Annotated in this window: 110 protein-coding genes, 4 tRNA genes and 1 pseudogene (2 of these 115 cut by a window edge); 45 read left to right on the plus strand and 70 right to left on the minus strand. The window is 76.2% G+C overall.

Going from position 1 to position 112,737, the window contains the following annotated elements; all coding sequences use genetic code 11:
• The 5 genes from ACI8AB_RS01990 to ACI8AB_RS02010 all read right to left on the minus strand — a co-directional run.
• On the minus strand, window positions 1-1,104 hold the 5' portion of the coding sequence (locus ACI8AB_RS01990) for an epoxide hydrolase family protein (RefSeq protein ID WP_456948749.1). It extends 156 nt beyond the left edge of the window; only the first 1,104 of its 1,260 coding nucleotides appear in the window; it begins with the start codon at window positions 1,102-1,104; the stop codon falls past the left edge of the window.
• Window positions 1,105-1,275: 171 nt separating this feature from the next.
• Window positions 1,276-2,184 carry a Bax inhibitor-1/YccA family protein gene (locus tag ACI8AB_RS01995; RefSeq protein WP_456948750.1) on the minus strand — a complete coding sequence of 303 codons (909 nt, stop codon included), beginning with the start codon at window positions 2,182-2,184 and terminating at the stop codon, window positions 1,276-1,278.
• A 185-nt stretch (window positions 2,185-2,369) separates the two neighbouring features.
• The gene (locus ACI8AB_RS02000) at window positions 2,370-3,980 is read right to left on the minus strand and encodes a M28 family metallopeptidase (protein WP_456948751.1); all 1,611 of its coding nucleotides are present in this window, start codon (window positions 3,978-3,980) and stop codon (window positions 2,370-2,372) included.
• 139 nt (window positions 3,981-4,119) lie between these two features.
• A tRNA-Leu gene (locus tag ACI8AB_RS02005) sits at window positions 4,120-4,193 on the minus strand.
• A 65-nt stretch (window positions 4,194-4,258) separates the two neighbouring features.
• Window positions 4,259-5,023 (minus strand): uracil-DNA glycosylase, encoded by a 765-nt coding sequence (locus ACI8AB_RS02010; RefSeq protein WP_456948752.1) that lies wholly within the window; start codon window positions 5,021-5,023, stop codon window positions 4,259-4,261.
• Window positions 5,024-5,086: 63 nt separating this feature from the next.
• On the opposite strand from ACI8AB_RS02010, the gene ACI8AB_RS02015 reads away from it, so the two are divergent.
• Window positions 5,087-5,380: a DUF4235 domain-containing protein gene (locus ACI8AB_RS02015; RefSeq protein WP_387987899.1), complete on the plus strand. Its 294-nt coding sequence runs from the start codon at window positions 5,087-5,089 to the stop codon at window positions 5,378-5,380.
• 3 nt (window positions 5,381-5,383) lie between these two features.
• On the opposite strand, the gene ACI8AB_RS02020 is transcribed toward ACI8AB_RS02015, so the two are convergent.
• The 4 genes from ACI8AB_RS02020 to eno are packed head-to-tail and all read right to left on the minus strand — an operon-like array spanning window position 5,384 to window position 8,730.
• Window positions 5,384-6,334 carry a Ppx/GppA phosphatase family protein gene (locus ACI8AB_RS02020; RefSeq protein WP_456948753.1) on the minus strand — a complete coding sequence of 317 codons (951 nt, stop codon included), beginning with the start codon at window positions 6,332-6,334 and terminating at the stop codon, window positions 5,384-5,386.
• Complete coding sequence (locus tag ACI8AB_RS02025) at window positions 6,331-6,861, minus strand: DUF501 domain-containing protein (RefSeq protein ID WP_387987901.1); 531 nt, start codon at window positions 6,859-6,861, stop codon at window positions 6,331-6,333. The genes ACI8AB_RS02020 and ACI8AB_RS02025 overlap by 4 nt, the downstream gene beginning before the upstream one ends.
• 44 nt (window positions 6,862-6,905) lie before the next feature.
• A complete protein-coding gene (locus ACI8AB_RS02030; protein ID WP_456903342.1) occupies window positions 6,906-7,445 on the minus strand; it encodes an FtsB family cell division protein in 540 nt (179 codons plus the stop codon).
• Window positions 7,446-7,449: 4 nt separating this feature from the next.
• Window positions 7,450-8,730, minus strand: a complete 1,281-nt coding sequence (eno, locus tag ACI8AB_RS02035; protein WP_456903343.1) for a phosphopyruvate hydratase — start codon at window positions 8,728-8,730, stop codon at window positions 7,450-7,452.
• Window positions 8,731-8,887: 157 nt separating this feature from the next.
• Between eno and ACI8AB_RS02040 the strand changes: the two genes are divergently transcribed.
• Complete coding sequence (locus tag ACI8AB_RS02040) at window positions 8,888-9,565, plus strand: hypothetical protein (protein ID WP_456948754.1); 678 nt, start codon at window positions 8,888-8,890, stop codon at window positions 9,563-9,565.
• On the opposite strand, the gene ACI8AB_RS02045 is transcribed toward ACI8AB_RS02040, so the two are convergent.
• The 4 genes from ACI8AB_RS02045 to ACI8AB_RS02060 all read right to left on the minus strand — a co-directional run bounded on the left by ACI8AB_RS02045 (window position 9,562) and on the right by ACI8AB_RS02060 (window position 16,716).
• Window positions 9,562-10,461 carry a MazG family protein gene (locus tag ACI8AB_RS02045; RefSeq protein WP_456948755.1) on the minus strand — a complete coding sequence of 300 codons (900 nt, stop codon included), beginning with the start codon at window positions 10,459-10,461 and terminating at the stop codon, window positions 9,562-9,564. The genes ACI8AB_RS02040 and ACI8AB_RS02045 overlap by 4 nt on opposite strands.
• Before the next feature lie 4 nt (window positions 10,462-10,465).
• On the minus strand, window positions 10,466-11,479 hold the full coding sequence (locus ACI8AB_RS02050; protein ID WP_456948756.1) for a SurA N-terminal domain-containing protein: 1,014 nt from the start codon (window positions 11,477-11,479) through the stop codon (window positions 10,466-10,468).
• Window positions 11,480-11,508: 29 nt separating this feature from the next.
• On the minus strand, window positions 11,509-15,039 hold the full coding sequence (gene mfd, locus ACI8AB_RS02055; RefSeq protein ID WP_456948757.1) for a transcription-repair coupling factor: 3,531 nt from the start codon (window positions 15,037-15,039) through the stop codon (window positions 11,509-11,511).
• Window positions 15,040-15,189: 150 nt separating this feature from the next.
• Window positions 15,190-16,716: a sugar transferase gene (locus ACI8AB_RS02060; RefSeq protein ID WP_456948758.1), complete on the minus strand. Its 1,527-nt coding sequence runs from the start codon at window positions 16,714-16,716 to the stop codon at window positions 15,190-15,192.
• A gap of 471 nt (window positions 16,717-17,187) precedes the next feature.
• Between ACI8AB_RS02060 and ACI8AB_RS02065 the strand changes: the two genes are divergently transcribed.
• Window positions 17,188-18,354: a YveK family protein gene (locus tag ACI8AB_RS02065; RefSeq protein WP_456948759.1), complete on the plus strand. Its 1,167-nt coding sequence runs from the start codon at window positions 17,188-17,190 to the stop codon at window positions 18,352-18,354.
• Window positions 18,355-18,732: 378 nt separating this feature from the next.
• Here the strand turns inward: ACI8AB_RS02065 and ACI8AB_RS02070 are convergent, their stop codons facing one another.
• The 16 genes from ACI8AB_RS02070 to ACI8AB_RS02145 all read right to left on the minus strand — a co-directional run bounded on the left by ACI8AB_RS02070 (window position 18,733) and on the right by ACI8AB_RS02145 (window position 38,582).
• A complete protein-coding gene (locus tag ACI8AB_RS02070; protein WP_456948760.1) occupies window positions 18,733-19,968 on the minus strand; it encodes an O-antigen ligase family protein in 1,236 nt (411 codons plus the stop codon).
• Window positions 19,965-21,224: a hypothetical protein gene (locus ACI8AB_RS02075; RefSeq protein ID WP_456948761.1), complete on the minus strand. Its 1,260-nt coding sequence runs from the start codon at window positions 21,222-21,224 to the stop codon at window positions 19,965-19,967. The genes ACI8AB_RS02070 and ACI8AB_RS02075 overlap by 4 nt, the downstream gene beginning before the upstream one ends.
• A gap of 9 nt (window positions 21,225-21,233) precedes the next feature.
• Entirely contained in the window at window positions 21,234-23,351 is a 2,118-nt protein-coding gene (locus ACI8AB_RS02080) for an acyltransferase family protein (protein WP_456948762.1), read from the minus strand.
• A complete protein-coding gene (locus tag ACI8AB_RS02085; protein WP_456948763.1) occupies window positions 23,348-24,121 on the minus strand; it encodes a polysaccharide deacetylase family protein in 774 nt (257 codons plus the stop codon). Before ACI8AB_RS02085 ends, ACI8AB_RS02080 begins: the two co-directional genes overlap by 4 nt.
• Entirely contained in the window at window positions 24,118-24,567 is a 450-nt protein-coding gene (locus tag ACI8AB_RS02090; RefSeq protein ID WP_387987914.1) for an adenylyltransferase/cytidyltransferase family protein, read from the minus strand. The genes ACI8AB_RS02085 and ACI8AB_RS02090 overlap by 4 nt, the downstream gene beginning before the upstream one ends.
• Window positions 24,568-24,649: 82 nt before the next feature.
• Window positions 24,650-25,819: a glycosyltransferase gene (locus ACI8AB_RS02095; protein ID WP_456948764.1), complete on the minus strand. Its 1,170-nt coding sequence runs from the start codon at window positions 25,817-25,819 to the stop codon at window positions 24,650-24,652.
• On the minus strand, window positions 25,816-26,589 hold the full coding sequence (locus ACI8AB_RS02100; protein ID WP_456948765.1) for a CDP-alcohol phosphatidyltransferase family protein: 774 nt from the start codon (window positions 26,587-26,589) through the stop codon (window positions 25,816-25,818). The genes ACI8AB_RS02095 and ACI8AB_RS02100 overlap by 4 nt, the downstream gene beginning before the upstream one ends.
• A gap of 260 nt (window positions 26,590-26,849) precedes the next feature.
• Window positions 26,850-30,401, minus strand: a complete 3,552-nt coding sequence (locus ACI8AB_RS02105; RefSeq protein WP_456948766.1) for a PKD domain-containing protein — start codon at window positions 30,399-30,401, stop codon at window positions 26,850-26,852.
• Window positions 30,402-30,678: 277 nt separating this feature from the next.
• Window positions 30,679-31,344: a hypothetical protein gene (locus ACI8AB_RS02110; protein WP_456948767.1), complete on the minus strand. Its 666-nt coding sequence runs from the start codon at window positions 31,342-31,344 to the stop codon at window positions 30,679-30,681.
• Window positions 31,345-31,388: 44 nt separating this feature from the next.
• Complete coding sequence (locus ACI8AB_RS02115) at window positions 31,389-32,648, minus strand: DUF1972 domain-containing protein (protein ID WP_456948768.1); 1,260 nt, start codon at window positions 32,646-32,648, stop codon at window positions 31,389-31,391.
• 151 nt (window positions 32,649-32,799) lie between these two features.
• Window positions 32,800-34,305 (minus strand): sugar transferase, encoded by a 1,506-nt coding sequence (locus ACI8AB_RS02120; protein WP_456948769.1) that lies wholly within the window; start codon window positions 34,303-34,305, stop codon window positions 32,800-32,802.
• A gap of 162 nt (window positions 34,306-34,467) precedes the next feature.
• Entirely contained in the window at window positions 34,468-35,031 is a 564-nt protein-coding gene (pth, locus tag ACI8AB_RS02125; RefSeq protein ID WP_456901644.1) for an aminoacyl-tRNA hydrolase, read from the minus strand.
• Between the two features lie 92 nt (window positions 35,032-35,123).
• Entirely contained in the window at window positions 35,124-35,828 is a 705-nt protein-coding gene (locus ACI8AB_RS02130; RefSeq protein ID WP_456948770.1) for a 50S ribosomal protein L25/general stress protein Ctc, read from the minus strand.
• 137 nt (window positions 35,829-35,965) lie between these two features.
• Window positions 35,966-36,946, minus strand: coding sequence for a ribose-phosphate diphosphokinase (locus tag ACI8AB_RS02135; RefSeq protein WP_387987923.1), 981 nt, complete (start codon window positions 36,944-36,946; stop codon window positions 35,966-35,968).
• A gap of 12 nt (window positions 36,947-36,958) precedes the next feature.
• Window positions 36,959-38,470 (minus strand): bifunctional UDP-N-acetylglucosamine diphosphorylase/glucosamine-1-phosphate N-acetyltransferase GlmU, encoded by a 1,512-nt coding sequence (gene glmU / locus ACI8AB_RS02140; RefSeq protein ID WP_387987924.1) that lies wholly within the window; start codon window positions 38,468-38,470, stop codon window positions 36,959-36,961.
• Window positions 38,471-38,509: 39 nt separating this feature from the next.
• Window positions 38,510-38,582, minus strand: a tRNA-Gln gene (locus tag ACI8AB_RS02145).
• Window positions 38,583-38,768: 186 nt separating this feature from the next.
• On the opposite strand from ACI8AB_RS02145, the gene ACI8AB_RS02150 reads away from it, so the two are divergent.
• Both ACI8AB_RS02150 and ACI8AB_RS02155 read left to right on the plus strand, forming a co-directional pair.
• A complete protein-coding gene (locus tag ACI8AB_RS02150) occupies window positions 38,769-39,758 on the plus strand; it encodes an acyl-CoA desaturase (protein ID WP_456948771.1) in 990 nt (329 codons plus the stop codon).
• 29 nt (window positions 39,759-39,787) lie between these two features.
• Window positions 39,788-40,375, plus strand: coding sequence for a TetR family transcriptional regulator (locus tag ACI8AB_RS02155; RefSeq protein WP_456948772.1), 588 nt, complete (start codon window positions 39,788-39,790; stop codon window positions 40,373-40,375).
• Between the two features lie 3 nt (window positions 40,376-40,378).
• On the opposite strand, the gene ACI8AB_RS02160 is transcribed toward ACI8AB_RS02155, so the two are convergent.
• From ACI8AB_RS02160 to ACI8AB_RS02195, 8 genes are all read right to left on the minus strand, one after another.
• The gene (locus ACI8AB_RS02160) at window positions 40,379-41,338 is read right to left on the minus strand and encodes a 4-(cytidine 5'-diphospho)-2-C-methyl-D-erythritol kinase (RefSeq protein WP_456948773.1); all 960 of its coding nucleotides are present in this window, start codon (window positions 41,336-41,338) and stop codon (window positions 40,379-40,381) included.
• Window positions 41,335-42,054, minus strand: coding sequence for a 16S rRNA (adenine(1518)-N(6)/adenine(1519)-N(6))-dimethyltransferase RsmA (gene rsmA / locus ACI8AB_RS02165; protein WP_456948774.1), 720 nt, complete (start codon window positions 42,052-42,054; stop codon window positions 41,335-41,337). Before rsmA ends, ACI8AB_RS02160 begins: the two co-directional genes overlap by 4 nt.
• A gap of 156 nt (window positions 42,055-42,210) precedes the next feature.
• A complete protein-coding gene (locus ACI8AB_RS02170) occupies window positions 42,211-43,302 on the minus strand; it encodes a transglycosylase family protein (protein WP_387987929.1) in 1,092 nt (363 codons plus the stop codon).
• 322 nt (window positions 43,303-43,624) lie between these two features.
• Window positions 43,625-44,464: a hypothetical protein gene (locus ACI8AB_RS02175; RefSeq protein WP_456948775.1), complete on the minus strand. Its 840-nt coding sequence runs from the start codon at window positions 44,462-44,464 to the stop codon at window positions 43,625-43,627.
• Window positions 44,465-44,491: 27 nt separating this feature from the next.
• On the minus strand, window positions 44,492-45,382 hold the full coding sequence (locus ACI8AB_RS02180; RefSeq protein WP_456948776.1) for a TatD family hydrolase: 891 nt from the start codon (window positions 45,380-45,382) through the stop codon (window positions 44,492-44,494).
• Window positions 45,379-47,175, minus strand: coding sequence for a methionine--tRNA ligase (gene metG, locus ACI8AB_RS02185; protein ID WP_456948777.1), 1,797 nt, complete (start codon window positions 47,173-47,175; stop codon window positions 45,379-45,381). The genes ACI8AB_RS02180 and metG overlap by 4 nt, the downstream gene beginning before the upstream one ends.
• A gap of 36 nt (window positions 47,176-47,211) precedes the next feature.
• Complete coding sequence (locus ACI8AB_RS02190; protein WP_456948778.1) at window positions 47,212-47,823, minus strand: hypothetical protein; 612 nt, start codon at window positions 47,821-47,823, stop codon at window positions 47,212-47,214.
• A gap of 101 nt (window positions 47,824-47,924) precedes the next feature.
• Window positions 47,925-49,421, minus strand: a complete 1,497-nt coding sequence (locus ACI8AB_RS02195) for an amino acid permease (RefSeq protein ID WP_387987934.1) — start codon at window positions 49,419-49,421, stop codon at window positions 47,925-47,927.
• 121 nt (window positions 49,422-49,542) lie between these two features.
• Between ACI8AB_RS02195 and corA the strand changes: the two genes are divergently transcribed.
• Complete coding sequence (gene corA, locus ACI8AB_RS02200) at window positions 49,543-50,637, plus strand: magnesium/cobalt transporter CorA (RefSeq protein ID WP_456948779.1); 1,095 nt, start codon at window positions 49,543-49,545, stop codon at window positions 50,635-50,637.
• Window positions 50,638-50,675: 38 nt separating this feature from the next.
• Here corA and ACI8AB_RS02205 read toward each other — a convergent pair whose 3' ends face one another.
• A complete protein-coding gene (locus ACI8AB_RS02205) occupies window positions 50,676-51,584 on the minus strand; it encodes an endonuclease domain-containing protein (protein ID WP_456948780.1) in 909 nt (302 codons plus the stop codon).
• Window positions 51,585-51,710: 126 nt separating this feature from the next.
• Entirely contained in the window at window positions 51,711-52,547 is an 837-nt protein-coding gene (gene rsmI, locus ACI8AB_RS02210; protein ID WP_456948781.1) for a 16S rRNA (cytidine(1402)-2'-O)-methyltransferase, read from the minus strand.
• A 54-nt stretch (window positions 52,548-52,601) separates the two neighbouring features.
• On the opposite strand from rsmI, the gene ACI8AB_RS02215 reads away from it, so the two are divergent.
• The 4 genes from ACI8AB_RS02215 (at window position 52,602) to ACI8AB_RS02230 (ending at window position 55,479) form a co-directional block, all read left to right on the plus strand.
• Window positions 52,602-54,134 (plus strand): dolichyl-phosphate-mannose--protein mannosyltransferase, encoded by a 1,533-nt coding sequence (locus ACI8AB_RS02215; protein WP_456948782.1) that lies wholly within the window; start codon window positions 52,602-52,604, stop codon window positions 54,132-54,134.
• 44 nt (window positions 54,135-54,178) lie between these two features.
• Entirely contained in the window at window positions 54,179-54,358 is a 180-nt protein-coding gene (locus tag ACI8AB_RS02220; protein WP_456948783.1) for a hypothetical protein, read from the plus strand.
• Window positions 54,355-54,606, plus strand: coding sequence for a hypothetical protein (locus ACI8AB_RS02225; RefSeq protein ID WP_456948784.1), 252 nt, complete (start codon window positions 54,355-54,357; stop codon window positions 54,604-54,606). Before ACI8AB_RS02220 ends, ACI8AB_RS02225 begins: the two co-directional genes overlap by 4 nt.
• A gap of 78 nt (window positions 54,607-54,684) precedes the next feature.
• Entirely contained in the window at window positions 54,685-55,479 is a 795-nt protein-coding gene (locus tag ACI8AB_RS02230) for an ArsR/SmtB family transcription factor (protein ID WP_456948785.1), read from the plus strand.
• Window positions 55,480-55,555: 76 nt separating this feature from the next.
• Here the strand turns inward: ACI8AB_RS02230 and ACI8AB_RS02235 are convergent.
• The 5 genes from ACI8AB_RS02235 to galU all read right to left on the minus strand — a co-directional run bounded on the left by ACI8AB_RS02235 (window position 55,556) and on the right by galU (window position 59,553).
• Window positions 55,556-55,629, minus strand: a tRNA-Ala gene (locus tag ACI8AB_RS02235).
• Between the two features lie 73 nt (window positions 55,630-55,702).
• Window positions 55,703-56,401 carry a divisome protein SepX/GlpR gene (gene sepX / locus ACI8AB_RS02240; RefSeq protein ID WP_456948786.1) on the minus strand — a complete coding sequence of 233 codons (699 nt, stop codon included), beginning with the start codon at window positions 56,399-56,401 and terminating at the stop codon, window positions 55,703-55,705.
• Window positions 56,402-56,590: 189 nt separating this feature from the next.
• Window positions 56,591-57,208 carry a GNAT family N-acetyltransferase gene (locus tag ACI8AB_RS02245; RefSeq protein ID WP_456948935.1) on the minus strand — a complete coding sequence of 206 codons (618 nt, stop codon included), beginning with the start codon at window positions 57,206-57,208 and terminating at the stop codon, window positions 56,591-56,593.
• 1 nt (window position 57,209) lies between these two features.
• A complete protein-coding gene (gene glp / locus ACI8AB_RS02250) occupies window positions 57,210-58,604 on the minus strand; it encodes a molybdotransferase-like divisome protein Glp (protein WP_456901654.1) in 1,395 nt (464 codons plus the stop codon).
• Between the two features lie 31 nt (window positions 58,605-58,635).
• Complete coding sequence (galU, locus tag ACI8AB_RS02255; protein WP_387987943.1) at window positions 58,636-59,553, minus strand: UTP--glucose-1-phosphate uridylyltransferase GalU; 918 nt, start codon at window positions 59,551-59,553, stop codon at window positions 58,636-58,638.
• Window positions 59,554-59,610: 57 nt separating this feature from the next.
• Between galU and ACI8AB_RS02260 the strand changes: the two genes are divergently transcribed.
• The 4 genes from ACI8AB_RS02260 to ACI8AB_RS02275 are packed head-to-tail and all read left to right on the plus strand — an operon-like array spanning window position 59,611 to window position 64,328.
• A complete protein-coding gene (locus ACI8AB_RS02260; protein WP_456901655.1) occupies window positions 59,611-60,204 on the plus strand; it encodes a 5-formyltetrahydrofolate cyclo-ligase in 594 nt (197 codons plus the stop codon).
• A 4-nt stretch (window positions 60,205-60,208) separates the two neighbouring features.
• Window positions 60,209-61,612 carry an SLC13 family permease gene (locus tag ACI8AB_RS02265; RefSeq protein ID WP_456901656.1) on the plus strand — a complete coding sequence of 468 codons (1,404 nt, stop codon included), beginning with the start codon at window positions 60,209-60,211 and terminating at the stop codon, window positions 61,610-61,612.
• 20 nt (window positions 61,613-61,632) lie between these two features.
• Complete coding sequence (locus tag ACI8AB_RS02270; RefSeq protein ID WP_456948787.1) at window positions 61,633-62,811, plus strand: CaiB/BaiF CoA transferase family protein; 1,179 nt, start codon at window positions 61,633-61,635, stop codon at window positions 62,809-62,811.
• A complete protein-coding gene (locus ACI8AB_RS02275; protein WP_456948788.1) occupies window positions 62,808-64,328 on the plus strand; it encodes a carboxyl transferase domain-containing protein in 1,521 nt (506 codons plus the stop codon). The genes ACI8AB_RS02270 and ACI8AB_RS02275 overlap by 4 nt, the downstream gene beginning before the upstream one ends.
• A gap of 4 nt (window positions 64,329-64,332) precedes the next feature.
• Here the strand turns inward: ACI8AB_RS02275 and ACI8AB_RS02280 are convergent, their stop codons facing one another.
• From ACI8AB_RS02280 to ACI8AB_RS02290, 3 genes are read right to left on the minus strand one after another with little or no spacing between them, the layout of a single operon-like run.
• Window positions 64,333-64,734: a VOC family protein gene (locus ACI8AB_RS02280; RefSeq protein ID WP_456948789.1), complete on the minus strand. Its 402-nt coding sequence runs from the start codon at window positions 64,732-64,734 to the stop codon at window positions 64,333-64,335.
• A 9-nt stretch (window positions 64,735-64,743) separates the two neighbouring features.
• A complete protein-coding gene (locus ACI8AB_RS02285; protein WP_456948790.1) occupies window positions 64,744-65,157 on the minus strand; it encodes a hypothetical protein in 414 nt (137 codons plus the stop codon).
• Between the two features lie 41 nt (window positions 65,158-65,198).
• Entirely contained in the window at window positions 65,199-65,693 is a 495-nt protein-coding gene (locus ACI8AB_RS02290) for a MarR family winged helix-turn-helix transcriptional regulator (protein WP_456948791.1), read from the minus strand.
• A 229-nt stretch (window positions 65,694-65,922) separates the two neighbouring features.
• Between ACI8AB_RS02290 and ACI8AB_RS02295 the strand changes: the two genes are divergently transcribed.
• From ACI8AB_RS02295 to ACI8AB_RS02310, 4 genes are all read left to right on the plus strand, one after another.
• Window positions 65,923-67,203, plus strand: a complete 1,281-nt coding sequence (locus tag ACI8AB_RS02295; protein WP_456948792.1) for an aminotransferase class I/II-fold pyridoxal phosphate-dependent enzyme — start codon at window positions 65,923-65,925, stop codon at window positions 67,201-67,203.
• 127 nt (window positions 67,204-67,330) lie between these two features.
• A complete protein-coding gene (locus tag ACI8AB_RS02300) occupies window positions 67,331-69,412 on the plus strand; it encodes a SpoIIE family protein phosphatase (RefSeq protein ID WP_456948793.1) in 2,082 nt (693 codons plus the stop codon).
• Window positions 69,413-69,438: 26 nt separating this feature from the next.
• A complete protein-coding gene (locus ACI8AB_RS02305; protein ID WP_456948794.1) occupies window positions 69,439-69,846 on the plus strand; it encodes a DUF1232 domain-containing protein in 408 nt (135 codons plus the stop codon).
• A 74-nt stretch (window positions 69,847-69,920) separates the two neighbouring features.
• Window positions 69,921-70,820, plus strand: a complete 900-nt coding sequence (locus ACI8AB_RS02310) for an alpha/beta fold hydrolase (protein WP_456948795.1) — start codon at window positions 69,921-69,923, stop codon at window positions 70,818-70,820.
• Window positions 70,821-70,832: 12 nt separating this feature from the next.
• Here ACI8AB_RS02310 and ACI8AB_RS02315 read toward each other — a convergent pair whose 3' ends face one another.
• Window positions 70,833-71,285, minus strand: coding sequence for an SRPBCC family protein (locus tag ACI8AB_RS02315; RefSeq protein WP_456948796.1), 453 nt, complete (start codon window positions 71,283-71,285; stop codon window positions 70,833-70,835).
• 231 nt (window positions 71,286-71,516) lie between these two features.
• Here ACI8AB_RS02315 and ACI8AB_RS02320 point away from each other — a divergent pair, with 231 nt between their 5' ends.
• The gene (locus ACI8AB_RS02320) at window positions 71,517-72,314 is read left to right on the plus strand and encodes a bestrophin-like domain (protein ID WP_456948797.1); all 798 of its coding nucleotides are present in this window, start codon (window positions 71,517-71,519) and stop codon (window positions 72,312-72,314) included.
• 41 nt (window positions 72,315-72,355) lie between these two features.
• On the opposite strand, the gene ACI8AB_RS02325 is transcribed toward ACI8AB_RS02320, so the two are convergent.
• Window positions 72,356-73,378: an SAM-dependent methyltransferase gene (locus tag ACI8AB_RS02325; protein ID WP_456948798.1), complete on the minus strand. Its 1,023-nt coding sequence runs from the start codon at window positions 73,376-73,378 to the stop codon at window positions 72,356-72,358.
• A 212-nt stretch (window positions 73,379-73,590) separates the two neighbouring features.
• On the opposite strand from ACI8AB_RS02325, the gene ACI8AB_RS02330 reads away from it, so the two are divergent.
• The 3 genes from ACI8AB_RS02330 (at window position 73,591) to ACI8AB_RS02340 (ending at window position 75,064) form a co-directional block, all read left to right on the plus strand.
• Window positions 73,591-73,938, plus strand: coding sequence for an FmdB family zinc ribbon protein (locus ACI8AB_RS02330; RefSeq protein WP_456948799.1), 348 nt, complete (start codon window positions 73,591-73,593; stop codon window positions 73,936-73,938).
• 85 nt (window positions 73,939-74,023) lie between these two features.
• The gene (cpaB, locus tag ACI8AB_RS02335; RefSeq protein WP_456948800.1) at window positions 74,024-74,641 is read left to right on the plus strand and encodes a Flp pilus assembly protein CpaB; all 618 of its coding nucleotides are present in this window, start codon (window positions 74,024-74,026) and stop codon (window positions 74,639-74,641) included.
• A gap of 12 nt (window positions 74,642-74,653) precedes the next feature.
• Window positions 74,654-75,064: a large conductance mechanosensitive channel protein MscL gene (locus tag ACI8AB_RS02340; RefSeq protein WP_456948801.1), complete on the plus strand. Its 411-nt coding sequence runs from the start codon at window positions 74,654-74,656 to the stop codon at window positions 75,062-75,064.
• Here ACI8AB_RS02340 and ACI8AB_RS02345 read toward each other — a convergent pair.
• Window positions 75,061-75,759 (minus strand): YbaK/EbsC family protein, encoded by a 699-nt coding sequence (locus ACI8AB_RS02345; RefSeq protein ID WP_456948802.1) that lies wholly within the window; start codon window positions 75,757-75,759, stop codon window positions 75,061-75,063. The two genes, ACI8AB_RS02340 and ACI8AB_RS02345, sit on opposite strands and share 4 nt — an antisense overlap.
• 89 nt (window positions 75,760-75,848) lie before the next feature.
• Here ACI8AB_RS02345 and ACI8AB_RS02350 point away from each other — a divergent pair, with 89 nt between their 5' ends.
• Genes ACI8AB_RS02350 through ACI8AB_RS02360 form a run of 3 tightly spaced genes read left to right on the plus strand, consistent with a single transcriptional unit; the run spans window position 75,849 to window position 77,442 of the window.
• Window positions 75,849-76,211 (plus strand): VOC family protein, encoded by a 363-nt coding sequence (locus ACI8AB_RS02350; RefSeq protein WP_387987966.1) that lies wholly within the window; start codon window positions 75,849-75,851, stop codon window positions 76,209-76,211.
• Window positions 76,208-76,627 (plus strand): PaaI family thioesterase, encoded by a 420-nt coding sequence (locus ACI8AB_RS02355; protein ID WP_387987967.1) that lies wholly within the window; start codon window positions 76,208-76,210, stop codon window positions 76,625-76,627. The genes ACI8AB_RS02350 and ACI8AB_RS02355 overlap by 4 nt, the downstream gene beginning before the upstream one ends.
• Window positions 76,624-77,442 (plus strand): phosphotransferase family protein, encoded by an 819-nt coding sequence (locus ACI8AB_RS02360; protein ID WP_456948803.1) that lies wholly within the window; start codon window positions 76,624-76,626, stop codon window positions 77,440-77,442. Before ACI8AB_RS02355 ends, ACI8AB_RS02360 begins: the two co-directional genes overlap by 4 nt.
• Here ACI8AB_RS02360 and ACI8AB_RS02365 read toward each other — a convergent pair.
• From ACI8AB_RS02365 to ACI8AB_RS02385, 5 genes are read right to left on the minus strand one after another with little or no spacing between them, the layout of a single operon-like run.
• A complete protein-coding gene (locus ACI8AB_RS02365; RefSeq protein ID WP_456948804.1) occupies window positions 77,412-78,374 on the minus strand; it encodes an MSMEG_6728 family protein in 963 nt (320 codons plus the stop codon). The two genes, ACI8AB_RS02360 and ACI8AB_RS02365, sit on opposite strands and share 31 nt — an antisense overlap.
• A gap of 31 nt (window positions 78,375-78,405) precedes the next feature.
• Complete coding sequence (locus tag ACI8AB_RS02370) at window positions 78,406-78,705, minus strand: biopolymer transporter Tol (RefSeq protein ID WP_456948805.1); 300 nt, start codon at window positions 78,703-78,705, stop codon at window positions 78,406-78,408.
• Window positions 78,702-79,556 (minus strand): NAD-dependent protein deacetylase, encoded by an 855-nt coding sequence (locus tag ACI8AB_RS02375; protein ID WP_456948806.1) that lies wholly within the window; start codon window positions 79,554-79,556, stop codon window positions 78,702-78,704. Before ACI8AB_RS02375 ends, ACI8AB_RS02370 begins: the two co-directional genes overlap by 4 nt.
• Before the next feature lie 41 nt (window positions 79,557-79,597).
• Entirely contained in the window at window positions 79,598-80,035 is a 438-nt protein-coding gene (locus tag ACI8AB_RS02380) for an SRPBCC family protein (protein ID WP_456948807.1), read from the minus strand.
• A 44-nt stretch (window positions 80,036-80,079) separates the two neighbouring features.
• Window positions 80,080-80,403 carry a hypothetical protein gene (locus tag ACI8AB_RS02385; RefSeq protein ID WP_456948808.1) on the minus strand — a complete coding sequence of 108 codons (324 nt, stop codon included), beginning with the start codon at window positions 80,401-80,403 and terminating at the stop codon, window positions 80,080-80,082.
• Window positions 80,404-80,498: 95 nt separating this feature from the next.
• Between ACI8AB_RS02385 and ACI8AB_RS02390 the strand changes: the two genes are divergently transcribed.
• From ACI8AB_RS02390 to ACI8AB_RS02415, 6 genes are all read left to right on the plus strand, one after another.
• Window positions 80,499-80,571: transfer RNA gene (locus ACI8AB_RS02390), tRNA-Arg, on the plus strand.
• A 59-nt stretch (window positions 80,572-80,630) separates the two neighbouring features.
• Entirely contained in the window at window positions 80,631-81,155 is a 525-nt protein-coding gene (locus ACI8AB_RS02395) for a hypothetical protein (protein ID WP_456948809.1), read from the plus strand.
• Between the two features lie 75 nt (window positions 81,156-81,230).
• Window positions 81,231-81,527: a hypothetical protein gene (locus tag ACI8AB_RS02400; RefSeq protein WP_387987975.1), complete on the plus strand. Its 297-nt coding sequence runs from the start codon at window positions 81,231-81,233 to the stop codon at window positions 81,525-81,527.
• Between the two features lie 258 nt (window positions 81,528-81,785).
• A complete protein-coding gene (locus ACI8AB_RS02405) occupies window positions 81,786-82,106 on the plus strand; it encodes a GNAT family N-acetyltransferase (RefSeq protein ID WP_387987976.1) in 321 nt (106 codons plus the stop codon).
• 48 nt (window positions 82,107-82,154) lie between these two features.
• Window positions 82,155-83,528, plus strand: coding sequence for a cryptochrome/photolyase family protein (locus ACI8AB_RS02410; protein WP_456948810.1), 1,374 nt, complete (start codon window positions 82,155-82,157; stop codon window positions 83,526-83,528).
• On the plus strand, window positions 83,521-84,330 hold the full coding sequence (locus ACI8AB_RS02415) for an Fpg/Nei family DNA glycosylase (protein WP_456948811.1): 810 nt from the start codon (window positions 83,521-83,523) through the stop codon (window positions 84,328-84,330). Before ACI8AB_RS02410 ends, ACI8AB_RS02415 begins: the two co-directional genes overlap by 8 nt.
• A 62-nt stretch (window positions 84,331-84,392) precedes the next feature.
• Here ACI8AB_RS02415 and ACI8AB_RS02420 read toward each other — a convergent pair whose 3' ends face one another.
• A complete protein-coding gene (locus ACI8AB_RS02420; protein ID WP_387987979.1) occupies window positions 84,393-84,701 on the minus strand; it encodes a putative quinol monooxygenase in 309 nt (102 codons plus the stop codon).
• A gap of 74 nt (window positions 84,702-84,775) precedes the next feature.
• On the opposite strand from ACI8AB_RS02420, the gene ACI8AB_RS02425 reads away from it, so the two are divergent.
• Entirely contained in the window at window positions 84,776-86,182 is a 1,407-nt protein-coding gene (locus ACI8AB_RS02425) for an FAD-dependent oxidoreductase (RefSeq protein WP_456948812.1), read from the plus strand.
• 393 nt (window positions 86,183-86,575) lie between these two features.
• On the opposite strand, the pseudogene ACI8AB_RS02430 reads toward ACI8AB_RS02425, so the two are convergent.
• Together ACI8AB_RS02430 and ACI8AB_RS02435 are read right to left on the minus strand one after the other, a co-directional pair.
• A pseudogene (locus ACI8AB_RS02430) lies at window positions 86,576-87,441 on the minus strand (IS5 family transposase); the annotation flags it as partial.
• A gap of 45 nt (window positions 87,442-87,486) precedes the next feature.
• Window positions 87,487-88,551: an inositol monophosphatase family protein gene (locus tag ACI8AB_RS02435; RefSeq protein ID WP_456948813.1), complete on the minus strand. Its 1,065-nt coding sequence runs from the start codon at window positions 88,549-88,551 to the stop codon at window positions 87,487-87,489.
• 67 nt (window positions 88,552-88,618) lie between these two features.
• On the opposite strand from ACI8AB_RS02435, the gene ACI8AB_RS02440 reads away from it, so the two are divergent.
• A complete protein-coding gene (locus tag ACI8AB_RS02440; RefSeq protein WP_456948814.1) occupies window positions 88,619-89,578 on the plus strand; it encodes a glycosyltransferase in 960 nt (319 codons plus the stop codon).
• Here the strand turns inward: ACI8AB_RS02440 and ppc are convergent.
• Window positions 89,541-92,348: a phosphoenolpyruvate carboxylase gene (ppc, locus tag ACI8AB_RS02445; RefSeq protein WP_456948815.1), complete on the minus strand. Its 2,808-nt coding sequence runs from the start codon at window positions 92,346-92,348 to the stop codon at window positions 89,541-89,543. The two genes, ACI8AB_RS02440 and ppc, sit on opposite strands and share 38 nt — an antisense overlap.
• A 57-nt stretch (window positions 92,349-92,405) precedes the next feature.
• On the opposite strand from ppc, the gene ACI8AB_RS02450 reads away from it, so the two are divergent.
• On the plus strand, window positions 92,406-93,308 hold the full coding sequence (locus tag ACI8AB_RS02450; protein ID WP_387987985.1) for an SMP-30/gluconolactonase/LRE family protein: 903 nt from the start codon (window positions 92,406-92,408) through the stop codon (window positions 93,306-93,308).
• A 23-nt stretch (window positions 93,309-93,331) separates the two neighbouring features.
• Here ACI8AB_RS02450 and ACI8AB_RS02455 read toward each other — a convergent pair whose 3' ends face one another.
• The 3 genes from ACI8AB_RS02455 to ACI8AB_RS02465 form a co-directional block, all read right to left on the minus strand.
• Entirely contained in the window at window positions 93,332-94,192 is an 861-nt protein-coding gene (locus tag ACI8AB_RS02455) for a tetratricopeptide repeat protein (RefSeq protein ID WP_456948816.1), read from the minus strand.
• A 105-nt stretch (window positions 94,193-94,297) separates the two neighbouring features.
• Window positions 94,298-95,470 (minus strand): ABC transporter permease, encoded by a 1,173-nt coding sequence (locus ACI8AB_RS02460; protein ID WP_456948817.1) that lies wholly within the window; start codon window positions 95,468-95,470, stop codon window positions 94,298-94,300.
• Window positions 95,467-96,396 carry an ABC transporter ATP-binding protein gene (locus ACI8AB_RS02465; RefSeq protein ID WP_456948818.1) on the minus strand — a complete coding sequence of 310 codons (930 nt, stop codon included), beginning with the start codon at window positions 96,394-96,396 and terminating at the stop codon, window positions 95,467-95,469. The genes ACI8AB_RS02460 and ACI8AB_RS02465 overlap by 4 nt, the downstream gene beginning before the upstream one ends.
• A gap of 132 nt (window positions 96,397-96,528) precedes the next feature.
• Here ACI8AB_RS02465 and ACI8AB_RS02470 point away from each other — a divergent pair, with 132 nt between their 5' ends.
• Window positions 96,529-96,972, plus strand: coding sequence for an SRPBCC family protein (locus tag ACI8AB_RS02470; RefSeq protein WP_456948819.1), 444 nt, complete (start codon window positions 96,529-96,531; stop codon window positions 96,970-96,972).
• Between the two features lie 63 nt (window positions 96,973-97,035).
• Window positions 97,036-97,713, plus strand: coding sequence for a UdgX family uracil-DNA binding protein (locus tag ACI8AB_RS02475; RefSeq protein ID WP_456941800.1), 678 nt, complete (start codon window positions 97,036-97,038; stop codon window positions 97,711-97,713).
• On the opposite strand, the gene ACI8AB_RS02480 is transcribed toward ACI8AB_RS02475, so the two are convergent.
• Window positions 97,710-99,044, minus strand: a complete 1,335-nt coding sequence (locus tag ACI8AB_RS02480; protein WP_456948820.1) for an MFS transporter — start codon at window positions 99,042-99,044, stop codon at window positions 97,710-97,712. The two genes, ACI8AB_RS02475 and ACI8AB_RS02480, sit on opposite strands and share 4 nt — an antisense overlap.
• Window positions 99,041-99,688 (minus strand): pyridoxamine 5'-phosphate oxidase, encoded by a 648-nt coding sequence (pdxH, locus tag ACI8AB_RS02485; RefSeq protein WP_387987991.1) that lies wholly within the window; start codon window positions 99,686-99,688, stop codon window positions 99,041-99,043. Before pdxH ends, ACI8AB_RS02480 begins: the two co-directional genes overlap by 4 nt.
• Before the next feature lie 162 nt (window positions 99,689-99,850).
• Here pdxH and ACI8AB_RS02490 point away from each other — a divergent pair, with 162 nt between their 5' ends.
• Both ACI8AB_RS02490 and serC read left to right on the plus strand, forming a co-directional pair.
• Entirely contained in the window at window positions 99,851-100,981 is a 1,131-nt protein-coding gene (locus tag ACI8AB_RS02490) for a citrate synthase 2 (protein WP_456948821.1), read from the plus strand.
• A 40-nt stretch (window positions 100,982-101,021) separates the two neighbouring features.
• Complete coding sequence (gene serC / locus ACI8AB_RS02495; protein WP_456901682.1) at window positions 101,022-102,137, plus strand: phosphoserine transaminase; 1,116 nt, start codon at window positions 101,022-101,024, stop codon at window positions 102,135-102,137.
• 30 nt (window positions 102,138-102,167) lie between these two features.
• On the opposite strand, the gene ACI8AB_RS02500 is transcribed toward serC, so the two are convergent.
• Window positions 102,168-103,409: an osmoprotectant NAGGN system M42 family peptidase gene (locus ACI8AB_RS02500; RefSeq protein ID WP_387987994.1), complete on the minus strand. Its 1,242-nt coding sequence runs from the start codon at window positions 103,407-103,409 to the stop codon at window positions 102,168-102,170.
• 154 nt (window positions 103,410-103,563) lie between these two features.
• On the opposite strand from ACI8AB_RS02500, the gene sepH reads away from it, so the two are divergent.
• Together sepH and ACI8AB_RS02510 are read left to right on the plus strand one after the other, a co-directional pair.
• A complete protein-coding gene (gene sepH, locus ACI8AB_RS02505; RefSeq protein WP_456948822.1) occupies window positions 103,564-104,472 on the plus strand; it encodes a septation protein SepH in 909 nt (302 codons plus the stop codon).
• A gap of 92 nt (window positions 104,473-104,564) precedes the next feature.
• Window positions 104,565-105,038 (plus strand): general stress protein, encoded by a 474-nt coding sequence (locus tag ACI8AB_RS02510; RefSeq protein WP_387987996.1) that lies wholly within the window; start codon window positions 104,565-104,567, stop codon window positions 105,036-105,038.
• Here the strand turns inward: ACI8AB_RS02510 and ACI8AB_RS02515 are convergent.
• Window positions 105,035-105,835: a TrmH family RNA methyltransferase gene (locus ACI8AB_RS02515; RefSeq protein ID WP_456948823.1), complete on the minus strand. Its 801-nt coding sequence runs from the start codon at window positions 105,833-105,835 to the stop codon at window positions 105,035-105,037. The two genes, ACI8AB_RS02510 and ACI8AB_RS02515, sit on opposite strands and share 4 nt — an antisense overlap.
• A gap of 50 nt (window positions 105,836-105,885) precedes the next feature.
• Between ACI8AB_RS02515 and ACI8AB_RS02520 the strand changes: the two genes are divergently transcribed.
• The 4 genes from ACI8AB_RS02520 (at window position 105,886) to ACI8AB_RS02535 (ending at window position 109,107) form a co-directional block, all read left to right on the plus strand.
• Complete coding sequence (locus ACI8AB_RS02520) at window positions 105,886-106,839, plus strand: NAD(P)/FAD-dependent oxidoreductase (protein ID WP_456948824.1); 954 nt, start codon at window positions 105,886-105,888, stop codon at window positions 106,837-106,839.
• 155 nt (window positions 106,840-106,994) lie between these two features.
• Window positions 106,995-107,720: an ABC transporter ATP-binding protein gene (locus ACI8AB_RS02525; protein WP_456948825.1), complete on the plus strand. Its 726-nt coding sequence runs from the start codon at window positions 106,995-106,997 to the stop codon at window positions 107,718-107,720.
• Window positions 107,717-108,493 (plus strand): ABC transporter permease, encoded by a 777-nt coding sequence (locus ACI8AB_RS02530; RefSeq protein WP_456948826.1) that lies wholly within the window; start codon window positions 107,717-107,719, stop codon window positions 108,491-108,493. Before ACI8AB_RS02525 ends, ACI8AB_RS02530 begins: the two co-directional genes overlap by 4 nt.
• Window positions 108,494-108,546: 53 nt before the next feature.
• Window positions 108,547-109,107: a TetR/AcrR family transcriptional regulator gene (locus ACI8AB_RS02535; protein ID WP_387988001.1), complete on the plus strand. Its 561-nt coding sequence runs from the start codon at window positions 108,547-108,549 to the stop codon at window positions 109,105-109,107.
• Here ACI8AB_RS02535 and ACI8AB_RS02540 read toward each other — a convergent pair.
• Window positions 109,104-109,919, minus strand: coding sequence for a thioesterase family protein (locus ACI8AB_RS02540; RefSeq protein WP_456948827.1), 816 nt, complete (start codon window positions 109,917-109,919; stop codon window positions 109,104-109,106). The genes ACI8AB_RS02535 and ACI8AB_RS02540 overlap by 4 nt on opposite strands.
• Window positions 109,920-109,947: 28 nt before the next feature.
• Between ACI8AB_RS02540 and ACI8AB_RS02545 the strand changes: the two genes are divergently transcribed.
• Window positions 109,948-110,916, plus strand: coding sequence for an aldo/keto reductase (locus ACI8AB_RS02545; protein ID WP_456948828.1), 969 nt, complete (start codon window positions 109,948-109,950; stop codon window positions 110,914-110,916).
• Here ACI8AB_RS02545 and thpR read toward each other — a convergent pair.
• The 3 genes in view from thpR to ACI8AB_RS02560 are tightly spaced (at most 35 nt apart) and all read right to left on the minus strand, a layout consistent with a single transcriptional unit that may run on beyond the window.
• On the minus strand, window positions 110,885-111,484 hold the full coding sequence (thpR, locus tag ACI8AB_RS02550) for an RNA 2',3'-cyclic phosphodiesterase (protein ID WP_456948936.1): 600 nt from the start codon (window positions 111,482-111,484) through the stop codon (window positions 110,885-110,887). The genes ACI8AB_RS02545 and thpR overlap by 32 nt on opposite strands.
• Entirely contained in the window at window positions 111,481-111,879 is a 399-nt protein-coding gene (locus tag ACI8AB_RS02555) for a hypothetical protein (protein ID WP_456901686.1), read from the minus strand. The genes thpR and ACI8AB_RS02555 overlap by 4 nt, the downstream gene beginning before the upstream one ends.
• A 35-nt stretch (window positions 111,880-111,914) precedes the next feature.
• Window positions 111,915-112,737: the 3' portion of an MFS transporter gene (locus tag ACI8AB_RS02560; RefSeq protein WP_456948829.1), read on the minus strand. 554 nt of this gene lie beyond the right edge of the window; only the last 823 of its 1,377 coding nucleotides appear in the window; its start codon lies off the right edge, out of view — the gene reads right to left on this strand; its stop codon occupies window positions 111,915-111,917.

Raw genomic sequence — 112,737 nt, forward strand, 5'->3', positions numbered from 1 at the left:
GCCCGGGAACGTGGTGAAGCCGACCGGGACCGAGACCTCCGGGGGCGCCTGACCGGCCGCGGCCGCGGCGGGGGCGTCGGGGCCGTAGCTCTCCCAGTAGGACCGGGCGGCCGAGGTGCCGGTGCCGGTCAGCCAGTACGTCGTGATGTTGTCCAGCACGTGGTCCCGGGTGAGGTTGCCGGTGGGCTGCCCGTCGGTGAAGGCGCGGGCCATCTTGTAGTAGGAGTCGGTGTCGTGGTCGAGCATCCAGGCGGCCAGGGCGACGGGTGAGTCGAGCAGCCCGTAACCGATGGTCTGCGGCCGGGTGGCCTGCTCGAGGAAGTAGGCGAAGCCGCTCGACCGGAAGGTGGCGATCGCGGCGAGAGCCGCCTGCTCCTGCTCGGTGTCGCCCGGCAGAGGACCGCCCAGGGCGGTCACGAGCAGGTTGAGGTGGATGCCGAGCAGCCCCTCGGGCGCCTGCCGGCCCATCGCGTCGGTGACCCCGGCGCCCACGTCGCCGCCCTGGGCCACGTAGCGGGTGTAGCCGAGGCGGCGCATCAGCTCGGCCCAGGCGCGCCCGACGCGGGCGACGTCCCAGCCCAGCTCCCGCGGCTCGGCGGAGAAGCCGTAGCCGGGCAGGGACGGCAGCACGAGGTGGAAGGCGTCCTCGGCGCGGCCGCCGTGCGCGGTCGGGTCGGTGAGCGGGCCGACGGTCTCGAGCAGCTCGACGACCGAGCCCGGCCAGCCGTGCGTCATGACCAGCGGCAGCGCGTCCTCGTGCCGCGAGCGCACGTGCAGGAAGTGGACCTCCACCCCGTCGATCTCGGTGGTGGCCTGCGGCAGCGCGTTGATCCGCGCCTCGCACGCGCGCCAGTCGTAGTCGGTGAGCCAGTGGCGCACGAGGGCCTGCACCGTCGCCAGCTGCACGCCCTGCGACCGGTCCGCGACCAGCTCCGCGGAGGGCCACCGCGTCGCGGCGACGCGCCGGCGCAGGTCGAGCAGGTCCGCCTCGGGGACGGCGATCCGGAACGGGCGGATGGCGGTGGGGTCGGCTCCGGCGGCGGTCCGCGGCGGGGGCACGGCCCCGGGGACGGAGACGGTGGTCGGGTCGGTGGGAGCGGACATCCGGGCCTCCTGGCGCGGGCTGGGGGTGGACCCGCTCGCGGGCCCTCCCCACCCCAGCACCGTCCGGCCGCCCCCGCATCGTCCGTGGCGGACGATCCGGCGTCGTCCGGCCCGGCAGACGCCGGTGGCCCGGCCCCCGAGGGGGACCGGGCCACCGGGACGTGCTGCGGGTCAGTTGTCCTGGAAGTAGGACAGCAGCCGCAGGATCTCCAGGTACAGCCAGACGACCGTGACGAGCAGGCCGAAGGCGATGTACCAGGCGAACTTGGCCGGGGCGCCGCGGCGGATCGCCTGGTCGGCCATGTCGAAGTCGAGCAGCAGCGAGAAGGCCGCCACACCGATCACGACGAGGCTGAAGACGATGGCCAGCGGGCCGCCGTCACGCAGGCCCAGGCCGCCCGGGACGAAGAACGACACGAGCAGGTTGACCAGGACCAGGGCCAGGACGCCGAACAGGGCGCCGACGATCCAGCGGGTCAGCTTGGGGGTGACCCGGATGGCGCCGGTCTTGTAGACGACGAGCATGCCGGCGAAGACACCGAAGGTGCCGATCACCGCCTGGATCACGATCCCGGGGTAGACCGTGTTGAAGGCCTCGCTGATGGCGCCGAGCGCGACACCGTAGAGCGCGCCGTAGGCCAGCGTCGCCGCCGGGTTGGCGATCTGCTTGAAGCTGATCACCAGGCCCAGGACGAAGGCCACGAGCACCGCGGGCAGCGCCAGGCCCCACGCGGCCTGGCCGGGCAGCGCCCAGACGGCGGCGGCGGCCAGGACGGTGACGAGGAACGACAGACCCGTCTTCTGGACGACGTCGTCCATCGTCATGTAGCGGGTGGCCGGCGGCCCGTACGGCCCGGCGGGGGCCGGGGCGCCGTAGCCCTGCGGGGCGCCGTAGCCCTGGGGCGCGCCGTACTGCTGGCCGTAGGGCTGGCCGTACTGCTGCTGACCGGGAGCGGCGTAGCCCTGCTGGCCGTACTGCTGGCCGTAGCCGGGAGCGCCGTAGCCCTGGCCGTACGGCTGGCCACCGCCGGATGCGGCGTTGGCGAAGCCCCGGCCGAAGACCGGGTTGGAGCTGGGCATCGTCATCTCCTCGAGGTGACTGGTCGGTCGGTGGGCTGCTACCTCGCACCCCACTCGGTTCCTACAACGCCGCAGGTGGCCTGCGCGTTCCTGACCCTGCCAGTACCCCCGACCGGGTGGGAAGACGCGCCGGGGGCGCGACACCGTGCGGTGCCGCGCCCCCGGGTCGTGCGGGGAGGTGGAGGTCAGGCCTCGACCCCGCCGTGGTCGTGGTCGTGGTCGTGGTCCGGCGAGAGGCCGCCACCGCCGGCCTTCTGCTCCGGGGTCACCCGGAACTGGCGGTCGGTCGGGTCCTCCTCGAACGTGCCACCCGGCACCGGCCGGCCGGCCACGCCGTTCACCCGGGACGTGTCGTAGCCCAGGGTCAGCACCGAGTAGGCGATGGCGTCGGAGTTCGTCTCGAGTGCCTTCGGGTCGACGTTGTCGATCGTGTCCCCGGCCTGGTGGTAGTTCGGGTCGTAGGCGACCCCGGCGGTACCGCCGTACAGCGGCACCTGGTACGCCTGCTTGAGGACCTCGGCGCCGGTGAACAGGCCACCGGAGGGGATGCCGTTCTCGATGAACGCCTGGTAGTCGCTGCGGCCGCTGAACTCGCTGCCCTCGTACCACAGGCCCTGCGCCTCGAAGTAGTCCTCGAGGACGTACTCGATCTGGGCCGAGCCCTCGGGGACCGTCACCGGCGCCCGGAAGTCCGACTGGTCGCCGTCGTAGACGAACCGGGCGAAGTTCGGCGAGCCGACCATGTCGAAGTTCAGGTACAGCCCGATGTCGGCCTTCTGCTGGTCGCTCAGCTGCGAGACGTAGTGCTCGGAGCCGAGCAGGCCGAGCTCCTCGGCGCCCCACCAGGCGAACCGGATGGTGTTCTCCGGCTTGAGCTTGGTGATGTTCTCGGCGACCTCGAGGATCGCCGCGCTGCCGGAGCCGTTGTCGTTGATGCCCGGGCCCGCGAGCACGGAGTCGAGGTGCGCACCGGCCATGACCACGTTGTCCGAGGTGCGGCCGGGCAGTTCGGCGACGACGTTGTAGGTGTCGCGGATCTCGCTCTCCGCGTCGACGGCCAGGTCGACGGTCGTGCCCGCGGCGGCGAGTTCCTGGCCCAGGGCCGTGGGGACGCCGATGACCGGGATGGTGATCCCGGGAGCGCCCAGGGTGCCGTTGAGCGGGCCGGCCGTGTTGTTGAAGACGATGACCGCGGAAGCCCCGGCGGCCTCGGCGTTCTGCGCCTTGACGGCGAAGGCGCAGCCGCCCCGCTGGACGAGGGCCACCGACTCGGCTGCGAGGCCGGCGAAGTCAGCGGCCTCGCAGCCGCTGCCCAGACCCGCGCCGGCGAGGTCGACCGGGGCGACGACGCCGTCGTCGACCGTGCCCGGGCCGGTGTAGGTCATCGGCGCGTAGTCGGTGCCCACCGTGTAGGTCGTCGCCGTGGGCGCGACGCGGCTGAACGAGCTCTCACCCAGCCGGAAGAACGGGAACTCGAACCCCTGGACGTGGACGGTGTAGCCGACCGCCTCCAGCCGCTCCTCCACGTAGTCGACCGAGGCGTCGTAGCCCGCGGTGCCCGAGGCGCGGTTGCCGCCGTTCTCGTCGGCGATCGCCTGGAACGCCTCGAGGTGCTCCGTGACGCCCTCGAGCGTGACGCACTCGGTCAGCTTGGCGACGGTGTTGTTGGTGCGGGTCTCGCAGCCGCCGGCGGCACCGGCGGGCAGCGCGGCGACCACGCTCCCGGCCAGCGCGATGGCGCCGGCACTGCCGATCACGGCGAGCCGCGACCGGCGGGACGGGTGGACCTGGGTCATGGACGACGTCCCCTCGAACGTAGGGTGTGAGCTCCGTTGCTCAGGGTCACCTTGTCAAGACGGTCACGGGGGACGTCAACCCCTGGATTTCCTCACCTGCATGCGCTATGGGGCCGGAAGAACTGCGGGTGCGGACCGGTGCCCCCGGTGGGACTCGAACCCACACTGCGACCCTTTTAAGGGGCCTGCCTCTGCCGATTGGGCCACGGGGGCGGGCGCGCTGCGGACGGCTGCCCGGTGCCGCCCAGCCTAGGGCGGCCCTCCGGCCGCGCTCCGGCTCAGCCGGTCCCGGCGAGCTCCGTGGCCCGGGACAGGACGGCGTCCAGCATCGGCTCGGTCAGCCGGCCGGTGAACGTGTTCTGCTGGCTGACGTGGTAGCTGCCGAGCAGGGTCAGCGGCCCGCGCGGCCCCTGCAGCGCCACCTCCACGCCGTGGCCGAACGCCGGCCGCGGGCGGGGCAGGGCGTACCCCGCCCCGGCGAGGACCGGCCACAGGGCCGTCCAGCCGAACCCGCCGAGGACGACGACCACCCGCAGGTCGGGCAGCAGCGCCAGCTCGCGGGCCAGCCACGGCGAGCAGGTGTCGCGTTCGGCCGGCGTCGGCGCGTTGTCCGGGGGCGCGCAGCGGACCGCGGCGGCCACCCGCACGCCGGTGAGCTCGAGGCCGTCCCCGACGTGCGTCGACGTCGGCTGGCTCGCCAGGCCCGCCCGCCACAGCGCGGCGAAGATCCAGTCGCCGCTGCGGTCGCCGGTGAAGACCCGCCCGGTGCGGTTGCCGCCGTGCGCGGCCGGCGCCAGCCCGACGACGGCGATCCGCGCGTCGGCCGGGCCCAGGCCGGGCACCGGGCGGCCCCAGTAGTCCTGGCCGCGGAAGGACGCGCGCTTGACCCGGGCGACCTCCTCGCGCCAGGTCACCAGGCGCGGGCAGGCCCGGCAGCCCGAGATCCGGGCGTCCAGGACGGCGAGGTCGCGGGCCGCGCGCGCCGACCGGGCCACCCCCGCCGGCGTCCGCGTGACCGGGAACCCCTGCGCGTCGACCGCCACCCGCCCAGTGGACCACCCGCCCGGGGGCGCGCGGAGCGCGGGGGCGCCAGGCATGATCACCCCATGGCCCGCAAGCAGAAGGCGCCGCTGACCTGGAAGCTCCTCGGCACGGGGACGGCCACCGTGTCGGGCATCGCCGTCCGCAAGCTCACCGACGCCGCCTGGTACGCGGCCCGCGGCACGACCCCGCCGAAGAACCCGGCCGCGCCCGGTGTCTCCTGGCCGGACGCGCTCGCCTGGGCCGCGTTCTCCGGGCTGGCGGTCGCGGCCGGCCGGCTGCTGGCCGCCCGCGGCGCGGCCACGGCCTACCAGCAGCTGACCGGCAAGCTGCCGCCCGGCCTCAACGAGGCCGGCTGACGCTCACCCCCGGGCGAGCCGCAGCGCGATGCCGTCGAGGATGTCGTGCTCGCTCACGACGACCTCGTCGAGCGCGAACGCGTCCATGACCACCCGCAGCACCAGCGCGCCGGCGCCGATGACGTCGACCCGCCCGGGGTGCATGACCGGGTACGCGGCCCGGCGTTCGCGGGTGGCGGTCAGCAGCCCGGCGGTGACCGAGCGGACCGCCGAGACCGGGACGCGCGAGCCGTGGATGGCCTCGGCGTCGTAGGCGGGCAGCCGCAGCGCGAGGGCGGCCACCGTGGTCACCGAGCCGGCCAGGCCGACCAGCGTGACCGCCTCCTCCACCGGCACCGCCGCGGCCACCTCGGCTAGCGCCGCGCGGATGTCGGCCTCGCTGGCGCCGATCTCGTCCGCCGTCGGCGGGTCGCCGTGCAGGTGCCGCTCGGTCAGCCGCACGCAGCCGACGTCGACGGAGCGGGCGGCGCGCACCCCGGAGGCGTCGCCGAGGACGAACTCGGTCGACCCGCCGCCGATGTCGACCACCAGGTAGGGCGGGCGCGGCGGCGGGCCGCCGTGCGCGGCGGCCGCGGCGGCGAGGGAGGCGGTGGCGCCGAGGAAGGACAGCCGCGCCTCCTCGTCGCCCGGGACGACGTCCGGCGGACGGCCGAGCGTGGCCAGCACCATCGCCTCGAAGTCCGCGCGGTTGGCGGCGTCGCGGGTGGCGCTGGTGGCCACCATCCGCACCGCGGTGGCGCCGAGGTCGCGGGCCTGCGCGGCGTACTCGGCGAGCACCACCCGGGTGCGCTCGATCGCCTCGGGGGCGAGCCGGCCGGTGGCGTCCACGCCCTGGCCCAGCCGCACGACCTCCATGCGGCGCAGCAGGTCGGTGTGCGCGCCCTCGGGCGGCACGTCGGCGACGAGCAGGCGGATGGAGTTGGTGCCGCAGTCGATCGCGGCCACCCGGGTCACGGCCGCTCCTCCGGCTGCGCGCAGGGGCCGGCGGCCCACCACTCCCCCATCCCGGCCACCGCGCGGTCGCCGATCGGGTTGACGCCGGGCCCCGCGGCCAGCGCGTGGCCGGCCAGGGCGTGCAGGCACTTGACCCGGTCGGGCATGCCGCCGGCGGTGTTGCGGGTGGGCAGCTCGCCGAGGGCGTCGCGCTCGGCCAGGTAGGCCTCGTGCGCCGCCCGGTAGGCCGCGGCGAGGTCGGCGTCGGTGCCGAGGTCGGCCTGCCACTCGCGCATGCGCCCGGTGGACTCCAGCCGGCTGGCGGCCGCCGACGCCCGCGGGCAGGTCAGGTAGTACAGCGTGGGGAACGGCGTGCCGTCCTCCAGCCGCGGCGAGGTCTGGACGACGTCGGGCTGGCCGCACGGGCAGCGGTGCGCGACCGCCCGCACGGCGCGCGGCGGCCGGCCCAGCTGCCGGGCGACGACCTCGCGCTCCTCCGGCGTGATCGGCTCGTGCACCCGGCGTCCCGGGGTGGTCGGGGTGGTCACCAGGGAAGTCTGCGGCAGCGGCTCGACGGGCCCGACGGCGCCCCTCAGCCGTCGGCGTCGGCCACCGAGCCGAGCAGCTCCTCGTACCAGGGCCGCGGCGCGGCGTCGACGGCGTCGGGCAGCGTGCCGGCGTCGCCCTCGGCCGCCTCGCCGTCGACCACGACGACGAGCCGGTCGCCGGGCAGCACGTAGGCCAGCCGCTCGCGGGCCTCGCGGGCGGTCCACGCCGGGTCGGCCTGGCGCTCGAGCTCGGCCTGCAGGTCGGCGATGCGCTCGTCGTAGGCGGTGCTCTCCGCGGCCAGCCGGGCGATCTCGGCACGGCCGTCCAGCCACTGCCGCACCGGCCCGGCCAGCGTGAGCGACAGCAGCAGGAGCAGCCCGACGAACACCACGGTGCGGCCGGTGAACAGCGGCCGGCGCGCCGCCGCGGGACGCGCGGGCGTCCGTGGCGGCGTGCGCCGGCCGGGGCGGCGGGCCTCGGGACGGCTGCCGGCGCCCGACCGCGTCCCGGCCGGGACCGGCCGGGACGCCGCGTGCGACAGCGGGCGGCCGGTCGAGCGCCGCCGCCCCGAACCGGCGCTCACCGGGTCAGGAGGTCCGCAGGCGCGGGAAGGCCGCCGCGCCGGCGTAGCGCGCGGCGTCGTCGAGCTCCTCCTCGATGCGCAGCAGCTGGTTGTACTTCGCCACCCGCTCGCTGCGCGCCGGGGCACCGGTCTTGATCTGCCCGCAGTCGGTGGCGACGGCGAGGTCGGCGATCGTGGTGTCCTCGGTCTCGCCCGAGCGGTGGCTCATCATGCAGCGGTAGCCGTTGCGGTGCGCCAGGTTCACCGCGTCGAGGGTCTCGGTCAGCGTGCCGATCTGGTTGACCTTCACCAGCAGCGCGTTCGCGGCCCCGCGCTCGATCCCGTCGGCGAGGCGGGCCGGGTTGGTGACGAACAGGTCGTCGCCGACGATCTGCACGCGGTCACCGAGGGCGGCGGTCATGGCGACCCAGCCGTCCCAGTCCTCCTCCGACAGCGGGTCCTCGATGGAGACCACCGGGTAGGCGTCGACGAGCTCGCGGTAGTAGTCGACGAGGTACTCCGCCGAGCGGGTCTGCCCCTCGAAGTCGTAGCCGCCCTCGCCGTGGAACTCGGTGGCGGCGACGTCGAGGGCGAAGGCGATGTCGGTGCCCAGGGAGTAGCCGGCCTTCTCGACGGCCTCGGCGATGAGGTCGAGCGCGGCCCGGTTGGTCGGCAGGTCGGGCGCGAAGCCGCCCTCGTCGCCGAGGCCGGTGGACAGCCCGCGGCCCTTCAGCACCGACTTGAGCGCGTGGTAGGTCTCGGTGCCCACGGCCAGCGCCTCGGCGAAGGTCGCCGCCCCGATCGGGGCGATCATGAACTCCTGCACGTCGACGTTGCTGTCGGCGTGGGCGCCGCCGTTGAGGATGTTCATCATCGGCACCGGCAGCAGGTGCGACGACGGCCCGCCGACGTAGCGGAACAGCGGCAGGCCGGTGGACTCGGCGGCGGCGCGGGCGACGGCGAGGCTGACGCCGAGGATCGCGTTGGCGCCCAGCCGCGACTTGTCCGGGGTGCCGTCGAGGTCGAGCAGGCGCTGGTCGACCAGCCGCTGCTCGGTGGCCTCGTAGCCGACCAGCTCGGGGCCGATGACGTCGAGGACGCCGTCGACGGCCTTGGTGACGCCCTTGCCGCCGTAGCGGTCGCCCCCGTCGCGCAGCTCCACCGCCTCGAAGGCGCCGGTGGAGGCGCCGCTCGGGACCGCGGCCCGCGCGATCGTCCCGTCGTCGAGGGCGACCTCGACCTCCACGGTGGGGTTACCGCGCGAGTCCAGGATCTCCCGCGCGCCTACGGCATCGATGCTCGGCACGGTGAGCAGCCTAGCGAGGCGGGCGGGGTTCACCCGGGACGTGTGGTCCCGGGACTCCGGTAACGGAGCGGTCACGGTGCGGCCTCGACGGAACCGATCCGGCGATAACCTCGTCGTGGCGGGCGTCTTCCCCACGTCTGCGCCGTCGGAGGACCCGATGACCGAGCGCCAGCAGCAGCGACCCCCCGGGTACGGCGCCGGAGCCGCGCCGCCACCACCCCCCGTGGACGTGGCCGCGGAGGCGGCTCCCTCCGTCCTCGGGTTCGCGCCGGACCCCGCCGAGGACGACGACGAGGACGTCGAGCCGGTCCCGGACGGCACGACGGTGGCCGGGGTGGCGGCCGGCCCCGGCCGGCTGGCCTACGTGCGGCGCCCCGACGTCGTCGGCGGGGTGCTCCTGCTGCTGGCCGGCGTGGCCGACGGGGCCAGCGTGTGGCTGCCGTGGGAACGGGGCGGGGAGACCACCGGTCTGCACCTGGTGGTGCGTGCCGTCGACGCGGCCCGGGAGGGGGTCGGCGAGCTCGGGCGCACCGGCCTGTGGCAGCCGGCGGCGGTGGCGCTCGGCGGTGCGGTGCTCGTCGTCCTCGGGCTCCTGCTGCTCCGCCCCGCGCGCGGCCACCGGGTGTCCGGGGTGCTGGCGCTGGGGGTCGCGCTGGCCGTGGCCGCCGCGGTCGTCGCACGCCTGGTGGACGCCGGCTGGGACGTCCACCGGCTCGGGCCGGGCGCCTGGTGCGCCGCCGCGGTCGCCGGGCTGGGCGTGCTCGGCGCGCTGAAGGCCATGCTCACCGCGCCGCGGGTCACCACCGCGCCGGCCGAGCGCCTCCCCGTCGGCTAGCCGCGGCGGCGGGCCTCGGCGTCGAGCTCGCCGGCGTAGCGGCGGACCGCCTCGCGCAGCGCGTCCTCGGCGTCCCAGCCGCGCTGCGCGGCCGCGGCGACCACGGCCAGCAGCCGTTCCCCGAGCTCCTCCGGCGACGTCGAGCCGAGCTCGGCCGGCTCCGGCGTCGGGAACCCGGCCCGGGCGGCCCGCCGCACCAGCGCCGTCCCCCACGCGGTGGCCGGCTGCGAGCGCGAGACGCCCTCGGTGGGCGAGCGCCGCTGCTTCTCCGCCTTCTTGATCTCCTCCCAGCCCGCCTCGACGCCGGCCACGTCGCGGGGGCCGGCGTCGCCGAACACGTGCGGGTGCCGGCGGACCAGCTTCTCGACCAGGTCCCGGGCCACGTCGTCGACGTCGAAGCGCCGGCCCGGGCCGGCCTCGGCGGCGACGCGGGCGTGGAAGACGACCTGCAGCAGCACGTCGCCGAGCTCCTCGCGCATCGCGACCGGGTCGTCGTCGACGAGGGCGTCGTAGGCCTCGTGCGCCTCCTCGAGGAGGTAGCCGCGCAGTGAGGAGTGGGTCTGCTCGGCGTCCCAGGGGCAGCCGCCGGGCGAGCGCAGCCGGTCCATCACCGCGACGACGTCGAGCAGGTGGGCGCCGGGCGGCTCGGGGGCGCCGTCGACGACCGGCCGCCCGGCCACGTCCTCCCCCGGGGCCGCGAGGCAGGCGACGTCGCAGTCCAGGCCGGCCGCGTCGGCGGCGTCGGCGACCTGCCACCCGGCGGCGCGCAGCACGTCCGCGGTGGCCGCGGCACCGGGCAGCGCGGCGATCCGGCGCCCGGCCAGCGCGGCCCAGCCGGCCGGGCCGAGCAGGCCGGGCAGCCGCGGGCTGACCGTGACGACGACGGCCGGGGGCACCGGGTCAGCCCTCGCCGGTGGTGGGGGCCGCGGCACCGGCGTCGTCGAGCAGGTCGACCACGCCGCCCTCCGCCTCCTGCACCACGTCCTGGTCACCGAACTCGCCGTAGCGCGGGTTGACGGTGACCCCGACGTCGTCGCGGACCTCGTCGACCACCGCCGCCCCGGCCTCCTCGGCGCCCTGCGCGGCCTCGTCCTCCAGCTGCGGGCGGACCTCCTCGAACGACGGCGTCGTCCGCTGCCCGACGAAGGCGACCACCACGCCGGGCACGTCGCCGACGGTGACGCTGAAGCCGGTGTTCGGCGGGGCGGCGGCCACGCCCTCGGCCAGCGGCGCGGGGACGTCGGCGGTGCCGGTCGGCTGCAGCGCGGGCAGGGTGATCTCGCCCGGGTACCGCGCCGCGACCGCCGGGTACGAGGCGGGCGCGGCGGCCAGCTCGGCGACGACGGCGTCGGCGGTGGCCTGGTCGGGGACGGCGAAGTAGCCGAGCTCCACCTGCTCCAGGCCGGCGCGGACCTCCTCGTACCGGGCGCGCAGCGCGGCCTCGTCGGTCCCGGGGTCCTCACCGGCGGCGACGCCGAGCTCCCGGCGCAGCAGCTGCTGGCGGGCGCTCTCCCGGATGTCCTCGCGCGAGTAGCCCTGCGAGGCGGCCTGCGCGTAGAGCTCCTCCTCGTCGCGGCCGGCCAGCGCGGTCTCGATGAACGCGCCGACCTCGGCGTCGCCGACCTCGACGTCGCTGCGCCGGGCCGCCTCGGCGTAGAGCTCCTGGCGCACGAGCAGGGTGAGCACCTGGCGGGTGTAGTCGGTGCCGCCGCCCCCGACGGCCTCGGCGATCGCGGGGTCGGCCAGCCGCTCGTCGACGGCGGCCTGCAGCTCGGCCACGGTCACCTGCTGGTCCCCGACGTAGGCGGCGACGTTGGGCGAGGTCCGGCAGCCGGTCACCGTGACGGCGGCGGCCACGAGCCCGAGGACGACGGCGGCGGGACGGCGGGTGCGCACCCGGGCAGGCTGCCACATGGGGTGTGACGGTCGTCGCAGGCGGCGCCTCAGGCGGCGACCGGCTGGTCGACGACCGCCTTCAGCAGCGAGTGCAGGTGCTCGAGCAGCGCGACGTCGCGGAGCGGGGTGCGCCGGTCGGGGCCGACCGGGACCTTGAGCGACACCGTCTGGACGGCGGACTTGTAGGTGGCGCCGTCGGCCAGCCGGGCCAGCCGCATCTGCTGCGACTCCCGCAGCGGCACCGGCGAGACCCGGATGGCGCGGCCCTGCAGCGACACCTCGGTGATGCCCAGCGCCCGCATCGCCGCGCGGAAGCGGGCGACCGCGAGCAGGTTGAGCACCGGCGCCGGCGGGGCGCCGTACCGGTCGGTGAGCTCGTCGAGCACCGCCTGCGCCTGGTCGTCGTCCTGCACCGAGGCGACCTTGCGGTAGGCCTCCATCCGCAGCCGCTCGCCGGGCACGTAGTCGTGCGGCAGGTGGGCGTCGACCGGCAGGTCCACCCGCACCTCGAGCGGCTCGGCCGGCGCCTCCTCGCCGCCGACCTGCGCCTTGTAGTCGGCCACCGCCTCGCCGACCAGCCGCACGTAGAGGTCGAAGCCGACCCCGGCGATGTGCCCGGACTGCTCGCCGCCGAGCAGGTTGCCCGCGCCGCGGATCTCCAGGTCCTTCATCGCCACGGCCATGCCGGCGCCGAGGTCGGTGTTGTGCGCGATGGTGGTCAGCCGGTCGACCGAGGTCTCGGTCAGCGGCCGCGACGGGTCGTAGGTGAAGTAGGCGTACGCACGCTCGCGGCCACGCCCCACCCGGCCGCGGATCTGGTGCAGCTGGGAGAGGCCGAAGGTGTCGGCGCGGTCGACGATCAGGGTGTTGGCGTTGGGGATGTCCAGGCCGGACTCGACGATCGTCGTCGCGACCAGGACGTCGTACTCCTTCTCCCAGAAGCCGACCATGATCCGCTCGAGCTCGTGCTCCTTCATCTGGCCGTGGCCGACGGCGACGCGGGCCTCGGGCACCAGCCGGCGGATCTTCGCCGCGGCCTTGTCGATCGACTGCACCCGGTTGTGGATGACGAACACCTGGCCGTCGCGCAGCAGCTCGCGGCGGATCGCGGCGGCCATCTGCTTGTCGTCCCACGCGCCCACGTAGGTGAGCACCGGGTGCCGCTCCTCCGGGGGTGTGAGGATCGTCGACATCTCGCGGATGCCGGTCAGGCTCATCTCCAGCGTGCGCGGGATCGGGGTGGCCGACATCGACAGGACGTCGACCGCCGTCCGCATCGTCTTCAGGTACTCCTTGTGCTCGACGCCGAAGCGCTGCTCCTCGTCGACGACGACCAGCCCGAGGTCCTTCCAGCGGGTGGTCGGCTGCAGCAGCCGGTGGGTGCCGACGAGCACGTCCACCTCGCCGCGGGCGAGCTCCTCGAGGATCTGCCGGGTCTCGGCGTCGGACTGGAAGCGGGAGAGCACCTTCACCGTCACCGGGAACTGGGCGAACCGCTCGGAGAAGGTCTTGAAGTGCTGGTTGGCCAGCAGCGTCGTCGGCACCAGGACGGCGACCTGCTTGCCGTCCTGCACCGCCTTGAACGCGGCGCGGACGGCGATCTCGGTCTTCCCGTAGCCGACGTCGCCGCAGATGATCCGGTCCATCGGGACCGGGTTCTGCATGTCCGCCTTGACCTCGTCGATCGCGGCGAGCTGGTCGGGGGTCTCCTGGAACGGGAAGGCGTCCTCGAGCTCGCGCTGCCAGACCGTGTCGGGGCCGAAGGCGTGCCCCGAGGTCGCCATCCGGGCGGAGTAGAGCCGGATGAGCTCGGCGGCGATCTGCTTGACCGCCCGGCGGGCCTGGCCCTTGGTCTTCGCCCAGTCGGCGCCGCCGAGCTTGGACAGCGCCGGCTGCTCGCCGCCGACGTAGCGGGTGAGCTGGTCGAGGGAGTCGGTGGGCACGAACAGCCGGTCCGGCGGCTGGTTCCGCTTGCCGGGCGCGTACTCGACGATCAGGTAGTCGCGCTGGCCGCCGTGCACGGTGCGGCTGACCATCTCGACGTAGCGGCCGATGCCGTGCTGCTCGTGGACGACGAGGTCGCCGGGCTGCAGCTGCACCAGGTCGACGGCGTTGCGGCGGCGCGCGGGCATCTTCACCGCGTCGCGCATGGTGGTGCCGCGCTGGCCGGTGAGGTCGTGCTCGGTGACCAGCGCCAGCCCCACGCCGGGCAGCGCGAAGCCGGACTCCAGGCTGCCCTGGGTGATCGAGGTCAGGTTCGCCTCGGGCGCGGACTCGATGCCGGGCACCAGCCGCACGCCGAGGTCGGCGGCGCCGAACTGGTCGGCGGCGCGCTGCGCGGGGCCGGGGCCGGCGAAGGTGACGACGACCCGCCAGCCGTCGCGGGTCCAGCCGCGCAGCGTCTCGACGGCGCGGTCGAGGTCGCCGGAGAAGCGCTCGACGGTGCCCGCCTGCAGGGTCACCGACGACTCGTCGTCGACGTCCAGCGTGAACGCGCCGGTGGTCCACCACGGCAGGCCGCGGCCCCGGGCGGCGGCCTCGACGTCGGCCAGCTCGCGGAACGACGACGCGCCCAGGTCCAGCGGCGCCTCGCCGGCCTCGGCGGCGGTGGCCCAGGACGCGGCGAGGAACTCCTCGGCGGTGCGCACCAGGTCGGCGGCCCGGCTGCGGACCCGCTCGGGGTCGGCGACGAGCACGTGGGTGCCGGCGGGCAGCAGGTCGGTGAGCAGCTGCAGCTGCCCCTCGACCAGCGCGGGGGTCAGCGACTCCATGCCCTCGACGGCGATGCCCTCGACGAGCTTGCCGAGCAGCTCGGCGAGGCCGGGGTGCTGTGCGGCGAGCTCGGCGGCGCGGGCGCGGACGGCGTCGGTGAGCAGCAGCTCGCGGCACGGCGGCGCCCACAGCCGCTCGGGCCGCTCGTCGAGGGAGCGCTGGTCGGCGGCGGAGAAGTAGCGCAGCTCGTCGACCTCGTCGCCCCAGAACTCCACGCGGACCGGGTGCGGCTCGGTGGGCGGGAAGACGTCGAGCAGGCCGCCGCGGACGGCGAACTCGCCGCGCTTCTCGACCAGCTCCACGCGGGTGTAGGCGGCGTCGGACAGCGCGCGGGCGACGTCGTCGAGCTCGGCGGTGTCGCCGGCCTTCAGCTCGACCGGCACGAGGTCGCCGAGGCCGGGGGCCAGCGGCTGCAGCACGCTGCGCACCGGTGCGACCAGCACGTCGATGCCGGTGTCGCCGGGGTGGGTCAGCTCGCGCAGCACGGCCAGCCGGCGGCCGACGGTGTCCGCCCGCGGGGACAGCCGCTCGTGCGGCAGCGTCTCCCAGGACGGGAAGGTCTCCACGCGGCGGTCGGGCAGGAAGCAGCGCAGCACGTCCGCGGCCGCGTCGGCGTCCCGCTCGCCGGCGGTGACCAGCAGCACCGGGACGCCGGCACCCGGCTCCCGCGCGGCCAGGGCGGCGGCGACGAGCGGCTGCACCGGCGGCGGCGCGGTCACGGCGAGCTCGGCGGACCCGGCCGCGGCCACCACGCGCGCGACGCCGGGATCGGTGAGGACGACGTCGAGCACGCCGCGCAGACTCACGGGGGTCTTCCTCCTGGGTGGACGGCCCGCTCCGTGCCGCCGGATGCGGCGCAGGCCCGGCATCCCAGGCTAGACCGCGGCGGGGACACCCGCCGGGGCCCGGGAGGGGAGCGCCCGGACAGCCGATCCGGCCGGCGCACTTCCGACCGCTCAGTACGCCCCGTCGGCCCGGACCACGGCCCGGAGGGTCTTCCACAGGATCAGGAGGTCCAGCGCCAGCGACCAGTTCTCGACGTACCGCAGGTCGAGGCGCACGGCCTCCTCCCACGTCAGGTCGCTGCGGCCGGAGACCTGCCAGAGGCCGGTCAGCCCCGGCTTGACGAGCAGCCGGCGTCGGACCGAGTCGTCGTACCTCGCGACCTCCTCCGGCAGCGGTGGGCGCGGGCCGACCAGCGACATCTGGCCGAGCAGGACGTTGAGCAGCTGGGGCAGCTCGTCGAGCGAGTGCCGACGGAGGAACTGGCCGACCCGGGTGATGCGCGGGTCACCGGCGACCTTGAACAACAGCCCGTCGGCGTTCTGGTTCCGGGCACCCAGCTCCCCCCGGCGCGCCTCGGCGTCGGCGGTCATCGTCCGGAACTTGAGCATGGTGAACGGCTTGCCCGCGTGACCGATGCGCACCTGGCGGAAGAGCACGGGCCCGCGGCTGTCGAGGCGGACCGCGGCCGCGAGGACGACGAGGACCGGCAGTGCGAGCAGGACGAGCAGGACCGCCCCGATCCGGTCCAGCGACGCCTTGACCAGCCGCTTGGGGCCGGTGAAGTGCGGCTCCTCCACGTGCACCAGCGGCAGTCCGACGAACGGCCGCACGTGCATGCGCGGCCCGGCGACCTCCATGAGCCCCGGCGCGACGAGCAGCTCCACGCCCGTCCCCTCCAGCTGCCAGGACAACCGCCGCAGGTAGGTCGCGGCGGTGTCGCTGCTGCTGGTCACCGCCACCGCGTCGACCTGCCACGCCGAGACGACCTCCGGCACGTGCGCGAGGTCGCCCACGACCCGCACGCCCTCCGCGCGCAGCAGCGACGCGTCGTCGGGTCGCGGGACGCAGGCCGCGACGACGGTCATCCCGCAGTGGCGCTCGCGCCGCACCTGGCGGACGAGCTCGAGCACCGCCCGCTCGCGACCCACCGCGAGCACCGTCCGCATGCACCGGCCGCCGGCCCGGAGCCGGTGGACCCACCGGCGCAGCAGGTGCCGCCCGACCGCGCTGACCACGACCGTCGACGGCACGGCGATCACGACCAGGGCCCGGGACAGCTGCCAGTTCCCCGCGTAGGAGGCGAAGCCGATGGCGGCGAGCCCGGCGAGCCCCGCCTGGAGGATGCTGCGGAACTCCTCGTTGCCGGTGCCGATCGTCGCCGCGTCGTAGCCGCCGCCGAGGGCCACCACCGCCACCCACACCAACGGGAACACGGCCACCGCGACCTGGGTCGTCGAGCCGACCTCGGTGCCGAACCGGATCAGGTGGGCGCCGACCCCGCACACCGCGGCGGCGACGAGGTCGGTCGCGACGGCGGCCGTGACGTACCGGCGCACCCAGCGCAGCGGCCGGCGGCCGACGCCGAGCGCGCCGGCCGCCGTCGCACCAGGAGGGAGGGGGCCGGACGCCGCCTCGCGAAGCGGTGCCCGCGGTGCCGGGACGGCCGTCGTGCCCACGTCCGGCATGTCCAGCGCCACGTGCGTCGCCCCCCTCCCTGCCATTGCTGACAGGCGCGGACAGCGCTCGTGGACGCCCCCCGCCGCATCCGACGGCGGCCGGGATCCGTGGGGACCGGTCCGCCGCAGGCTGGGTCAGGCCACCAGACGCCGTGACGCCGCGCAACCCCTCCCGACCCCGACATCCCTGATTCGGGCCCTAGGTCCCGGGTCGCTGGTGCCACCTCGACCACAGCGAGTCACGACGCACAAGGAGCCTGAACGATCAAGGACCTGTGCTCCGGGTGGGGAGGCCGAGGGGCGACGATGGTCGGTGGCCTGCGGCCGGACGCGGCGCCGGCCCCTCCCATGGGGTGAGCGGGTGCCGCCGGCCGGGTCCGGTGGAGTCCGGTGCGCCCTAGCCTCGACCGGGGCCACTCCGGGGAGGCCGGGACGGCGCGCTGGGCCGAGGGCCCCACGGGTGCGTCGGTGGGGCTCCAGAGGGTGGGCGAGATGGAACTCCGGGACTACGGGACGGCCCTGCGCCGGTACTGGGCGACGTGGGCGGCGATCGCGCTCACCGGGCTGTTCGTCGCCCTCGTCGTCGTGCTGGCCGTCCGGCCGACGTACACGACCACCGCGCAGGTGTTCGTGGCCAGCTCGGGCGACGGGACGAGCGGGTCGCAGTTCGTCAGCCAGCGCGTGACGACCTACCCCGACGTCGCCCGCAGCCAGACCGTGCTCGGCCCGGTCATCGAGGAGCTCTCCCTCGACGAGTCCGTCACCGACCTCCGGGCGCGGGTCGCCGCGGTGAACCCACCCGACACCTCGCAGGTCGACGTCTCGGTCACCGACGAGGACCCCGCCCGCGCCGCCGCGGTCGCCAACGCCGTCGCCGAGCGCTTCAGCACAGCGGTCGAGAACCTCGAGGAGCGGCAGGACGGCGTCTCGCCGGTGGACCTGACCGTGACCGACCCGGCCACCGTCCCCTCGTCGCCCGTCTTCCCCGTCCCCGGACTGGTGCTGGGCCTCGGCCTGTTCGTCGGCCTCAGCCTGGGCGCCGCCGTCGCCGTGCTGCGCAGCCGCGCGGACACCCGGCTGCACACCGTGGACGACGTCCGCACCGCCTGGGGCGCCGGCGGGGACGAGCTGACCGTCCACGCCGTCGCCGCCCGGCGCAGCCGGCGCCGGCGCGGGACCGGCCGGCCCGTGGCGATGCTCGCCCGCCAGCTGGAGCCGGTGGACGACGACGGTTCCGTGCGGGCCGTCGTCCTCGCGGCCTCGCCCGACGAGTCGCAGGCCGCGCACGACCTGGTCACCGCGCTGGCCACCGAGCTCGTCGACGGGGGCACCCCGGTCGTCGTTGCCGAGCCGGGCGAGGACGCGGCGCCCGTCCTGCCGGCCGGCGCCCGCCTGACCGTCGCGTCCGCCTCGGCCCCGGCCCGCGAGTGGCGGCGCCTGGCGCGGGAGAACGACGGCGCCGTGCTCGTCGTCACCGCCGGCCGGACGGAGGCCGCCGACCTGTGCGAGGCGCGGTCGCTGCTCGCCGCCGTGGGTGCGGGTCTCTTCTCGGTCGTCCTCCTCCCGTCCCGCCGGACGGGGCGGGCTGCCTCCGGCGACACCACGCCCGCCCGCCCGGCCGTCCCGGCTGCCGACGAGCGGGTCCCCGCCGGCCCCTGACCGGCCGGCGGTCCCCGCCGCCGCACACCGCGAACGGCCCCGCCCGCGGACGCCGCCCACCGCCGCACGACGGGACCGCCGCCGGCCCTGGCGGTACCCACGGGACGACCCTCGAGGCCCCGCACGGTGCCGACCCCTCCCCACGCCGGGGCGGGTGCAGAGGCCCCGTCCCGGTGGACGGGCGAGGGCGGCTCCCCGGGCGCCCCGTGCCCGGGGAGGGAGGGTCGCCCCCGGGTCCCGGGCCGCGTCCGGTGTCGACCGGAGCCGGCCCCCGGGGACGTCCGCCGGCGGCGTGCACCGTGCCCGGGACGCCGACGACCCGTCCTCCGCAGGCGGAGGACGGGTCGTGGTGTGCGGTGGCCGGCGGACCGGCTGGTCCTACGCGGGGACCTCGGGCTCCTCGGCGCGCAGCCGATCCCGGGAGCCGCCCTCCGCCAGCAGCGAGACCGCCGTGAACAGCAGGAACGCCACGCTCGCGTCGAACAGCCCGCTCTCCAGCACGCTGCGGCCGAGCAGGAAGACCAGCAGGCCGAGGAACAGGACGCGGTGCGCGCGCGGCGCCTCGAGCACCCCGCGCAGGCTCCAGAGCACCCAGCCGCCGCCGAGGAGGACGCCGACCCAGCCGGCCTGCACGAGCAGCGAGACCCAGCTGCTGTCCAGCGGCTGGGTGTCCCAGTACTGCCCCTGGACGCGGATGATCTTGACCGAGAGGCCGCCGCCGACGGCGGTCTGCCACTGGGAGTCGGCCCAGTCCAGCGCGGCCCGCCAGGCGATGAACCGCGAGCCGAGGGTGCTGGTGCCGTCACCGCCACGGGAGACGAACCCGGCCACGGCCCCGGTGGAGACCACCGTGACGGCCGCGGCCCCGGCCAGCACCAGGCCGCCGACGACGAGACCGACCCGGGGGCGCCGGATGTGGAGCGCCATGGCGGCCACCCCGAGCACGAGCATGAGCAGGGCCGTGCGCGAGCCGGTCGCCCACACGACGCCGGACAGGACCGCCGCGGTGAGGGCGGCCCGCACCCCCGCCCGGCCGACGACCGCGCGCCAGGCGACGTACAGGACCCCGGTCGAGGCCAGCAGCGCCAGCTCGTTGGGGTCGATGGCGGGCACACCGCCCGCCAGCCGCCCGTCGGTGTACGAGGGCAGCCCGGTGACGGCGGCGACCAGCGCCACCGCCACGCACGCCCGCACGACCGCCGTCAGCACGTCCACCGCGGACACCGCCCGCAGCAGGAGGAGGACGGTGGCGCCCAGCAGGGCGACGCGGACCGCCACGACTCCCCCGGCGACCAGGTGGCCCGCGGTGAGCGCGCCCAGGACCGTGCAGGCCAGCAGCAGGCCCAGCCACCACACCGTCCCGGTCCCCACCCGCCGGCGCGGGCCGGCCTGGGCGAGGAGGAAGGCCAGGGCCAGGGCCAGGACGCTGACGCACGCCTTCGCGACGACGACGGGGTCCAGCGACCCGGTGAAGTACTCGCCGCGGCGCCACCCGACGCTGCCGACGACCACGAGCAGCGCGGCGAGGGTCACCAGGGACCGCGACCGGGTGCGCGGCGGGACCGCGGGCGGCCGGCGGTCGGGCCGGACCGGCGCGGGGACGACCGCGGTCACCGGGCGACCGCCCCGGCTGCGGCCCGCGGCTCCGGCGAGGCGGCGCGTTCCGCGCGGACCTGTGGCACGAGCAGCGTCCGGCGCACGGCGACGGCGGCCAGCACCGGCCCGAGCGCCAGGGCCAGGGGGCTCCACGGCACGGCGCCGTCGGCGGTCGTCACCAGCAGCGCGACGGCGGCCAGCGATCCGAGCTCGACCGCGCGCAGCGCGAGCACCCGCCGCTGCCGCCCGTGGACCGACGCCAGGCTCGCGTACGGGAGCAACGCGGCCGCGGCCGCGGCGTGGATGCTCCAGCCGGCCACCGCGCCCACCGGCACGTCGTACCCCCCGCCGGTGAGCAGCGGTCCCGCCCACGGCAGCGCGACGACGGCGAGCACACCCAGCAGACCGACCAGGACCGCGAGGCCGGCGGCGGCGCGGTCGGCGGCGTCCAGGCCGGCGCGCGCACCCCGCGGGCGCAGCGCGACGAAGTGCGGCAGCAGGAAGGACCCGAGCCCGGCGACGAGGACCATCGCCGGGGCGGTGTAGACCCGCGCGGCCTCCAGCGGGCCGTAGGCCGCGGCGCCGGCCACCCCGACGACGAGCAGCCGGAGCAGCGTGAGCTGCGCCGGGCGGATCGTCTGCGCCGCCGCCCGCCAGACGCCGAAGGCGGCGACGGCCCCGAGCGCCGGGCGCCGCCACGGACCGTGCGGCCGCTCCCCGGCCGGGAGCAGCGCCCAGGCGAGCAGCGCCGCGCCGGCCTGCCCGGCGAGCAGGGCGGCGACGAAGGACGCGAGGGTGAGCTCCCCGGCGGACCGGGCGAGCACGAGGGTGGCCAGCGACAGGACGAGGGCGGTGACGTCGACGGCCGGCAGCGACCAGAACCGGCCCGCGGCCATGAGCAGCCGGCGGAGCGCGTCCTCGACGACGAAGGCGACGACGGCGGGCCCGGCGAGCAGCGCCGCCCACAGCGGCAGGGCCCCGCTGACGACGGCGAGCAGGCAGCCGGCCGCGCCGGCGGCGCCCGCGACGATCACCGCGCCCACGTGCAGGCCCGCGCGGATCCCGGGGTCGTGCCGGTCCAGCACGGTGAGCGAGTCGCCGACCAGGCCGCTGGACACGGCGGTGGCCAGGACGAGCGCGCCGTAGGCGAGCGAGAAGACCGCCAGCCCCGCGGCGCCCAGCTCGCGGGCGGCCGCGACCTGCAGGACGAGGCCGGCCAGCGCCTGGGTGCCCTGTCCCACGAGGGCCCCGGCGGCCCGGCCGCGCGGTCCCACGCCGGCCACCTACGCGGTCCCGAGGACGGCCGCCCCCACCTCGGGGGCGATCCGCTCGGCGTACTCGGCGGTCATGTGCAGGCCGTCGGCGTAGACCGGGGTGGACCCGACGACGGCCGGGCACAGGTCGTCGACGCAGAACCAGCGCTCGGGGTCGACGAACGTGGCCCCGGTCGCCTCCGCCACGTCCTCCTCGACGGCCACCTGCTGCAGGAAGCGCCGCGGCGGCTCCTGCACGCAGTCCGCCGGGGTGCTGACCGTGGTCGCGCAGGTCTGCAGGTTCGCGCCCGAGGGCGGGCCGGTCAGCACGACGACGCGCGCGCCGGACCGCTGGACCCGCTGCACCACCGAGGTCATCCCCTGCTCCCAGACGGCCGCCTTGTCGGCGTCCGGGTCGGCGAGCCGGGTGTCGTAGGTGTGGCTGAGCACGACGAGCTCGGGCCGCGTGCGGTCGATGAGGTCCAGGGCCCACTCGCGGTGCTCGGCGCACTCGGTGAACGGCCGGCCCTGGTAGAGGGTCACCGCGTCCACGTTCGGGCACTGGCCCATGGTCAGCGTCCGGATCGACCAGCCCTGCGGCTCCACGGCCGCCCGCAGGGCGGGCAGCCACGCGCCCGCGACCGAGTCGCCGAGCAGCACCGCGGAGTGCGGCGCGCCGGGGTCGCCGAACACGCACCGGTCGGCGTTCCAGTCACCGACGTCGAAGCACCCGCCGCTCCACTGCTCCTCGAGGTAGCCGGGGAGCTCGTCGAGGGCCGGCTGCAGGTCCGCGGGCCAGGCCACGAGGGCGGCCGACGCGCGGAGCTCGCGGGTCAGCGGGTCGCCCTCGGTGGCCGCCTGCGCCGCCGCGCCGGCCGCGGCCACCGCCTGCGCGTCCAGCCGGCCGGGCGGGAAGGCGACGGTCAGCCCGGCGCCGCCGACGACGAGCACGGTCGCCGTCGCGGCGACGACGAGCCGTCCCCGGCGGCGCACGGCGGCGGCCCGGTGCTGCGGCCCGGGCGGCCGCCCGCCGGGCAGCAGCCAGCCCGAGTGCAGGACCGGCTGCTCGATCGCTAGGTACGAGACCGTGGCGAGGACCAGGGACACGACGATCGCGACGACCGCGGTGGTCGGCGTCCCGGCGCCGAGGACGGCGGCGGTGAGGACCACGACCGGCCAGTGCCACAGGTAGAGCGAGTACGAGATCCGGCCGAGGAACCGGGCCGGCGCGCTGCCCAGCACCCAGCGGGTGCCCGGCCCGCCGGGGGCGTCGCCGAAGGCCACGAGCAGGACGGCAGAGAGGACCGGCAGGGCGGCGACGGAGCCCGGGAAGGGGTCGGCCGAGGTGATCACGGCCGCCGACGCCAGGACGCCGAGCAGCCCCGCCCAGGCCAGCGCGGCGCGGAGCACGCCGGGCAGCCGGCGCAGCTGCGTCGCCGTGACGGCGACCAGGGCGCCGGCCCCGAGCTCCCAGGCGCGGGTGAACGTGGAGAAGTACGCGGTCGTCGGTGAGACGGCGCTGGCGTGCACCGACCACAGGAACGACGCGGCGACGACGGCGAGGAAGGCCACGGCCAGCAGCGGCCGCGCGGAGCGCCCCCGTCCGGCGACGGCCACCACGAGCAGGATCAGCAGCGGCCAGACCAGGTAGAACTGCTCCTCGACCGCCAGCGACCAGAAGTGCTGGACCGGCGAGGGGGCCGCCGTCTGCTGGAAGTAGTCGGTGCCCTGCTGCGCGAAGTGCACGTTGGCGCCGAACGCCAGCGCCCAGGCCGCGTCGGTCAGGGTCTCCTGGAGGCGGCCGCCGAGGAACAGCAGCCAGGCCGCCAGCGACGTCGCCGCGAGGGTCGCCACCGCGGCCGGCAGCAGCCGGCGGGCGCGCCGCACGTAGAAGGCGCGGAAGGAGATCCGCCCGGTCCGCTCGCGCTCCCGGACCAGCAGCCCGGTGATGAGGAAGCCGGAGATGACGAAGAAGACGTCGACCCCGATGAACCCGCCGGAGGGCCGGCCGAGGACGTGGTCGAGCAGCACCAGGCCGACGGCGACGGCGCGCAGGCCCTCGACGTCGGCGCGGAAGCGGTGCGGCGACGCCGCCGGGCGCTCCTCCCGCGGCTGCTGCCCGGTGGGCCGCTCGGCGGTGAGGGTCACCGGCCGGCCCCCGCGACCGGGGCGGCCGGGCGCGCGGCGTCGCGGGCGACGGCGCGGCGCAGGCGCACCGAGTGCCGGACCAGGCGGGCGACGAGGTGCGCCCGGGTGTCCCGCGGGGACACGTAGCAGCGCGGCAGGGTGACGCGGTCGCCGGGTTCGTAGTCGCCGGTGACGCAGGCGTTGTCGTAGCCCGCGGCCCGGACGGCGTCGGCCGCGGCGTCGTCGTAGGAGCCGTAGGGGTAGCAGAAGCCCGGCACCTCGGCCTGCAGGACGTCCTCGAGCACCCGCCGGCTCTCCCCCACCTCGGCGGCGAGCACCGCGGGGTCGGCCCCGGCGAGCCGGGCGTGGGTGAGGGTGTGGCTGCCGACCTCCTGGCCGGCCGCGGCCACCGCGCGGAGCTGGCCGGCGTCCATGATCCGGAATCGCGGGCCGGTGTCCCAGTCGTTGGTGCCGCCCAGCAGCCCGGCGACCGCGTAGACGGTGCCGGCCATGCCGTGCCGCCGCAGCACCGGGACGGCGTGGTCGAGGAAGTCGGTGTAGCCGTCGTCGAAGGTGAGGCCGATCAGGCCGGCGGCCGCGCCGCGCTCGGCGGCCCGCACCAGCTCGGTGAGCGGGACGCCGCGCAGGCCCAGCCGCCGCAGGAGGCCCAGGTGCCGGTCCAGCCGCGCGGGGTGGACGCGCAGGGCGTGCGGGTCGGGTTCGGCCGACGGGCTGATCGAGTGGTACATGAGGACCGGCGGCAGCGGCAGCCGGGAGCGGCCGCCGGTCACCGGAGGACGCCGCCGTCGACCGCCGTCTGGGCGTCGAGGGCCGCGAGCGCGCGCCGCAGCACCGTGCTCGAGGTGTGCATCGTGTACGGGAAGTAGCGGACCTCCACCCCGACGGCGGAGAAGTCGCGCTCGAGCCGGTCGCCCTTGGGGGTGCCGCGCCAGTCGTCGCCCTTGAAGATGACGTCGAACCCGACCTCGCGCCAGGTGTCGATCTTGTCCGGGACGACCTCGGCGTGCACGTCGTCGACGCAGCGCAGGTTGCGCACGATCTCCAGGCGCTCGGGCAGCGGGACCACCGGCAGCCGGCCCTTGGTGAGCAGCAGCATCTCGTCGGACACCACGCCCGCGATCAGCCGGTCACAGTGCGCCGCGGCGTGCCTGAGGATGTTCAGGTGCCCGATGTGGAACAGGTCGTAGGCGCCCGGCGCGTAGCCGATCACTGTCATGGCGAGATCCCCCTGGTGACGTTCTCTGCCCGGCGAGTGCACAGCGCGGGCTGACCGACCGTCATCACCCGTGCGGGTCCCGTCACCCGAAGGGAGGGGCGGCCACCGGCACCGGGACCGCCGCGGCGGGCACGCCGACGGCGGCCAGCAGCTCGGCGGTGAACCGCTCGGGGGTGTGCCGGCGGCGGGCCTCGGCGGCGCCGGCCAGCGCGGCCGCGCGGGCGGCGGGCCAGTCGGCCGCCACCCGGGCGACGGCGTCGGCCCACGCCTGCGGCCGGCCGGGGGCGACGGCCTGCACGCCGGGGTAGCCGTCGACCGCCTCCCGCAGCCCGCTGTGCGCGCTCACCACGAGCGGGCGGGCGGCGAGCACGGCCTCCACGGCCGTGTTGCCGAAGGACTCGTCCCCCACCGACGGCACGAGGACGACGTCGGCGTCGGCCAGGTGCGGCCACACGTCGGCGCGGAAGCCGGCGAAGGTGACCCGCTCCTCCAGCCCGGCCCCGGCCACGGTCGTCCGCAGCTCCGCCTCGAACCACTCGTAGCCGGGGAACACCGAACCGAGCAGCGTCAGGGAGGCGTCGGCGCCGCGGTCGAGCAGGTCCCGCAGCGCGGCGACGGCGACCTGCGGGCCCTTGCGCGGCGACAGCCGGCCGACGTAGAGCAGCCGCACCGGGCCGTCGAGGGCCACCCGCGGGGGCACGACCTCCTCCGGCGCGCGGACGACGTTGTGCACGACCGCGCCGCGCCGGGCCGGCCGCGGGGACACCTCGGCCAGCGTGTCCAGGGTGAACCGGCTGTTGGCGACCACGCGGTCGGACAGGGCCGGGCACAGCGCCATCCCCCGCCGCAGCAGCCGTGGCGCCGAGCGCTCGGCCTCGTGCACGTGGTCCACCGAGCGCCGGCCGGCCAGCCGCGCCAGCAGCGGCCACGACGGCAGGGTCAGCGTGCTGACGTACACGCCGGCGGGGTGCGCGCGCAGCAGCCTCAGCGCGGGCAGCGCGCCCCGGACGGCGTCGGCGACGAGCCGCAGGAACCCGCGCGGGCGCAGCGCGGAGTTGCGCAGCACCGGCATCGGGCACAGCTCGACCCGCAGCCCGCGGGCCTCCAGCTCGGCGACCAGCGGGCCGGGCCCGGGCAGGGCGACGGTGACGTCGAAGCGGGTGGCCAGCGCGGTCGCCGACTCCAGCAGCATCCGGTCGGCGCCGTAGAGCTCGGCGGCGGGGTGCGCCACGAGCAGCCGCGGGCGGCTCATCGCGGCAGCCGGCCCATCTCCCGGAACCACTTCACCGAGGCCAGCGCGAGGAACCCGGCCGCGGCGAGGAAGAGGACCGTGTAGACCGGCACGAACACCGCGGTCCACCCGTAGAGCACGAAGGTGCAGGCCAGCAGGCCGTAGTCGGTCGGCAGCGTCAGCAGGGAGCGGCCGACGCCCACCCGCTGGGCGGTGGGCTGGGCGCGGGTGGCGACGCCGTGCTGCGCGCGCAGCGCCTCGTTGAGCATCGTGCCGAAGTAGGTGACCGCGTCGACGACGCAGTAGCCGAGCGGGACCAGGAGCAGCACCGGGTCGACGTCGGTGGACCGGTACAGCCCGACCAGCACGGCCAGGTGGAGGCCGGAGGCCTTGGCGGCGTCGACCATGTGGTCGAGCCACTCCCCCGCCGGCGAGCCGCCGCCGCGCAGGCGGGCGAGCTGCCCGTCGGCGGCGTCGAGCGCGTAGCCGAGGACGAGGCAGGCGGCGACCGCCAGCGCCGTCGGCACCGACGGCGGCGCGAGCGCGAGCGCGACGATGCCGGTGGCGGTGGTCGCCCCGCTGACCGCGGTGACGGCGTTCGGGGTGAACCCGGCGTGGAACGCCAGGGCGGCGAACACCCGGCCCAGCGGGCGGTTGACGAAACGCGAGTAGGCCGGCGCGCCGGCCGCCCCCTTCTGCGCGGAGGACAGCCGGCGCAGCGTCGCGCGCAGGCTCTCGCCACCGGGCCGCCCCGGGCGCGGGACGGCGAGTGCGGCGCTGGAGTGGTCCACCGGGGGGCCTCCGTGGTTCTGCGACCGGGACCGGTCGGGGGACGCCGGCACGGGTGCGCGGCGTCGTGGCTTGCCCAGCAGCATCGCCGGGCCGGCTGGGCCGCCGGGAGGGCTGCGCGGGCGCCCTCACCCGCAGGGGGCAGGACCGCGCGGTCTCCCCCTCCGAGGAGCGAGGCCCGTCACCGTGGGTGACGGGCCTCTGTCGGACGGAGGGTCGGTCCCGGGCGGGCCGTCGCAGGACGGCCCGCCCGGGAGGGTGCTCACTGCCCGGCGGTCACCGAGTAGGAGGTGAAGCGCACCACCTGGGCGGCGGTCGCGGCGGACGGCCGGTAGGCCGCCAGGCTCACCGACCCCGGGGCCTGCAGGGAGGCCGTGGTGTCGGTGCGGGTCAGCTGCGGCGCGGCCGGCTCGGCGGTGCCCGCACCCCACACCGTCGCGCGGACGGTCGTGGTGCCGGTGCCGCTCACCTGGACGCGCACGTTGAGCGCGTTCCCGGCCGTCCAGGTGCCCGCCGGGAGCAGGACCTCACCGCCCGGCCAGGCCTCCGCGCCGCCGGCCAGCCGCGACAGCGTCAGGCCGACCCGGCCGTCGGGCAGCACCCGGACGCCCACGCGGTACTCGTCGGCGCCGACCCGCCGGCCACCGACGTACACGTAGGTGCCGTTGCCGGTGGGGGTGGCGGCCAGGGTGAAGGCGGTCCGGACGTCGACCGCCGTGGCGGAGACGCCGGCCAGCTGCGCGCCGGTGTTGTTGCCGGCCACCGGCAGGTTCAGCGCCGCCGCGCCGGGGGTGACGGACAGCCGGGTCGCCCCTGCCGTCGCCGTCCAGGCGCCACCGACGTCGGCGCTGCCCCAGCCGCCGCTCACCGTGCGGGTGAAGGTGTCACCGGCCAGCACCGCCGGGCCGGCCGGTGCGGTGACCGTGACCTCGCGGGTGGTGGTCGCCGTCGCGCCCCGGTCGTCGGTGACCGTGAGCCCGACCGTGTAGGTGCCGGCCGCCGCGTAGGTGTGCGTGGCGGAGACGCCGGTGCCGGTGGCCCCGTCACCCCACTGCCAGGCGTACCCGGTCAGCGTGCCGTCGGGGTCGGTGGAGTCCGCCGCGCTCGCCGCCGCGGTCAGGCCGGTCGCCGAGGCGGTGAACGCCGCGGTCGGCGGCTGGTTGGCCGCCGGCGCGGTGACCGTGACCGTCCGCTCGGTGGAGCCGGTCGCGCCGGCCGCGTCGGTGACGGTCAGCCGCACCGTGTAGGTGCCGCCGGCCGCGTAGGTGTGCTCGGCCGTGGCCCCGGTGCCGGTCGTCCCGTCGCCGAAGGTCCAGTCGTACCGGGCGATCGTGCCGTCCGGGTCGACCGAGGCGCGGCCGTCGAAGGACGCGGTCAGCCCGGTGGCGGCCGGGGTGAACGACGCCGTCGGGGCGGCGTTGGCGCCACCGGTGCCGGTCCGGCCCACGGTCCAGTGCCGCTGCACCTGCGCCGCGGTCAGCTGGGTCCCGTAGACGGCGACCTCGTCGAGCCGTCCGTTGAACCAGTCGGTGCTGCCGACCCAGCGGCCGTCACCGCCGACCCGCCACAGGCCGCGGAAGACCTGTCCGGAGCGCGTGTCCGCCTTGGTGCCGACCAGGGCGCCGTCGACGTACAGGGCCATCCCGGCCGGGCCCATCGTCGCGACGGCGTGGTGCCACGCGCCGTCGTTGTACGCCTGGGTGCTCGAGACGGTGGCGACCGACCCCGGCCACACCGAGAACAGCAGCCGGCCGGAGGGGTCCAGGTGGATCAACCGGTCGTGCGCGCCGCCGGTGCTGCCGGTCTCGACGTTGGTGAAGTCCATGAGCACGCCCCCGGTGGTCGACCGGGTGCTGAACCACAGCTCGGCGCTCATCGTGTCCGGCGCCTGGCTGCGGGTGGACTGGGCACCGGTGCCCTGCTCGGTGCCGTTGAAGGTCGCCGACGCCCCGGGCACGGCGCCGCCCAGCGCCCCGGCGCCACCCTGGGTCACGCCGGTGCCGAACAGCAGGTCGTCGGTGCCGGCCTGGTCGGCGGAGCGGCGCGCACCGGCGGCCTCGTCGAGCCGCCAGTAGTGCCGCGGCGCGTCGGCGAGGACGGTGCCGGCGTAGGCGCTGCCGGCCGGGGCGGCCGAGGCGACCGTGACGGTGGCGTTCGTGCCGGACGCGGTGTTGCCGAACGGGTCGACCGCGACGATCCGGTAGGTGTAGGTCTGCCCGGGGACGACGTCCCGGTCCACCCAGGCCAGCCCCGGCCGGTCCCACCACATCGAGGCGGCGGTGGTCGTGAACACCGGCGCGGTGCGGTCCGAGCGCATGACGCGGTAGGTCAGGTTCGCGTTGTCCGGGTCGGACGTCGCCCGCCAGGCCACGCGCACGGTGCCGACGGCCGGCGACGTGACGGCCGGGTTGAGTACGGGGCCGACCTCGGGACCGATCCGGTTCGGCGCCGACGACGGGAGCGCGAAGCGCACGAGACCCTGCTGCGCGACGCCGTTGACCCGCTGGAACTCACCGCCGTAGACGACGTACTGGCCGTTGCCGCTGACGCTCCAGCCGGCCTGGTACTGACCGGTGTACGTGCCGCTGGGCATGCTCGGGAACCAGGCGAGCTGCGCCGGCGCCGGCTTGCCGACCCAGGCACCGCCGTAGAGCCGGTGCGCGGCGCCGCCGCTGCTGGCCGGGGCCAGCGAGACGGCCATGGCGAACTTGTTGACCCGCGGCGCCTGCTCGGGGAACCCGTCGATCTCGGCGCAGTGGTGCGGGTGGGCGGCGTGGTACAGCGCGCCGTTCATCGGGAAGCTCGAGTACGAGTCGCCGAAGCAGGTGCTCACCCAGTTGATCGCACCGTCGGTGGCGCGGACCGAGAAGGACCCCTCGAGGTTGCCCGGACCCCAGTAGTCGTAGGCGGTGCCGTACACGTTGGCGCCGTCGGTCGACAGGCTGTAGACGGCCGAGTTGATCCCCTGGTTGGTCAGGATCGTGTTGATCTGGTAGCCGCGGTTGGCGCCGGTGACCGGGTCGAGCGCGGTGATCGCCGTGGCGCGCACCCCGCCCATCGTGTCCCAGCGGCCGGCGGCGACGACCTGCGAGCCGTTGCCGGTCACGACCAGCGCCATCGCCGCGTTGCTCGTGGCGGTGTTGCCGTCGCGGTTCCACGGCCGGCCGGTCGGGCCGACGCCCGGCGTCGGCGCCCAGGGCAGCAGGCCGCCGTCGGACGCGCGGACGGCGGCCAGCCGGGTCCGGCTGACGCTGCCGACCGCGGTGAGGCTGCCGCCGAAGTAGACGGTGGTGTCGGTGGCCGCGATCGCGCGCACCTGGGCGTTGACGCTGGGCCGGAACGTGTCCACCAGCGCGCCGGTGCGGGTGTCGAAGGCCGCGATGCGGTTGCGGGTCACGCCGTTGACCGTGGTGAAGTCACCGCCGACGTAGAGCCGGGTGCCGTCCGGGGAGGCGGCCACGACCATCGCCTGCGCGTTGAGGCTCGGTGCGAAGCCCGCGACGAGCTCGCCGGTCCGGATGTCGTAGGCGAGCAGGTTGTTGCGCACCGTCTCGTTGACGCCCGGCGCCGACCCGGCGGGACGGGCCCGGGTGAACTGCCCGGCCGCGTAGACCGTGTTGCCGACGACGACCTGTGACCAGACGACGCCGTTGATCTGCACCGTCGGCAGCCCGTCGGCCGACACCGTGGTCGGGTTCGTCGCCGCCACCGGCGCCGGCGCCGAGTCGGCGTGCGCGGTGCCCGGGACCACGAGGGCCCAGCTGGCTGCGGTCACCCCCAGCGCCGCCATCGCCGCCATGGCGCGCGTGCGCACGCCTCTCCCCACGACTCGCATGAGTCCCCCCGCTCAGTTCCGCTGCGACCACGTCCGATGGGACGGTCGGCGAACACTGTCCGTGACGATCACGGCGGCAGCAAGGGGTGAAGGTGACACCCGATACGGTGGTCAGCTGCGTCTTCGCAGCCGGGACCCTCCCGGCTCGTCACCGAACGTCACTGGAGCTGACCCCATGGGGGGAGGTCCCGGGAACGCCGACGACCCGTCGCCGCGGGTGCGGCGACGGGTCGTCGGATCGTGCGGGAGGCGCGGGTCAGACCGCGCCGGTGAAGAGCAGCAGCGGGGCGCCGGCCTGGTAGCCGACCTCGACGGTGACGGAGTCGCGGACGTCGGCCGGCACGCTGAAGACGTACACGCCCTCACCGGTCGACCCCGGCTCCACCGACCCCACGAAGGGCACCTGCGAGGGGTCGTCCAGCGGGGAGGCCGGGGTGCGCTCGGGGCCGTACGAGAGGTTCACCGCGACGCCGTCGAGCGACACGGCCTCGGCGGTGCCGTTCTCGATGCGCACGGTCACCCGCAGCGCCGGGCCGGCGATGTTGCCCGGGCCGACCGCGGTCCCGTCGATCGCCTCGATCGCGCCGATGGTGGCGACGATGCCGTTGCCCACCGCCGCCGGGGCGTCCAGCGGCACCTCCGGCGAGGACGGCGGCGGCTCGTCGACGTCCTCGGTCGGGCCGGTCGGTGTCGGCGTCGCGGGCGGCGGGGCGACCGTCTCCCCCGGTGCCGTCGTCGTCGGCGCGGCGGGTGCGGCCGTCGTCGAGGCGCCCGGTGTGGCGGCCGTGGCCGTGCCGTCGTCGCCCCCGCCGCCGGTCAGCACCAGCACCAGCGCCACCAGGGCGACCAGCACGGCGCCCCCGGCGCCGAGCAGCAGCCGCCGTTGCGACCGCGCGGTCCCCTTCCCTCCCGGGCCCGTCACGGCGTCCTCCCCCCTGCCCCGCCCGCGGCGGGCGTCGTCCCCGGTCACCGCTGCGCCGCCCGCAGCTCGTCCCACGCCGGCGACGGCGCCGGGACGGGGAGCGGCACCACGGTGCCGCGCGGCGGCTCGGGCGCCGGGCGCGCGAGCGGCCGGTCGGCGTCGGTCCCGGCCCGGCGGCCGCTGGGCCGGCGCGCCGGGAAGCGGCGGGCCGCCAGGTCCAGGGCCAGCCGCTCGTAGCCCTCGGCCACCAGGTCCCAGTCGTAGCCGGCGGCCAGCTCGCGGGAGCGGGCGCCGTCGCGCGCGACGCCGTCGTGGTCGGCCTCGGCGGCGGCCAGCTCGCGTGCGACGTCGGCCGGGGTCCGGAAGAAGCGGCCGGCGTCGGCGACGACCTCGCGGTTGAAGGACACGTCGAAGGCGGTGACCGCCGCACCGGCGCCGATGGCGCGCAGCAGCGAGGGGTTGGTGCCGCCGACCGAGTGGCCGTGGAGGTAGGTCGCGCAGTTGGCGTAGAGCTGGTCGAGCAGCTCCTGGTCCCAGACGCCGCCGAGGAAGCGGACCCGCTCGTCGGCGAGTGCGTGCACCCGGCGCGTGTAGTCGTCGCTGTAGGGCGCCGAGCCGACGACGACCAGCGGCTTGGCGGCGTCGCTGGCGGCGTAGCCCTCGACGATGACGTCGACGTGGTTCTCCGGCTCGAACCGGGCCACCACCAGGTGGTAGCCGCCGGGCTCGAGGCCGACCTCGGCCAGCCGGTGCGCGCCCGGGGCGATCAGCGGGGCGCCGTAGGTGAGCAGCGTCGTCGGCGCGGCGAAGGCCTCGCGGTAGTACTCGGCGATGCCCTCGGCGTCGGCGATGAGGACGTCGGACCAGCGCACGGCCAGCGCCTCGGCGGTCCGGTAGTAGCGGCGGCCGGCGCCGCCCCACTTGGCGCGCTTCCACTCGAGGCCGTCGACGTGCGTGGCGACCGGGATGCGGGCGGCGCGCAGCAGCGGCAGCAGCGGGGCGTTGGCCGCGTTGAAGACGATCGCGGCGTCGGTGCGGTGGGCCAGCAGGTGCCGGACCGACAGGGCGGTGTGGCTGAGGGTCTCCAGCGACCGGCGGCGGGCGGCGGGCAGGTGCACCAGCTCCATGCCGAGGTGCCCGGCCGGCGGCGGCCCGGCAGCGCCGGGGACCGTGCGGCAGTAGACGACCACCCGGTGCCCGCGCTCGACGAGCCGGCGGCCCACCTCCTCGACCGCCGTCTCGAAGCCGCCGTAGCGGGCGGGGACGCCACGGGTCCCCACCATGGCGATGCTCGTGCGGGCCATTGGTCGGTCCTCCGGGGGTGCGGCGCCTCGCGGGCGCACGGTCGGTACGTCGGACCTCCGCAGGAGGTCCGACGTCGATGCTGGTGAGCGAGGGGGTCCGGGCTCGTCCCCCGGCCGGGTGGGCCGGGGGTGAGGCGGGGGTGAGGACGGCTCAGTAGGCGCCGGAGCTGGTGACGACCGCGCGGACGGTCTTGGCGAGGATCAGCGTGTCGAGGGCGAGCGACCAGTTCTCCACGTAGCGGAGGTCGAGGCGCACGGCCTCCTCCCAGGACAGGTCGCTGCGGCCGGAGACCTGCCACAGGCCGGTCAGTCCCGGCTTGACCAGCAGCCGGCGGCTCACCGAGGAGTCGTAGCGCTCGACCTCGGCCGGCAGCGGCGGCCGCGGCCCGACCAACGACATCGACCCGCCGAGCACGTTGAACAGCTGGGGCAGCTCGTCGAGGGAGAACCGCCGCAACCAGCGCCCGACGCGGGTGACGCGGGGGTCGTCCCGCATCTTGAACAGCAGCCCGTCGCCCTCGTTGCGCTCGAGCAGCTCGCCCAGCCGGCGGTCGGCGTCGACGGTCATGCTGCGGAACTTGAGGATGGTGAACCTGCGGCCGTTCACGCCCACCCGCTCCTGGCGGTAGAGGACCGGTCCCGCGCTGTCCAGCTTCACCGCCACGGCCAGTGCGAGCAGGACCGGCGCGAGGAGCAGCAGCGCGACCGCGGCGGCGGCGCGGTCGACGCCGCCCTTGACCAGCCGGCCCCAGCCGCGGAACCGCGGCTGCTCGACCGACAGCAGGGGGAGCCCCTCGAAGGGACGGATGTGCAGCCGCGGGCCGGCGACCTCGATGAGGCCGGGCGCGACGAGCAGCTCGATGCCGGTCCCCTCCAGCTGCCAGGACAGCCGGCGCAGGTACTCGGCGGCGGTCTCGCTGGCGGAGGTCACCGCGACGGTGTCGGCCCCCAGCTGGGCGGCGGTGGCGACGACGTCGTCGAGCCCCGCGACCGGGACGCCCAGGGTGCCGGCGACCCGCGCCCGGCTGTCCGGGGTGACGCAGGCGCCCACCACCTCGAGCCCGGCGAAGCCCTGACGACGCACCGCGGTGGCCAGCTCGACCACGGCGCCGCCGCGGCCGACGACGACGACCCGCTTGGTGCACGCGCCGCGGGCACGCAGCCGGCGCAGTCCGCACCGCGCGGCGTACCGCCCGGCGAGCGTGAGGACGGTGAGCCCGGGGACGCCCAGCAGCACCAGCGCGTGGCTGGGCTGCAGCTGCCCGAGGAACGAGACGACGCAGGTCAGGGCCAGGAGCAGGAAACCCGCGCGGCCGACGCGGCGGTACTCGTCGCTGCCCGTGCCGAACACCCGCTCCTCGTGCGCGCCGGTGCCCACCAGTAGGAGGGGCCAGGCGAGGACGAGCGTGGCGGCGGTGAGGACCACGGGAGACGCGGGCGACGTGCCGGCCGGGTGGGCCAGTACGACGGCGCCGGTGGCCAGGACCGCCGCGGTGAGGTCGAGCAGGTGCAGGACGGCGGAGTAGCGCCCGGCCCAGCGGCGGGTGACGGGACGGCCGACGGCGCGCAGGGCCTGCCGCGGTTCGGCGGCGCGGCGCGGGAGGGGCAGAGCCCCCGTGATGGTCCCCGACCCGGAACCGGAGTGGTCCAGCAGCACGTCTCCCCCTGTCACTCTGGGTGCACGGAGGAGACGATCGTCACTGACGGTGCATCGTCACGACGCCTCGACCCCCGTCGTGTCCCCCGATGCAGGAAGGACACTCACAGAGCGTCATGAAGGGGTCAATGCGGAGAGTGACGGTTCACCCGAAGGGGAGGGTCAGGTGCGCGGGTGGACGACGTTCTGCGCCGCCTCGAGACCGAGGGTGAGCAGCTCCTCGGTGGCGTCGGCCGCCTCGGCGACCAGCAGGTCGAGCTCCTTGCGCTCGGTGGCCGAGAAGTCGCGCAGCACGAAGTCCGCGGGGTCCTGGCGGCCCGGCGGCCGGCCGATGCCGACCCGTACGCGCAGGTAGTCCCTCGTCCCGGCGGAGCGGCTGATCGAGCGCAGCCCGTTGTGCCCGCCCTCCCCGCCGCCGCGCTTGAGGCGCACGGCGGCGAAGGGGATGTCGAGCTCGTCGTGCACGACGACGAGGTCGGTCACCGGCAGCTTGTGGTAGTCGAGCAGCCCTCGCACGGGGCCGCCGGACTCGTTCATGTACGTCGTCGGCCGGGCCAGGACGACGCGGCGGCCGGCCAGGCGCCCCTCACCGGCCAGCGCCCGGGCGCGGGCGCCCTTGCCCGCGGTGAGCTTCACGCCGGCCCGGGCGGCGAGCTCGTCGAGCACCATGGCGCCGACGTTGTGCCGGTTGCCGGCGTAGGAGGGGCCGGGGTTGCCCAGCCCCACGACGAGGAAGGGCCCCTCGGAGGGTGCGGACGCCGCAGGGGCGCCGGCGGTGCCGGCGCCCCTGCGGGTCGTGCTCTCGGTCAGCGGGGACCTCAGCTGTTCTCGGTCGACTCGATCGACTCGCCGCTGCCCTGCTCGAGCGGCTCGGGGACGACGTCGCCCTCGCCGGCGGCCTCCTGGGCCGGCGCGGACTCCTCGCGCTCGATGCCCGCCTCGGCCTCGGCCTCGCTGAGCTCGGCGTCGAGCTGCTCGGCGGTCGGGGCGCCCATGACGTTGACGACGAGGGCCTCGGGGTCGGTCAGCAGGGTGGCACCGGACGGCAGCGGGAGGTCGCCGGCGGTCACGCCCTCACCGGCACCGCGGCCGGTGACGTCGACCTCGATGGTCTCGGGGATGGCGGTGGCCTCGGCCTCGACGGAGACGGTGTTCAGCTCCACGCTGAGCAGGGTCTCGGGGCCGGACTCGCCGACGGTGACGACGGGGACGTCGACGGTGACGCGCTCGCCCCGGCGGACGACCAGCAGGTCGACGTGCTCGTGCTGGCGGGTCAGCGGGTCGCGCTGCACCGACTTGGTGAGCGCCAGCTGCTCCTGGCCGTCGAGGACGACGGTGATCAGGGCGTTGGTGCCGCCGTTGCGCAGCACCGCGGCGAACTCGCGGGCCGGCAGCGACAGGTGGACGACGTCCTGGCCGTGCCCGTACAGGACGGCCGGGACGCGGCCCGCGCGGCGGGTCCGGCGGGCGCTGCCCTTGCCGAACTCGGTGCGGGCCTCGGCGACGAGGCGGAAGTCAGCCACGGTGGTGTGCTCCTCAACAGCGGGTGGGCCTGGGGCCGGCGGCCGGGCGCGGCACACCTCGCAGGAGCACACGCACGTCGATCACGGAGTACGGGCGACCGTCTCCCTCGCCGGGCGCCGACCAGCGTACCCGGTGCTCAGCTGGCGCCGCCGAAGAGGCTGGTGACCGAGCCGTCCTCGAAGACCTCCTTGATCGCCCGGGCCAGCAGCGGGGCGATCGAGAGGACGGTGAGCTTGTCGAACTGACGGGCCGGCTCGATCGGCAGCGTGTTGGTCACGATGACCTCGCTGATCTTGCTGTTCTTCAGCCGGTCGACCGCGGCGCCGGAGAGGACGCCGTGGGTGGCACAGACGATGACGTCGGCGGCGCCGGCCTCGAACAGCGTCTCGGCGGCCTTCACGATCGTGCCACCGGTGTCGATCATGTCGTCGACCAGGATGCAGACGCGGCCCTCGACCTCGCCGACGACGCGGTTGGCGACGACCTCGTTGGGCCGCATCGGGTCGCGGGTCTTGTGGATGAAGGCCAGCGGGACGCCACCGAGCTTGTCGCTCCACCGCTCGGAGACGCGCACCCGCCCGGAGTCCGGCGACACGACGGTGATGTCGCGGTCGCCCCAGCGCTCCTTGACGTGGTCGACGAGCAGGTCGAGGGCGAAGAGGTGGTCGACCGGGCCGTCGAAGAAGCCCTGGATCTGCGCGGTGTGCAGGTCGACCGTCATCAGCCGGTCGGCGCCGGCGGTCTTGAACAGGTCGGCGACCAGGCGGGCGGAGATGGGCTCGCGGCCGCGGTGCTTCTTGTCCTGCCGGGCGTAGGGGAAGAACGGCGCGACGACGGTGATCCGCTTGGCCGAGGCGCGCTTGGCGGCGTCGACCATCAGCAGCTGCTCCATGAGCCAGGTGTTGATCGGTGCCGTGTGGCTCTGGACGATGAAGGCGTCGCAGCCGCGGACGGACTCCTCGAAGCGCACGAACAGCTCGCCGTTGGCGAACTCGTAGGACGCCGTCGGCGTCGGCGTGACCCCCAGGTGCCCGGCGATCTCGGCCGTCAGCTCGGGGTACGCCCGGCCGGAGAAGAGCATCAGGCTCTTGCTGGTGGTCTGCCGGATCGCACTCATCGGCTCACTGCCTCACTGCTCGTGGGTGGCCTCGGGGTCCGCCGGCCGGTCCGGTGCGTCGCCCGCGGGCCGGCTCCCGGCCGGGTCCTCGGCCGCTGCTGCTGTCGCTGCCGCCGCGGCCTGCGCGGCTGCGGAGCCCGGGCGACGGCGTCCCACCCAGCCTGCCACATTGCGCTGCTTGGCCCGCGCCACACCCATGGCCCCCGGCGGGACGTCCTGGGTGATCACCGAGCCCGCGGCCGTGTAGGCACCGTCCCCGACGGTGACCGGCGCGACCAGCATCGTGTCCGACCCCACACGGACGGCGTCGCCGATCGTCGTGTGGTGCTTGGCCACGCCGTCGTAGTTGACGAAGACGGTCGCCGCGCCGATGTTCGCCCCGCGGCCGATCGTGGCGTCGCCGACGTAGGACAGGTGCGGCACCTTCGACCCCTCGCCGACCACGGCGTTCTTCGTCTCGACGAAGGCGCCCACCTTGGACCGCGCCGCCAGCCGGGTGCCCGGCCGCAGGTAGCTGAACGGGCCGACCGCCGCCCCGGGCCCGATCTCGGCCCCGGTGGCGTGCGTGCGCACCACGGTGGCGCCCTCCCCCACCGTGCAGTCGGTCAGCGTGGTGTCCGGGCCGACGGCGGCGCCGGCCGCGACCGTCGTCGTCCCGTGCAGCTGGACGCCGGGCAGCAGCCGGGCCCCCGGCAGGACGGAGGCGGTGACGTCGACCCACGTGGTGGCCGGGTCCACGACGGTGACGCCCGCGACCATGAGCGCGTCGAGGACGCGGTCGTTGAGGGTGCGCCGCCGCGCGGCGAGCTCCCGCTGGTCGTTGCAGCCGAGGACGTCGACCGGGTCCTGCGCCGCGACGGCGGCCACCGGGGCGCCCCCCTCGACCAGCGGCGCCAGCGCGTCGGTCAGGTACTGCTCCCCCTGGGCGTTGTCGGTGGACAGCCCGGCGAGGACCCGCCGCAGCGTGGCGGCGTTCGCGACGTACACACCGGCGTTGACCTCGCGGATCGCCCGCTGCTGCGCGGTCGCGTCCTTCTCCTCGACGATGGCCCGCGGCGCGCCGTCCTCCCCCCGGACGATCCGGCCGAGGCCGGTGGGGTCCCCGACCTCGGCGGTCAGCACGGTGAAGACGCTGCCCGCCTCGTGGTGGGCCGCCACGAGCGCGGCCAGGGTGCCGGTGGTGAGCAGCGGCGAGTCGCCGTTGACGACGAGCACCGGGCCCTCGAGGTCGGGCACGGCCTCCAGCGCCACCTGCGCCGCGTGCCCCGACCCGCGCTGCTCCTCCTGCACGACGGCGCGGGCGTCCGGGGCGACGGCGGCCAGGTGCTCCTCGACCGCCTCGCGGCCTGACCCGACGACGACCAGCGTGGTGCCCGCCGCCAGGGGTGCGGTCGCGGCGAGGACGTGGCCGAGCATGCTGCGCCCGCCGAGCTCGTGCAGCACCTTCGGGGTGGTCGACCGCATCCGGGTCCCCTGACCGGCGGCGAGGACGACGACGGCGGCGACGGACTGCTGCGGGCTCACGGATCTCCTCGACGACGGGTGGGACCGGGTGGGACGTCGCTGGGGGACTCGGACTCGAACCGAGACCTCCCGGCTCCAAAGGCCGGCGGGCTGCCGATTACCCCATCCCCCACCGCGCGCCGTCTCCGCACGGCAGCGCGTGGGACGAGCCTAGGGGGCGCGTCCGAGGCGGGCACGGGAGCCGCCCGGACCGCGTCGTCCCCTCGGGGAGCGGCCCTCCCTACGGTGACGTAGGTTACGGCCCCGGAGCCGCCGGCCGTCGAACCGCGGCCCGCGACGGACGACCCCTGGAGGCCACGTGTCCGCCCCTTCCCTCACCCGGCCGACGGCCTTCCGTCCCGCAGACCCGGACAAGGGCCTGCCGCCCAACGCGCTGGGCAAGGAGAAGGGGCACCTGGAGCAGGTCACGCTCTACGCGTTCGTCGTCGTGCCGTTCCTCGCGCTGGCGGCGGTCGTGCCGGCGGCATGGGGCTGGGGGCTGTCCTGGCTCGACGTCGGCCTGGCCGTCGGCTTCTACTTCCTCACCCTGCTCGGGGTGACCGTCGGCTACCACCGGTACTTCACGCACGGCTCGTTCAAGGCCCGCCGCCCGCTGCGGATCGCGCTGGCGGTCGTCGGCTGCATGGCCGTGCAGGGCCCGGTGGTGCAGTGGGTGGCCGACCACCGCCGCCACCACGCCTTCTCCGACCGCGAGGGCGACCCGCACTCGCCGTGGCGGTACGGCACCGACACCCGCGCGCTGCTCAAGGGCATGTGGCACGCCCACCTCGGCTGGCTGTTCGACCGGCGCCAGACCAACGCCGAGCGCTACGCCCCCGACCTGCTCAAGGACCGCGGCCTGCGGATCACCAGCCGGCTGTTCGTCCTCTGGGCGTTCCTCAGCCTGGCCGTGCCGACGGCGGTCGGCGGCCTGGTGACCGGCAGCTGGACCGGCGCCTGGACGGCGTTCTTCTGGGCCGGGCTGGTGCGCGTCGCGCTGCTGCACCACGTGACCTGGTCGATCAACTCGATCTGCCACGTGGTGGGCAGCCGGCCCTTCGCCTCCCGGGACCGCGCCACCAACTTCTGGCCACTGGCGGTCCTGAGCGCGGGCGAGTCCTGGCACAACCTGCACCACGCCGACCCGACCTGCGCCCGGCACGGCGTGCTGCGCGGGCAGGTCGACATCAGCGCCCGGGTCATCTGGGTGTTCGAGAAGCTCGGGTGGGCGCACTCGGTCAAGTGGCCCGACCCGGTCCGGCTGGCGGCCAAGCGGCGGGTCCCGGCCGCCGGCGCCGTGACGTCCTGACCGCCGGCGCGCCCCGGCGACGCGCGCGGATGGACCGCTCCCAGCGGCGCGAGCAGCTGGTGGCGGTCGGTCGGGAGGTGTTCGCGCAGCGCGGCTACGCGGCCACCTCGATCGAGGAGCTGGCCGCCCGCGCCGACGTGAGCAAGCCGGTCCTCTACGAGCACTTCGGCGGCAAGGAGCGGCTCTACGCCGCCGTCGTCGACCGGGAGATGGCGCGGGTGCTCGAGCGGTTCACCTCGGCCCTGGCCGCCGGCGGCAGCCCGCGGGCGCTGCTGGAGCGGGCGGCGCTGGCGCTGCTGGACTACGTCGAGGAGGACACCGACGGGTTCCGCGTGCTCTCCCGCGACTCCCCCGGCTCGTACTCGTCGCTGATCGGCGAGCTGGCCCGCCGGGTCGAGCACCCGCTCGGCGAGCAGTTCGGCGCGCGCGGCCACGACCCGCGGCTGGCCGAGCTCTACAGCCAGGCGCTGGTCGGGATGGTCGCGCAGGTGGGCCACTGGTGGCTGGAGACCCGCTCGCCGGGGAAGGCGGAGGTGGCCGCCCGGCTGGTGGACCTCGCCTACAACGGGCTCGCGCACCTGGACCCCGACCCGGCGCTGCGGCACCGGGGCGACTGAGGCTCAGCCGACCAGGCGGGCCCCCGGCACCGGCCCGTGCACCACGCGGACGGTGCGGAACAGGCCCTCCCCCGCCAGGACGGCGGCCAGCCGCACCGCCGCGTCCTCGTCGGGGGCCAGCGCGGCCACGGTCGGGCCCGACCCGCTGACCACCGCGGCGGCGGCGCCGGCGTCGACGGCCCCCCGCAGGGCGCGGCGCAGCGCCGGGCGCAGCGAGACGGCGGGCGCCTGCAGGTCGTTGGCCAGGGCCGCGGCGAGGGCGTCCACGGGGCCGCTGCGCAGGGCGGCCACCACCGGCTCGGGCGAGGGGAACGCGGCGCCGTCGGGCACCCGGCCCTGGGCGCGCAGCCGGTCGAGCTCGGCGTAGACGGCCGGCGTCGACAGCCCGCCCTCGGCGATGCCGAGCACCCAGTGCGACGGCCGCCGGGCCAGGACGGGGGTGAGCCGCTCGCCGCGGCCACTGCCGAGCGCGACCCCGCCGGCCAGCGAGAACGGCACGTCGCTGCCCAGCTGCGCGGCCAGCGCGGTGAGGTCACCGCGGGTGGCCCGGGTCCCCCACAGCGCGTCGAGGGCCACCAGCGCGGCCGCGGCGTCGGCGCTGCCGCCGGCCAGCCCCGCGGCGGCCGGGATGGCCTTGTCGACGGCGATGGCGGCGTCGGCGGCGACCCCGGCGTGCTCGGCGAGCAGCTCGGCGGCCCGCCACACGAGGTTGCGCCGGTCGGTGGGCACCGGGTCGGGGCCACCGGCGCCCTCGCCGGTCACCGTCACCGACAGCCCCTCGCCGGGGCGCACCGTCACCGTGTCCAGCAGGGAGACGGCGAGGTAGACCGTCTGCAGGTCGTGGAAGCCGTCCTCGCGCAGCGGGCCGACCGCCAGCGACACGTTCACCTTGGCGGGGGCGTGCGCGGCCACGGAGCCGTCGCCGCGGGTGTGCCCGGGGCCGCCCGGGGAGGACCAGCTCACGGCGCGGTCGCCGCCAGCCGGGCGAAGTCGGCCACCGACAGCTGCTCGCCGCGGGTCGCGGGGTCGATGCCCGCCGCCCGCAGCCGGGCCTCGGCGGCGGCCGGGCTGCCGGCCCAGCGGGCCAGCGCCGCGCGCAGGCCCTTGCGGCGCATCGCGAACGCGGCGTCGACGACGGCGAAGGTGGCGGCCCGGTCGCCGGGCGGCGGGTCGTGCCGGTCCAGCGCGACGAGCCCGGAGTCCACGTTGGGCTCGGGCCAGAAGACACGGCGGCCGACGTTGCCGGCCCGCCGGGCGGTGCCGTACCAGGCCGCCTTCACCGACGGCACGCCGTAGACGGCGCCGCCCGGCGGGGCCGCCAGCCGCTCGGCGACCTCCGCCTGGACGAGCACCAGCGCCCGGCGCAGGGAGGGCAGCAGCTCGAGCAGGTGCAGCAGGACGGGCACGGCCACGTTGTACGGGAGGTTGGCCACCAGCGCCGTGGGAGGCGGCCCGGGCAGCTCGGTCACCCGCAGCGCGTCGGCCTCGACGACGGTCAGCCGGCCGGCGAGGTCGGGCCGGCGGGCGGCCACCGTGGCCGGCAGGAGGGCGGCCAGCCGCGGGTCGATCTCGACGGCGGTGACCGCGGCGGCGGCCGGCAGCAGCCCGAGGGTCAGCGAGCCCAGGCCCGGCCCGACCTCGAGGACGACGTCGTCGGGCCGCAGCTCGGCGGTGCGCACGATCCGGCGGATGGTGTTCGCGTCGTGCAGGAAGTTCTGCCCCAGCGTCTTGGTGGGGCGCAGGTCGAGCTGCTGGGCCAGCTCGCGGATCGCGGCCGGGCCCAGCAGCCCGTCGGCCTGCTCGTGAGGAGTGCTCAGCGGGGTGTTCTCCAGGGGTCAGAGGTGGCGACCGCAGTGCGGCCACGGCGAGGCGCCGCGGGCGGCGTAGAGCCGCTCCCCGATGTCGATCTGCTGCTCCCGGGTGGCCTGGTGCGGGTACTGGGCGTACTGGCCGCCGCCGTTGGACAGCCAGGTGCTCTGGTTGAACTGCAGGCCGCCGTAGTAGCCGTTGCCGGTGTTGATGGACCAGTTGCCGCCGGCCTCGCACCGCGCCAGCGCGTCCCAGTCCAGGCCGCTGGTGGAGGGCTCCGGGGCCGGGCGCTCCTTCGTGCCGATGCTGACCTGCTCGTCGACCGCCGGGCGGGTGACCGTGGTGTTCAGCTGCTCGCGGGCGGTCTCGACGCCGTCGGTGACGGTCACGCGGAAGGTGGTGGCCTGCTCCCCGTCGACGCCGGGCCGGGTGACGGTCTCGTCGCCCTCGAAGGCCTCCGGGTCGTCGGTGCGCACCGTCTGGTGCGGGATCGGGGCGGTGACCACCTGCTCGGTCACCTGCACACGGTAGACCTGCAGCCGCATGGCGTTGAGCAGCGGCTGGGTCGCGAACAGGCTGGTCCGGTCGTGCTCGCCGAGGGTCACGCCCTGCTCGGCGAGCAGGTCGCCGGCGGTGGCGGCGGTGGTGGTCACCACGCGGGTGGCGCCGTCGACGACGAGCGTGACGGCCTTCGGGGTGGTGATCGACAACGCCATGCCGTCGAGCGGGAGCCGCTCGCTGCGGCTGGCCGACAGCACCATGTCCTCGGCGCGGTAGCCGAGCTGGTCGAGCGCCTCGTCCACCGACAGCGCGGTCACGTAGACCTCGCGGGTGACGCCGTCGACGGTGAGCTGCAGCGGACGGGCGCGGTTGACCACGACCGTGTCGCCGTCGGCCACCGCGGCCGCGGGGCGCGGGAGGACGACGTCGTGCGACTGCGTCCGCAGGCCCTCCTCCTCGAGGACCTCCCCGACGGTGTCGGCGTGGGTGCTGACCTCGCGGGCCTGCCCGTCGACGGTGAGCGTGAGCGACTTCTGCGCGGCGGACCAGGCCACGGAGCCGCCGACCAGCCCGAGCAGGACCAGGGCGAACAGGGCGAGCTTCAGCGTTCGGGGCACGACACTTCCACGGGGTCGAGGGACCGGGCAGGGGGTCGCACACCCGAGCGGCAGCCGACAGCACGGGGGCTCCCGGGACCGTCGGACGCCGTCCGGCGATCCCACCCCGGCTGTCAGTCACGACACGATAACGAGTGCGCCACGTCTAGCAACGGTGCGCAGGAAGTGAACCAGAGGGACGACACGTCGACATGCAGCCGCGCCGACACGAACCGTGAGGGACGCGCCGCACGTGACAGCGGTGACGGATGCGGTGGGTGAGGTCAGCCGGTGACCGACGTCACGGTGTGACCGGTACCCCGGCCGGGCAGCACAGCAGGCCTCAGCCGGCGAGCGCCCGCTCGTTCGCCCGCACCGGGCGCAGCCAGGTGAGCAGGAAGCCGGCGACGGCGAGGCCCGCGGCCAGGCTCGCGAACCCACCGGCGACCAGCGCGACCGGCAGCAGGTCGACGTTCTCGGTCACCCGGTCGCCGAGGTCGATGCCGGCGACCAGCAGCAGGCTGCCGAGGGGCAGCAGCGCGAGCACGCTCGTCGCCGCGGTGACCAGGTGCGCGGTCCAGGTGCGCAGCGCCTCGTCGACCGGCACGTCGGCGCCCTCGGCCGGCAGCGGGCGGACGAGGACCCGCAGCAGCGCCGTCTCGGCCAGCAGCCACGCCACGAGCGGGACCAGGAGCGCGACCCAGGCGACGGTGTCGGCGAGCTCGCCGCGCTGCCACATCAGGACGGTCACGACGACCTCCGCGAGCACGACGGCGCGCGTGGTCCACAGCAGCCACGGCGAGACCTGCTCGCCGCGCCGCGGCCGGCGGGCGGGGTCGGACAGCCGCCAGCGCGGCCGCGGACGGGTCGCCTCCGCGAGCAGCACGCCGGTGAGCAGGCCGACGACGAGAGCGGGCAGCCAGAGGAACACCGACGCCTCGGCGAACATCACGACGCTGGCGACGATCCCCACGACGCCGAGCAGCAACCCCAGCCGGCGGACGCGGCGGCCGTGCTGGGCCTGCCGCTGCAGCGTCGCCACACCCCCGGGGGTGGGCGTGGCGAAGTCGATCGCCGCCGACGCGACGGCGCGGCGGCCGGCGGCCAGGGCCCACGCGCGGGCGAGCAGCACGCCGGGCACCAGGACGGCGATGAACAGCACGACGGCGATGAGGCGACCCACGCAGACCAGTGTGCAACGCCGACGGGGTCAGTCGCCCCGGCCGGTCTCCCAGGTCCCGAAGACCCGCTCTGCGTTCCGGGTCAGGGCGTCGCAGAGCTGCGCGACCTCCACGCCGGTGACCTCGGCCAGCGCCCGGACGGTGTGCGGCACCAGGCGCGAGGCGTTGGGCCGGCCACGGTGCGGCACCGGCGTGAGGAAGGGCGAGTCGGTCTCGACGAGCAGCTGGTCCAGCGGCGTGAGGGCGGCGGCCTCGCGGAGGTAGCCGGCGTTGCCGAAGGTGAGCGTCCCGGCGAAGGACAGCACGAAACCGCGCTCGACGCACGCCGTCGCGAACGCGGCGTCGCCGGAGAAGCAGTGCATGACCACGTGCTCCGGCGCGCCCTCGTCGTCGACGACCCGCAGCACCTCCTCGTGCGCGTCGCGGTCGTGGACGACCAGCGCGACCCCGTGCTCCTTGGCGATCCGGACGTGCGCCCGGAAGGAGGCCTCCTGCGCCGCCCAGCCCTCGGGGCCGGTGCGGAAGCGGTCCAGCCCGGTCTCCCCCACCGCCCGCACCCGTGGCAGCGCCGCCAGGCGGTCGATCTCGGCCAGCACGCCGTCGTCGGCCGCGCCCTCCCCGGCCTCGTTGGGGTGGACGGCGACGGCGGCCAGCACACCCGGGTGCCGGGCCGCCAGCTCCGCCGACCACCGCGAGGACGGCACGTCGACGCCGACCTGCACCAGCCGCGGGACCCCCACGGCGGCCGCGGCGGCGATCTCGGCGTCCACCGCGTCGTCGTCCGCGGGCTCGTCGGTGCGGAAGCCGTTCAGGACGATGTCGAGGTGGGTGTGGCTGTCGACCGCCGGGGCCGGCAGCGGCTCCGGGGACGGCGGCGGCTCGCCCCGCCGGTTGGCGCGGGACGCGGCCGAGCGACTCACTTCGTCCCGTCCTCCAGCCGCGCCAGCTCCTCGGCCACGATCGACTCGTCGAGCTTGCGGAACACCGGGGTGGGCGGGGACAGCGGCGTGCCCGACGGCAGCGGGCGGGAGGCCCACACCGCCTGCGCGTCGCCGTAGTCGCCGGTGATGACCGGGTACGGCGAGCCGTCGTCGAGGTCGGTGACCTCCTCGACGCGCGGCGCCGGCGACCACACGCCGGTGCCGCCGAGCAGCTCGTGCACCTTCTGCGCCGAGTGCGGGAGGAACGGCGTGAGCAGCGCGTTGCAGTCGCTGACCGCCTGCAGCGCGGTGTGCAGCACGGTGTCCCGGCGGGCCGGGTCCTCCTTGAGCTTCCACGGCGCCTGGTCGGACAGGTACTTGTTCGCCTCGCCGACCACCCGCATCGCCTCGGTGGCCGCCGCCTTCTGCCGGTTGCGGGCCAGCAGGTCGCCGATCGGCCCGAACGCCGACGACGTCGAGGCCAGCAGGGCGCGGTCGGCGTCGGTCAGGTCCCCCGGCGTCGGGACGGCGCCGACGTTCTTCGCCGCCATCGACACCGTCCGGTTGACCAGGTTGCCCCAGCCGGCGACCAGCTCGTCGTTGTTCCGCCGGAGGAACTCCGCCCAGGTGAAGTCGGTGTCCTGCGTCTCGGGGCCGGCGACGGCGACGAAGTAGCGCAGCGCGTCGGCGTCGTAGCGGGCGAGGAAGTCGCGGACGTAGATGACCACCTGCCGCGACGAGGAGAACTTGCGGCCCTCCATGGTCAGGAACTCGCTGGAGACCACCTCGGTGGGCAGCGCCAGCCGGCCCAGCGAGCCGGGGCTGCCGCCCCTGTCGCCCTCGCCGTTGTAGCCCTGCAGCTGCGCGGGCCAGATCTCGGCGTGGAAGACGATGTTGTCCTTGCCCATGAAGTAGTAGGCGTCGGCGTCGGGCGACTGCCACCACTGGCGCCAGGCGTCGGGGTCCCCGGACCGGCGGGCCCACTCGATGGACGCCGACAGGTAGCCGACGACGGCGTCGAACCAGACGTAGATGCGCTTGTCGGGCCGGTCGCGCCAGCCGTCGAGCGGGATCGGCACGCCCCAGTCGATGTCGCGGGTGTAGCTGCGCGGCTTGAGGTCCTCGAGCAGGTTCTTGGCGAAGTTGAGCACGTTGGGCCGCCAGCCCCGGCGGCTGTCGAGCCAGTCGCCGAGGGACCGGGTGAAGGCGGGCAGGTCGAGGAAGTAGTGCTCGCTCTCGACGAAGCGCGGCGTCTCGCCGTTGATCCGGCTGACCGGGTTGATCAGGTCGGTGGGGTCGAGCTGGTTGCCGCAGTTGTCGCACTGGTCGCCGCGGGCGCCGTCGTAGCCGCAGATCGGGCAGGTGCCCTCGATGTAGCGGTCGGGCAGCGTGCGGCCGGTGGACGGGCTGATCGCGCCGAGCGTCGTCTGCGGGAAGACGTACCCGTTCTTGAGCAGGCCGAGGAAGATCTCCTGGCTGACCCGGGCGTGGTTGACCGTGGTGGTGCGGGTGAACAGGTCGTAGGACAGGCCGAGGGCCTGCAGGTCGCCCACGATCAGCCGGTTGTTCCGGTCGGCGATCTCGCGGGGGCTCACCCCCTCCGCGTCGGCGGCGACGGTGATCGGCGTGCCGTGCTCGTCGGTGCCGCTGACCATGAGGACGCGGTCCCCGGCCATGCGGTGGTAGCGGCTGAAGACGTCGGAGGGGACGCCGAAGCCGGAGACGTGGCCGATGTGCCGCGGGCCGTTGGCGTAGGGCCAGGCCACGGCGGTCAGGATGTGCCGATCACTCACGACACCGAGCGTAGTGAGCGGCAGCCACCCGCCCGGTCAGTGACCGGCGACGGTGCTCGCGGGCGGGAGCTCGCCGGCGACGGGCGTGCTCAGCGCGACGGCGCCGAGGGCGACGCCGATCACCGCGACGGTGGCCACGCGCAGCCGCGGGTGGCGCGCCGGGGCGGCCGGGCGGGTGCGCGGCGGGACCGCGGCGGCCCAGGCGAGGGTGGCCGGCGCCGAGGTGAGCAGCAGCTTGCCGACCGGCACCGCCAGCGCGAGCAGCGCGACGGCCGGCAGCGGCAGCGTCGTCGGCAGGTCGCCGACCAGCGGGGTGACCAGGCTGACGGCGAACAGGGCCGCCACGCCCACGATCTCCGCGCAGGCCAGGCCGTTCGCGAGACGCCGTCCGCCCTCGAGGGCCGCCAGGCCGCTGCCCGCGCACAGCACGATCCAGCCGGCCAACCCGCCGAGCACCACGACGACGACCGGCGCCGGCGGCCGCGACGCGGCGGCGAACAACCCGTCGAGCCCGGTCAGCCCGGCCGCGAGCAGCGCCGCGGCCTCCAGCCCGCAGACGGCGGCCAGCGCGAGCACGGCCGCCGGCCACCGCCGGGGCGCGGACGGTGCGGGTGCGGGGAGGGGTGCGTCGAGGACGCTGGTCGCCACGGGTCTGCTCCTGGCCGGGGACGTCGGTCACCGGTCAGGTCGTCCCGCGCGGGCCGGCGCAGGAGGGACGGCGGAGCGCTCCTCACCCCCCGGGGTGAGCGTCAGAGGCGCTTGCCGGTCCCCGCCCGCGCCGAGCCGGTGGCGAAGCGGCTGCGTTGCCGTCCGTAGACGAAGTACATGACGACGCCGACGGCCATCCACACGAGGAACCGCAGCCAGGTCTCGGTGGGCAGGTTGGCCATGAGCCACAGGCTGGCCAGCGCCGAGACGATCGGCAGCAGCGGCACCAGGGGCACGCGGAACGAGCGGGGCAGCTCCGGGCGGGTGCGCCGCAGGATCCACACGCCGATGGAGACGAGGAAGAAGGCGAACAGGGTCCCGATGTTCACCAGCTCGGCCAGCTCGGAGAGCGGCACCAGCCCGGCCAGGACGGCGACGACGATCCCGGTGCCGATGGTGATCTTGTAGGGCGTGCCGTACCGCGGGTGCACGGTCCCGATCGACCGCGGCAGCAGCGCGTCGCGGCTCATCGCGAACAGCACCCGCGACTGGCCGAGCATCAGGATCATCACCACGGACGTCAGCCCGGCGAGCGCACCCAGCGAGATGATGCTGGAGAAGAAGGTGAGCCCGTTCGCGGCGAACGCCCCGGCGAGCGGCGCGCTCTCGCTGAGCTCCGTGTAGTTCTGCATGCCGACGACCACCAGCGACACGGCGACGTAGAGCAGCGTGCAGATGGCCAGCGAGCCGATGATGCCGCGGGGCAGGTCGCGCGCCGGGTTGCGGGTCTCCTCGGCGGCGGTGGCCACGATGTCGAAGCCGATGAAGGCGAAGAACACGATGGCCGCGCCGGCCAGGACGCCGCCCCAGCCGAAGGTGCCCTGGCTGAAGCCGGTGAGCACCGAGATCAGCGGGGTGTCCAGCCAGCTCTCGCCGCCGTCGGCCGCGTTCTCGGCGGGCGGCACGAACGGCGAGTAGTTGTCGGCGACGAGGTAGAACGCGCCGACCACGATCACCAGCAGGACGACGGCCAGCTTGATGGCCACGATCACCGCGGTGACCCGCGAGGACAGCTTGATGCCGAGCACCAGGACGGCGGTCATCGCCAGCACGATCACGATCGCCGGGACGTTGAACGACGCCGTCTCCCCCGCGATCGACGTCGGGAGCGCCAGGCCGACGTCGTCCAGGAGCTGGTTGAGGTACCCCGACCAGCCCACGGCCACCGTGGCCGCTCCCAGCGCCAGCTCGAGGACGAGGTCCCAGCCGATGATCCAGGCGACGAACTCGCCGAAGGTCGCGTAGGAGAAGGTGTACGCCGAGCCGGCCACCGGGACGGTGGAGGCGAACTCGGCGTAGCAGAGCGCGGCCAGCCCGCAGACGACGCCCGCGACGACGAAGGAGACCGCCACCGCGGGTCCGGCCTGGTTGCGCGCGACCACACCGGTGAGCACGAAGATGCCCGTGCCGATGATCACCCCGACGCCGAAGACCGCCAGGTCCAGGCCGGAGAGGTTCTTCTTGAGCCGGTGTTCGGGTTCGTCGGTGTCGCGGATGGACTCCTCGACGGACTTGACCCGGCGCGAGTCTGCGGCCACGGCGTCCTCCTCGGGTGGTACCGGCGGCGGCCCCACGGGCAGCGTGGCACGAGGGCCGCGAGCCCGCACGCCTACGCTGCTGTCGCCCCGTCGCGGCGGCGGGACGGGAGGAGGCCCACCGGTGACCGACCAGCGGGAGGACGCCCCTCCCGGGCCGTTCGTGCCGACCACGCGGCCGCGGCCGGCCGGGGCGCCGCGGCCGGTGACGACGCGGTCGGCGGGCGTCGACGCGATCGTCGACTGCGCCGTCTACGTGCAGGGACGCCGGGAGCCGCCGGTGGACCCGATGGTGGCGCTGGAGGCCGCCGTCGAGCGGGACGGCTTCGTCTGGCTCGGGCTGTGCGAGCCGACCGAGGCGGAGCTCGGCGCGATCGCCGAGCGCTACGGGCTTCACCCGCTCGCCGTCGAGGACGCCGTCTACGCCCACCAGCGGCCCAAACTGGAGCGCTACGACGACGACCTGTTCATGGTGCTCAAGACGGCGCGCTACGTGGAGCACGAGCAGCTGACCGCGACCAGCGAGGTGGTCGACACCGGCGAGGTCATGGTGTTCGTCGGCCCGCGCCACGTGATCACCGTGCGGCACGGCGACCACAACGACCTGACCGAGCTGCGGCAGCGGCTGGAGGAGCAGCGCGACCTGCTGTGCCTGGGCCCGTCGGCGGTGCTGTACGCGGTGGCCGACCACGTCGTCGACACCTTCGTCGACGTCGCCGAGCATGTGCAGGACGACGTCGACGAGCTGGAGGCGTCGGTGTTCAGCCCCGAGCGCACCGACGACATCGGCCGGCTGTACCAGCTCAAGCGCGAGCTCATGTCGCTGCGGCGGGCGGTCGGGCCGCTGGAGGTGCCGCTGCACAAGCTGGCCGAGCGGCAGGTCGAGTCGGTCCCGCAGCCGATGCGGTCCTACTTCCGCGACGTCCTCGACCACGCGATCCGGGTGCGCGACCAGGTGGCCGGGCTCGACGAGCTGCTGTCGTCGATCCTGCAGGCCTCGCTCGCGCGGACGTCGATGGCGGACAACGAGGACATGCGGAAGATCTCGGCGTGGGCGGCCATCGTGGCGGTCCCGACCGCGATCGCCGGGATCTACGGGATGAACTTCGAGCACATGCCCGAGCTGCACTGGCGCTGGGGCTACGCGATGGTCTGGCTGGTCATCCTCGTGACCTGCTCCCTGCTCTACCGCGGCTTCAAGCGCAACGGCTGGCTCTGACCCCGCCCGGCGGCCGGCCCGGAGTGCACTGATCGGGGTCACGGGCGCCCCGATGAGCCCGTCCGGCGCACTCTCGCGGCCGCGAGCGCCCCCCTGATGCGGGCGAGGAGCTCGTCGGGGCGGTGGAGGTCCTCGGCGGTCACGAAGACGACGGTCCACCCCGCTGCCTGCAGGGCGTTGAGCCGCCGCCGGTCGCGGGCGAACTGACCGGGCTCGGCGTGCCAGCGGCCGTCGTACTCGACCGCGACCCGGAGTTCGGGCCAGCCGAGGTCGACGCGCGCGACGAACCGCCCGTCCACGCGCACGGAGTACTGCGGGACGGGCACCGGCAGACCGCTCCGGACGACCAGCAACCGGACCCGCGTCTCCTGCGGGGACTCCGCCCGCTCGTCCGCCAGGGCGCACACCGCCCGCGCCCGCGCACTGCCCCGGCCGGTCGCCACCGCCGCCCGGGCACGCAGCGGCGCCAGGTCGACGAAACCCGAGGCCAGCAGGCGGTCGACCGCCACCACCGCCTCGTCCCCCTCGAGGCGCGCGGCCAGCTCGAGGGCGGTGGCCTCCGGCACGGTCACCGGGACGCCCCGCCGGCGCACGACGTCCTCCCGGACCAGCCGCGCCCGGCGCACGCGCAGGCCGGCCGCGCGGACCGGGTGCCGCCCCGGGGGCAGCGTGAGCTCGACGTCGTCGGGGGCCCCGGCGAGGTCGACGCCCCAGAGCACTGCCGCGCTCCTGCCCGACACCACGGCACCGGGCAGCAGCAACGCCGCCCCGGCCACGCGCACCTCGTGGGTCAGTGGGACGTCGCGGTGCACGTAGACGTCCCGGAACAGCCGACGCCACGCGCTGCTACGGAGCTGCTCGGGGGTGAGCAGCCCCCGGGCCACCGCCGCCGTGCCGCGGAAGGGCCGACCGACGAGGTCGGGTGGCTGCACCGGCGGACGGGACACGGCCGCACGGTGCCGCACCCGGGGACCCGCTCGCCGGCGTCGTCCACAGGCCGGCGCGACCGTGCGCTCGTCGGGGTCTCAGGACCTCCCGTGACCCCGGCGGGCGCACACTCGCGCCCCGCGGCCTCAGGGCTTGGCGGCGACGACGGCGTCGTAGACGGTGCGGCGGGGCAGGCCGGTGCGGGTGACGACGGCGCGGATGGCGTCCTTGCGGGTGGCGCCCGCGGCCTCCTCCCCCGCCACCAGCGCGGCCAGCTCGGCGGGCGACAGCGACACCGGCTCCGGCGTGGCTCCCGCGACGACGAGGGTGATCTCCCCGCGCACGCCGTCGGCGGCCCACTCCGCCAGCGCGGACAGCGGCCCGCGCCGGACCTCCTCGTGCGTCTTGGTCAGCTCCCGGCACACCGCGGCCGGCCGGGAGTCGCCGAACGCGGCCGCGCAGTCGGTCAGCGCCTCGGCCAGCCGGTGCGGCGACTCGAAGAAGACCATCGTGCGGCGCTCGTCGGCCAGCGAGGCCAGGCGCGACCGCCGCTCCCCCGCCTTCCGCGGCAGGAACCCCTCGAAGCAGAACCGGTCGACCGGCAACCCCGACACCGCCAGCGCCGTCGTCACCGCGGACGGCCCGGGCACCGAGGTGACCTCCACGCCGGCGTCGATCGCGGCCCGCACCAGCGTGTACCCGGGGTCGGAGACCGAGGGCATGCCGGCGTCGGTGAGCAGCAGGACGGTCGCGCCGTCGGCGAGCGCCGCCATCAGCCCGGGCAGCCGCTGGCGCTCCACCGACTCGTGGAAGGTGACCACCCGCCCGGTGAGCGAGACCTCGAGGTCGGTGGCCAGCCGGTGCAGCCGGCGGGTGTCCTCGACGGCGAGCACGTCGGCCTCGGCCATGACCCGCCGCAGCCGCGGGCCGACGTCGCCGGGCTGGCCGAGGGGCGCACCACCGAGCACGAGCCGTCCGGTCACGACGACGAGCCTGTCACGCCGGGGCGCACCGCCGTCCCACATACCCTGAGGCGCATGGCGGTCCTGGCTCCCGAGCGCACGGGCGCCGGGGACCCGCCGGACGACGTCCCCGCCCGTCCCGCACGCCGCTGGCCGGCACCCCGGCCGCGGGTGGACCGCGTCCCGCCGCTGCCCGGCGACCGGCTGCTGTCGTGGGTCCTGGCCGCGGTGCTCGGCGTCGCGACGCTGGTCAGCCGGCTGGTCGGCATCAGCTACCCCGACACGCTGCTGTTCGACGAGGCCTACTACCCGCCCGAGGCGCACGACCTGCTGGTCTGGGGCCACGAGTACAACCGCGGCTACACGTTCATCGTCCACCCGCCGCTGGGCAAGTGGCTGATCGCCGCCGGCGAGCAGGTGTTCGGCTACACGAGCCTGGGCTGGCGGTTCCCCTCGGCGGTGGCCGGCGCGCTCGCCGTCGTCCTGCTCACCCGGCTGGCCCGGCGGCTGACCGGCTCCACGCTGCTCGGCCTGGTCGCCGGGCTGCTGCTGGCGCTGGACGGCTTCGCGTTCACCGTCTCCCGCATCGGCCTGCTCGACGTCTTCCTGCAGGTGCTCGTGCTGGCCGCGGTCGCCTGCCTGGTGGTCGACCGCGAGCGGGTGCGCGCCCGGGTCGCCGGTTCGCGGCCGGTCCCGGCCACCGGGTTCCGCCTCGGTCCGCGGGGCTGGCGGATCGCCGCCGGGTTCCTCTTCGGCTGCGCCTGCTCGGTGAAGTGGAGCGGCATCTGGTTCCTGGCGTTCTGCGCCGTGCTGTCGCTGTGGTGGGACCGGCAGGCGTGGCGGGAGGCCGGGGTCCCGAGGCCGACGGCGACGGCGCTGCGCCGCGGCCTGCCCGGCGCGACCTGGGCGCTGGCCGCCGTCCCGGTGCTCACCTACGTCGCGAGCTTCGCCGGGTGGTTCCTCGGCGAGACGGCGCAGGGGCGCTGGTGGGCGCAGCGCAACCCGGAGACGGCGTTCCCGTGGATCCCCGACGTGCTGCGCTCCTGGTGGCACATGCACGCCGAGTGGTGGACCTTCCACAACGGCCTGTCCACGCCGCACCCGTGGGAGTCGGGCCCCTGGACCTGGCTGGTGAACGGCCGGCCGATCCTGCTGTGGAACCCGCAGGGCCTCACCGACGCCGCGGGCCACCAGGTGGTCCGCTACATCCTCATGGTCGGGACGCCGACGCTGTGGCTGGCGTTCGCGCCCGCGCTGGCCTGGACGCTCTGGCGGGTCGTCGCCCGCCGCGACCCGGCCGCGCTGCTGGTCGCCGTCACGGTCGCCGCCGGCTGGGGCACCTGGTTCCTCAACCCCGAGCGCACGATGTTCGTCTTCTACACGGCGCCGGTGCTGCCGTTCTTCGTGCTGGCCGTGACCCTGGTGCTGCAGGACGTCCTCGGCCGCCCGGGCGCTCCGGAGTGGCGGCGCAGCGCCGGTCTGGCCGCGGTCAGCGGCTACGTCGCCGTGGTGGCCGGCACCTTCGTCTTCTTCTACCCGGTACTCACCGGGCGCCCGCTGTCGCACGCCGACTGGCTGCTGCGGATGTGGTTCCCGTCGTGGTTCTGAGGGGCCCGCACCGCGACAGATAGTTGGGGCGTACAACTGAATGCGTGAGCGCCCCGACCTTCGACGACCGGCTCGCCGACGTCGTCCTGCGGCTCGGCGTCCTCACCGACCCCGACGACGGCCTGTCCCGCACCGCCGCGGCGACGCTGTCGCGCCTCGAGCGCCGGGGCCCACCCGGGTCACCGAGCCCGCCGCCGCCGAGGGCGCCACCCAGCCCTCGATGAGCGCCCTCGCCGCGCGCCCGGCCGCGCAGGGCCTGGTGCGCCGCGGCGGTGACCCCGCCGACGCACGGGTCGTCCTGCTCGGCCTCACCGCCGAGGGTGCCGGCCGCCTGGCACGGCGCCGCGCCCGGCGCGTGGACGCCGCCCTGGCCGCCCTCTCCCCCGACGGGTCCGCCGCGTCGCCGACGCGCTGCCGGCCCTCGACCGTCTCGCCGGAGCACTGCGCCGACACGAACCCACCCCGGAGGTGACCCGGTGAGCTCCGCCGCCGGATCCAGCAAGTCCGTGCGCGTTGACACGTGCAGGTAGATGCCTGCACGATCGGCGGCGTGCAGCCCGGAGGCGAGGACGCCGTCTTCAAGGCGCTGGCCGACCGCACCCGGCGACTCCTGCTGGACCGCCTGCGGGAGCGTGACGGGCAGACGCTCGGCGAGCTGTGCGCGGGCACCGGCATGGCGCGCCAGTCGGCCACGCAGCACCTCGACGTCCTCGTCTCCGCGGGGCTGGTCACCGCGGTCCGCCGCGGCCGGGAGCGGCTGCACTTCCTCAACCCGGTCCCGATCGCCGAGATCGAGCGGCGGTGGATCGCGGCGTTCGACCGGCCGCGCCTGCAGGCGCTGTCCGCCATCCGCACCGCAGCAGAGGAGCACGCCATGAGCGAGCGGGTCCCCACCTACGTCTACGTCACGTACGTCCGCGCCTCGGCCGCGCAGGTCTGGCACGCCCTGACCGACGCCGACCTCACGGCCCGCTTCTGGGGCCACGCGAACGTCTCGGACTGGCAGCCCGGCTCGCGCTGGGAGCACCGGCGCACCGACGGATCGGGGATCGCCGACGCCGGCGGCCGGGTGCTCGAGACCGATCCCCCGCGGCGCCTGGTGATGACCTTCGGGGAGGCCGACGGGGAGGAGCCGCCGGGCGGGGACTCGGTGGTGACGTTCCTCGTCGAGGAGCACGGCGGCATCGTCAGGCTGACGGTGACGCACGAGAACCTCGCCGGGGAGACCGAGCTGGGCCAGGTCTCCCAGGGCTGGCCGGCCGTGTGCGCCAACCTCAAGTCGCTGCTGGAGACCGGCGAGGTGCTGCCCGCGGCGCCGTGGGAGATGGCGCCGACGCCCGCCTGACCGTCGTCCGGGTCCCGGAACGGCGGACGCCGCCGGGGCGGGTGCCCCGACGGCGTCGGCGGTGGTGCGGTCTGGGTGGAGCTGAGGGGATTTGAACCCCTGACCCCCTCGATGCGAACGAGGTGCGCTACCGGACTGCGCTACAGCCCCTGACTGCGGGCCCAAGACTACCGCCCGCCACCCCGGGCGCCACCAGCGGGGTGACACCCGGGGGGCCGGCGCCTCAGCCGTTGACCACGCGCGGCTGGTACAGGTCGATGTCGGCGAAGCCGATGTCGTCGTCGTCCAGGCCGACGACGGCGCTGTCCTGCCAGCCGGCCGGCACCGGGCGGGCGGCCACCACGCGGGCCGGGCGCAGCGGGTGCACCGGCGCGAGCGGCAGGCTCGGGTGCGGCAGGCCGACCGTCGGGTGCAGCGGCTCGTCGACCAGCACCGGCTCGGCGACCAGCGGCTCGACCACCCGGGGCGCCGGCTTCGGCGCGGGCCGGGGGGCCGGCCGCGCGGCCGAGCGGGCGGCGGTGCGGGCGGCCCGGCGGGCGGCGGCCCGCTCCCGGCGCACGGCGGCGCGCAGCACCACGAGGTAGCCGACCAGCGCGACGTCGAGCACCCCCTGGGCCACCCACAGCCACGGGGTGAGGGTCAGCGCGCCGACCAGCGCCAGCAGCGTCAGCGCCAGCAGCCCGGCCAGCGTGCGCCGCCGCACGGCGTGCACGTCGATCCGCAGCTCGCCGGTCTGCCGCAGCAGGTCGCGGTCCACCGCCACCCGCTCGGTCTCCGCCGAGCGGACCGGGTCACCCACGCGCCGGCGCTGCAGCGTCCGGCCCCGGGTGACCTCCGCGCGCGTCGCCGAGGAGTCGCCGCGGGTCACCACCATCGGCACCAGCACGACGAACCACAGCACGACCAGCGCGGCGAGAAGCACGCCTGACCCCATCGAGAACACCACCCGTCACACGAGTCACTTGCCGCGGCAGGTTATGCACGCGAATCCCCAGCTAGAGGGAGGTTCCTGGGCGTGTCGCGCGAGTGGTCGTGTGACGGAAGGGATTCGCCAAGCGGCGCGTCGATTCGTGGTCGACTGCTCACGAAGCGTGAATGGAATGTCGACGCGTCAGCGAGGTGCGCGGGAGGCCCAGAGCCCGAGCACGCCCTGCGGCACGTCCTCGACCAGCAGCGCGTACGCGAGGTGGTCGCGCCAGTCGCCGTCGATGTCGAGGTACCGGCGCAGCAGCCCCTCCCGGCGGAACCCCAGCCGCTCGACCAGCCGCTGGCTCGGCCCGTTCTCCGGGCGGATGTCGGCCTGCAGCCGGTGCAGCCCGCCGGGGCCGAACGCGTGGTCGCAGACCAGCGCCACGGCGAGCGAGGCCACGCCCCGCCCGGCCACCTCCCGGTCGATCCAGTAGCCCAGCGACCCCGACCGCAGCGCGCCGCGCACGACGTTGTCCACGGTGACCTGCCCGGCCAGCTGCCCGTCCACCCGGACGGCGAACGGCATCGCCGCCCCGGCCCGGGCGCGGCGGGCGACCGAGCGGCGCATCGCGCGGTAGGCCGCCGGGGTGTGCCGCACCGACCAGGCCACCCCCGCCGAGGGCTCCCAGGGCCGCAGCCAGGACTCGTTGGCCAGCCGCAGCCGGCTCCACTCGGCGGCGTCGCCGCGGCGGAGCGGGTGGAGCTCGACCGGGCCGTGGGCGAGGCGGGCGGGCCAGCCCGGGTGCTGCGCCGGGTCCAGCTCAGCCGCCCAGCAGCAGCGGCATGACCGTCACGAGCCCGCCCTCGGCGACCTCGGTGACGTCCTCGTCGACGACGACGAGGCAGTTGGCCCGCGCCATCCGGGCGAGCATCGCCTCGTCGCCGTCGCCGAGCGGCTCGACGACGTAGCCGCCGTCGGGGTGGCGCATGACCTGGCCGTGCAGGTACTGCCGGTACCCCAGCGGCGAGACCAGCCGCTCGGCCGAGATCGCCTGCACGGTGCGGCGGAACAGCTGCCGCTTGCCCAGCATCGAGCGGATCGCCGGGCGCACGAAGACCTCGAAGGACACCAGCGCGGCCACCGGCTCGCCGGGCACGCAGATGACCGGGACCTCGTCCCGGCCCAGCCGGCCGAAGCCCTGCACCGGTCCCGGGTGCATCGTCACCTGACGGAAGCGCATCGGGCCCAGCTCCGCGAGGACCTCCTGCACCAGGTCGCCCTCGGCGGCGAAGGTGCCGGCGATGAGCACCAGGTCGCTGCGCAGCAGCTGGCTCTCGAGCACCTCGGTCAGCCGGCGCCGGTCGGTGGGCAGGATCCCCCAGCGGTAGGCGGCCGCCCCGGCGTCGCGGGCGGCCGCGGCCAGAGCGTAGGTGTTGACGTCGACCACCTGACCGGGCGTGGGCTGGGCGGTGATGTCGACCAGCTCGCTGCCGGCGGACAGGACGGCGACCCGCGGCCGGGGCCGGACCTGCACCCGGTCCCGCCCGACGGCGGCGAGCAGGCTGATCTGCGCCGGGCCGATCGGTGTGCCGGTGCGGACGGCGACGGTGCCGGGCGAGACGTCGTCGCCGGCCCGCCGGACGTAGCTGCCGGCCTCGGGCGCGCCGTGCACCTGCACCCGGACCAGCCCGCCGTCGGTCCACACGGCCGGGACGACGACGTCGGCACCGGTGGGCAGCATCGCGCCGGCGCCCACCTTCTGCGCCAGCCCCGGCGCGAGCGCGGTCGGGCCCGCGGCGCCGGCGACGGTCTCCCCCACCACGGCCAGCTCCACCGGCACGTCCGGGGTGGCCGCGGCGACGTCCTCGGCCCGGACGGCGTAGCCGTCGAGCGCGGCCTGGTCGAAGGCGGGCAGCGCGCGGGCGCTGACCACCTCCTCGGCGCAGAGCAGGCCCTGGGCGTCGAGGACGGCCAGCTCGATCGGCTCCGGCTGCGGCACCGCGGCGAGGATCTCGTCCAGGTGCGTCTCGACGGTGCGCTGCGCCGGCGTCTCGGGCTCGGCGGCCGCCGGCGGGGCCGGGAGCGCCGCGTCGGGGCCGATCGCGGCGGTGGTGTGCACCGGCAACCGCGAGGACGTCGGCGGGTCGAGGGTGGCCCCGCTGCGGAGGTCCAGCGCCGTGGTGTCCCGCGCCCCGGGCGTGCCGTTCTCGCTCATCGCTGTGATCGTCCCCCCTGCGGGGAGCGGGTCAGGCCTGCGACGCGCCCTCGGCGGGCAGGTCGGCGACGAACTCGGTCAGCCAGGAGCGCAGCGCGGGACCGAGGTCCTCGCGCTCGGCGGCCAGCCGGATGACCGCCTTGAGGTAGTCGAGCTTGTCGCCGGTGTCGTAGCGGCGGCCGTCGAAGACCACGCCGTGCAGCGGCTCGCCGCGCTCGACCAGCGTGGCCAGCGCGTCGGTCAGCTGGATCTCCCCGCCGCGGCCGGGCGCGGTCTCGCGCAGCACCTCGAACACCTCGGGGGCGAGCACGTAGCGGCCGATGATCGCCAGGCTGCTCGGCGCCTCGTCGACCGGCGGCTTCTCCACCAGGCCGGTCACCGTCACCACGCCGTCGGACGAGCCCGGCTCGACCGCGACCGCGCCGTACTTGTCGATGTTCTCCCGGCCGACGTCGAGCAGGGCGATCACCGAGCCGCCGTGCTCGGCCTGGACGGCGAGCATCTGCTCGAGCAGGTGGTCGCGGGCGTCGATCAGGTCGTCGCCGAGCAGGACGGCGAAGGGCTCGTCGCCGACGAAGGCGGCCGCCTGGAGCACCGCGTGGCCCAGCCCGCGCGCCTCGCCCTGCCGGACGAAGTGCACCTGGGCGACCTCGGTGGACTCGTGGACGGCGGCCAGCCGGTCGGCGTCGCCCTTCTTCTCCAGCGCGGTCTCGAGCTCGGGGGTGCGGTCGAAGAAGTCCTCGATCGCCGCCTTGTTGCGGCCGGTGACCATGAGCACCTCGGCGAGGCCGGCCCGGGCGGCCTCCTCGACGATGTACTGCAGCGCCGGCCGGTCCACGACGGGCAGCAGCTCCTTGGGCACCGCCTTGGTGGCGGGGAGGAACCTGGTCCCCATCCCCGCGACGGGGATGACGGCCTTGCGCGCCGGACGCGGCGTCGGGGTCGACATGGGGTGGGAGCCTATCCAGCCGGCCGCGGCCCGGTCCCCCGCCTCTAACCTTCGCGGGTGACCTCCGCGCAGGACGGCGACGCGACCAAGGCCGCGCTGCGCGAGGCGGTCGCCGCCCGCCGCCGGGCCCGTCCCGCCGCCGAGCGCGCCGCCGCGGCCGCCGCGGTCGCCGCGGCGCTCCTCCAGCGCCTGGCCGGGGTCCGGCTGCTGGCCGCCTTCGTGCCCGACGAGACCGAGCCCGGCCACGGGCGGCTGCCCGCGGTGTTCACCCAGCTCGGGACCCGGGTGCTCCTGCCGGTGGTCCCGGACAGCGGCGCCGAGCTGCGCTGGGCGGTCGACACCGGCCGGCTGGCGCCGGGCCGCTTCGGGCTGCTGGAGCCGGTGGGCCCGCGGCTGGGGCCGACGGCGCTGGGGACGGCGGAGGTGGTCGTCGTCCCGGCCCTGGCGGTGGACCGCACCGGCGTGCGGCTGGGCCGGGGCGGCGGCTACTACGACCGCGCGCTGCAGCACGCCCGCCCCGGCGCGGTCGTCGCGGCGCTGGTCTTCGACGACGAGCTGGTCGACCGGCTGCCGGCCCTGGAGCACGACCGCCCGGTGACCGCCGTCGTCACCCCCTCCGGCGGCTGGCAGGAGATACCGGCCGGTAGGTGACACGGTGGGTCGACCCGTCAGCGCCGACGTCGAGGAGCTCCCCGTGTCCCCGGAGATCGTCACGATCCTGGCGCTGGTCGCCATCTTCGCGATCGCCACGTTCCTGCCCATCAACATGGGAGCGCTGGCGTTCGTCGCGGCCTTCCTCGTGGGCACGCTGTCGGTCGGGCTGACCACCGACGACATCCTCGCCGGCTTCCCGGCCGAGCTCGTCGTCACGCTGATCGGCGTCACCTACCTGTTCGCGATCGCGCAGAACAACGGCACGGTCGACCTGCTGGTGCGCGGGGCCGTGCGGCTGGTCGGCGGCTACGTGGCGGCGATCCCGTGGATCATGTTCGCCGTCACCGCGCTGCTCACCGCGATCGGCGCGCTCTCCCCCGCCGCGGTGGCGATCGTCGCGCCGATCGCGCTGGGGTTCGCCTCGCGCTACGACATCAACCCGCTGCTCATGGGGATGATGGTCGTCCACGGCGCGCAGGGCGGCGGCTTCTCGCCGATCAGCGTCTACGGCGTCACCGTCAACGAGATCGTCGACGCCGAGGGGCTGCCCTCCAGCCCCGGCGCGGTCTTCCTGGGCAGCCTGTTCTTCAACCTCGCGATCGGCGTGGTGCTCTTCCTCGTGTTCGGCGGGCGCCGGCTGCTCGGCCGCCGGGTGGGTACGGCGGTGCCCACGCACGCCGAGCGCGCCGAGGAGCCGGTGGCCAGCGGGCACGGCGCTCCTCCCGGCCCCGCCGTCGGCCCCGACACCACCGGCGGCGGCGACGGCACCGGCGAGGGTCCGGACGACGGCGCGACCGCCCCGCAGCCGGTCACCTTCGACCAGGTGCTCACGCTGGTCGGGCTGGTGACCGTCGCCGTCCTCGCGCTGGTGTTCGACCTCGACATCGGCTTCGTGTCGATCACCGTGGCCACCGTGCTCGCGCTGTTCGCCGCCGCCCGGCACAAGGGCGCGGTCAGCCAGATCAGCTGGTCGACGGTGCTGCTGATCGCCGGCGTGCTCACCTTCGTGTTCGTGCTGCAGGAGGCCGGCACGATCGACTACGTCGGCGAGGCCGTCATCGGCCTCGGGATCCCGCTGCTGATCGCGCTGCTGCTCTGCTACATCGGAGGGGTGGTGTCGGCGTTCGCGTCGTCGACCGCGATCATCGGCGTCGCCATCGCACTGGCGGTGCCGTTCCTGCAGTCGGGGGACATCGGCGCCGTCGGGGTCGTGGTGGCGTTGTCCGTGTCGTCGACGATCGTCGACGTCAGCCCGTTCTCGACCAACGGCGCGCTGGTCCTGGCCAACGCGCAGGGGGTGGACCGGGACCGCTTCTACAAGCAGATGCTGGCCTACGCCGGGATCGTCGTGGCCGCCGGGCCGTTCCTCGCCTGGCTGGTCTTCGTGGTCCCCGGCTGGCTCTAGACCCCGACGGGAGAGGGCTCGTGACCGGACCACTGGACGGCGTGCTCGTCGTCGACCTGACGCGCGCGCTGGCCGGGCCGCACGCCGCGATGATGCTCGGCGACCTCGGCGCCCGGGTGATCAAGGTGGAGAACCCCGGCGGCGGGGACGACACCCGCGGGTGGGGGCCGCCGTTCGTGCAGCCCGAGGCCGGCGACCGGGAGTCGACGTACTTCCTGTCGGCCAACCGCAACAAGGAGTCGGTGACCCTCGACCTGAAGGACGAGGGCGACAAGGAGCTGCTGCGCGAGCTCGTCCGCCGGGCCGACGTGCTGATGGAGAACTTCCGCCCCGGCACGCTCGAGCGCCTCGGCTTCGGCACCGCCGTGCTCGCCGAGCTCAACCCGCGGCTGGTCACCCTGTCGATCTCGGGCTTCGGCCACGACGGCCCCGAGGGCGGCCGCGCCGGCTACGACCAGATCGCGCAGGGCGAGGCCGGGCTGATGTCGCTGACCGGCCCCCGCCCGGACGACCCGCAGCGCGTCGGCGTCCCGATCGGCGACCTGCTGGCCGGCATGTACGGCGCCTACGGCGTGCTCGCCGCGCTGCACGAGCGGGAGCGGACCGGCCGCGGCCAGGTGGTGCGCACGTCGCTGCTGGCCGCCGTCGTCGGCGTGCACGCCTTCCAGGGGACGGCGTGGACGGTGGGCGGGCAGGTCGGCCGCGCGCAGGGCAACCACCACCCCTCGATCGCCCCGTACGGCCTGTTCCACTGCAAGGGCGGCAGCGTCCAGCTGTCCTGCGGGTCGGAGTCGCTGTGGCGGCGGCTGTGCGCCGAGTTCGACCTGGACCCCGAGGCGCCGGGCCTGGCCACCAACGGCGAGCGGGTGGGCAACCGGCAGCAGGTCATCGAGCTGCTCGAGCGCGCCTTCGCCGACGTCGACGCCGCGACGCTGCTGGCCCGGCTGGCCGCCGCCGGCGTCCCGGCGGGCAAGGTGCGCACGATCGACGAGGTCTACGGCTGGGAGCAGACCCTCTCGCAGGGCCTGCTGGTCGACGTCGAGCACGCCACCCTCGGCCGGCTGCAGCTGCCCGGCCCGCCGCTGCGCTTCTTCGCCGCGGGTCCCGACGGCGAGACCGAGACCACCCGCCGCGACCACGCCGCTCCCCCGGTGCTCGGCGGGTCGGACGAGGCGGTCCGCGCCTGGCTGGCGCAGTGACGCGGAGGCTGGACGCCCGCTCCCTGCGCGACCTGGTCCTCGACCCCGGCTCCTGGACGAGCTGGGACGCGCCGATCGGCCCCCGCGACGTCGACCCGCGGTACGCCGCCGAGCTGCGCGCCGCGGCCGAGCGCAGCCGCCAGGACGAGGCCGTCGTCACCGGCGAGGGCCGGCTGCGCGGCCGGCGGGTGGCCGTCCTCGCCGGGGAGTTCGGCTTCCTCGCCGGCTCGATCGGGGTGGCCACGGCCGAGCGGCTGGTCGCCGGGATCGAGCGGGCCACCGAGGAGGGCCTGCCGCTGCTGGCCGCGCCGGTGTCCGGCGGCACCCGGATGCAGGAGGGCACCGTCGCGTTCCTGCAGATGGTCGGCATCACCGCGGCGATCGCCCGGCACAAGGCCGCGGGCCTGCCCTACCTGGTCTACCTGCGCGACCCCACCTTCGGCGGGGTGCTCGCCTCGTGGGGGTCGCTGGGGCACGTGACCATCGCCGAGCCCGGCGCGGCGGTCGGCTTCCTCGGCCCGCGGGTGTACGAGGCGCTCTACGGCGAGCCGTTCCCGTCGGGCGTGCAGACCGCCGACCACCTCGCCCGGCGCGGGCTCATCGACGCCGTCGTGCCGCACGAGGACGTCGCCGACCTCGCCGACCGGGCGCTGTCGGTGCTGTCGGCCCGGCGCACCTGGCACGCCGACGTGCGGGAGGCGGAGCGCCCGACACCGGAGGACGGCACCGAGGACGACGACCCGGAGGACGGCCGCAGCGCGTGGGACGTCGTCACCGCGTCCCGGCGGCCCGACCGGCCGGGCGTGCGGCGGCTGCTGCGGACGGCGGCCACCGACGTCGTCGGGCTCTCGGGCACCGGTGCCGGCGAGAAGGACCCCGGCCTGCTGCTGGCGCTGGGCCGCTTCGGCGGCGCGCCGTGCGTCGTCCTCGGGCAGGACCGGCGCGGGCAGTCGCTGTCGGCGCCGCTGGGTCCGGCGGCGCTGCGCGAGGCCCGGCGCGGCATGCGGCTGGCCGCCGAGCTGCACCTGCCGCTGGTGACGCTCATCGACACGCCGGGCGCGGCGCTGTCGGTGGAGGCCGAGGAGGGCGGGCTGGCCGCGGAGATCGCCCGTTGCCTCGAGGACCTGGTGACGCTCAAGGCCCCGACGCTCGCGGTGCTGCTCGGCCAGGGCACCGGCGGCGGCGCGCTGGCGCTGGTGCCCGCCGACCGGGTGCTCGCCGCGGCCAACGGCTGGCTGGGCCCGCTGCCGCCGGAAGGCGCCGCGGCGATCGTGCACCGCACCGTCGACCGGGCGCCGGAGATGGCCGCCGCGCAGGGCGTGCGGGCGACCGACCTGTGGCGGGCCGGGATCGTCGACCGCGTGGTGCCCGAGCGGCCCGACGCCGCCGACGAGCCGGTCGAGTTCTGCCGCCGGCTGGGCCGGGTGCTCGGCGAGGAGCTGGCCGGGCTGCTCGGCCGCGACGACGCCGAGCGGCACCGCAGCCGCCTGCACCGCTACCGCCGGCTGGGGCGCTGACGACCTACCCCGTGAGGCCGGGGGCGTAGGTGCCGAAGCTCCACTCCTGGCCGCCGGGGTCGACCAGCCGCGCGCGCCGGGTGCCCCACTCGGTGTCCTCCGGGGCGATGACCGGTGTCGCGCCGGCGGCGACGCCGCGGGCGAAGCGGTCGTCGACGTCGGCGGGGTCGTCGAGCACCAGGTACAGCCCCGACCCGGTGGACCGGCCGCGCAGCGGCGGGCGCACGTAGCCGGCGTCGTCGCTGGCGACCATCAGGACGACGTCGTCGCAGCGGACCTCCGCGTGCGCCACGGTGCCGTCGCCGGCGTCGGCCCGCCGGACGACGGTGAAGCCGAGCGCCGCCATCCAGGCCAGGGCGGCCGGTGCGTCGCGGTAGCTGAGGTAGGCGGCCAGGCGCGCTCCCATGGCGGGACGCTAGGCCGCGGTGGCCTCCGGGACCAGCCCCCGGGCCGCCGCGACCAGCTCCAGGCTGCGGACCCGCTCCGCGACGCCGTGGGTGGACGCCGACAGCATCAGCGCGTCGGCGCCGGTGGCCGCGGCCAGCTCCCGCAGCTGCGCGGCGACCTGCGCCGGGTCGCCGACGACGGCGTTGCTCGGCGTGCTCTCCGCCGCGGCGCGCTCGGGGGCGGTCCGCGCCTCCTCCGGGGTGGGCACCGGGCGCGGCCGGTCGGTGCGGATCGCCGGCCGCAGGAGCTGCCCGGGCAGCGCGAGCCGGTCGGCGGCCTGCGCCACGCGGGTGGTGGCGGCCAGGGGATCGGCGGTGGACCGCCCCGAGCCGACGGTGGCCGGCTCGAGGACGGACAGCGGCAGGGACGCGGTCCCGGACACCACCGCGCGCAACGCCGCCGGGACCGGCCGGCTCCCTGCGCTCAGCCGGGGGTGTCCGCGCCGTGCGGCACCCGGCGGGAGCGGTCGGGGTCGAGGTGCTCGACGACGGTCTCGAGCACCTCGCGCAGCACCTCCGTCTGCTCGGCGGTGAGCGGGTCGAACAGCGCACCCCGGACGGCGGCCACGTGCCCGGGCGCGACGCTGCGCACGAGGTCCCAGCCGGCGTCGGTGAGCACGGCGACGTTCCCGCGGCCGTCCTCGGGCGAGCGCTCGCGGCGGACCCAGCCGCGGTCCTCCAGCCGCGCCACGGTGTGCGAGAGCCGGCTCTGCGACTGGTTGGCCCGCCGCGCGAGGTCGCTCATCCGCCGGCTGCGGCCCGGTGCCTCGGACAGCATCGCGAGCACGACGTAGGCGGCGTGCGAGAGGCCGGCGTCGCGCTGCAGCTGCGCGTCGAGCTCGCGCGGGAGCAGCTCGGCGAGGGTGAGCCAGGCACGCCAGGTCCGCTGCTGCGTGTCGTCGAGCCAGCGCGCGGTCACGGCGGCGACGGTACCGGCGCGTCGTCACCCGGATGATCCTCCCGCCACCGGATCCGGTGGTACGCACTGTGAGCGGCCGACCACCGCATGACGCCTGGCCGGGGGACGGGTGTCACCCGCCCGGACTGTGAGCTGATGCACCGTTGACGGAGAGTCACCGGCCACCGAGGGTGGGCAGCGGCCGGCGGACCGGCCGGTTCCTGAACGGCACCACGTGAACGGAGACCTCGTGCCCCACGGCGAGAAGCCCGCACCGACCCCCGCGACCGGGCGGCGCGACGCCTTCGCCCCCCTCCTCGGCAACCCGCTCGCCGCCCTGCTGCGGGAGCACGACCGCGCCGGGGTGGGCACCCACGGCGTCCCGACGGCGGGCGCCCCGGAGCCGGTCACCGTCTACGACGACGGCGTCCCGCGGGTGAACCTGGGCAGCAACAACTACCTCGGCCTGGCCGGTGACCCGCGAGTCGTCGAGGCGGCCGTGGCCGCGGTCCGCCGGTTCGGCACGAGCACCTCGGGCAGCCGCGTCCTCAACGGCACCACCCGGCTGCACCTGCAGCTGGAGGAGGAGCTCGCCGACCACTACGGCGCCGAGGCGGCCGTGCTGACCTCCTCCGGGGTCAACGCCAACGTCGCGCTGCTGTCCACCGCCTGCGGTCCCGACGACGCGCTGCTGGTCGACGCGCACGCGCACGCCAGCGTGCACGCCGGGGCGGCCGCCAGCCGCGGCACCGTGACCCGGTTCCGGCACAACGACCTCGAGTCGCTGGCCCGGCGGCTGGACCGGCTCGACCCGCGGGCCGGCGCGGTCGTCGTCGTCGACGGCGTGTATTCGATGACCGGCGAGACCGCGCCGCTGGCCGGCCTCGCCGACCTCTGCGCCGCGTACGGCGCGCGCCTGGTGGTCGACGAGGCGCACGGCCTCGGCGTCCTCGGCGAGCACGGCCGCGGCGCGGCCGAGCTCTGCGGCGTCCTGGACCGGGTCGACGCCGTGACGCTGGCCTTCAGCAAGTCGCTGGCCAGCGTGGGCGGGGCCGTGCTGACGTCGAGGGCGGTGGCCGACGGCATCCGGGCCAGCGCCGTGCCCTACGTCTTCAGCGCCGCCAACGAGCCGGCCGGCGTCGGCGCGGCACTGGCCGCGCTGCGCATCCTCCGCGAGGAGCCCGAACGCCGGGACCGGCTGCAGGAGAACGGCGCCCGCCTGCGCGTGGAGCTGTCCGTCGCCGGCACCCCGCCCCTGCCCGGCAGCGGCGCGGTCATCGCGGTCCCGACCGGCAGCGAGGAGGCGACCGCCGCCGCGTGGCGGGCCGCCTACGAGGCGGGGGTCTACTGCAACGCCGTCGCCTACCCCGCCGTCCCGCGCGGCAGGGGGGTGCTGCGGCTGTCGGTGATGGCCACGCACACCGCCGAGCAGTTGCAGGCCGCCGCGGGCTCGGTGGCCGCCGCCGTCCGGTCCACCCGGGACGTCGGGACCGCGGGCCGGGAGCTCGGCGGGGAGCTCGCCGTCGCCTGACCCGGCGCCCGCCGACCGGTCGCGACGATCACCCCTACCGCTCCGGCCGCGCACCTGCCAGGGTCGTGCACGAGGCTGCCTCCGTCGAACCAGGCGCGCGGGGCCCCTCCACTGGTCGGAGGCCGGGATGACGCGCCTGCCCGTGCCCTGGCGGCTCGTCCTCGCCGTCGCTGCGGGGTACACCGCCGGGTCGCTCACCTCGTTCCTGCTGTTCGAGGCGTCGAGCACCGGCGCCGTCCTGTTCCTGCCGGCCGGGGTCACCCTCTCCGCGCTGGTGCTGAGCGACCGGCGCCGGTGGCCCTGGGTCCTGGCCACGGCCGCGCTGGTCGAGGTGGTGATCGACCGGGCCATGGGCATCGGCCCGGTCGCCGCGTGGGGGTTCGCCCTGGCCAACACCGCCGAGCCCCTCGTCGGCGCCCTCCTGCTGCGCCGGTTCGCGCCGGTCCCGGACCTGGGCCGCCGCCGCCACCTGACGGCGTTCCTGCTCTGCGGCGTGCTCGCGGGCCCGCTGGTCGGCGGGCTGGTCGGCTCGCTGACGATCCACCTGTCGCAGGGGCCCGCGGTGCTCGACGGCCTCGTCCCGTTCTGGGCCGGCGACGGGCTCGGCGCGCTGACCGTGGGCGGGGCCGTGCTGACCTGGCGGCTGGGCCGGGGCCGGCCGGCCCCGGCCCGGCGGGCGGCGCTGCTGCTCCTGACCGCCGCGGTGACGGCGGCCGTCTTCTGGCCGGTCGGCGTGCCGGTGGCCTGGCTGACCATCCCCTGGCTCACCTGGCTGGCGGTCCGGTACGGGGTCGCCGTCGTCACCGAGGCCGGGCTGGTGGTCGCGGTCACCGCCAACGTCATGACCGTGGTCGGGCGCGGGCCGTGGGCCCCGTTCCACGACACCCCGCAGGTGGAGGCCGCCGTCCTGCAGGCGTTCATCGCCGTCGCGGTCCTCGGCGCCTGGCTGCTGGCCGTGGAGATCGGCGAGCGGGACCGGGCACGGTCGGTGTCCCGCCGCGAGGCCGCCGCCCGCCGCCGGGTGGAGGCGCTGCAGCGGGTGACCGCCGGGCTCGCGACCGCCGCGACGACCGACGCGATCGCCGCGGTGCTGGTCCGCTCCGGTCTCGCGCTGCTCGCCGACTCGGGCACCGTCGGGGTGGTCGACCGGGAGGGCGGCCGGCTGCGCGTGTGGACCACGGACGGGGGCGGGGAGGCCGGGCTGCCGCTCGCCGACCCGTCCCCGCTGGCCACCGCCGCCCGCCGCGGCGCCGCCGTCCGGACCCGCTCCCCCGCCGGGCTGGCGGTGCCGGCGCGGGTCGCCGGCACGACGTTCGGGGCCCTCGGCTTCCGCTTCGCCGACGACGAAGTCGACGACGACGTCGAGGCGATGGCGCGCACGCTGGCCGAGCTCATGGGCCCCGCGCTGCACCGGGCCCGGCTGTACGAGGAGGAGCGGGACGCCGCCCACCAGCTCCAGCGGGCCTTCCTGCCCGCCGTGCCCGACGAGCTGCCCGGCGCGGTGCTCGCCGGCCGCTACCGCCCCGCCGACCAGCAGCACGACATCGGCGGCGACTGGTACGACGCCTTCCCGCTGCCCTTCGGCCGGGTCGGGTTCGCCGTCGGCGACGTCGTCGGCCACGACCTGCGGGCCGCGGCGGCGATGGGCCGGCTGCACTCGGCGCTGAGCGTCCTGGCCGCCGCGCCGCACGACGGGCCCGCCGCGGTCCTCGAGGCGCTGGACCGGGCGTCGGCGGCCGTCCCCGGCGCGGCGCTCACCACGATCGGCTACGGCGAGTACGACCCGGTCACCTGCCGGCTGCGCTACGCCTGCGCGGGCCACCCGCCCCCGCTGCTGGTGACCGGCCGCCAGGCCCGGTACCTCACCGGCGGGCGGTCGCGGCCGCTGTCGGCCGCCGCCGGGCCGCGCGCGGAGGACGAGGTCGAGGTCCCGCCCGGCTCGACGCTGCTCTGGTACTCCGACGGCCTCGTCGAGCGGCGCGACGCCGACCTCGACGCCGGTCTCGCCCGCCTGGCGTCGGTCGCCGCCGGGCTCGACGGCGTGCACCCCCGGGGCTGGTGCGACGCGGTGATGGCCGAGCTCACCGGCGGCCAGCGTCTGCACGACGACGTCGTGCTGCTCTGTCTGCGGCTGCAGCCGGCCGTGCCCGTGCCGGCACCGGGGACGCCCCGCCCGGCCGCGGTGGTGGAGCCGCAGCCGGCGACGTAGCGTCGCGCCGGCACGAGGAGGACGCGGTGCCCGGGTGGGCGTGGACGCTGGCCGGGATCGGCGGGGGCCTGCTCCTGTGCTGGCTGGTGCTGGTCGCGGCGCTCTGGGTGGCCCGGCCCGACGAGTTGCGGGCGCGGGAGCTGGTGCGGCTGCTGCCCGACGTGCTGCGGCTGGTCCGCCGGCTGGCCGCCGACCGCTCCCTCCCCCGCGGGGTCCGCGTGCGGCTGTGGCTGCTGCTGGGCTACCTGGCGCTGCCGGTCGACCTCGTGCCCGACGTCGTCCCGGTGATCGGGTACGCCGACGACGCGGTCGCCGTGGCCCTCGTGCTGCGCTCCGTGGTCCGCCGCGCCGGCGCCGACGCGGTGCGCCGGCACTGGCCGGGCACCGACGCCGGCCTGGCCGCGGTGCGCCGGGTGGCGCGGCTGCCCGGCTGAGCCGCGGTCGCGCCGGTTGCCCTCCGGACCGGCCGGCGAGGACGCTGGGCTGCCCGCGGGACCGAGGAGCGGGCATGGCCGGGACCCAGGCACCGGGCAGCGGGTTCGGGACGCTGCGGCACGTGACGGTCGACGGGGCGTCGCTGGCATACCGGGAGGTGGGCACCGGCGAGCCGGTGGTCCTCGTCCACGGCGGCCTCGGTGACCTGCGCACCTGGGCCGCCCAGCTCGGGCCGCTCGGCGCGCGGTGCCGGGTCGTCGCCTACAGCCGCCGCTTCGCCCGCCCCAACGCGCCGCTGCCCGCCGGCGCGCCGGACCCGATGCCGGTGCACGTCACGGACCTCGTCGCGCTGCTGCGGGCGCTGGACGCCTGGCCGGCGCACCTGGTCGGCAACTCGTGGGGCGCGTACGTCTGCCTGCTCACCGCGCTGCAGCACCCGGACGTCGTCCGCAGCCTGGTCCTCGAGGAGCCGCCGCTGCTGCCGCTGGTGCTCGGCCCGGGAGCCCGCCCGCGGCCGGCCGACCTGGCGCGCGCCCTGCGCCTCCGGCCCCGCGCGACGCTCGCGGTGCTCGGGTTCGGGCTGCGCACCTCCGCGCCCGTGGCCTGGGCGTACCGGCGCGGCGACCCGGAGCGGGCGCTGGAGCTGTTCGCCCGCGGCGTGCTCGGCCGCCGGGCCCTGGCCGCCATGACACCCGGGCGCCGGCAGCAGATGCGGGAGAGCGCGGACACGCTGCAGGCCGAGCTCCGCGCGGGGTTCCCGCCGGTGACCGAGGCGGAGTTGCGCACCGTGCGCGCCCCGGCCCTGCTGCTCACCGGCGAGCACAGCCCGGCGGTGAACCGGGCACTCGGCGCCTGGCTCGCCGACCTGCTGCCCTCCGCCGAGCAGGTGGTCGTGCCGGGCGCCTCCCACCTGGTGCACGAGGACGCCCCCGCGGTCGTGAACGACGCCGTCCTGCGCTTCGTCGGCCGGTGAGCGCCGAGCGCGTCAGGACCGCTCCGCCGCGGCGGCGACGTCGGCCAGGTCCGCCTCCAGCGCCCGGGTCACCGCGCGCCGGCCCAGGGGGCCGGTGACCGCCCCGAGGACCCGCGTCACCGTGGACGTCGGCCGGGCCCCAAACGTCATCACCAGGTCGCTGCCGCCGTCACCGGCCGGCGTCACCGCGACCGTCGACAGGTACCGGACGCCCGGCCGCACCGCCTCGGTGGTGTACGACCGCTGCGGCTCCACGGCGGTGACCGTCATCTCCTCGGTGGCCGAGCGCCCCAGCACCGTGCGGGTCTCCCGCCACCGCGTCCCGACGCCGAACTCCCCCGGCGTGAGCACCTCGACCGCGTCGATGCCCCGGACCACCTGCGGCGAGCCCGCGAGGTCGGTGACCACCGCCCACACCCGCTCCGCCGGCGCCGCCACGTGCCGGCGGACCTCCACGTCCCGCATGCCGCATCGCTCCCTCGCCGTGCTGCCGCCACCCCGGCGGCACCGGCACCCTGCCACCGGGGGACGACGGATCGACCCGCTGCGACCGCGCGCTCACCGGCGCACGCCCCGCCGCACTCCAGCGCCCGCGGGAGCCGGATCGGGGTTCCCGCCCTCAGCGGGGAGTGCGACCCTGCCCCTCGACCATGACGTGATCCCGGCGCCCGGGATCAGGAGCGCCGGGAGGGCAGCATGGTCCGGAGCATCCTCTCCGCCCCGGGGTGGCTCGTCTTCGTCGGGCTGGTGGTCGTCTTCCCCGCGCTGGTCCTGCTCGTCCAGGTGGGGATCCGGCGTCGCTGGCCCGCCCTGGTCCGGGGTGAGCACAACGACGTGGTGGGCTTCATCATCGCGGTCGTCGGGGTCATCTACGCGGTGCTGCTGGCCTTCGTCGTCATCGTCGCCTGGGAGAGCTTCACCAGGGCCGAGGAGGTGGTCGGCCAGGAGGCGAGCGCCCTGCGGACCCTCTACCGGGACAGCGTCGGACTGCCCGCGGAGTCGCAGGCGGAGATGCGGGAGCTGGTCCTGCGGTACGCGACGGAGGTGGTCGAGGACTCGTGGCCGGCCATGGCCGACGGGCACCCGGGGGACCCCGAGGCGGGCGACGTCCTGCAGGAGATGGCGGACGTGCTCGCCGGCACGCCCGTCACCACGCCCGGTGAGCAGGAGTTCGTGGGCGCGGAGGTCGACCGGCTGAACGACCTCGTGAGCCTGCGCAGCCAGCGGCTGGACTTCGTCGAGAGCGGGATCCCCGCCAGCCTGTGGATCGCGCTGGTCGTCGGTGCCCTCGTCACCGTCGGCTTCGCGCTGCTGTTCGGCCTGGAGCGCACCGCGCTGCACCTCGTGATGGTGGGCAGCCTCTCGGTGCTCATCGGCGTGCTCCTGTTCGTCGCGGTCGGGTTCAACTTCCCGTTCGCGGGCGACGTCGCCGTGCACCCCACGGCCTTCGAGCGCGTGCTCGACGACTTCGGGAGCCCGGCGGACGGCGACTAGCCGACGCACGCCGGCGCTGCGGCCGCGGGTGACCGACGTCCTCAGCGGCTCGCCGTCACCGCGCTGAGCGCGGCGGCGGGAGGGCCGATCCGCTCCGGTGGGTGGGGCCGCAGGCCCGCCTCGCGGAGCTGACCGAGCAGCACGTCGACGGCGGGCAACTCCATGCGGCCCTCCTGCGCCCGCAGCAGCAGGTCCAGGTGCCGGCTGAACAGCTGCGGCCCGGCCACCGTGGTGACGACCACGACGGCGCCGCCGGGTGCGAGCAGGCGGGCGACCCCGCGCAGCAGCTCCACCCGCTCGTCGACCGGCACGTAGTAGACGACGTTGGCGAGCAGGGCCAGGTCGATGCCGTCGGTGGAGGCGCCCGGGCGACCGGCGGCCAGCACCTCCCGGATGTCGACCGTCTCGACGCCGGCCCGGCCGGCCAGGCCCCGCTCGCTCAGCGTGCGCCGGGCCAGTGCCGCGGCGTCGGGGTCGACGTCCACGCCGACGCCGGTGGCGTCCGGGGCCGCCTCGAGCACCGCCGCCAGGTACAGGCCGGCACCGCACCCGATGTCGAGCACCCGGCTCGGCCGCCGCTCGGTGACCGTGCGGACCAGATGGGCGCGGACCAGCGGGGAGATCGCGGCGGAGAGCCGGGCGATCACCTCGCCGTTCTCCGCGGTGTCGCGCCGCCCGGGGCCTCCGCGCAGCAGCGCCGGCAGATCCCGGTAGAGCTCGGTGTGGTAGCCGCCGAAGCCCTCGTACGACGCGCGCACGACGTCGTCGCCGGCGACCGCGCGGCCGAACCGGGTGAGCCGCCACGAGCCCTCTCCGGCGACCAGCCCCGCGGCGGCGAGCACGCGGAGGTAGGCGGCCAGGAGGTCCCGGTCGACCACACCCAGGCGTCCGGCCAGCCGCTCGGTGCCGACCGGGCCCTCGCCGAGTGCGTCGAGCAGGCCCAGGTCGAGCGCAGTGGCGATCAGTTGCAGTCGGACCCCGGTCAGACCCTCTCGCGCGGCGCGCAGCCGCGCGCGGAGGTTCCCGCTGCGCAGCACCTCGGCCAGCACTCTCGGGTCGGGCATCCTCGCCATCGGGCACCCCCTCGGCCCAGAGAGCGCGACGCTAGCGCACCTCGACCACGCCCGTTCCCGGTCCTGTCGGACCTGTGACGCTCGTGGACATCCGTGGACGGCGGGTCGCGGCGTGGCGCATCATTGGCAGTCGAGGGCCCCGAGTGCCAGCCTCCGCCGGCGCCGGGCCCGTCCCACCCCCGCTCGACCAGGAGTGCCACGCCGTGCCCACGTACCAGTACGTCTGCACCAACCCCGAGGGCAAGCACCAGTTCGAGGTGGTGCAGTCCTTCACCGACGCGGCCGTGGCCGAGTGCCCGACCTGCGGCGCCCCCGTGCGCAAGGTCTACGGCTCCGTCGGCGTGGTCTTCAAGGGCTCGGGCTTCTACCGCACCGACAGCCGGTCCGGCTCGTCCGCCGGCGACTCGTCGAAGAGCACCAGCCCGTCGTCCTCGGACCCGTCGTCGTCCTCCTCGACGTCGTCGTCCTCCTCCTCGACGTCGTCGTCCGGCAGCGGCTCGTCCTCGTCCTCGTCGTCCTCGGGCGGCGGGAGCAAGGCCGCCGCGAGCTGAGCCCGGGCCGTCCACAGCCGGACGGCCGTTCCACAGCTCCCCCGCCCCGGCCCCGCCGGGGCCGCCGGGCGGCGAGCCTGGGCCGGTGGTCCGCCTCCGCCGTCCCCGCTCCCCCGCCCTCCTGCTGCGCCGGTGCCTGGCGGCGGCACTCGCCGCCGGCGCGCTGGTGCTGGCCCTCCGCCCGCCGCCGGCCCCGGTCGCGGCCCCGCCCGCCGGCACGCCGGTGGTCACCGCCGCCGGCGACCTGCCGGCCGGGACGGTCCTGGGCGCCGACCTGCTCGCCACAGCGGAGCTGCCGGCCGGCGCGGTCCCGGCCGGCGTCGCGACCGACCCGGCGGAGCTGGCCGGCCGGGTGCTGGCCGCGCCGCTGCGCGCCGGTGAGCCGGTCACCGACGTCCGGCTGCTCGGCCCGGGCCTGACGGCGCTGCTGCCGGCGGGCCAGGTGGCCGCGCCCGTCCGGCTCGCCGACCTGGCCGTCGCGGGGCTGGCCGCCGCCGGGGACCGCGTCGACGTGCTGGCCACCGCCCCGGGCGCGGTGCGGGCCGAGGCGGTGGCCCGCGGCGCGCTGGTCCTGGCCGCACCCCGGTCGGACGGCGACGACGGCGGGCTGCTCGTGCTCGCCGTCGACGAGGCCACGGCCGCCACTCTCGCCGCTGTGGCCACCACCGCCACGCTGACGTTGAGCCTGCCGCGGTCGCCGTGAGGGGATGGCCGCGTGCTCAAGGGCTTCAAGGACTTCCTGCTGCGCGGCAACGTCGTCGAGCTGGCCGTCGCGGTGGTCATCGTCACCGCGTTCACCGACTCGTTCCTCACCCCGCTGATCGCGCTGGTCACCGGCGGCGGCGTCGTCGGCGGCGAGTTCACCGTCGACGGCGAGACGTTCACCTACGGCGCGTTCGTCAGCCAGGTGGTCACGTTCGTGCTGACCGCGGCGGTCGTCTACTTCGTCGTCGTGGTGCCGATGAAGCGGATCACCGAGCGGCGCCGGCGCGGCGTCGAGGCCGGGCCCGCGGAGCCGACCGAGGTGGAGCTGCTCGCCCAGATCCGCGACCTGCTCCGGAACGGCCCCGTCCAGGGCACCGCCCCGGGCGAGCGAGGGGTGGGGAGGACGGGGTCCTCCGACTAGTCGGAGCCCCAGTGCGGCGGCCGGTCCTCCCGGTACCGGCGGTCCGGGTCGCGGTCGTCGGGGCGCTCGCCCCAGCCGAGGTCGCGGTCGTCGGGCGCCCGCTCGGCCGGGGCCGCCGGCGCCGGCGGGGGCGCCTCGACCACCGGCACCCCGAGCCCGTCGAGGACCTTCGCCGAGGGCAGCCCGGCCAGCACCGGTCCCGGGACGGCGAGCTTCGCGCCACGGGTCCCCGAGCCGACGACGACGAGCCCCGCGGCGGCCACCGCCGCGTCGACCAGCACCGGCCACGACGCCGGCAGCCCGATCGGGGTGATCCCGCCGTAGGCCATCCCGCTCTCGGCGACGGCGACGTCCTGCGGCGCGAACGACGCCTTGCGCGCGCCCAGGTGCCGCCGGACCAGGCCGTTGACGTCGGCGCGGGTGGTCGCGAGGACGACGCAGGCCACCAGCGTCGTCTGCCCCGCCCGGCGCGCGGCCACGACGACGCAGTTGGCCGAGGCCTCCGGCGGCACCGCGTACGCCTCGGTGAAGGCGGCGGTGTCGGCGAGCGCGTCGTCGACGGGAGCGACCCACGCGGGCCCGGGCAGCTCGGCCAGCGCGGCCGCGACCGGGCCGGCGAGCAGGTCGGGGCGCGAGGCGGCGGGCACCCAGGTCAGCGAGCCGAGGGCGGGGGGCTGGTCGGTCGGGTCGGGCACGTCCCGATCCTGCCCCCTGGCCGGATCCCTGCGACGGACGGCCTGATCACGGGCGGTGGGGACGGCGCCGACCGGCCAGGATGGGGCCCATGATCGGTCAGTTGCACTCCGTCGTGATCGACGCACCCGACGCGCACGCGCTCGCCACCTTCTACGCCGAGCTGCTGGGGCTGGAGGTGAGCAAGGGCGGCCCGGGCGACGACTGGGTCGTGGTCAGCGGCCGCGGGCACCGGCTGGCGTTCCAGCAGGCGCCGGACCTGGTCCCGCCGGACTGGCCGGACCCGCAGCGCCCGCAGCAGTTCCACCTCGACGTCTACGTGACCGACGTCGACGAGGCGGAACCGAAGGTGCTCGCCCTGGGCGCCCGGGAGCTGCCCGGCGGCGGGGGCGACTTCCGCGTCTACGCCGACCCGGTGGGCCACCCTTTCTGCCTGGTGTGGGACGCCGCGTGAGCGCCGAGGTGCCCGACGTCGACCGCAGCGCCGCGAGCGCGTTCGTCGCGGCCACCGGGTTCGACGTCGCCGAGGTCAGCGGCACCCGGGTCACCGGCACCGTCGAGCTGGGGCCGGACCACCACACGCCGTGGGGCGTCGTGCACGGCGGCGTCTACTGCGCGGTGATCGAGTCGGCGGCGTCGATCGGCGCCAGCACCGCCGTCGCCGACCGCGGCCAGTTCGCCGTCGGGGTGAACAACAGCACCGACTTCCTGCGGCCGGTCACCGCCGGCCGGCTCGACGTCGTCGCCGAGCCCGTGCAGCAGGGCCGGACCCTGCAGCTGTGGCTGGTGCAGCTCACCCGCGCCGAGGACGGCAAGCTCGTCGCCCGCGGCCAGGTGCGCCTGCAGAACGTGCCGTTCCCGGGGGCGTGAGCGACCGGGCCCGGCGCGCGGCGGCCGCCGCCACCGCGGTGGCCGCCGCGCACGGCCTCCGGTCGGCCGGGGCGCGGGTGCTGCACGACGGCGTCAACGTCGTCGTGCACCTGGCCCCGGCGCCGGTCGTGGCGCGGGTGGCGACGCTGACGCCGCTGCTGCGCCCCGACCCGGCCCGCCCGTCCGTCCGCGAGGTCGCGCTGGCCGGCGCCCTGGCCGCGGCCGGCGCCGCCGTCGTCCCGCCGAGCGCCCTGCTGCCGCCCGGGCCGCACGTGCACGACGGGCTGACGCTCACCTTCTGGACCCGCGTGGAGGTGCTGCCGCGGACACCGACCCCGGCCGAGGTGGCCACCGCGCTCGCCGGCCTGCACGAGGTGCTGGCCGGCCTGCCGGTGACCGGGCGCCCGCTGGACACCCCGCTCGACGACCTCGCGGTCTTCAGCGAGCGGGCGGGCGCGTGGGGCGTCGAGCCCGCCGTCCGCGCGCGGACGGCGGAGCAGGTGGAGGTCCTCCGTCCCCGGCTGGGCGGGCGCGTGCAGGTGCTGCACGGCGACGAGCACCCCGGCAACCTGCTGGCTACTCCCGACGGCTGGCGGTGGGCCGACCTCGAGGACACCTGCGCCGGGCCGCCGGAGTGGGACCTCGCCTGCCTGCGGCTCACCTCCCGGCTGGACGGGCGGGCCGCACTCGACGCGGCCGGCGGCCCGTCCGACGCCGAGCTCGCGCCGTGGCTGGAGCTGCGCCGGCTGCACGCGCGGGCGTGGACGAGCGTCGTCCGCGCGGGTCACACGAGCGGCAACGCGGGCTCCCGGTAGGTGGTGCCAGCCAGCGACGGCGGCAGCACGTCGGGGTCGAGCACCACGGAGAACAGCGCGCGCGGGTCCTGCAGCGTCGCGGGCGGGCGGGCCGCCGCGCGCGGGACCACGTGGTCCCAGCGGGCCGGGCGGCGGTGCGGCAGCAGCTCGCGCCCCTCGAACAGGTAGTCGCCGAGCACCTCGCCGACCAGCAGGCCGGCGCCGTGCTCGATCGGCAGCGCCACCGGGTCCCCGGGGCGGATCTCGTCCAGGAAGGTCGACAGCTGGCGCAGGTCCTTGCTCGGCCGGCGCCCGGAGATCTCCTTGGCCAGTGCGCGCAGCTCGGCCGGCGACAGGCCCGTGGCGTCGACGTCGATCCCCGACTGGGTGCCCAGCCCCACGACGCCCGCGGCCAGGCACGCGCCCAGCTCGTTGTGCGCCCGCGGCCGCACGACCCACACCCGGGTGCCCTCGGGCTCGGCCGCCGGCGGGACGACGTCGGGACCGGGCCAGACGTAGGGCAGGTCGTCGGGCTCGTCGCCGAACAGCGGGGCGAACCGCGGCCGGTAGAAGTCCGGCTCCTTGGCGAGCAGGTTCGACCGGTGGGACAGGTGCAGCGCCTCGTCGCCGACCCAGGAGGGCAGCATCCCGGCGCGGGCGAGCTCGTCCTGCGTGGCGCCCTCGACGTCGGGGGCGAACTCGGCGATCAGCGTGTGCGTGCTGTCGGCGAACCCGCGCTCGCGCCAGACCCGCACCATCGCCAGGCCGTAGACGACCAGCGCCGCCGTCCGCCCGCGCCACATGTGCACGACCGGGTGCGAGGACCAGCCGTAGTCGGGCAGCTCCAGGGCGCGCAGCACCTGCAGCGTCTCGACCCGCTGCTTGCCCAGGCGCGGTGAGTCCAGCAGCCGCGCGCTCTCCTTGAAGTCGGCCACCGGCAGGAAGGTCTGCATCGCGGCGGTTCCTGCCCGGTCGGGCGCGCGGTCAACCGCCGAGCGCCTCCAGCGCCGCCTCCCAGCGGGCGCGGCGGGCGTCGTCGTCCTGCTCCCACCAGGCGGGACCGCGCTCCCCCAGCCCGGTCTTGGCCAGCCGCACCCGGTCCCGGGCGGCCCGGGCGGCGGCCGGGTCCGGGGCCGTGCGCACCGCCGCGCGCGCCGCACCCAGGTGGGACAGCAGCCGGGCGCGGACGTCGTCGGGCAGGGACGGGTCCGCCTTCCGCCACCGCCGCCCGTCGACGACGACCCAGCGGCCGTCGTCGGTGTGCTCGACCTCGCGGCGGGTCACGCGCCGCAGCGGCGGGCGAGCTCCGGCAGCACCTCGCCGAGCGGCGCGTCCACCTTCACGTCGACCTTGGCGTCGCCGCGCGTGGGGCCGAGGTTGACCACCGCCACCGGGATGCCGAGCTCGGCGGCGCGCAGCACGAACCGGTAGCCGCTCATGACGGTCAGCGAGGAGCCGAGGACGAGCAGGCCGGCGGAGTCCTCGAGCATCCGGAAGCAGGTGTCCACGCGGTCGCGCGGCACGGTCTCGCCGAAGAACACGACGTCGGGCTTGAGCGGCCCGTCGCCGCACGCGGTGCACCCGACCATCACGAAGCCGTCGAGCACCTCGTCGGGCAGCTCGGCGTCGCCGTCGGGGTTGACCTCGTCCGCGCGCGGGCCGAAGGCCGGGTTGGCGGCCCGCAGCCGGCGGTGCAGCTCGTCCCGCCGGGCGACGTCGCCGCAGGCCAGGCACACCGTCCGGTCCAGCCCGCCGTGCAGCTCGACGACGTCCCGGGCGCCGGCGGCCTGGTGCAGCCCGTCGACGTTCTGCGTGACGACGCCGGCGAGCAGGCCGGCGCGCTGCAGCCGGGCGACGGCGGAGTGCCCGGCGTTCGGCCGGGCGGCGGCCATCTGGGGCCAGCCGACGTAGCTGCGCGCCCAGTAGCGGTGCCGCCCGCGCGGGTCGCGGCGGAAGGTCTGCCAGGTCATCGGCGTGTGCCGGCGCAGGGAGCCGGTGGCGCCGCGGTAGTCGGGGATGCCGGAGTCGGTGGACAGGCCGGCGCCGGAGAGGACGAGGACGTCGCCGTCGGCGACCAGGCCGGCCAGCTCGTCGAGGCCGTCCGCGGTCCGGACGGCGGGGAGGGCGGCGGTCACCGGCCCATCGTCCTCCGTGGCCGCACGCCGCGCCGCCGTCGTCAGCTGAGCCGGCCCTCCAGGCGGCCGAGCAGGTCGTCGTACACCCGGCGCAGGCCCCTGGGGGCGAAGGTCCGCTCGAAGAAGCCGCCGATGCCGCCCGCGCCGGTCCAGGTGGTGCGCACCCGCACGGTGCTGCTGCCGGAGTCCGCCGGGGTGACCGTCCACGTGGTGACCATCGAGGAGCGGGTGTCGCGCTCGACGAGGGTGCCGTCGGGCTCGGTGACCTCCACGTCCTGCTCGCGCACCCGCTTCGACGTCGCGGCGAACCGCCAGTGCACCCGCGTGCCGGAGCCCTGGCCGCCGGCCTCGACGCGGTAGTCGCTGAACTGCTCGGGCAGCACCTCGCGCCGGGTGCCGGTGTAGTCGGCGAGGGCCGCCCGGACCCGCTCGGCGGGGGCGTTGACGACGCGTTCGGCGGTGGCCACGACCTGTCCCATGCCCGCCATCCTGCCCGCGTTCGCACCTGCCGCGCCGCGGGGGCTCAGCCGGCGGAGTCCTCGGCGTCCAGGTAGGAGCAGCGGAACCGGGCGCCGGCCATCGCCTCGGTGAAGCGGGCCTCCCAGGCGGGGTCGTCGGCCGGGAAGGCGGCGAACACGCGGTCCTCGAGCACGACCGGCACCCCGTCGGGGCCCGGGTACGAGCGGCGCAGCAGCACCCGCGTCCGCCCGTCGACCTCGTCGTGCGCCGGTGCCCACCGGGCCCGCGGCGGGGCGGTCCGCCGTCCCGCCGTCCAGACGCCGAGGCGGGAGAGCAGCAGGGCGACGAGGACCAGCAGCAGCACCATCTCGACCACTGCGAGCAACACGCACAGACGGTAGACACCGGGGACGCTCCGCGGGTCCCTCCCGGGCGTCCCGGTAGCCTCGGTTCCGCACACCCCGGTCGGCGCTGCGCCGACGAGCCCCCGTAGCTCAGGGGATAGAGCATCGGTTTCCTAAACCGTGTGTCGCAGGTTCGAATCCTGCCGGGGGCACCCGTGCCGGGACGTCCGGCGTACCGGTCGCGGTGGGACGCCCTCTACCGTTCCGGACCATGGTGGACGACGCGGAGTCGGTGGGACCTGCAGCGCCGTCGGACGCGCTCCTCGTGCCGCTGTCCTGGGACGGGCCGCGGGGCCGCTGCGAGCAGCGGGAGGGCGTCCTCCAGGAGACGGCCCTGCTGTACGCGCGGCTGACCGCCGGAGACCCGGCCGGCCAGTGGGTGGTCTACCGCTACCTGGAGGCCTGGCGGGAGCACCTCCGGCTCTCCCTGCTCGGGGTCCTCGACGACCTCCCGGCGCTCACGGGAGAGCCGCTGACCCTCGACGGGGACGACGTCTTCGCGCACTGGAGCGTGGTGCAGGAGGTGCTGGTCGGGCTGTGGCCCGACGCGGCCGAGGACACGGCGGTGACGTCCCGCGCACTGATCCGGCTGCAGACCGCCTTCGGCTCCGACCGCGTCGACGTCGCCGCGGTCCACCGCGAGATGCTCACCGCGGCGGCCTTCCTCGACGGCCTGGAGGCCCGGGCGCAGGCCCACCTGGAGTTCCTGCAGGACCGGCTCGACCACCTGAGCTGACCCGCCGCGGCGTCCGCACCCGCAGGTCCGCCGGTCGGGGTGGGCCCGACGGTGCACCGCGGGTACAGGGGACGCATGGCACTCCGCAACGCCGCGGTCGCGGCCGCCGGCCAGTGGACCGACCCCGACGACGGCATCCGCTACCCCAGCGGCGAGGTGCACGCCTGGGAGCGCGGGCGCAACGAGACGGTCTGCGGCCTGTCGCTGTCCCGCTCGCGGCTGGCCCGCTTCCCGCACGTGAGCTGGTCCGACGTGCAGCCCGAGTCCGGCCGGCACGCCGAGGAGGTGCAGGCCGTCTGCCGCCGCTGCCGCGCCGCGCTCGGCGCCCGCCGGGACGACCGCGGGTGGACGCGCACGAACCCCCGCCCATGACGCCCGGTTCGCGGTGCACCCGTGTCACCACGCCTCCGCGCCGGACGACCCGTGGGGCCCGAGCCTGCTCCGCCCCGCTCCCCGTCGCGCCGGTCGCGGGCGCCGTCCTGGCGCCGGGGGCCGACACCGGTCGAGGAACTCCTCGGGCGGACACTGGTTCGAGAAGGAAACCTTCTCGGCTGCGAGGCGTTACCGTCTCAGGTGCACGTCGTGTCCCCGGCAACGGCGCCGGGGCATAGCGGAGGTGGGAACGCAACGATGGAGACCACGGTGGTCGACGTCCCCGAGCGGGGACGGTTCGAGGTGCGGGTCGGCGAGCGCGTCGTCGGACTGGCCAGCTACCACGTCGAGAACGGCACGATGGCACTGCCGCACACCGAGGTGGACCCCAGCATGGGGGGTCGCGGACTCGGCAAGGTCCTGGTGGCCGGTGTCCTCGACGCCGCCCGCGAGCGCGGACTGCACGTCCTGCCCTACTGCTCCTTCGTGCGCCACTACATCCAGCAGCATCCCGAGACGCTGGACCTCGTCGCCGACGAGGACAAGCCCCACTTCGGTCTGGCCACCGCCGACCGCTGACCCGGCGCTGACCTGCGGCCCCGCGCCGGGCGACCTAACCTGGCGCGGGTGCCGACCGCCCTGCTCTGGTTCCGTCGCGACCTGCGGCTGCGCGACCACCCGGCGCTGGTCGCCGCGGTCGGGGCGGCCGGCCGGGACGGCACCGTGGTGCCCGTCTTCGTCGTGGACCCGCGGCTGTGGGAGCCGTCGGGCCGGCCGCGGCGGGAGTTCCTGCGCGGCTGCCTGGCCGACCTGCGCGAGCAGACCGGCGGGGCGCTGGTCGTCCGCTCCGGGGACCCGGCGCGCGTCGTGCCCGACCTCGTGCGCGAGACGGGCGCGGCGAGCGTGCACGTGTCCTCCGACGCCGGGGTGTACGGGCGGGCGCGGGACGCGGCGGTCGAGCGGGCGCTGGGCGAGGTCCCGTTCGTCCGCACCGGCTCGCCCTACGGCGTCACGCCCGGCCGGCTGACCAAGGACGACGGCACGCCGTACCGGGTCTACTCGCCCTTCGCCCGGGCCTGGCGGGCGCGCGGGCTGCACTCCCCCGCCCCGTACCCGGACGACGTCGCGTGGGCCGACGGCGTCCGCTCCGAGGACCTGCCACCGGCGCAGGACCTCGGCGGCACCGTGCTGCCCCCTGCCGGCGAGCGCGCCGGGCTGGACGCGTGGGCGCTGTTCCGCGACCAGCGGCTGCTCGGCTACGCCACCGGGCGCAACAGCCCCGGCTCCGACGGCACCAGCCGGCTGTCGGCGCACCTGAAGTACGGCACCGTGCACCCCCGGACGCTGTTCGCCGAGGCGCAGGCGCTGGACGAGGACCACGCCGAGGCGGTGGGCAGGTTCACCGGCGAGCTCATCTGGCGCGACTTCTACGCCGACGTCCTGTGGCACCGCCCGGAGACCGCGCGGGAGCCGTTCGACCCGCGGATGGCGCGCATGCGGTACGACACCGGCCCGGAGGCCGACGAGCACTTCGCGGCCTGGGCCGAGGGGCGCACCGGCTACCCGATCGTCGACGCCGGGATGCGTCAGCTGCACGGCGAGGCCTACGTGCACAACCGGGTGCGGATGGTCGTGGCGTCCTTCCTCTGCAAGGACCTGCACGTCGACTGGCGGCGCGGCGCCCGCTACTTCCTCGACCACCTCGTCGACGGCGACCTCGCCAGCAACCACCACGGCTGGCAGTGGATGGCCGGCACCGGCACCGACCCCTCGCCGTACCACCGCGTGTTCAACCCGACCCGGCAGGGCGAGCAGTTCGACCCCGACGGCGTCTACGTGCGGCGCTGGGTGCCCGAGCTGCGCGACGTCCCCGACCGGTACGTGCACGAGCCGTGGAACCGGCCCGGCGGCCCGCCCGAGGGCTATCCCCTGCCGATCGTCGACCACGCGGAGGAGCGCCAGGTGGCGCTGGCCCGCTACCAGGCGGTGCGCGATGCCTGAGGGCCACACCCTGTACCGGCTGGCGAAGGAGCAGTCGGAGCTGTTCGCGGGCCGGCCGGTGCACGTCACCAGCCCGCAGGGCCGCTTCGCCGCCGGCGCCGCGCTGCTCGACGGCCGGGTGCTCGAGGAGGTCACCAGCTACGGCAAGCACCTGTTCGCCGACTTCGGCGGCGACGTGCTGCACGTCCACCTGGGCCTCTACGGCACCTACACGACCGGCGTCGGCGACCCGCCTCCCCCGCGCGGCGCGCTGCGGATGCGCTGGGTGGCCGACGGGCCGGAGGGCGAGGGCGTGTGGACCGACCTGCGCGGGGCGACGGCGTGCGACGTCCTTCCCCAGCCCGAGGTCGACGCGATCCTCGACCGGCTCGGCCCCGACCCGCTGCGCACCCGCCGGGGCGGCCCGCTGTCGTACGCGAAGGTCGGCCGCAGCCGGACGGCGGTCGGCGCGCTGCTGATGGACCAGTCGGTGCTGGCCGGCGTCGGCAACGTCTACCGCGCCGAGATCCTCTTCCGGCACCGGGTCTCGCCGTTCCGCCCGGGCCGCGACGTCGGCGAGCAGGAGTGGCAGGCGCTGTGGGACGACCTCGTGGTGCTCATGCGCGCCGGCGTCCGGATGGGCCGGATCGTGACGACGCAGCCGGCCGACCGCTCCCGCCGCTCGGGTGCGGTGCGCCGGGAGGACGCGCACTACGTCTACCGGCGCACCGGCCTGCCCTGCCGGATCTGCGGCACCGAGGTGCGCACCGAGGAGATGGTCGGCCGCAACCTCCACTGGTGCCCCGTCTGCCAGGCGGTCTGACGGCCCCTCTGCAGGGGCCCACCGCGAGCGTGCGAGCGGTGGGGGGCGGAGGGGTCCTTCGTCTAGAGGGCGCCCTTGGCGGGGTCGCCGGTGGGGTGGGCGGTGAGCACCTGGACGGCGGGGCGCTCGGTGAGCTTGCCCTCGAGCCTCGCCGACAGCGCGGTCAGCGGCTCGGCCTTGCCGTGGGTGGCCAGCGCCTCGGGGCTCTCCCACTGCTCGACCATGACGAACACCCCGCGGCCCTCGTGCAGCGCGTACCGCTCGCAGCCGGGCTCCTCGTGCACCTGCGGCACCGTCTCGAGCACGGCCTGACGGACCTCGTCCACGTGCTCGGGCTTCGGGCTGATGGTGGCGACGACGACGACGGACACGGGCGGTCCCCTCTGCGGTGGGCGGTTGTCGGCCGGGGCGGTGATCTGGCGCACGACGCCCCGGCCGGGCCAGGATGCCAGTCGTGGCCGACGACGGATCCCCCGCCCCGGACGGCGAGCGGCCGCTGCGGGTCGCCGTCGTCGGCGCGGGCCCGGCGGGCATCTACGCCGCCGAGACGCTGACCCGCCGCGCACCGGTCCCGGTGACCGTCGACCTGCTCGACCGGCTGCCCACCCCGTTCGGCCTGGTCCGGCACGGCATCGCCCCCGACCACCCGAAGATGCGGGCGATCCGCGACACGCTGCACCGGGCGCTGGACCACCCCGGCGTGCGGTTCGTCGGCAACGTCGAGGTGGGCACCGACGTCTCGCTCGAGGACCTGCGCGCGCACGTCGACGCCGTCGTCTACACCTACGGGGCGGCGCTGGACCGGGCGCTGGCGATCGAGGGCGAGGACCTGACCGGCAGCCTCGCCGCCACCGACCTGGTCGCCTGGTACTGCGGCCACCCCGACGCCGACCGCGCGACGGTCGAGGCGGCGCTGCAGGGCGTGCGGCGGGCGGTCGTCGTCGGTGTCGGCAACGTGGCCCTCGACGTGGCCCGCGTGCTCTCCCGCGCCCCGCAGGAGCTCGAGTCCACCGACATGCCCCAGCACGTGCTCGACACCCTCGCCGCGACGCCGGTCGAGGAGGTCACCGTGCTCGGCCGCCGCGGCCCGGCCCAGGCGTCCTTCACCACGATGGAGCTGCGCGAGCTCGACGGCCTGGAGCGGGCCACCGTGCTCGTCGACCCCGCCGACCTCGACCTCGACCCGGCCGCCGAGGAGCGCCTGGCCGGCGACCGCAACGCCAGCCGCAACCTCGCCGTCCTGCGGGAGTGGGCCGGCCACCGGCCCGAGCCCGGCCGCGGCCGGCTGTGGCTGCGCTTCTACCGCCGGCCGGTGCGGATCCTCGGCGCCGGCCGGGTCACCGGGATCGAGGTGGAGCGCACCGCCGTCGACGGCGACGGGCGGGCCGTGGGCACCGGCGAGACCGAGGTGCTGCCCACCGACCTCGTCGTCCGCTCGGTCGGCTACCGCGGGCAGGGCCTGCCCGGCCTGCCGGTCGACCCGCGCACCGGCACCGTGCCCAACGAGGAGGGCCGGGTGCTCCGCGGCGGCGCCCGCTCCCCCGGCGAGTACGTGGCGGGGTGGATCAAGCGCGGGCCCACCGGCGTCGTCGGCACCAACAAGCACGACGCCCGCGAGACGGTGGCGTCGCTGCTGGCCGACGCCGAGGCCGGGGTGATCGGCGCGCACGGCGACCGCGACGACCTGGTGCGCACGCTGCGCGCCCGCGGCGCCGAGCCGGTGCTGCTGGAGGACTGGCGGGCCATCGACGCCGCCGAGGTCGCCCTCGGCGCCACCCGCGGCCGCGCCCGGACCACGCTGCACGAGCGCGAGTCCCTGCTGGCCGCCGTGCGGGCCGCCGCGGACCGATGAGTTCCGGCTCACCGTCCGGTCGATCCCGCATGCGCCCCAGCAACGTCCTCGCCGTCCTGCCCGTCGACGACTTCCCCGCCGCCGAGTCCTGGTACCGCCGGCTCTTCGACCGCGAGCCCGACCGCCGGCCCATGAGCTCGTGCGCGGAGTGGCAGCTCACTGACGGCGGCGCCGTGCAGGTCATCGCACTGCCCGACGCGCCACACGGTGTCACCGTGGTCCTGGGTGTGGACGACGCCGACGCCCGAGCCGCCGAGCTGACCGCCCGGGGCATCGAGCCCCGGCTGTTCACCACCCCCGACGGGGCAGTTCCGCCTGGCATCGTGCGCCGACCCGGCCGGCACCACCGTGGTGCTGGGGCAGACCCTCTAGGGCCTGTCCTAGAGGGTCTTCGCGAAGCCAGAGGACCACGGCGGCGAGGACGAGCAGAGCCCGGTAGTAGGCGGCGCGTTTGGCGTAGCGGGTGGCCAGCGCGCGGAACTGCTTGAGCCGGGCGAAGCAGCGCTCGATGACGTTGCGGCCGGCATAGACCGCCCGGTCGCAGGCCGGCGGGCGGCCGCCGGCCGCGCCCTTGGCGCGGCGGTGGGCGAGCTGGTCGATCCGTTCGGGGCAGGTGAACCGGATGTGCCGAGCGCGCAGCGCCGCGCGGGTGGAGGGATGGGAGTAGGCCCGGTCGGCGAGCACCCGGTCCGGCCGTCGGCGCGGGCCGCCGGGTCTGGGGCGGGCCACCGCGACCTGATCCAGCAGCGGCAGCAGCTGCGGATTGTCGCCGGCCTGCCCGGCGGTGAGCAGCACGGCCATCGGCAGGCCGCGGCCGTCGACGGCCAGGTGCAGCTTGGTGGTCAGTCCGCCGCGGGAACGCCCGAGGGCTTCGCCGTCGACGGCGAGGGCCTCGACCGGGCCGCTGCAGCCCCCTTTTTCCGCGCCCCGGCGGCGTGCTGATGCGCGCGGACGGAGCTGGAGTCGACGCTGAAGGTCCACTCCACCGCCCCCACCGCGTCGTCCTTGAGGACCACCTCGGTGAGGATCCGGTCCCAGGTGCCATCGGCGCTCCAGCGGCGCAGCCGCTCGTGCGCGGTCTTCCACGGCCCGTAGCGCTCGGGCAGATCCCGCCACGGCACGCCGGTCTCGGCCTGCCACAGGATTGCGTTGATCACCTGCCGGTGATTCCGCCATCGCCCGCCCCGGCGCCCCGTCGCGGGCAGCAGCGGCTCGATCCGCGCCCAGGCCGCATCGGTGAGCTCATGCCGGCCGACCATCGGTCCAGCCTGAACCCCACCGACGCAAGATCGCCAGGACAGGCCCTAGCCGAGGACCGCGGCGGCCAGCTCCCGGGCGCCCTGCCCGGAGGCCGCCGCCACGAACCGGATCAGCGTCTCGGTGTCCGGCCGCAGGGAGAGCGGGTCACCGTCCGGGGTCAGCGCGACCCCGCCGGCGGCCGCGAGCACGGCCAGCCCGCCGGCGACGTCGTGCACGTGCGTGCCGCTGCGGTCCAGGTCGTGCCAGGCGCCGGCCGACCCGTCGGCGACCAGGCACAGGTCGACGGCGGTGCAGCCGGTCACCCGCACGCGGTGCGCCGTCCCGGGCACCCGCACGGTCCGGCCCGACGGCGCGACGACGGTGCTGCCCTCCCGCACCCGCGCCGGCACGCCGTCCCGCTGCGCGCCGGTGTCGACGGTCCCGGCCCAGCGGCGCCCCGACGACAGGTCGACGACGAGCCCGGCGACAGCCCGCCCGCGGTGCACCAGCGCCGCCGAGAACGCCCACGGCGGCAGGCCGGCGCGGAAGTTGCCGGTGCCGTCGAGCGGGTCGAGCACGATCCACGGGTCGTCGTCGGACACGGCCGGGTCCGGCCGCTCCTCCGACAGCACGGGCACGCCGAGCGGGGCCAGCGTCCCGGCCGCGGCGGCGTGCGCGGCCTCGTCGGCGGCCATCGACCAGCTGCCGTCGTCCTTGCGGCGGTCGCGGCCGGTGTCGCGGGCCAGCGCCACGGCCACCTCGACCCGCGTCGCGGCCAGCGCGGCCAGGTGCGCGAACCGCGCGGTCAGCGGCGCGTCCTCCGGCGGGGCCGCCACCTCGACCACCCGGCCGGTGCCCGCGTCGCGGACCTGCGAGCAGCCCCAGGCCGCGGCGACGGCGAGCAGCGCCGAGCGGCCGGTGACGTGCGTGGAGCGGTGCACGACGACGGCCTCGGTCGTGCCCTCGTCGGTCCAGCGGCGGCGCAGGTGCGCGGCGGCGTCGTCGCCGACCAGCAGCCGCGCGCCGGGGTCGAGCAGCTCGGGCGCCAGGGCCGCCGGGCCGACGCCCAGCAGCCGGGCCGCGGCGCGCAGGTCCTCCCCCGACGCCGCCACGCGCATCGTGTCCGCCACGGTCCCCCCGCCGTCAGTGCTCCCCCGGCACGGTAGGCCACCGGCGCGCGCGGGGTAGGGCGCCACGGTGACGGCCCCCGCGCGCACCTCCCTCGACGACGTCGACGTCGTGTTCCTCGTCCACCGGGAGGCGCCGGAGATGCTCGCCCGGCACCACGCCGCGGTGTCGGCGGCCACCGGCCCGGGCTGGCGGGGCCGGGCGCTGCTGGTGGAGAACGCCGCCGCGCCGGCGACCTCCGCGGCCGCCCGCGCCCTGCTGCGCGACTGCCACCCCGACGCCGACGCCCGGGTGCTGTCCTCCCCGCGCAACCTCGGCTGGGCGCGCGCCATGGACCTCGCCCTCGACGCCTGCGCCAGCCGCTACGTCGCGCTGGTCAACTCCGACGGCGAGCCCGGCCCGGACGTGCTGCGCCGGCTGGCCGCGGTCCTCGACGCCGAGCCGCGGGCGGTCTGGGCCGCGCCCGCGGTGCACGGTCCTGGCGAGGACGACGACCCGCCCGGCCCGCCGTTCCCGGCCGAGGAGCTCGGCGGCACCGCGCTGCTCGTGCGCCGGGCGGAGTTCCTCGCCGCCGGCGGGTTCGACCCGCTGTACTTCTTCTACAACGAGGACCGCGACGCCTCCCGGCGGCTGCGGGCGGCCGGGCACCTGCTGCTGCGGGTGCCCGACACCGTGTTCCGGCACGGCAAGGGCGGCCGCACCGCCCGCGGGGTGTTCCTGCGGGAGTGGCACTACGCCCGCACCGTCCAGGTGCTCCGCCCGCAGCACGCCGACCGGCCGGTCCGGGAGACGGCGGCCTTCCTCGCCGGGCGGGGACGCGCGGTCCTCGACCACGTCCGCGACGGCGACGCCCCCGGCGCCGCGGGCATCGCGCTGGCCCTGGCCGAGCTGCCGCGCGGGCTGGTGATGGCCGCCGCCCGGCGCCGCCGCCCCTGGGACGGCGCCCGGCTGGCCGCCTGGCTGGACCGCAACCGCCTGCCGGTGAGCGGGCTCAGCCGGAGTTCCGGAGCGCCGTCGCGATCCCGTTGATCGTCAGCTGGATGTTGCGCCGCACCAGCTCGTCGTCGTCGCCGGTCCGGCGCCGGCGCAGCATCTCCACCTGCAGGTGGTGCAGCGGCTCCAGGTAGGGGAACCGGTTGCGGATCGACCGGGCCAGCGACGGGTTGTCGGCCAGCAGGTGGTCGTCGCCGGTGACCGCGAGCAGCACCCGGCAGGTGCGCTCGTGCTCGGCGGTGATCTGGTCGAACACCCGCGCCCGCAGCTCCTCGTCGGGCACCAGCCCCGCGTAGCGGGCGGCGAGGTCGAGGTCGGTCTTGGCCAGCACCATCCCCATGTTCGACAGGACCGTCCGGAAGAACGGCCACCGCCGGTGCAGCTCCTGCAGCCGGGCCAGCCGCGCCGGGTCGTCCCCGATCCAGGACTCCAGCGCCGTCCCGGTGCCGTACCAGCCGGGCAGCATGATCCGCGCCTGCGACCAGCTGAACACCCACGGGATGGCCCGCAGGTCGGCGATCCGGTCGCCGGCCTTGCGCGAGGGTGGGCGGCTGCCGATGTTCAGCTCCGCCAGCTCGCGGATCGGCGTCGCGGCGCGGAACCACTCCACGAACCCCGGGGTCTCGTGCACCAGCGCCCGGTAGGCCGCCTGCGCGCGGTCGGCGAGGTCGTCGAGCAGCGCGTAGGCGTCCTCCGCGCCGTCGCCCAGGCCCTCGACGTCGAGCAGCGTGGCCTCCAGCGTCGCGGCCACCAGCGCCTCGAGGTTGCGACGGGCGAGGTCGGGCTCGCCGTACTTGGCCGCGATCACCTCGCCCTGCTCGGTGAGCCGCAGCGCGCCGGCCACCGCGCCGGGCGGCTGGGCGCGGATCGCCTCGTAGCTCGGGCCGCCGCCGCGGCCGACCGTGCCGCCGCGGCCGTGGAACAGCCGCAGCCGGATGTCCTCGCGCCGCGCCACCTCGACCAGCGCCAGCTCGGCCCGGTACAGCGCCCAGTTGGCGGCGAGGTAGCCGCCGTCCTTGTTGCTGTCGGAGTAGCCGAGCATGACCTCCTGCGCGTCGCCGCGGTTGGCGACCAGCGCCCGGTACACCGGCTGGGCGAGGACGGCGGTCATCGTCTCGCCGGCGCCCTGCAGGTCGGCGATCGTCTCGAACAGGGGCGAGATGCCGACCGGGCAGGTGGGGCCGTCCTCGCCGTCGGGGTCGAGCAGGCCGACCTCCTTGAGCAGGACGGCGACCTCGAGGACGTCGCTCACCGACTCGCACATGCTGATCACGTAGTTCGGGATCGCCCGCGGCCCGAGCAGCGCGACCTGCCCGGCGGCGGCCTCCAGCAGGTCCAGCTCCCCGCGGGCCAGCTCCGACAGCTCCGCGCCCGGCCGCACCAGCGGTCGGCGCATCTGCAGCTCCCCGGCCAGCAGCTCGACCCGGGCGGCCTCGTCGAGGGAGGCGTAGTCGGGGCAGACGCCGGCCCAGGCCAGCAGCTCGGCGAGGACCTCCTCGTGGACCGAGGAGTTCTGCCGCATGTCCAGCCCGGCGAGGTGGAAGCCGAACACCTCGACGGCGTCGCGCAGCCGGGCCAGCCGGTCGTCGGCCAGCGCGCCGGCGCCGTGGCTGCGCAGCGAGGCGTCGACGACGGCGAGGTCGGCGAGCAGCTCGTCGGGGGTGTCGTAGGGGTCGAGCTCGGCGACCGGCGGCACGCCGGGCACCCGCCCGAGGACCCGCTTCGCGGTGGCGGCCAGCCGGGCGTGCACGCCGTTGAGCGCCCGCCGGTAGGGCTCGTCGGCGCGGAACGGCGAGTCGTCGCGGGAGGCGTCGGCCAGGTGCGCCAGCTGCGGCGTCGGCGTGACCAGCCGGTCGGACATCGACAGCTCGCGGTACAGCTGCACGAGCTCGCCGAGGTGGTGGGCCAGCGCCGTCTCGGCCTGCCGGGTGCTGGCGCGGCGGACGGCGTCGGCGGTGACGAACGGGTTGCCGTCGCGGTCGCCGCCGATCCACGAGCCCGGCTGCAGCACCGGCTGGGTGGGCAGGCCGGCGTGCGGCCAGCGCTCCTGCAGCGCGCGGCGCAGGTCGGCGTTGATCTCCGGCACGACCCGGAACAGCGACAGGTCGTAGTAGCGCAGCGCCTCGTCGATCTCGTCGGCCAGCCGCAGCCGGGACAGCCGCAGCAGCGCCGTCTGCCAGAGGGTGAGCACCGCCCGCTCGAGCTGCGCCGACCAGGCGGCCTCGTCGACCTCCCCCGGCGCCATCCGGTCGCGCTCCCGGATCAGCTCGGTGACCTGCTGCTGCACCTGCGAGATCGTCTTGCGGCGCACCTCGGTGGGGTGCGCGGTGACCACGGGGACCACCAGCGCGCCGGCCAGCTCCCGCGCGACGACGTCGGGGTCCAGGTCCGCCCGGTCCAGCAGCGCGAAGGTGGCCGCGAGGCTGCCGGGCTGCGGCGGCGAACCGGCCCGGCGGTGGTGCCGGCGGCGGCGCTCGTGGTGCAGGTCCTCGGCCAGGTTGGCCAGCAGCGAGAAGTGGCTGAACGCGCGGATGACGTGGTTGGCCGCGCGGACGTCGAGGTCGCCCATGCGGGCGGCGACCTCCGCGCGGTCGGTCTCGGAGCGGCGGAGGGCGAAGGCCTGCACGCGGGTGGACTCGACCAGGTCCAGGACGTCCTCGCCGCTCTGCTCCCGGATCACCTCACCGAGGACCCGGCCGAGCAGCCGGATGTCCTCGCGCAGCGGGGCGTCGTCGGCCCGGCCGTCCCCCTCGGGGTCGCGTCCGGGCAGGCGCAGGTCGGCGACGTCGACGGTGGCTTCCGACATGCGGGCAGTATCGGCCCCCCATGTGACGGGCGGGTGTCCCGGGGGAAGGTCCCCCGCGTGCTGACGCTGCGCGCCACCCCCGCCGCCCCCGCCCCCGCCGACCACGGCGAGGGCCCCACCTGGGACGACGCCCGCTCCGAGCTGCTGTGGGTCGACATCAGCGCCGGGCGGGTCCGCCGGGCCGCCCTCGACGGCGACACCCTGACCGACACCGGCTCGCTGTCCGCCGGCGACACCGTGGGCGCCGTCGTCCCGGCCGCCGGCGGCGGGTGGCTGGCCGCCGCCGGCGCCGGGTTCACCCACCTCGCCGACGACGGCACCGCGCGGGTGCTGCTGGAGCTGGCCGGCGAGGGCGGCGGCCCGGACGACGGCGGCACCCGCATGAACGACGCGAAGTGCGACCGCGCCGGGCGGTTCTACGCCGGGACGATGGCCTTCGACGAGCGCCCCGGCGCCGGCACCCTCTACCGGCTGGACACCGACGGCACCGTCACGACCGTCCGCGAGGGGCTGACCGTCTCCAACGGGCTGGGCTGGTCGCCCGACGACCGCACCGTCTACCTCGCCGACTCCGGCCCCGGCCTGGTGCACGCCGTCGACCACGACCCGTCCTCGGGTGCGTGGGGCCGCGGGCGGGTGCTGCTGGAGACCGGCGGCGCCGACGGCGTGGCCGACGGGCTCACCGTCGACGACGAGGGCTGCCTCTGGACGGCGATGTGGGGCGGCGGGCAGGTGCGCCGCTGGTCACCGGAGGGCGAGCTGCTCGCCGTCGTCGAGGTGCCGGTGGCCAACACCTCCAGCTGCGCCTTCGCCGGGCCGGACCGCGGCCTGCTGGTCATCAGCACCGCGCACGGCGACGCCGACGAGGCGGAGGCCGGGCGGCTGTTCACCGTGCGGCCCGGCGTCACCGGCCCGCCGGCGAACCCCTACCGCGGCCCGCTCGCCGGCCTCCGGCAGTAGGAGGACCCCGCCGCAGGGGCCGGTCAGCTGCCCTGGAGCAGCGCGAGCGCGGCGGCGGCGAGCTGGTCGCCGGCGGCGGCGCCCCGCTCGAACTCCTCCGCCGCGCCGGGGAGGTCGCCGCGGTCGGCCAGCAGCACGCCGAGGTTGTGGTGGCAGTACGCGTCGCCGGCCTGGATCCCGGCGCGGTACGCCTCCTCGGCGGCCTCGTCGTCGGCGAGCAGCTCGCGGTAGAGGTTGCCCAGCGGCAGCCAGGCCACCTGCTCGCCGAGCTTGGCGCCGCGCTCGAGCACCGCGCGGGCCTCCTCCGGGCGGCCGGTCTGCAGCAGCAGCGCGGCCAGGTCGGCGCGGGCGGCGGCGAAGTGGTCGGCGCCGGTGCGCAGCCGGTCCTCCAGCGCCGGGTCGAGGGTCGCGCACCACTGCCAGCAGGCGGCGACGGCGTCGGCCTCGGCGTCGCCGCTCGCGGCCAGCTCCTCGGCGACGGACAGGGCCTGCTCGCGCTCCCCCTGCTCGCGCAGCAGGAAGGCCAGCTGGAGGCCGCCCTCGGTGTCGCCCGCGTCGGCGGCCCCGCGGTAGGCGGCCATGGCCCCCGCGAGGTCGCCGAGCTGCTCGAGCACCAACCCGAGGTTGCGCCAGGCGTCGGCCTCGCCGCCGGCCAGGGCCACCTCGTAGGCCTCGACGGCCTCGGTCCAGCGCTCCTGCGCGGCGAGGCTGTTGCCCAGGTCGTAGTAGCCGGTGACGTCGCCGAGCTCGGCCGCGCGGCGGAAGCACCACTCTGCGTCGGTCTGCCGGCCGGCGTCGGCGAGGTCGCAGCCCAGCTCGATCAGCTCGTCGGCGTCCTCGGAGGCCTGCAGCCGCCAGAGGCGCGCGTCCAGGTCCTCGGTCATGGCGCCGATGATGGCCGCGCTGACCTGGGCGCACGCCCTCCGCAGGGGTGAGGTCACCCCAACGTGTCCGCTGCTCGACCGGGCGGGTGTCCCCCCGCCCGGCGCTCAGGCCCGGCCGGCCCGCAGGGCCTCCCGCAGCTTGGTCTTCCCGCTGGTCCGGAGCAGGGCGCCGGAGTACACCCGGCCGCCCAGCCGGACCACCAGCGCGATCGCCACGAGCATGAGGACGACGGCCACGCCGACCTCCCAGAGCGCGACGTCCCCCGCCGCCTGGCGCACCGGCATGACCATCGGCGAGAGCCCCGGCACGTAGGAGGTGACCACGGCCAGGCTCCCGTCCGGGTCGCTCGCCGCCTGCACGGCGACGACGAAGCCCGCGACCAGCACCAGCGACGCCGGGGTCAGCACGCTGCCGAGGTCCTCCTGGCGGCTGACCAGCGAGGCGGCGACGGCGAACAGCGAGGCGTAGAGCGCGTAGCCGAGGACGAACCAGAACAGCAGCCACAGCACCGTGCCGACCAGCTCGCCGGGCAGGTCGACGACGTCGAAGGCGAGCGCGCCGCCGATCCCGATCGCGGCGATGACGGCGATCTGCGCGAGGCCGAGCACGCCGAGGCCGAGGATCTTCCCGGCCAGCAGCTGCCACGGCTTCATCGTGGCCAGCAGCAGCTCCACCACCCGGCTGGACTTCTCCTCGACGACGCCCTGCGCGACGAACTGGGCGAAGAGGATGAGCAGGCTGTAGAGCACGACGACGCCGACGATCGCGACCACGACGTTCTGCTGGTCGCCGTCGTCGTCGAGCGCGGTCACCGACAGCGTCGGCAGGTCCGCGGGGTCGACGCCGGCCCCGGCGAGCGCGTCGGTGAACGCCACGGCCCCCACCGCGCCGGACACGACCGCCTCCAGCGTCGTGTCGGGCTCGCGGACCACCAGCTCGGGAGCACTGGCCGCGCCGACCAGGGCGCCGTCGACGTCCTCGGCCTCGACGGCGGCGCGGGCGGCGTCCTCGGTGTCGAACCGGACCACCTCGACGTCGACGCCGAGCGCGTCGCCCTGGGCCTCGAGGGCCTGGCCGACCTGCCCGGGCTCGCCGACGACGCCCACCCGGCTGGTGTCCCCGCCGGAGTTGACGACGATCTGGAAGACCAGCACGCCGAGGATGAGCACGATCATCAGCACCGAGCTGGCGATGAACGTCTTGTCGCGGATGCGCGTGGAGACCTCGCGGGCGGCGACCAGGCGGACCAACTGCGCGCTGGAGAGCGGGGAGCTCACGCGGCCACCTCCTCGCGGTCGGCGGCCTGCTGCGCCGGGTCGGCGACGGCCTCGCGGAACAGCTCGACCAGCGTGGCCTCCCGCCAGGCGAAGTGCGTGACCCGGCCGGTACGCACCGCGGCGGCGAGGACCTGCTGGTCGTCGGCGCCCGCGGCCAGCTCCAGCAGCGTGTCACCGGCCCGCTCGGAGACGACCCGGACGCCGGGCACGGCGGCGGCCCAGCCGGGCGCGGCGTCGGGGGCGACGACCCGCAGCAGCCGCCCGGCCTCGCGGCGGCGCAGCTCCTCGACGGTGCCCGTGGCGACCATGCGGCCGCGGGCGAGGATGCCGACGGAGTCGCACAGCCGCTCCACCAGGTCGAGCTGGTGGCTGGAGAACACGACCGGCACCCCGGCCCGGCACTGCTCGAGCAGCGCCTCGGCCAGCGCGTCGACGCCGACCGGGTCCAGGCCGCTGAACGGCTCGTCGAGGATGAGCACCTCGGGCCGGCTGACGAGCGCGGCGGCCAGCTGCACCCGCTGTTGGTTGCCCAGCGAGAGCTTCTCGACGGGGTCGCCGCGGCGCGCGGCCAGGCCCAGCCGCCCGGACCACTCCTCCGCGGCGCGGGCCGCGGCGGCGGCGCCCATGCCGTGCAGCCGGGCGAAGTAGGCCAGCTGCTCGCCGACCCGCATCTTGGGGTAGAGCCCGCGCTCCTCCGGCATGTAGCCGACGCGCCGCCGGGTCTCCTCGTCCAGCGGCCGGCCGCGCCAGCGCACCTCGCCCGCGTCGGCCCGGGCCAGGCCCATGGCGATGCGCATGGTCGTCGTCTTCCCGGCCCCGTTGGACCCGCAGAAGCCGAACATCGAGCCGGGGGCGACGGTGAAGCCGACGCCCTCCAGCACGCGGTTGTCCCCGTAGCTCTTGTGGAGCCCGTCGAACTCGAGCACCGTGCCTCCGTCCCATGATCCCCGTGCGCGCCGACGCTATCGGTCGAGGCGACGACGCCCGCCCGACCGGGACCGTGTCCCGCCGCGCGCCCGGACCACCGGGAGGGACCCCCGGGGTGCCACCGTCGACCCGTGGACCGGGACGACGGACTGCGCCTGACCCTCAGCCGCGTGCTCGGGGCGCCGCCCCGGCGGGTGTTCCGCGCGCTGACCGAGCCGGGCGAGCTCGTGCGCTGGTGGGGACCCCGGGGGTTCACCCTGGTCGGCGCCGAGGTCGACCTGCGGGTGGGCGGCCGCTACCGGTTCACCGTGCAGCCGCCGGGAGCTCCCCCGTTCCACCTGTCCGGGCGGTTCCTGTCCGTCGACCCGGGCCGCGGGCTCTCCTATACCTTCCGGTACGAGGAGCCCGCACCCGACGACCGGGAGACGGTGGTGACGCTCGTCCTCGGGGACCGCGGCACCGGGACCGTGCTGTCCCTGACCCAGGAGCCGTTCGCCACGCGGGAACGGGAGGACCTGCACCGGGCCGGCTGGTCGGACAGCCTCGACCGGCTGGCGGAGGCCCTCGCGAGCTGAGCGGATCCGGACGGCCGCCGGCTCCCCTCGCGCTCCGGCGTCCGCTGCGGTGTCATCAGGCCCATGAGCCAGGAGAACGTCCCCGCCAGCCCGCCGTCGGGCGTCGGGCTGGACGGGCTGCGCCAGGCCGCGGCCGGCTGCCGGGCCTGCGAGCTGTGGGAGCCGGCGACCCAGACCGTGTTCGGGGAGGGCCCCGAGACCGCGCGGATCGTGTTCGTCGGCGAGCAGCCCGGCGACCAGGAGGACCGCAGGGGCGAGCCGTTCGTCGGCCCGGCCGGCCGGCTGCTGGACCGGGCGCTGGCCGACGCCGGCATCGAGCGCAGGGACGCCTACGTCACCAACGCGGTCAAGCACTTCCGCTTCACGCCGACGCCCAAGCGGCGGATCCACCAGTCGCCGGGCGCCGAGCACCTCCGGGCCTGTCGGCCGTGGCTGGAGGCGGAGTTCGAGGTGCTCAAGCCCGAGGTCGTCGTCTGCCTGGGCGCGACGGCGGCCAAGGCGCTCATCTCGCCGTCGTTCCGGATCACCAAGGAGCGCGGGAAGCTCATGCCGTGGACGCCGCCGGGCGTCGCCCGCGCCGAGGCCGGCGACGACGAGCCGGAGGAGGACGAGCCGGCGCAGACCTGGATGCTCGCGACCGCGCACCCCTCGGCGATCCTGCGGACGCCGGACGACGCCCGCGCCGCGGCCTTCGACGCCCTGGTGGCGGACCTGCGGGTCGTCGCCGGCGCCCTGGCCTAAGCGACCCGGGACGCCCGGAACAGCCGGAACGAGGGCACCAGCAGCGCGACCACCGCCATCGCGACGACGACGACCACGCCGCCGGAGACCATCGCGACGCCGACGCCCGCGGCACTGGCCACCGCGCCGGCCCGCAGGTCGCCCAGCCGCGGCCCGCCGGCCACGACGACGATGAACACGCCCTGCATCCGCCCGCGCATCTCGTCGGGCGCGGCGGTCTGCAGCATCGACGAGCGCAGCACCGCGCTGACCATGTCCCCGGCGCCGGCGACGGCGAGGAAGAACACCGCCAGCCACAGCGACTGCGCGAGCCCGAACCCGATGATCGCGACACCCCACACGGCGATCGCGGCGAGCACCACCACGCCCTGCCGGTCGACCCGCGACACCCAGCCCGAGGTCAGGCCCATGAGCAGCGCGCCGATGGAGATGCCGGCGAACAGCCACCCGTAGGCGTTGGCCGAGCCGGCGTAGCGGTCGGCGGCGAGCTCGGGGAACACCGCCTGCGGCCAGGCGAACAGCATCGCGACGACGTCGACGACGAAGGTCATGAGCAGCACCGGCTGGGTGCGCAGGAAGGCGAAGCCCTCCCCCACCCCGCGGACGGCGGCGCCCAGCCGCAGCGGCCCGGTGTTCCCGCCCGGCGGCAGCGGCGGCAGGCCGCGCACCAGGAGCACGGCGACCAGCAGCGTGGCCGCGTCGACGGCGTAGGCGACGAACAGGTCGCCCAGGCCGATGAGCAGCCCGGCCACCAGCGGGCCGACGATGACGCCGACCTGCCGCACGGTCATCGCCAGCGCGTTCGCCGCCGCCACGCCCTCCGGCCCGACCAGCGCCGGGATCACCGCGCTGCGGGCGGGCTGGTTGACCGCGGTGAAGCCGGAGACCGCGGCCACGAGCAGCCACAGCAGCCAGAGGTTCCCGCCGCCGGGCAGCAGTGCCTGCAGGGCCAGCAGCGCGCTGGTCACCGCCGAGCCGACCCCGGTGACCAGCATCAGCTTGCGCCGGTCCATCGCGTCGGCGATCGCCCCGCCGAGCAGTCCGAAGACCACCAGCGGCACCAGCGAGACCATCGACGTGATGCCGACCAGCAGCGAGTCGCGGGTGATCGCGTACACCTGCACGGGGACGGCGACCAGCGTCATCTGCTGGCCGACCATCGTGGCGGTCAGCCCCCAGAACAGCCGCCGGTAGCCGGGGTTGCGCAGCGGGCTGGTGTCCAGCGCCCAGCCGCGGCGGCGCGGGGCGGGCTCCGGCACGGGCACCGGCTCGGCGACCTTCCCGGCCTCGACCGGGTCGACGGGCAGCTGCCCGGTGGGGTCCTTCCTCACGGGGCGAGGCGCTGGAGCACCCAGCCGCCGCCCTCCTCGTCGTCGCGGACGAACCGCAGCCGGTCGTGCAGCCGGCCCGGGCCGCCCTGCCAGAACTCAACGGTCCGCGGCACCACGCGGTAGCCGCCCCAGGCCGGCGGCCGCGGCACCTTCTCCGTCGTCGTCTCCTCGTCGAGCAGCCGCACCCGCTCCTCGAGCTCCTCCCGGGAGTCGACGACGGTCGACTGCACCGAGGCGACCGCGGCCAGCTGCGCCTCGCGCGGGCGGGGGTCCCACAGGTCGTCGGAGGCGGCCTCGCCGACGCGCTCGACGGTGCCGGTCACGCGGACCTGCCGCTGCAGCGCGTGCCAGGGGAAGACCAGCGCTGCGCGGGGGTTGACGGCCAGCTGCGCGCCCTTGGCGGAGGCGTAGCTGGTGCCGAAGACGAAGCCGGCCTCGTCGTAGCCCTTCAGCAGCACGATCCGCGCGTCCGGGGCGCCGTCGGCGTCGGCCGTGGCCACGACCACCGCGTTCGGGTCGGGGACGTCGGCGGCGACGACGTCGCGGAACCAGGCGTCGAACTGCTCGACCCAGGTGGGCGCGAGGTCCTCCTCGCGCAGCCCCGGGCGGTCGTAGTCCCTGCGCATGCGGGAGAGGTCGGCCACCCCGCCATGCTGACACCGCGCCGGGGAGCGGGCGCCGGGCGGCTCCCGCTGGACGGCAGCCCCGGATGGAACGGAGGCGGCCGCTGGGCCTAGTGTCGCGGTGCAGTCGTGCGCCGCTGAACGTGCGGGCACGAGGTCCGCGCGCGCAGAGGAGCATGCGAGATGGCCGACGACTTCGTACCCGGCCTCGAGGGCGTCATCGCCTTCGAGACCACGATCGCGGAGCCCGACAAGGACGGCGGGTCGCTCCGCTACCGCGGGGTCGACATCGAGGACCTGGTCGGCAAGATCACCTTCGGCAACGTGTGGGCGCTGCTGGTCGACGGCAAGTTCGGCCCCGGCCTGCCCCCGGCCGAGCCGTTCCCCATCCCGGTGCACAGCGGCGACGTCCGCGTCGACGTCCAGGCCGCGCTGGCGATGCTCGCCCCGTTCTGGGGCTACCGCCCGCTGCTGGACATCAGCGACGAGGAGGCCCGCGACCAGCTCGCCCGCGCCGCGGTCATGGCGCTGTCCTACGTCGCCCAGTCCGCCCGCGGCATCGGCATCCCGGCCGTGCCGCAGAGCCGCATCGACGAGGCCTCCACCATCGTGGAGCGGTTCATGGTCCGCTGGCGCGGCGAGCCCGACCCCCGCCACGTCGCCGCCGTCGACGCCTACTGGACGTCGGCCGCCGAGCACGGCATGAACGCCTCCACCTTCACCGCCCGCGTCATCGCCTCCACCGGCGCCGACGTCGCCGCCGCGATGTCCGGCGCGATCGGCGCGATGTCGGGCCCGCTGCACGGCGGCGCCCCCTCCCGGGTCCTGCACATGCTCGACGGCGTCGAGCAGGCCGGCGACGCGGAGAAGTACGTCAAGGACCTGCTCGACCGCAAGGAGCGCCTGATGGGCTTCGGGCACCGGGTCTACCGGGCCGAGGACCCCCGCGCCCGCACGCTGCGCAAGGCCGCGAAGCAGCTCGGCGCCCCGCGCTTCGAGGCCGCGCTGGCGCTGGAGAACGCCGCGCTCAAGGAGCTGCGCGAGCGGCGCCCGGACCGGCCGATCGAGACCAACGTGGAGTTCTGGGCGGCGATCGTCCTCGACTTCGCCGAGGTCCCGAGCCACATGTTCACGTCGATGTTCACCTGTGCCCGCACCGCCGGCTGGTGCGCGCACATCCTGGAGCAGAAGCAGACCGGCCGCCTCGTGCGCCCGTCGGCCCGCTACGTCGGGCCCGCCGCGCGCAAGCCCGAGGAGGTCGAGGGCTTCGACACCATCACGGTCAAGGCCGTCGACGAGGTCTCCCCGGCGTAGTCCCGGCCCGCCCGACCACCCGTCGAGGAGCACCCCCGGCATGAGCACCACCATCCCCGCCGACCTGCTGCCCGCCGACGGGCGGTTCGGCTGCGGCCCGTCGAAGGTCCGCCCGGAGGCGCTGCGGGCGCTGGCGTCCGAGGGCGCGGCGCTCATGGGCACCTCGCACCGCCAGGCCCCGGTCAAGGGCCTGGTCCGGCAGGTCCGCGAGGGGCTGGCCCAGCTGTTCGACCTGCCCGAGGGCTACGAGGTCGTGCTGGGCAACGGGGGTTCCACGGCGTTCTGGGACGCCGCCGCGCTCGGGCTGGTGCGGCGGCGCAGCGCCCACGGCACCTACGGCGAGTTCTCCGCGAAGTTCGCCTCCGCGGTCGCCGAGGCGCCGTTCCTCGAGGAGCCGGTCGTCACGCGGGGCGAGCCGGGCACGCTGGCGCTGCCGACGGCGCAGCCCGGCGTCGACGCCTACGCGTGGGCGCACAACGAGACCTCGACCGGGGTCATGGCGCCGGTGGTCCGCCCGCACGGCGCCGACGACGACGCGCTCGTGCTGATCGACGCCACCAGCGGCGCCGGGGGCCTCCCGGTCGACGTCGCCGAGGCCGACGCCTACTACTTCGCGCCGCAGAAGTCCTTCGCCTCCGACGGCGGGCTCTGGATCGCGCTGATGAGCCCGGCGGCGCTGGAGCGGGTGGCGGAGGTCAAGGCGTCGGGGCGGTGGATCCCCGGGTTCCTGGACCTGTCGATCGCCGTCGACAACTCCACCAAGGACCAGACCTACAACACCCCCGCCGTCGCGACGCTGTTCCTGCTCGCCGACCAGGTCCGCTGGATGCTCGGCCTCGGTGGGCTCTCCGGCGCGGTCGCGCGCAGCCGGGAGTCCTCGAGCCGGCTCTACGGGTGGGCGGAGAAGACCTCCTACACGACGCCGTTCGTCGCCGACCCGGAGCAGCGCAGCCTCGTCGTCGGCACGGTCGACTTCGACCCGTCCGTCGACGCCGCGCAGGTCGCGAAGGTGCTGCGGGCCAACGGCGTGGTCGACGTCGAGCCCTACCGCAAGCTCGGCCGCAACCAGCTGCGGGTCGGCATGTTCCCCGCCGTCGACCCCGACGACGTCAGCGCGCTGACCGCCTGCATCGACTTCGTCGTCGAGCGCCTGTAGGAGGACGCCCGTTCCAGCACGTCGCCGGGGTCAGCGGGCCTGCTCGCCGTCGGCCGGCTGGACGGCGGTGCTCGGGAAGTCCCGCAGGTCGCCGGTCGGACGGCGGTCCCAGCTGCGGAAGGTCAGGTCCGTCTGCAGGTAGAGCGCGACCAGCTCGGCGGTGCTGCGGATGCCCTCGAGGTGGGTGCGCTCGTTGCCGTGGCTGCCGTCGATGCCGAACCCGATGAGCGCGGCGCGGGTGTTGGCGCCGGCCTCCAGCGCCGAGGCGGCGTCGGAGCGGTAGTACTTGTAGACGTCGCGGCGGTGCGGCACCTCGTGCACCCGGCACAGGTCGATCAGGTGCCGGGTCAGGTGGTAGTCGAACGGCCCGGTCGAGTCCTGCATCGCGATGTTGACGCACTGCTCGGACGACGCCTGCCCGGGCGCGACCACCGAGGTGTCGATGGAGACGAGCTCGGCGACGTCGGCGTCCAGGCCGTGGCTGGCCCCCAGGCCCACCTCCTCGGCGATGGTGACCAGCAGGTGGGCGGTCACCGGCACCTGGATGCCGGAGTCGATGATCGCCTTGAACGCGCCCAGCGCGGCGGCGATGCCGGCCTTGTCGTCGAGGTGGCGGCTGTTGACGAACCCGCTGGGGGTGATCACCGGCTGCGGGTCGATGGCCACGAAGTCGCCGACCTGGATGCCCAGGCGCTCGAGGTCGGCGCGGCTGTGCACCACCTCGTCGACGCGGACCTCGACGTGGTCCCAGCCCACGCCCTGCTCGTCGACCTCGTCGCCGAAGCGGTGCCCGCTGGCCTTGTTGGGCAGGATCGTCCCGGTGTGCCGGTAGTCGCCGGACACGTCGTCGGAGAAGATGATCACCCGGGCGCCCTCGGCGAAGCGGGCGCTGTGCGTGCCCACCGGCACGATCGCCAGCCGGCCGTTGTCCTTGAGCCCGCTGACCATGCAGCCGATCGTGTCGGCGTGCACCACCACGGTCCGGTCGGCGCCGGGTGAGGCGCTGGGCAGCTCGGCCAGCAGCGCGCCGCGGCGGGTGACCTCGAAGTCCATGCCCAGGCTCCGCAGCTCGCCGCCGATGAGCTGCATCACGTGGTCGGTGCGCCCCGAGGGGCTCGGGATGTCGAGCATCTGCAGCAGCACGCGCTGGACGTAGTCCATGTCGATGGGCAGGCGCTTCTGTCCCGCGTCGACCGGGCTCGGCAGGAAGCGGGGGTTGAGCTCGCCGTCGTCTCGGACGAGGCCGGTGTCGTCCCGGGGACCGGTCAGCATGGGGGTCGAGTCTAAGACGGATGGCGCAGGCGCCCGCGCGGCCCGCCACGCCGGAGGACATCCGGCACGGACCCGGCTGCCGCGGATAGCCTCGCGCGTGGTCCCCTGTCACCCAGGGGATCCCGTCGTCCCGCCGTCCGTCCGAGGAGGTCCCGTGCGCTCGCTGCGTCTCGTGGGCCTGTCCGACGACGGCCGCAGCCTGGTCCTCGCCCTCGACGGCGGGGACGGTGACGAGGGCGAGCGCTTCGAGCTGCCGATCGACGACCGGGTGCGCGCCGCGGCCCGCGGGGACACCCGCCGGCTGGGCCAGATGGAGTCCGACGGCGGCCTGTCGCCGCGGGTCATCCAGGCCCGCATCCGCGCCGGCGAGACCCCGGAGCAGGTCGCGTCCGCCTCGGGCACCCGGGTGGAGCGGATCATGCGCTTCGCGCACACGGTGCTGCAGGAGCGCGCCCGCATGGCCGAGCAGGCCCGCCAGGCCCGGGTCCGGCTGTCGGAGGGCACCTCCGGCGAGCCGCTGCAGCAGTTCATGGCCGAGCGGCTGCGGCTGCTCGGCGCCGACCTCGACGCCGTCCGCTGGGACGCCGCCCGCTCCGAGGACGGCACCTGGGTGGTCACCGCCGCCTGGCGCGCCGGGACCAAGGAGGGCACCACGCAGTGGGCCTACGACCTCGCCGGCCGCGCGGTCAGCCCCTTCGACGCCCCCACCCGCGACTTCGCGGAGGGCACCCGGCTGGTCCGCGTCGTCCCCGGGGTGCCCGCCGAGCGGCCGGCGCTGCCCGTGCACCGCAGCGCCGCCGTCCCCGAGCGCCCCGTCCCCGAGCGCCCCGCCCCCGAGCGCCCCGCTCCCGAGCGGCCGGCGTCCGAGCGGCCCGTCCCGCCGGCCGACGAGCCGCGCACCGGCCCGGGTGAGCGGCGCACCGACCCCGCCGAGGACGAGGACGTCTCCGAGCACGACACCGTCGTGCTGCGCACCGGCGAGTCCGACGGCGAGGACGAGGACCCGCGCGCCCGCGTGCCCGCCTGGGAGGACATCGTCTTCGGGGTCCGCCGCAACCGCTGAGCAGTACGCTCGCCACTCCGGACCGACGTGTCCGTCCGGGGGGCCGCGGGTACGTCGTCCACAACCGAACGAGTGCGGGAGTGGAGCGCAACATGTCGATGTCCGTGTCGATGCCCCTGGGCGGAGTCCAGGTCGGGTCGTACGACAGCTACCAGGCGGCGCAGGCCGCGGTGGACCACCTCTCCGACGAGAGGTTCCCGGTCGAGAACGTGACGATCATCGGGTCGGACCTGCGGATGGTCGAGCGGGTCACCGGGCGGCTCACCTGGGGCCGCGCGATCGGCGCGGGTGCCGCGGGCGGCGCCTGGTGGGGTCTGTTCGTCGGCCTGCTGCTGGGCATCTTCGCCCCCGACGGCACCAGCTGGATCAGCTCGGTGCTGACCGGCCTGCTGATCGGTCTGCTGTTCGGCGCGCTGTTCGGCGCCATGGGCTACGCGGCCACCCGCGGTCAGCGCGACTTCACCAGCGTCTCGCAGGTCACCGCGAGCCGGTACGACGTCATGTGCGACCCCTCCCGCGCCGAGGAGGCCCGCGCCATCCTGGCCCGCTGGTCCCTGCGCAACTAGCGGAGCGTCGCGAACGCGACGGCGGCCGCGGCGGCGACGCCGAGGGAGTCGACGCCGGCGCGCATGGGGATCCGGGCGCGCACCCGGGCGGCGGCCTGCGCCTCCCGGGTGAGCCCGGGCCCCTCCGCGCCGAGCAGCACCGCGGTGCGCGGGTGGGCCCGCGGGTCCACCTCGGCCAGGTCCACCGCGTCGGCGGCGGGCGTGAGCGCGACGGTGAGGTAGCCGGCGGCGTGCAGCCGCTCGAGCCCGGCCGGCCAGTCGGTCAGGACGGCGAACGGCAGCGCCAGCACGTGCCCCATCGAGACCCGCACCGCGCGGCGGTAGAGCGGGTCGGCGCAGCGGGGGTCCAGCAGCAGCCCGTCGACGCCGAGGGCCACGGCCGAGCGGGCGATCGAGCCGAGGTTCTCGGCGTCGTTGAGCGCCTCGAGCACCGCCAGCCGCCTCGGCGCCGCCGGGTCGGGCCCGGCCAGCAGCGCGCCGACGTCGGCCGGCGGGCGGCGGTCGGCCGAGGCCAGGACGCCGCGGGTCAGCCGGAAGCCGATCAGCTCCGACAGCGCCCACTTGTCCATCTCGTAGGCGGGCACGCCCTCGGGCAGGTCCAGCTCGGCCAGCCGCCCGGGCACACCGAGCACCGCCCGCACCCGGTACGGCGAGGCGAGGAGCCGCTGCACGGCCGGGACGCCCTCGACGATCACCGGGCCGGTCCCCCGCACCCGCCCGGCGGGACGGTCGCCGGCGTGCAGGTCGCGGAAGTCGGCCACCCGCTCGTCGGCGACGTCGGTGATCTGCACGCTCACGCCCCGATCCTCCCCGAGCGGTCCGCGCCCCCTGCCCGCAGGATCCAGGGGTGACCGACAGGACCGTCGTCGTCGGAGCCGGGATCGCCGGCGTCGCCTGTGCCCGCGCGCTCGCGGACGCGGGCGTGCCGGTGCTGGTCCGCGACCGCGGCCGCCGCCCCGGGGGCCGCATGGCGTCCCGGACGCTGGCCGGCCGGGTCACCGACCTCGGCGCCTCCTACCTGACCGCCGAGCCCGGCTCGTCGTTCGCCGCCGTGGTCGAGGACTGGGTGGCCCGGGGGCTGGCCCGGCCGTGGACCGACACGTTCGCCGTCGCCGGGCCGGACGGCATCCGCGACAGCAGCAGCGGTCCGGTCCGCTACGCCGCGCCCGGCGGGCTGCGCTCGCTGGTCGCCGATCTCGCCGCCGGCCTCGACGTCGTCCAGGAGTCCTCGGTGGAGCGGGTGGAGCCCGGCGCCCGGGTCGACGGCGGGGAGGCGCCCGCCGCCGTCCTGGCGCTGCCCGACCCGCAGGCCCGCCGCCTCCTGCCGCCGGACCTGGCCGCCCGCCTGCTCGGCGACGAGGGCGCGCGGCCCTGGCAGCCGACCCTGGCCGTGGCGCTGGGCTGGCACGAGCGCCACTGGCCGGCCGACCTGCACGGCGCCTTCGTGCACGACGACCCGGTGGTCGAGTGGGTCGCCGACGACGGCGACCGGCGCGGCGACGGCGCCCCCGTGCTGGTGGCGCACACGACACCCGGCACCGCCGTCGCACACCTCGACGACCCCGGCCGGGCGGCGCCGGAGGTCACCGCCGCGGTGTGCCGCGCGCTGGGCATCGACCGCCCGCCGGCCTGGACGCACGTGCACCGCTGGACCTTCGCCAAGCCGGCGGCGCCGCGGGAGGCGCCGTTCGGCCTGGTCGACGGCGTCGGCGTCTGCGGCGACGGGTGGCGGGCGCCGTCGAAGGTGGGGAGCGCCTGGACGAGCGGGCACCTGCTCGGCGCCGCACTGGGCGGGCGCTGAGCGCCCGCGGGCCTGGCCCCTCCCCCGGGCCCGGCCGGCGCCGCGGCCCGCCGCCGCTGACCCCTCCCCGCGCACCGGGCCGTTGACGCCGCCCACGGAACTCATCTAGCGTTGAGTTCATCAGGCGTTGAGTTCTCGCCACTCGGGAGGCCGACATGACCGACGCCGTCACCGTCACCGACCTCGTCGTCCACCGCGGGCGCCGCCGGGTGCTGCACGACCTGTCGTGCGCGGTCCCCGCCGGGCGGGTCACCGGCCTGCTGGGACCCAGCGGCAGCGGGAAGACGACGCTCATGCGCGCGCTGGTCGGCGTGCAGAAGGTGCGCTCGGGCACGGTGACCGTGCTCGGCGAGCCCGCCGGCTCCCCCGGCCTGCGCCGCCGGGTCGGGTACGTCACCCAGGCGCCGAGCGTCTACGCCGACCTCACCGTGCGGGAGAACGCCCGCCACTTCGCCGCCCTGTACGGCCGGGGCGCCCGGGCCGCCGACGACGCGCTGGCCGCCGTCGGGCTGGCCGACGCCGCCGGGCAGCTGGTCGGCGACCTCTCCGGCGGCCAGCGCGGCCGGGCGTCCCTGGCCTGCGCGCTGGTGGGCGAGCCGGAGCTGCTGGTCCTCGACGAGCCGACCGTCGGCCTGGACCCGGTGCTGCGCGTGGAGCTGTGGGACCGGTTCCACGCCCTCGCCGCGGCCGGCACCACCCTCGTCGTCTCCAGCCACGTCATGGACGAGGCCGGGCGCTGCGACCGGCTGCTGCTGCTCCGGGAGGGCCGGCTGCTGGCCGACTCCACGCCCGCGCGGCTGCGCGCCGACTCCGGCACCGACGACCTCGAGGAGTCCTTCCTCCGCCTCGTGCGGGCCCAGCAGCGGGAGGTGGCGGCGTGAGCGCCCCGACCGCCGTCCTGAGCCCCCGGCTCACCGGCGCGATCACCGCCCGGGTGCTGCGGCAGCTCCGGCACGACCACCGCACCATCGCGATGATGGTGCTGCTGCCCAGCCTGCTGCTTGGACTGCTGTACCTGCTCTGGCGGGACGTGCCGACGCTGCCCGGTCAGCCGAGCGTCTTCGACCGGGTCGGGCTGACCATGCTCGGCGTCTTCCCGTTCGTGGTGATGTTCCTGGTCACCAGCATCGCGATGCTGCGGGAGCGGACCTCGGGCACCCTCGAGCGGCTGCTCACCACGCCGCTGTCCCGGCTGGACCTGCTGCTCGGCTACGGCGTCGCGTTCGGCCTGGCCGCCGCGGTGCAGGCGCTGGTCACGGTCACGGTGGCCACCACGCTCTACGACCTCGACATCGCCGGGTCGCCGTGGCTGGTGGTGCTCATCGCCGTCGCCAACGCCGTCCTCGGCGTGGCGCTCGGCCTGCTGGCCAGCGCGTTCGCCCGCAGCGAGTTCCAGGCGGTGCAGTTCATGCCGGTCGTCGTGCTGCCGCAGTTCTTCCTCTGCGGGCTGCTCGTCCCCCGCGAGCAGATGGCCGGCTGGCTGCAGGCGATCAGCGACGTGCTGCCGCTGACCTACGCGGTGGAGGCCCTGCAGGAGGTCGGGCGGTCGGCCGCCGAGACGGGGACGATGTGGCGGGACGTCGGCATCGTGGCCGGCGCGGCCGTGCTCGCCCTCGCCCTGGCGGCGGCGACCCTGCGGAGGAGGACCAGCTGACGGCAGCACGGCGCTCCGGACGGCGCCCCGGCAACCCCGACACCCGGCAGGCGGTGCTGGCCGCGGCCCGCACCGCCTTCGCCGAGCGCGGCTTCGACGCGACGTCGATCCGCGCGGTCGCCACGGCCGCCGGCGTGGACCCCGCCCTGGTGCACCACTACTTCGGCACCAAGGACAAGCTCTTCCTCGCCGCGATCGAGGCACCGGCCGACCCCGAGGCATTCCTCCCCGAGGTGCTCGCGGCCGGGCCCGAGCACCTCGGGGAGAACGTCGTCCGCATGCTGCTGCGGGTGTGGGACGGCCCCATGCGCCCGGCCGGCCTGGCGCTGGTCCGCTCCGCGGTCGGCAACGAGTGGACCGCGCGGCTGCTGCGCGAGTTCCTCGTCTCGCAGGTGCTGCGGCGGGTGCTCGGGACCCTCGACCTGCCGGCCGCCGAGGGCGAGGCCCGCGGCGCGCTGGTGGCCTCCCAGCTGGTCGGCGTGGTGATGACCCGCTACGTGCTCCGCGTCGAGCCGCTGGCCTCCGCGCCGGCCGAGGAGCTGGTCGCGGCCGTCGGGCCCACCCTGCAGCGCTACCTCACCGGGGACGTCGCCCTGCCCGGCCGGCGGGACTAGCGCGCGACGCGGGCCAGCTGCCGGGCCTGGGCGACCAGCCGGCCGGTGGAGTCCCAGATCCGGCACTCCTCGTCCGACCAGCCGCCGGTGACCTCGGTGGACCGGGACTCGACGACGCACCAGCCCGGTGCCGGGAGCGCGCGCACCAGCACCTGCAGCTGCACGGTGGGCGCCCAGCCGGGCTTCCCGACGGCGAACGCGGTGGGCGGCAGCGCGTCGGCGAACAGCAGCAGCGCCAGCGGGTCGGGCTCGCGGCCGTCGGCCAGCCGGATCCAGGCGCGCAGCAGCCGGCGGTCCGAGGGCCGGCCGGCCACCCAGCCCGCGGTCGCCGGGTCCAGCCGGGTGTCCAGCTGCCGGGCCAGGCCCACGGCCGGGCCGCCCTCGGTGGTGCGGGTGGCCACGCACTCGTCGGGCGCCGGGAGTTCGGGTGCCGGGTTGACCGTGTAGTCGGCGACGGCGTCGGCGCCGAGGGCCGCCGTCGTCACCTGGACGGCGAGGGAGGGCCCGGCCGCCCCGGCGAGCAGCACCGAGGAGTGCGCGAGCGTGCGCCCGGCGGGCCCGGCGGTGACCGCGAGGTCCGCCGGCCCGCCCGGGGTGGCGCGCAGGTAGCTCGCCGACAGCGCCACCGGGTGCGGGTGCGGGCTGTCCAGCAGCGCCGCCCGCGCCACGACCGCGAGCAGGTAGCCGCCGTTGAGGACGCCGCTGCCGACGTCCCAGCCCGGGTCCAGCTCGGCCCGGACGCCCCCGCCCTCGGTGCGGGTGACGGCGGTGGCCCGGTCGAAGGCGGACTGCGCGGTGTCGGTCTGCGGCACGGCGGACAGGGTGCCAGGGTGGTCCCCCGTGGACTACACGCACCTCGGGCGCAGCGGTCTGTCGGTCTCGCGGCTGTGCCTCGGCACGATGAACTTCGGCTGGAAGACCGAGGAGGCCGACGCCCACGCGATCATGGACCGGGCGCACGACGAGGGCGTCAACTTCTTCGACACCGCCAACGTCTACGGCTTCGACGCCGGCAAGGGCCGCACCGAGGAGGTGCTGGGCACCTGGTTCGCGCAGGGCGGCGGCCGCCGGGAGCGCACGGTCCTCGCCACCAAGGTCTACGGCTCGATGAGCGAGTGGCCCAACGACACGTTCCTGTCCGCGCGCAACCTGGTGCGTTCGGCCGACGAGTCGCTGCGCCGGATGCAGACCGACTGGATCGACCTCTACCAGTTCCACCACGTCGACCTCGAGACGCCGTGGGACGAGATCTGGCAGGCCTGCGAGACGCTCGTCGCCCAGGGCAAGGTGCTCTACGTCGGGTCGTCCAACCACGCGGCCTGGCAGCTGGTCGCGGCCAACGAGGCCGCCGCCCGGCGGCACTTCCTCGGGCTGGTGAGCGAGCAGTCGCACTACAACCTGCTCACCCGGCACGTGGAGCTCGAGGTGCTCCCGGCGGCGCGGCACCACGGCATCGGCGTCATCCCGTGGAGCCCGCTCGCCGGCGGCCTGCTCGCCGGCGCGCTCGGGCAGCCGGAGGGCACCCGCCGCACGGAGGACCGCCAGCAGCGGCGCATCGAGCGGCACCGCCCGGCCCTGCAGGCCTACGAGGACGCCTGCGGCGAGTGGGGGCTCGCCCCGGCCGACGTCGCGCTGGCCTGGCTGCTGCACCGGGACGGCGTCACCGCGCCGATCGTCGGCCCGCGCACGATGGAGCAGTTCACCGGGTCGCTGGGCGCGCTCGACGTGCGGCTGGAGCAGGCCCAGCTCGACCGCCTGGACGAGGTCTTCCCCGGCTTCAGGCCCGCTCCGGTGGAGTACGCGTGGTGACCGTCGTGGTGGTGACCGTCGCGAAGGTGCCGAGCGTCTCGTGCCGGCCGGCGGTGCTGCGCACCAGGGCCACCTCCGTCAGGGTCCACTCCGGCCCGCGGTAGCCGGCCAGCCGGGCGGGCAGGTCGCCGTCGGCGGGGCGGCGGGGGTGCCAGCGGCCGAGGGTGAGGTGCGGGCGGAACGGCCGGTCCTCGACCGGCAGGCCCAGCCCGCGGGCGGCGCGGGCCAGCCGCCCGGCCAGGGCGGTGACGACGGCGACGTCGCCGTCCAGGCCCGCCCAGAACACCTGCGGCCGCCGGGCGGACCCGAACCGGCCGGCGCCGGCCAGCCGCAGCACCGCCGGCGGCGTGCCGGCGACCGCGGACCCCACGGCGGCGGTGAGCGGCTCCAGGAGCGCCGGCGGGACGGCGCCGAGGAACAGCAGCGTGAGGTGCCAGCGGGCGGGGTCTCCCCAGCGGGGCGCGCCGGGGGCCTCGCGCAGCGGCGCGACGGCCGCCGCGAGGGAGTCGCGGGCCGGCGCCGGCGGTGCCACCGCGACGAACAGCCGCAGCGGCGCCGGCGCGCTCAGCGCACCACCAGGCCGGCCCTGGCCAGCGCGGTCTCCACCCGCAGCCGCTCGGCGTCGCGCGCGGTGCCCGGCGGCGTGCCGAGCAGCGTGGTCGGGATCTCGAGGAGTTCCGCCGCCTCGGCGAGGAGGTCGTCGTAGGCGGCGAGGATCCCGCGGCGCCGGGCCATGGGCACCCCGGCGGGGACCTGGGCGACCTGGCGGGACAGCCGGCGCAGGTCGGTGGCGACGACCTCGAGCGGCCGGTGCGGCGGCTCCACCGGCGCCGGGCTCCGGCGCCGCAGCGGCGCCGGCACCTGCGCCGACCCGAAGACCACCCTGGCGAGCCAGCCGATGAGCGCGACCGACCCGACCACGCCCGCGACGATCGATCCGAGTTGCAGCAGCGCAGCGGGCATGTCGCCTCCACGGACGACGCGGGTCGTGACGTGTGTCACGGTACGTCCTGAGAGGCCGTCCGGCCTCCTCCGGCGTCCGCCGGCGCCAGCGACGGGACGGCCCGCGTCCCCACGCGCAGCCGCAGCCGCGGCGGGAGCACGTGCGCCTCCAGCCGGACCCGCCGCCCCCGGGCCAGCCACAGCCCCGCGACGGCGCCGGCCGCGACGACGACCACCCCGCCGAGGATCAGCCCCCACGGCGCGCCGAGGTGCTCGGAGGCCCAGCCGATCAGCGGGGCGCCCAGCGGCGTGCCGCCCATGAAGGACGTGAAGTACAGGGCCATCACCCGCCCGCGCATCTGCGGGTCGGCGCCCAGCTGCACGAAGCTGTTGTTGGCCACGCTGAACACCAGGGCCGCCGCGCCGGTGGGCACCAGCAGGACGGCGAACGGCCAGAAGCCCGGCATGAGGCCGCAGGCCACGGTGAGCAGCCCGAAGACGACGGCCGAGGTGACCAGGAACCGCTGCCGCGGGCGGGCGCTGCGGCGGGTGGACAGGAACGCGCCGGTCAGCGAGCCCACGGCGAACGTCGTCGAGAGCAGGCCGAACGCCTCGGCGCCGAGGTCGAACACCTCGCGGGCCATGAGCGCGATCGTGACCTGGAAGTTGAACCCGAAGGTGCCGATGACGAAGGCCAGCACCATCGCCAGCCGCAGGTCCGGCCGCGACCAGGTGTAGGCCAGCCCCGCCCGCAGCTGCCCGCGGGCGCGCGCGACCGGCTCGCTGCGGCGCAGCTCCCCGGCCCGCATGAGCAGCAGCGCCCCGATGGTGAACACGAAGCTGGCGGCGTTGACGAGGAACGCGGGCGCGGTGTCGCCG

Source organism: Geodermatophilus sp. SYSU D00698 (genome assembly GCF_054050335.1).

Bases quoted from the DNA above. Each gene is read 5' to 3' on its own strand.
- ACI8AB_RS02115 (WP_456948768.1), bottom strand. From the start codon at position 32,648: ATGGCCCGCACGAGCATCGCCATGGTGGGGACCCGTGGCGTCCCCGCC.
- ACI8AB_RS02475 (WP_456941800.1), top strand. From the start codon at position 97,036: ATGAGCCAGGAGAACGTCCCCGCCAGCCCGCCGTCGGGCGTCGGGCTG.
- ACI8AB_RS02415 (WP_456948811.1), top strand. From the start codon at position 83,521: ATGCCTGAGGGCCACACCCTGTACCGGCTGGCGAAGGAGCAGTCGGAG.
- ACI8AB_RS02510 (WP_387987996.1), top strand. From the start codon at position 104,565: ATGTCGATGTCCGTGTCGATGCCCCTGGGCGGAGTCCAGGTCGGGTCG.
- ACI8AB_RS02040 (WP_456948754.1), top strand. From the start codon at position 8,888: ATGACCGAGCGCCAGCAGCAGCGACCCCCCGGGTACGGCGCCGGAGCC.
- ACI8AB_RS02500 (WP_387987994.1), bottom strand. From the start codon at position 103,409: ATGCTGACCGGTCCCCGGGACGACACCGGCCTCGTCCGAGACGACGGC.
- ACI8AB_RS02300 (WP_456948793.1), top strand. From the start codon at position 67,331: ATGACGCGCCTGCCCGTGCCCTGGCGGCTCGTCCTCGCCGTCGCTGCG.
- ACI8AB_RS02065 (WP_456948759.1), top strand. From the start codon at position 17,188: ATGGAACTCCGGGACTACGGGACGGCCCTGCGCCGGTACTGGGCGACG.
- ACI8AB_RS02095 (WP_456948764.1), bottom strand. From the start codon at position 25,819: ATGAGCCGCCCGCGGCTGCTCGTGGCGCACCCCGCCGCCGAGCTCTAC.
- ACI8AB_RS02000 (WP_456948751.1), bottom strand. From the start codon at position 3,980: ATGACCCAGGTCCACCCGTCCCGCCGGTCGCGGCTCGCCGTGATCGGC.
- ACI8AB_RS02280 (WP_456948789.1), bottom strand. From the start codon at position 64,734: ATGGGAGCGCGCCTGGCCGCCTACCTCAGCTACCGCGACGCACCGGCC.
- ACI8AB_RS02015 (WP_387987899.1), top strand. From the start codon at position 5,087: ATGGCCCGCAAGCAGAAGGCGCCGCTGACCTGGAAGCTCCTCGGCACG.
- ACI8AB_RS02365 (WP_456948804.1), bottom strand. From the start codon at position 78,374: ATGCAGACCTTCCTGCCGGTGGCCGACTTCAAGGAGAGCGCGCGGCTG.
- ACI8AB_RS02395 (WP_456948809.1), top strand. From the start codon at position 80,631: ATGGTGGACGACGCGGAGTCGGTGGGACCTGCAGCGCCGTCGGACGCG.
- ACI8AB_RS02135 (WP_387987923.1), bottom strand. From the start codon at position 36,946: ATGAGTGCGATCCGGCAGACCACCAGCAAGAGCCTGATGCTCTTCTCC.
- ACI8AB_RS02320 (WP_456948797.1), top strand. From the start codon at position 71,517: ATGGTCCGGAGCATCCTCTCCGCCCCGGGGTGGCTCGTCTTCGTCGGG.
- ACI8AB_RS02090 (WP_387987914.1), bottom strand. From the start codon at position 24,567: ATGACAGTGATCGGCTACGCGCCGGGCGCCTACGACCTGTTCCACATC.
- ACI8AB_RS02555 (WP_456901686.1), bottom strand. From the start codon at position 111,879: ATGCCCGCTGCGCTGCTGCAACTCGGATCGATCGTCGCGGGCGTGGTC.
- ACI8AB_RS02350 (WP_387987966.1), top strand. From the start codon at position 75,849: ATGATCGGTCAGTTGCACTCCGTCGTGATCGACGCACCCGACGCGCAC.
- ACI8AB_RS02155 (WP_456948772.1), top strand. From the start codon at position 39,788: ATGGACCGCTCCCAGCGGCGCGAGCAGCTGGTGGCGGTCGGTCGGGAG.
- ACI8AB_RS02425 (WP_456948812.1), top strand. From the start codon at position 84,776: ATGCCAGTCGTGGCCGACGACGGATCCCCCGCCCCGGACGGCGAGCGG.
- galU (WP_387987943.1), bottom strand. From the start codon at position 59,553: ATGTCGACCCCGACGCCGCGTCCGGCGCGCAAGGCCGTCATCCCCGTC.
- ACI8AB_RS02405 (WP_387987976.1), top strand. From the start codon at position 81,786: ATGGAGACCACGGTGGTCGACGTCCCCGAGCGGGGACGGTTCGAGGTG.
- ACI8AB_RS02215 (WP_456948782.1), top strand. From the start codon at position 52,602: ATGGCGGTCCTGGCTCCCGAGCGCACGGGCGCCGGGGACCCGCCGGAC.
- ACI8AB_RS02455 (WP_456948816.1), bottom strand. From the start codon at position 94,192: ATGACCGAGGACCTGGACGCGCGCCTCTGGCGGCTGCAGGCCTCCGAG.
- ACI8AB_RS02225 (WP_456948784.1), top strand. From the start codon at position 54,355: ATGAGCGCCCTCGCCGCGCGCCCGGCCGCGCAGGGCCTGGTGCGCCGC.
- ACI8AB_RS02400 (WP_387987975.1), top strand. From the start codon at position 81,231: ATGGCACTCCGCAACGCCGCGGTCGCGGCCGCCGGCCAGTGGACCGAC.
- ACI8AB_RS02525 (WP_456948825.1), top strand. From the start codon at position 106,995: ATGACCGACGCCGTCACCGTCACCGACCTCGTCGTCCACCGCGGGCGC.
- glp (WP_456901654.1), bottom strand. From the start codon at position 58,604: ATGAGCGAGAACGGCACGCCCGGGGCGCGGGACACCACGGCGCTGGAC.
- ACI8AB_RS02325 (WP_456948798.1), bottom strand. From the start codon at position 73,378: ATGCCCGACCCGAGAGTGCTGGCCGAGGTGCTGCGCAGCGGGAACCTC.
- ppc (WP_456948815.1), bottom strand. From the start codon at position 92,348: ATGTCGGAAGCCACCGTCGACGTCGCCGACCTGCGCCTGCCCGGACGC.
- ACI8AB_RS01995 (WP_456948750.1), bottom strand. From the start codon at position 2,184: ATGCCCAGCTCCAACCCGGTCTTCGGCCGGGGCTTCGCCAACGCCGCA.
- ACI8AB_RS02315 (WP_456948796.1), bottom strand. From the start codon at position 71,285: ATGCGGGACGTGGAGGTCCGCCGGCACGTGGCGGCGCCGGCGGAGCGG.
- ACI8AB_RS02310 (WP_456948795.1), top strand. From the start codon at position 69,921: ATGGCCGGGACCCAGGCACCGGGCAGCGGGTTCGGGACGCTGCGGCAC.
- ACI8AB_RS02490 (WP_456948821.1), top strand. From the start codon at position 99,851: ATGGCCGACGACTTCGTACCCGGCCTCGAGGGCGTCATCGCCTTCGAG.
- serC (WP_456901682.1), top strand. From the start codon at position 101,022: ATGAGCACCACCATCCCCGCCGACCTGCTGCCCGCCGACGGGCGGTTC.
- ACI8AB_RS02050 (WP_456948756.1), bottom strand. From the start codon at position 11,479: ATGTGGCAGCCTGCCCGGGTGCGCACCCGCCGTCCCGCCGCCGTCGTC.
- ACI8AB_RS02380 (WP_456948807.1), bottom strand. From the start codon at position 80,035: ATGGGACAGGTCGTGGCCACCGCCGAACGCGTCGTCAACGCCCCCGCC.